This is a genomic window from Rhizobium rhizoryzae (assembly GCF_011046895.1).
Taxonomy (GTDB): domain Bacteria; phylum Pseudomonadota; class Alphaproteobacteria; order Rhizobiales; family Rhizobiaceae; genus Neorhizobium; species Neorhizobium rhizoryzae.
Genome location: NZ_CP049250.1, coordinates 171,831 through 286,935, shown reverse-complemented (window position 1 = coordinate 286,935; position 115,105 = coordinate 171,831). Strand labels below are relative to the sequence as shown.

97 protein-coding genes, 1 tRNA gene and 1 pseudogene (1 of these 99 running past the window's edge) are annotated in these 115,105 nt (G+C 59.0%); 56 read left to right on the top strand and 43 right to left on the bottom strand.

Annotation, left to right across the window (positions count from 1 at the left end):
- Positions 1-58: 58 nt before the first annotated feature.
- Positions 59-1,402: a class-II fumarase/aspartase family protein gene (locus tag G6N80_RS07625; protein WP_062553182.1), complete on the bottom strand. Its 1,344-nt coding sequence runs from the start codon at positions 1,400-1,402 to the stop codon at positions 59-61.
- Positions 1,403-1,477: 75 nt separating this feature from the next.
- Entirely contained in the window at positions 1,478-2,461 is a 984-nt protein-coding gene (locus G6N80_RS07620; RefSeq protein ID WP_062553181.1) for a Bug family tripartite tricarboxylate transporter substrate binding protein, read from the bottom strand.
- Positions 2,462-2,620: 159 nt separating this feature from the next.
- On the opposite strand from G6N80_RS07620, the gene G6N80_RS07615 reads away from it, so the two are divergent.
- From G6N80_RS07615 to G6N80_RS07605, 3 genes are read left to right on the top strand one after another with little or no spacing between them, the layout of a single operon-like run.
- Complete coding sequence (locus G6N80_RS07615; RefSeq protein WP_062553180.1) at positions 2,621-3,760, top strand: GntR family transcriptional regulator; 1,140 nt, start codon at positions 2,621-2,623, stop codon at positions 3,758-3,760.
- Between the two features lies 1 nt (position 3,761).
- A complete protein-coding gene (locus G6N80_RS07610; protein ID WP_165132780.1) occupies positions 3,762-4,238 on the top strand; it encodes a tripartite tricarboxylate transporter TctB family protein in 477 nt (158 codons plus the stop codon).
- A 10-nt stretch (positions 4,239-4,248) separates the two neighbouring features.
- Complete coding sequence (locus tag G6N80_RS07605; RefSeq protein ID WP_165132777.1) at positions 4,249-5,751, top strand: tripartite tricarboxylate transporter permease; 1,503 nt, start codon at positions 4,249-4,251, stop codon at positions 5,749-5,751.
- 259 nt (positions 5,752-6,010) lie between these two features.
- Here G6N80_RS07605 and G6N80_RS07600 read toward each other — a convergent pair whose 3' ends face one another.
- From G6N80_RS07600 to G6N80_RS07585, 4 genes are read right to left on the bottom strand one after another with little or no spacing between them, the layout of a single operon-like run.
- Positions 6,011-7,153 carry a hybrid sensor histidine kinase/response regulator gene (locus G6N80_RS07600; RefSeq protein WP_062553177.1) on the bottom strand — a complete coding sequence of 381 codons (1,143 nt, stop codon included), beginning with the start codon at positions 7,151-7,153 and terminating at the stop codon, positions 6,011-6,013.
- A 1-nt stretch (position 7,154) separates the two neighbouring features.
- Positions 7,155-7,721: a chemotaxis protein CheB gene (locus G6N80_RS07595; protein ID WP_062553176.1), complete on the bottom strand. Its 567-nt coding sequence runs from the start codon at positions 7,719-7,721 to the stop codon at positions 7,155-7,157.
- Entirely contained in the window at positions 7,718-8,551 is an 834-nt protein-coding gene (locus G6N80_RS07590) for a CheR family methyltransferase (protein WP_156379038.1), read from the bottom strand. Before G6N80_RS07590 ends, G6N80_RS07595 begins: the two co-directional genes overlap by 4 nt.
- Positions 8,548-11,958 carry a response regulator gene (locus G6N80_RS07585; RefSeq protein ID WP_244484660.1) on the bottom strand — a complete coding sequence of 1,137 codons (3,411 nt, stop codon included), beginning with the start codon at positions 11,956-11,958 and terminating at the stop codon, positions 8,548-8,550. Before G6N80_RS07585 ends, G6N80_RS07590 begins: the two co-directional genes overlap by 4 nt.
- A gap of 226 nt (positions 11,959-12,184) precedes the next feature.
- Here G6N80_RS07585 and G6N80_RS07580 point away from each other — a divergent pair, with 226 nt between their 5' ends.
- Positions 12,185-13,042: a helix-turn-helix transcriptional regulator gene (locus G6N80_RS07580; protein ID WP_062553173.1), complete on the top strand. Its 858-nt coding sequence runs from the start codon at positions 12,185-12,187 to the stop codon at positions 13,040-13,042.
- 132 nt (positions 13,043-13,174) lie between these two features.
- Positions 13,175-13,808, top strand: a pseudogene (locus tag G6N80_RS07575) (tyrosine-type recombinase/integrase).
- Positions 13,809-13,910: 102 nt separating this feature from the next.
- Here G6N80_RS07575 and G6N80_RS07570 read toward each other — a convergent pair.
- From G6N80_RS07570 to G6N80_RS07560, 3 genes are all read right to left on the bottom strand, one after another.
- A complete protein-coding gene (locus G6N80_RS07570; RefSeq protein WP_062553171.1) occupies positions 13,911-14,486 on the bottom strand; it encodes a GNAT family N-acetyltransferase in 576 nt (191 codons plus the stop codon).
- 196 nt (positions 14,487-14,682) lie between these two features.
- The gene (locus G6N80_RS07565; RefSeq protein WP_062553170.1) at positions 14,683-15,774 is read right to left on the bottom strand and encodes an ATP-binding protein; all 1,092 of its coding nucleotides are present in this window, start codon (positions 15,772-15,774) and stop codon (positions 14,683-14,685) included.
- Complete coding sequence (locus G6N80_RS07560) at positions 15,771-16,460, bottom strand: response regulator (RefSeq protein ID WP_062553277.1); 690 nt, start codon at positions 16,458-16,460, stop codon at positions 15,771-15,773. Before G6N80_RS07560 ends, G6N80_RS07565 begins: the two co-directional genes overlap by 4 nt.
- Positions 16,461-16,671: 211 nt before the next feature.
- Here G6N80_RS07560 and G6N80_RS07555 point away from each other — a divergent pair, with 211 nt between their 5' ends.
- Positions 16,672-17,781, top strand: a complete 1,110-nt coding sequence (locus G6N80_RS07555) for an efflux RND transporter periplasmic adaptor subunit (protein ID WP_244484639.1) — start codon at positions 16,672-16,674, stop codon at positions 17,779-17,781.
- Between the two features lie 10 nt (positions 17,782-17,791).
- On the top strand, positions 17,792-20,881 hold the full coding sequence (locus tag G6N80_RS07550) for a multidrug efflux RND transporter permease subunit (RefSeq protein WP_165132774.1): 3,090 nt from the start codon (positions 17,792-17,794) through the stop codon (positions 20,879-20,881).
- Between the two features lie 514 nt (positions 20,882-21,395).
- Here G6N80_RS07550 and G6N80_RS07545 read toward each other — a convergent pair.
- The 4 genes from G6N80_RS07545 to G6N80_RS07530 all read right to left on the bottom strand — a co-directional run bounded on the left by G6N80_RS07545 (position 21,396) and on the right by G6N80_RS07530 (position 25,416).
- Positions 21,396-22,592, bottom strand: coding sequence for a (R)-mandelonitrile lyase (locus G6N80_RS07545; protein WP_165132771.1), 1,197 nt, complete (start codon positions 22,590-22,592; stop codon positions 21,396-21,398).
- A 69-nt stretch (positions 22,593-22,661) separates the two neighbouring features.
- On the bottom strand, positions 22,662-23,741 hold the full coding sequence (locus G6N80_RS07540; RefSeq protein ID WP_165132768.1) for an alpha/beta hydrolase: 1,080 nt from the start codon (positions 23,739-23,741) through the stop codon (positions 22,662-22,664).
- A gap of 29 nt (positions 23,742-23,770) precedes the next feature.
- Positions 23,771-24,238: a cyclophilin-like fold protein gene (locus G6N80_RS07535; RefSeq protein ID WP_165132765.1), complete on the bottom strand. Its 468-nt coding sequence runs from the start codon at positions 24,236-24,238 to the stop codon at positions 23,771-23,773.
- Positions 24,235-25,416, bottom strand: a complete 1,182-nt coding sequence (locus G6N80_RS07530) for an MFS transporter (protein ID WP_165132762.1) — start codon at positions 25,414-25,416, stop codon at positions 24,235-24,237. Before G6N80_RS07530 ends, G6N80_RS07535 begins: the two co-directional genes overlap by 4 nt.
- A 120-nt stretch (positions 25,417-25,536) precedes the next feature.
- Between G6N80_RS07530 and G6N80_RS07525 the strand changes: the two genes are divergently transcribed.
- Positions 25,537-26,436, top strand: coding sequence for a LysR family transcriptional regulator (locus G6N80_RS07525; RefSeq protein WP_165132759.1), 900 nt, complete (start codon positions 25,537-25,539; stop codon positions 26,434-26,436).
- A gap of 323 nt (positions 26,437-26,759) precedes the next feature.
- Here the strand turns inward: G6N80_RS07525 and G6N80_RS07520 are convergent, their stop codons facing one another.
- Positions 26,760-27,407, bottom strand: a complete 648-nt coding sequence (locus G6N80_RS07520) for a TetR/AcrR family transcriptional regulator (protein WP_165132756.1) — start codon at positions 27,405-27,407, stop codon at positions 26,760-26,762.
- 217 nt (positions 27,408-27,624) lie between these two features.
- Here G6N80_RS07520 and G6N80_RS07515 point away from each other — a divergent pair, with 217 nt between their 5' ends.
- The 3 genes from G6N80_RS07515 (at position 27,625) to G6N80_RS07505 (ending at position 29,513) form a co-directional block, all read left to right on the top strand.
- On the top strand, positions 27,625-28,518 hold the full coding sequence (locus G6N80_RS07515) for an NAD(P)/FAD-dependent oxidoreductase (RefSeq protein WP_165132753.1): 894 nt from the start codon (positions 27,625-27,627) through the stop codon (positions 28,516-28,518).
- A gap of 56 nt (positions 28,519-28,574) precedes the next feature.
- Positions 28,575-28,955, top strand: a complete 381-nt coding sequence (locus G6N80_RS07510; protein ID WP_165132750.1) for an antibiotic biosynthesis monooxygenase family protein — start codon at positions 28,575-28,577, stop codon at positions 28,953-28,955.
- An 84-nt stretch (positions 28,956-29,039) separates the two neighbouring features.
- Positions 29,040-29,513 (top strand): methyltransferase family protein, encoded by a 474-nt coding sequence (locus G6N80_RS07505; protein ID WP_165132747.1) that lies wholly within the window; start codon positions 29,040-29,042, stop codon positions 29,511-29,513.
- A gap of 816 nt (positions 29,514-30,329) precedes the next feature.
- Here G6N80_RS07505 and G6N80_RS07500 read toward each other — a convergent pair.
- The 4 genes from G6N80_RS07500 to G6N80_RS07485 all read right to left on the bottom strand — a co-directional run bounded on the left by G6N80_RS07500 (position 30,330) and on the right by G6N80_RS07485 (position 38,415).
- Complete coding sequence (locus G6N80_RS07500; RefSeq protein ID WP_165132744.1) at positions 30,330-32,306, bottom strand: hypothetical protein; 1,977 nt, start codon at positions 32,304-32,306, stop codon at positions 30,330-30,332.
- Positions 32,303-33,022, bottom strand: coding sequence for a hypothetical protein (locus G6N80_RS07495; RefSeq protein WP_165132741.1), 720 nt, complete (start codon positions 33,020-33,022; stop codon positions 32,303-32,305). Before G6N80_RS07495 ends, G6N80_RS07500 begins: the two co-directional genes overlap by 4 nt.
- Positions 33,023-33,024: 2 nt before the next feature.
- On the bottom strand, positions 33,025-34,440 hold the full coding sequence (locus G6N80_RS23340; protein WP_246251525.1) for a VPA1262 family N-terminal domain-containing protein: 1,416 nt from the start codon (positions 34,438-34,440) through the stop codon (positions 33,025-33,027).
- Positions 34,441-36,162: 1,722 nt separating this feature from the next.
- Entirely contained in the window at positions 36,163-38,415 is a 2,253-nt protein-coding gene (locus G6N80_RS07485) for an AAA family ATPase (protein ID WP_165132735.1), read from the bottom strand.
- A gap of 593 nt (positions 38,416-39,008) precedes the next feature.
- Between G6N80_RS07485 and hsdR the strand changes: the two genes are divergently transcribed.
- The 6 genes from hsdR to G6N80_RS07455 all read left to right on the top strand — a co-directional run bounded on the left by hsdR (position 39,009) and on the right by G6N80_RS07455 (position 47,427).
- Complete coding sequence (hsdR, locus tag G6N80_RS07480) at positions 39,009-42,386, top strand: type I restriction-modification system endonuclease (protein ID WP_246251462.1); 3,378 nt, start codon at positions 39,009-39,011, stop codon at positions 42,384-42,386.
- A 79-nt stretch (positions 42,387-42,465) separates the two neighbouring features.
- Positions 42,466-44,001 carry a class I SAM-dependent DNA methyltransferase gene (locus G6N80_RS07475; protein ID WP_165132729.1) on the top strand — a complete coding sequence of 512 codons (1,536 nt, stop codon included), beginning with the start codon at positions 42,466-42,468 and terminating at the stop codon, positions 43,999-44,001.
- Positions 43,998-45,374, top strand: coding sequence for a restriction endonuclease subunit S (locus G6N80_RS07470; RefSeq protein ID WP_165132726.1), 1,377 nt, complete (start codon positions 43,998-44,000; stop codon positions 45,372-45,374). The genes G6N80_RS07475 and G6N80_RS07470 overlap by 4 nt, the downstream gene beginning before the upstream one ends.
- Positions 45,375-45,378: 4 nt before the next feature.
- Positions 45,379-45,951, top strand: coding sequence for a hypothetical protein (locus G6N80_RS07465; RefSeq protein ID WP_165132723.1), 573 nt, complete (start codon positions 45,379-45,381; stop codon positions 45,949-45,951).
- A 73-nt stretch (positions 45,952-46,024) separates the two neighbouring features.
- The gene (locus G6N80_RS07460; RefSeq protein ID WP_165132720.1) at positions 46,025-46,504 is read left to right on the top strand and encodes a hypothetical protein; all 480 of its coding nucleotides are present in this window, start codon (positions 46,025-46,027) and stop codon (positions 46,502-46,504) included.
- Positions 46,501-47,427: a restriction endonuclease gene (locus G6N80_RS07455; RefSeq protein WP_165132718.1), complete on the top strand. Its 927-nt coding sequence runs from the start codon at positions 46,501-46,503 to the stop codon at positions 47,425-47,427. Before G6N80_RS07460 ends, G6N80_RS07455 begins: the two co-directional genes overlap by 4 nt.
- A gap of 35 nt (positions 47,428-47,462) precedes the next feature.
- Here G6N80_RS07455 and G6N80_RS07450 read toward each other — a convergent pair whose 3' ends face one another.
- Positions 47,463-48,398 (bottom strand): HNH endonuclease, encoded by a 936-nt coding sequence (locus G6N80_RS07450; RefSeq protein ID WP_165132716.1) that lies wholly within the window; start codon positions 48,396-48,398, stop codon positions 47,463-47,465.
- A 344-nt stretch (positions 48,399-48,742) separates the two neighbouring features.
- Here G6N80_RS07450 and G6N80_RS07445 point away from each other — a divergent pair, with 344 nt between their 5' ends.
- The 7 genes from G6N80_RS07445 to G6N80_RS07415 all read left to right on the top strand — a co-directional run bounded on the left by G6N80_RS07445 (position 48,743) and on the right by G6N80_RS07415 (position 58,104).
- Complete coding sequence (locus tag G6N80_RS07445) at positions 48,743-49,981, top strand: hypothetical protein (RefSeq protein WP_165132714.1); 1,239 nt, start codon at positions 48,743-48,745, stop codon at positions 49,979-49,981.
- Positions 49,982-50,318: 337 nt separating this feature from the next.
- The gene (locus tag G6N80_RS07440; protein ID WP_165132712.1) at positions 50,319-51,386 is read left to right on the top strand and encodes a hypothetical protein; all 1,068 of its coding nucleotides are present in this window, start codon (positions 50,319-50,321) and stop codon (positions 51,384-51,386) included.
- Positions 51,387-51,502: 116 nt separating this feature from the next.
- Positions 51,503-52,060: a hypothetical protein gene (locus G6N80_RS07435; RefSeq protein WP_165132710.1), complete on the top strand. Its 558-nt coding sequence runs from the start codon at positions 51,503-51,505 to the stop codon at positions 52,058-52,060.
- A complete protein-coding gene (locus G6N80_RS07430; RefSeq protein ID WP_165132708.1) occupies positions 52,053-54,032 on the top strand; it encodes an AAA family ATPase in 1,980 nt (659 codons plus the stop codon). The genes G6N80_RS07435 and G6N80_RS07430 overlap by 8 nt, the downstream gene beginning before the upstream one ends.
- The gene (locus G6N80_RS07425) at positions 54,029-54,805 is read left to right on the top strand and encodes an ATP-dependent metallopeptidase FtsH/Yme1/Tma family protein (protein ID WP_165132706.1); all 777 of its coding nucleotides are present in this window, start codon (positions 54,029-54,031) and stop codon (positions 54,803-54,805) included. The genes G6N80_RS07430 and G6N80_RS07425 overlap by 4 nt, the downstream gene beginning before the upstream one ends.
- A 409-nt stretch (positions 54,806-55,214) precedes the next feature.
- On the top strand, positions 55,215-55,529 hold the full coding sequence (locus tag G6N80_RS07420; protein ID WP_165132704.1) for a hypothetical protein: 315 nt from the start codon (positions 55,215-55,217) through the stop codon (positions 55,527-55,529).
- 238 nt (positions 55,530-55,767) lie between these two features.
- Complete coding sequence (locus G6N80_RS07415) at positions 55,768-58,104, top strand: hypothetical protein (RefSeq protein WP_165132702.1); 2,337 nt, start codon at positions 55,768-55,770, stop codon at positions 58,102-58,104.
- Between the two features lie 41 nt (positions 58,105-58,145).
- Here G6N80_RS07415 and G6N80_RS07410 read toward each other — a convergent pair whose 3' ends face one another.
- Together G6N80_RS07410 and G6N80_RS07405 are read right to left on the bottom strand one after the other, a co-directional pair.
- On the bottom strand, positions 58,146-60,221 hold the full coding sequence (locus G6N80_RS07410; RefSeq protein ID WP_165132699.1) for a DUF6538 domain-containing protein: 2,076 nt from the start codon (positions 60,219-60,221) through the stop codon (positions 58,146-58,148).
- Positions 60,222-60,379: 158 nt separating this feature from the next.
- Positions 60,380-60,453: transfer RNA gene (locus G6N80_RS07405), tRNA-Gln, on the bottom strand.
- A 337-nt stretch (positions 60,454-60,790) separates the two neighbouring features.
- On the opposite strand from G6N80_RS07405, the gene G6N80_RS07400 reads away from it, so the two are divergent.
- Positions 60,791-62,473: a Ppx/GppA phosphatase family protein gene (locus G6N80_RS07400; RefSeq protein ID WP_246718948.1), complete on the top strand. Its 1,683-nt coding sequence runs from the start codon at positions 60,791-60,793 to the stop codon at positions 62,471-62,473.
- The gene (locus tag G6N80_RS07395; RefSeq protein WP_062553149.1) at positions 62,470-63,201 is read left to right on the top strand and encodes an RlmE family RNA methyltransferase; all 732 of its coding nucleotides are present in this window, start codon (positions 62,470-62,472) and stop codon (positions 63,199-63,201) included. Before G6N80_RS07400 ends, G6N80_RS07395 begins: the two co-directional genes overlap by 4 nt.
- 7 nt (positions 63,202-63,208) lie before the next feature.
- On the opposite strand, the gene G6N80_RS07390 is transcribed toward G6N80_RS07395, so the two are convergent.
- Positions 63,209-64,618 (bottom strand): MFS transporter, encoded by a 1,410-nt coding sequence (locus G6N80_RS07390; RefSeq protein WP_165136948.1) that lies wholly within the window; start codon positions 64,616-64,618, stop codon positions 63,209-63,211.
- Positions 64,619-64,807: 189 nt separating this feature from the next.
- Here G6N80_RS07390 and G6N80_RS07385 point away from each other — a divergent pair, with 189 nt between their 5' ends.
- The 6 genes from G6N80_RS07385 (at position 64,808) to G6N80_RS07360 (ending at position 70,557) form a co-directional block, all read left to right on the top strand.
- Positions 64,808-65,809, top strand: a complete 1,002-nt coding sequence (locus G6N80_RS07385) for an MBL fold metallo-hydrolase (RefSeq protein ID WP_165132696.1) — start codon at positions 64,808-64,810, stop codon at positions 65,807-65,809.
- Positions 65,810-65,980: 171 nt separating this feature from the next.
- Complete coding sequence (gene guaB, locus G6N80_RS07380; protein ID WP_062553146.1) at positions 65,981-67,474, top strand: IMP dehydrogenase; 1,494 nt, start codon at positions 65,981-65,983, stop codon at positions 67,472-67,474.
- 109 nt (positions 67,475-67,583) lie between these two features.
- On the top strand, positions 67,584-67,949 hold the full coding sequence (locus tag G6N80_RS07375; protein WP_165132693.1) for a hypothetical protein: 366 nt from the start codon (positions 67,584-67,586) through the stop codon (positions 67,947-67,949).
- A 54-nt stretch (positions 67,950-68,003) separates the two neighbouring features.
- Positions 68,004-68,423, top strand: coding sequence for an MAPEG family protein (locus G6N80_RS07370; protein ID WP_062553144.1), 420 nt, complete (start codon positions 68,004-68,006; stop codon positions 68,421-68,423).
- Positions 68,424-68,541: 118 nt separating this feature from the next.
- On the top strand, positions 68,542-69,570 hold the full coding sequence (gene adhP / locus G6N80_RS07365) for an alcohol dehydrogenase AdhP (protein ID WP_165132690.1): 1,029 nt from the start codon (positions 68,542-68,544) through the stop codon (positions 69,568-69,570).
- A gap of 138 nt (positions 69,571-69,708) precedes the next feature.
- Positions 69,709-70,557 carry a dienelactone hydrolase family protein gene (locus G6N80_RS07360; protein ID WP_165136945.1) on the top strand — a complete coding sequence of 283 codons (849 nt, stop codon included), beginning with the start codon at positions 69,709-69,711 and terminating at the stop codon, positions 70,555-70,557.
- Positions 70,558-70,577: 20 nt separating this feature from the next.
- On the opposite strand, the gene G6N80_RS07355 is transcribed toward G6N80_RS07360, so the two are convergent.
- Positions 70,578-71,534, bottom strand: coding sequence for a LysR substrate-binding domain-containing protein (locus G6N80_RS07355; protein ID WP_137135621.1), 957 nt, complete (start codon positions 71,532-71,534; stop codon positions 70,578-70,580).
- 184 nt (positions 71,535-71,718) lie between these two features.
- Between G6N80_RS07355 and G6N80_RS07350 the strand changes: the two genes are divergently transcribed.
- Entirely contained in the window at positions 71,719-72,006 is a 288-nt protein-coding gene (locus tag G6N80_RS07350; protein ID WP_165132687.1) for a DUF1127 domain-containing protein, read from the top strand.
- A gap of 206 nt (positions 72,007-72,212) precedes the next feature.
- Here G6N80_RS07350 and G6N80_RS07345 read toward each other — a convergent pair whose 3' ends face one another.
- The 5 genes from G6N80_RS07345 to G6N80_RS07325 form a co-directional block, all read right to left on the bottom strand.
- Complete coding sequence (locus tag G6N80_RS07345) at positions 72,213-73,091, bottom strand: DUF937 domain-containing protein (protein ID WP_062553141.1); 879 nt, start codon at positions 73,089-73,091, stop codon at positions 72,213-72,215.
- Positions 73,092-73,239: 148 nt separating this feature from the next.
- The gene (locus tag G6N80_RS07340; RefSeq protein ID WP_165132684.1) at positions 73,240-74,613 is read right to left on the bottom strand and encodes a glutamate--cysteine ligase; all 1,374 of its coding nucleotides are present in this window, start codon (positions 74,611-74,613) and stop codon (positions 73,240-73,242) included.
- Between the two features lie 93 nt (positions 74,614-74,706).
- Entirely contained in the window at positions 74,707-75,462 is a 756-nt protein-coding gene (locus G6N80_RS07335; RefSeq protein ID WP_062553139.1) for a 16S rRNA (uracil(1498)-N(3))-methyltransferase, read from the bottom strand.
- 13 nt (positions 75,463-75,475) lie between these two features.
- Positions 75,476-77,020, bottom strand: coding sequence for an inorganic phosphate transporter (locus G6N80_RS07330; protein ID WP_062553138.1), 1,545 nt, complete (start codon positions 77,018-77,020; stop codon positions 75,476-75,478).
- 66 nt (positions 77,021-77,086) lie between these two features.
- Positions 77,087-77,590: an NUDIX hydrolase gene (locus G6N80_RS07325; RefSeq protein WP_183898013.1), complete on the bottom strand. Its 504-nt coding sequence runs from the start codon at positions 77,588-77,590 to the stop codon at positions 77,087-77,089.
- 263 nt (positions 77,591-77,853) lie between these two features.
- On the opposite strand from G6N80_RS07325, the gene G6N80_RS07320 reads away from it, so the two are divergent.
- Genes G6N80_RS07320 through glcF form a run of 3 tightly spaced genes read left to right on the top strand, consistent with a single transcriptional unit; the run spans position 77,854 to position 81,803 of the window.
- On the top strand, positions 77,854-79,305 hold the full coding sequence (locus G6N80_RS07320) for an FAD-linked oxidase C-terminal domain-containing protein (protein WP_165132681.1): 1,452 nt from the start codon (positions 77,854-77,856) through the stop codon (positions 79,303-79,305).
- Complete coding sequence (gene glcE / locus G6N80_RS07315) at positions 79,302-80,510, top strand: glycolate oxidase subunit GlcE (RefSeq protein WP_165132678.1); 1,209 nt, start codon at positions 79,302-79,304, stop codon at positions 80,508-80,510. Before G6N80_RS07320 ends, glcE begins: the two co-directional genes overlap by 4 nt.
- Positions 80,511-80,513: 3 nt before the next feature.
- On the top strand, positions 80,514-81,803 hold the full coding sequence (glcF, locus tag G6N80_RS07310) for a glycolate oxidase subunit GlcF (protein ID WP_165132675.1): 1,290 nt from the start codon (positions 80,514-80,516) through the stop codon (positions 81,801-81,803).
- 150 nt (positions 81,804-81,953) lie between these two features.
- Here the strand turns inward: glcF and G6N80_RS07305 are convergent, their stop codons facing one another.
- Positions 81,954-82,646, bottom strand: coding sequence for a L,D-transpeptidase (locus tag G6N80_RS07305; RefSeq protein WP_165132672.1), 693 nt, complete (start codon positions 82,644-82,646; stop codon positions 81,954-81,956).
- Between the two features lie 110 nt (positions 82,647-82,756).
- Entirely contained in the window at positions 82,757-83,602 is an 846-nt protein-coding gene (locus G6N80_RS07300; RefSeq protein WP_062553134.1) for a L,D-transpeptidase, read from the bottom strand.
- Between the two features lie 195 nt (positions 83,603-83,797).
- On the opposite strand from G6N80_RS07300, the gene G6N80_RS07295 reads away from it, so the two are divergent.
- Positions 83,798-84,427, top strand: coding sequence for a DNA-3-methyladenine glycosylase I (locus tag G6N80_RS07295; protein WP_062553133.1), 630 nt, complete (start codon positions 83,798-83,800; stop codon positions 84,425-84,427).
- Here the strand turns inward: G6N80_RS07295 and G6N80_RS07290 are convergent.
- From G6N80_RS07290 to G6N80_RS07265, 6 genes are all read right to left on the bottom strand, one after another.
- A complete protein-coding gene (locus G6N80_RS07290) occupies positions 84,401-85,129 on the bottom strand; it encodes an HAD family hydrolase (protein ID WP_062553132.1) in 729 nt (242 codons plus the stop codon). The two genes, G6N80_RS07295 and G6N80_RS07290, sit on opposite strands and share 27 nt — an antisense overlap.
- Before the next feature lie 93 nt (positions 85,130-85,222).
- Complete coding sequence (copM, locus tag G6N80_RS07285) at positions 85,223-85,597, bottom strand: CopM family metallochaperone (protein WP_062553131.1); 375 nt, start codon at positions 85,595-85,597, stop codon at positions 85,223-85,225.
- Between the two features lie 45 nt (positions 85,598-85,642).
- On the bottom strand, positions 85,643-86,089 hold the full coding sequence (locus G6N80_RS07280; RefSeq protein ID WP_062553130.1) for a hypothetical protein: 447 nt from the start codon (positions 86,087-86,089) through the stop codon (positions 85,643-85,645).
- 24 nt (positions 86,090-86,113) lie between these two features.
- A complete protein-coding gene (locus G6N80_RS07275) occupies positions 86,114-86,863 on the bottom strand; it encodes a hypothetical protein (RefSeq protein ID WP_165132669.1) in 750 nt (249 codons plus the stop codon).
- Positions 86,860-87,129 carry a type II toxin-antitoxin system RelE family toxin gene (locus G6N80_RS07270; RefSeq protein WP_062553128.1) on the bottom strand — a complete coding sequence of 90 codons (270 nt, stop codon included), beginning with the start codon at positions 87,127-87,129 and terminating at the stop codon, positions 86,860-86,862. Before G6N80_RS07270 ends, G6N80_RS07275 begins: the two co-directional genes overlap by 4 nt.
- Positions 87,113-87,340: a DUF6290 family protein gene (locus tag G6N80_RS07265; protein WP_165132666.1), complete on the bottom strand. Its 228-nt coding sequence runs from the start codon at positions 87,338-87,340 to the stop codon at positions 87,113-87,115. The genes G6N80_RS07270 and G6N80_RS07265 overlap by 17 nt, the downstream gene beginning before the upstream one ends.
- Before the next feature lie 157 nt (positions 87,341-87,497).
- Between G6N80_RS07265 and hisS the strand changes: the two genes are divergently transcribed.
- From hisS to hisG, 3 genes are read left to right on the top strand one after another with little or no spacing between them, the layout of a single operon-like run.
- Positions 87,498-89,018, top strand: a complete 1,521-nt coding sequence (gene hisS / locus G6N80_RS07260; RefSeq protein WP_062553126.1) for a histidine--tRNA ligase — start codon at positions 87,498-87,500, stop codon at positions 89,016-89,018.
- Between the two features lies 1 nt (position 89,019).
- Positions 89,020-90,204 (top strand): ATP phosphoribosyltransferase regulatory subunit, encoded by a 1,185-nt coding sequence (locus tag G6N80_RS07255; protein WP_062553125.1) that lies wholly within the window; start codon positions 89,020-89,022, stop codon positions 90,202-90,204.
- On the top strand, positions 90,201-90,896 hold the full coding sequence (gene hisG / locus G6N80_RS07250) for an ATP phosphoribosyltransferase (protein WP_062553124.1): 696 nt from the start codon (positions 90,201-90,203) through the stop codon (positions 90,894-90,896). The genes G6N80_RS07255 and hisG overlap by 4 nt, the downstream gene beginning before the upstream one ends.
- Before the next feature lie 83 nt (positions 90,897-90,979).
- Here the strand turns inward: hisG and G6N80_RS07245 are convergent, their stop codons facing one another.
- Positions 90,980-91,426 (bottom strand): DoxX family protein, encoded by a 447-nt coding sequence (locus tag G6N80_RS07245; protein WP_062553123.1) that lies wholly within the window; start codon positions 91,424-91,426, stop codon positions 90,980-90,982.
- A gap of 246 nt (positions 91,427-91,672) precedes the next feature.
- On the opposite strand from G6N80_RS07245, the gene G6N80_RS07240 reads away from it, so the two are divergent.
- Positions 91,673-91,987: a hypothetical protein gene (locus tag G6N80_RS07240; protein WP_165132663.1), complete on the top strand. Its 315-nt coding sequence runs from the start codon at positions 91,673-91,675 to the stop codon at positions 91,985-91,987.
- Positions 91,988-92,070: 83 nt separating this feature from the next.
- On the opposite strand, the gene groL is transcribed toward G6N80_RS07240, so the two are convergent.
- Positions 92,071-93,708: a chaperonin GroEL gene (gene groL, locus G6N80_RS07235; RefSeq protein WP_062553121.1), complete on the bottom strand. Its 1,638-nt coding sequence runs from the start codon at positions 93,706-93,708 to the stop codon at positions 92,071-92,073.
- Between the two features lie 70 nt (positions 93,709-93,778).
- Complete coding sequence (groES, locus tag G6N80_RS07230) at positions 93,779-94,075, bottom strand: co-chaperone GroES (protein WP_062553120.1); 297 nt, start codon at positions 94,073-94,075, stop codon at positions 93,779-93,781.
- Positions 94,076-94,212: 137 nt separating this feature from the next.
- Between groES and chrA the strand changes: the two genes are divergently transcribed.
- The 6 genes from chrA (at position 94,213) to G6N80_RS07200 (ending at position 101,740) form a co-directional block, all read left to right on the top strand.
- Complete coding sequence (chrA, locus tag G6N80_RS07225) at positions 94,213-95,577, top strand: chromate efflux transporter (RefSeq protein WP_165132660.1); 1,365 nt, start codon at positions 94,213-94,215, stop codon at positions 95,575-95,577.
- Positions 95,578-95,701: 124 nt separating this feature from the next.
- A complete protein-coding gene (locus G6N80_RS07220; protein WP_062553266.1) occupies positions 95,702-96,550 on the top strand; it encodes a TIGR01459 family HAD-type hydrolase in 849 nt (282 codons plus the stop codon).
- A gap of 14 nt (positions 96,551-96,564) precedes the next feature.
- Positions 96,565-97,545, top strand: coding sequence for a bifunctional riboflavin kinase/FAD synthetase (locus tag G6N80_RS07215; RefSeq protein WP_062553119.1), 981 nt, complete (start codon positions 96,565-96,567; stop codon positions 97,543-97,545).
- A gap of 43 nt (positions 97,546-97,588) precedes the next feature.
- Complete coding sequence (locus G6N80_RS07210) at positions 97,589-97,828, top strand: BrnA antitoxin family protein (RefSeq protein ID WP_062553118.1); 240 nt, start codon at positions 97,589-97,591, stop codon at positions 97,826-97,828.
- Between the two features lie 237 nt (positions 97,829-98,065).
- Positions 98,066-100,981 (top strand): isoleucine--tRNA ligase, encoded by a 2,916-nt coding sequence (ileS, locus tag G6N80_RS07205; protein ID WP_165132657.1) that lies wholly within the window; start codon positions 98,066-98,068, stop codon positions 100,979-100,981.
- 132 nt (positions 100,982-101,113) lie between these two features.
- Positions 101,114-101,740: a hypothetical protein gene (locus tag G6N80_RS07200; protein WP_062553116.1), complete on the top strand. Its 627-nt coding sequence runs from the start codon at positions 101,114-101,116 to the stop codon at positions 101,738-101,740.
- An 18-nt stretch (positions 101,741-101,758) separates the two neighbouring features.
- On the opposite strand, the gene G6N80_RS07195 is transcribed toward G6N80_RS07200, so the two are convergent.
- On the bottom strand, positions 101,759-102,232 hold the full coding sequence (locus G6N80_RS07195) for a nucleoside deaminase (protein ID WP_165132654.1): 474 nt from the start codon (positions 102,230-102,232) through the stop codon (positions 101,759-101,761).
- Positions 102,233-102,390: 158 nt separating this feature from the next.
- On the opposite strand from G6N80_RS07195, the gene G6N80_RS07190 reads away from it, so the two are divergent.
- The 3 genes from G6N80_RS07190 to G6N80_RS07180 are packed head-to-tail and all read left to right on the top strand — an operon-like array spanning position 102,391 to position 105,990.
- Positions 102,391-104,532 carry a pseudouridine synthase gene (locus tag G6N80_RS07190; protein ID WP_165132651.1) on the top strand — a complete coding sequence of 714 codons (2,142 nt, stop codon included), beginning with the start codon at positions 102,391-102,393 and terminating at the stop codon, positions 104,530-104,532.
- 3 nt (positions 104,533-104,535) lie between these two features.
- Positions 104,536-105,096, top strand: a complete 561-nt coding sequence (gene rsmD, locus G6N80_RS07185; RefSeq protein ID WP_062553113.1) for a 16S rRNA (guanine(966)-N(2))-methyltransferase RsmD — start codon at positions 104,536-104,538, stop codon at positions 105,094-105,096.
- Between the two features lie 12 nt (positions 105,097-105,108).
- Positions 105,109-105,990 carry a patatin-like phospholipase family protein gene (locus tag G6N80_RS07180; protein ID WP_165132648.1) on the top strand — a complete coding sequence of 294 codons (882 nt, stop codon included), beginning with the start codon at positions 105,109-105,111 and terminating at the stop codon, positions 105,988-105,990.
- 284 nt (positions 105,991-106,274) lie between these two features.
- Here G6N80_RS07180 and G6N80_RS07175 read toward each other — a convergent pair whose 3' ends face one another.
- On the bottom strand, positions 106,275-108,074 hold the full coding sequence (locus G6N80_RS07175) for a monovalent cation:proton antiporter-2 (CPA2) family protein (RefSeq protein WP_165132645.1): 1,800 nt from the start codon (positions 108,072-108,074) through the stop codon (positions 106,275-106,277).
- Positions 108,075-108,175: 101 nt separating this feature from the next.
- Here G6N80_RS07175 and G6N80_RS07170 point away from each other — a divergent pair, with 101 nt between their 5' ends.
- The 6 genes from G6N80_RS07170 to lpxK all read left to right on the top strand — a co-directional run bounded on the left by G6N80_RS07170 (position 108,176) and on the right by lpxK (position 113,872).
- Positions 108,176-109,522: a TldD/PmbA family protein gene (locus G6N80_RS07170; protein WP_062553110.1), complete on the top strand. Its 1,347-nt coding sequence runs from the start codon at positions 108,176-108,178 to the stop codon at positions 109,520-109,522.
- A complete protein-coding gene (locus G6N80_RS07165; RefSeq protein WP_165132642.1) occupies positions 109,509-110,318 on the top strand; it encodes a 3'(2'),5'-bisphosphate nucleotidase CysQ in 810 nt (269 codons plus the stop codon). The genes G6N80_RS07170 and G6N80_RS07165 overlap by 14 nt, the downstream gene beginning before the upstream one ends.
- A gap of 59 nt (positions 110,319-110,377) precedes the next feature.
- On the top strand, positions 110,378-110,617 hold the full coding sequence (locus G6N80_RS07160) for a DUF4170 domain-containing protein (protein WP_062553108.1): 240 nt from the start codon (positions 110,378-110,380) through the stop codon (positions 110,615-110,617).
- A 119-nt stretch (positions 110,618-110,736) separates the two neighbouring features.
- Complete coding sequence (waaA, locus tag G6N80_RS07155) at positions 110,737-112,053, top strand: lipid IV(A) 3-deoxy-D-manno-octulosonic acid transferase (RefSeq protein ID WP_165132639.1); 1,317 nt, start codon at positions 110,737-110,739, stop codon at positions 112,051-112,053.
- The gene (locus G6N80_RS07150; RefSeq protein WP_165132636.1) at positions 112,053-112,787 is read left to right on the top strand and encodes an HAD family hydrolase; all 735 of its coding nucleotides are present in this window, start codon (positions 112,053-112,055) and stop codon (positions 112,785-112,787) included. Before waaA ends, G6N80_RS07150 begins: the two co-directional genes overlap by 1 nt.
- 38 nt (positions 112,788-112,825) lie before the next feature.
- Positions 112,826-113,872 (top strand): tetraacyldisaccharide 4'-kinase, encoded by a 1,047-nt coding sequence (gene lpxK / locus G6N80_RS07145; RefSeq protein ID WP_165132633.1) that lies wholly within the window; start codon positions 112,826-112,828, stop codon positions 113,870-113,872.
- Positions 113,873-114,129: 257 nt separating this feature from the next.
- Here the strand turns inward: lpxK and G6N80_RS07140 are convergent, their stop codons facing one another.
- Positions 114,130-114,369: a DUF2093 domain-containing protein gene (locus tag G6N80_RS07140; RefSeq protein WP_062553105.1), complete on the bottom strand. Its 240-nt coding sequence runs from the start codon at positions 114,367-114,369 to the stop codon at positions 114,130-114,132.
- Between the two features lie 54 nt (positions 114,370-114,423).
- Positions 114,424-115,105: the end of a DNA mismatch repair endonuclease MutL gene (gene mutL, locus G6N80_RS07135; RefSeq protein WP_062553104.1), read on the bottom strand. Its footprint extends 1,151 nt past the window's final position; 682 of the gene's 1,833 nt are visible here — the last part of the coding sequence; its start codon lies off the right edge, out of view — the gene reads right to left on this strand; the stop codon is at positions 114,424-114,426.

The following is a 115,105-nucleotide window of genomic DNA, read 5'->3' as shown; positions in this document are numbered from 1 at the left end:
GATCTAAGCCGCCGAGCCTGTCGTGGTTACGACGGGCTCGGCTCGCGATTACATCCCCTTACGACTGCGGCTCCTCATCACTCGAGCCGCCCCTGATAATCTCCCTGATCTCGCCGAGATATGCCGATGGAGAGAGAGCCAAGTGCACGTCGCCGAGCTCGACACTGTGTAGGGCATGCCGCATTGTTTCAACGAATGGCGTTCCGCGCGTGGCTGTTTCCTGGGCGGCCTCGTAGAGAAGATGATGGGCCCTGTGGCGCCCGATCATTGGAGATAGCTGCATCATGGCCGCTTCAGACATGATCAACCCTTGTGTGAGCTCAAGATTACGGGCCATGGCCGCCTCGTTCACCTGGAGACTGCCGAGCACGCGTTCTGCGGCTTCGGCGATCGATGCAGCCAGGATCGCCATCTCGCTTACGACTATGTCGGACACGTTGGTGGCCGATGAATCACCTTCGTCCATGCGAACCATGCTTGACAGGATGAGCGGCACGCGTGCCTTCAAAAGGCGGCAGAGGCTCACCAGAACGAGGGCTGCCGAGGGGTTTCGCTTCTGGGCCATGGTCGAGCTGCCAACCTTGCCCATGTGGAAGGCTTCTTCCACTTCACCTATTTCTGTCCTCTGCATGAAGACGATGTCGCCAGCGATCTTCTGTAGCGTGCCAGCCAAGAGGGCAAAGCCGCCAAGATAATCTGCCACCCGATCAAAGGACGAGCGCACCGGCAGCCTTGCAGGCGCAAGGCCAAGCAGGCTGGCGGCCGCTTCTTCCACGGCCCGACCCTTGCCGCCCATGGCCGCGAACGTCCCAATGGCTCCGCCGAAGTATGTGAGGAAGGCGCCATCTGCCCTTGCTTGAAGGCGCTCCCTTCCGCGGCGCAGTTCGGCATACCAAGCAGCGGCTTTGAAGCCGAACGTCATTGGCAAGGCGTGCTGTCCATGAGTGCGACCAGCTTGCAGGGTCGCCTTATGCTGATCGGCAAGCCGGCTGGCATGATCCTCGCACCGCTGCACTACGTCGGTTAGATGCGCATGGGTTTGCTTCAACTGAAGAGCAATTGCTGTGTCGAAGATGTTCTGGGTGGTGGCGCCCCAGTGCACGTAGCCAGCCGCCGGCTCGCCGCAGCGTTCTTCCAATTGCTTGAGCACGGGCACAAAGGGATGTTGCGCGAAGGCAATTTCGCGACTGAGGCGTTCGTGATCGAAACCTTCGGCGCGGCAGCAGCTTGCGATCCGGTCTGCGGCGTCCTGCGGGATCATCTGGAGCTCTGCCTGGGCGCGTGCCAGCGCCGCCTCCACATCCAGCCATGCCTGCAGGGTCGCGTCGTCCGACCAGATGCGGATCGCGGTCGGGCTAAACCAGTGCCGGGTGATAAAGGACGTGAACATGCCGATGGTCATGCGGTAACCTCAGTCAATCTTTGAACGAAAAAAGCCGCGGCGCCACGAAAATCGCAACGCCGCGATACCAATGATTTATTCCGAAACGATCTTTGCGCTGTCGATGACACCCTTGTAGGTGGCGGCCTGCTGCCCGACGAAAGTCTTGAAGGTAGCAGAGGCAAGCGGTGCTGCGGTGAAGCCCACGTCGGCATAGCGCTTCTGCACGGTCGGCGTCGCCAGGGCTTCCGCAATCGCCTTATCCAGCGCAGTGACAAAGTCCGGCTTTGACCCGGCCTTGGCAAACACGCCCTGCCACAACGGCAGTGACAGGCCGTTTAGCCCCGGCAGCTCGGACAGCGTCGGCACGTCCGGAAGCTGCGCGGCACGCTCGGTTCCCGAAACGGCCAGCACCCGGATCTTGCCTTCCTTGGCAAGCGGCAAGGCCGTAGATAGCGTGAGAACCGCGGAATCCAGAACGCCGGCGAGGAGATCATTGGTCACCTGCGCGCCGCCGCGATAAGGCGCGTGCAGCATTTTAACGCCCGCACGTTGGGCAATGATCTCGCCCAGCAAATGCTGTGCAGAGCCTATTCCGGGAGAACCGTAGCTGACGCTTTCCGGTGCTGCCTTTGCGGCGGCGATGAGCGCTGCCATGTCCTTGTGTTCGGACTGGGCCGGCACAACCATCGCCATGGAGGTCGTTGTCGTGCGGCCAATCGCGATCGTATCCGCCTCCCAATTAATCTTTACTTTGGCGTTGGTCATAGGCACTGCCACCGTGTCGAAGCCGCCATAGTAGATGGTGTTGCCGTCGGCTGCTCCATTGACCAGTTTCTGCAGTGCGATCATGCCGCTGGCGCCGGTCGCATTTTCGACGATGACGGTGCGGCCAATGCGGGCGGAGATCTCCGGCGCAATGATGCGCGCAGCTAGGTCTGCGCTGCCGCCAGCCGAATAGCCGACCAGCAATGTCAGCGGAGCATCCGACTGCGCCAGAGCTACTGGCGCGGCAACTGGAACAATGACCCCAAGTGCCAACGCCAGACCCGCCAAAGTATATCCAATCCTGCGAAACATTTGAAATCCTCCTCCATGTGATACATATTGTATTAAATCAGCCTAGTGCTGGTTTCCAGTATTTGTTAGATTTTACATGTGGAATAGGCAATGCAAATTCGATCATGAGAAAGAAATACATTCTTGATGATACAATTTGTATTGTGATAGGAGGCTGGTATGGAGAAGATCGAGAAACTGCAGGACTATCTGAAATCGCTTGCTACGACGGCTCAGCCGGGAGATCGTCTGCCGACGGTTCGCAGCCTTATGCGCGATTTCAAGATATCGCAGCCTGGGGTGCAGCGTGCGCTTCAGGCTCTGAAAGAAGAAGGGCTCGTCGATGCGCAGGTCGGGCGTGGCACCTTTTTCGTCGGAAGCAGCGCTAATCCCTCTGCGGCAGGCACGCGCATCCTGCCACAAAAGGGGCGCAGCGTCATTCTGCTGCGCCGACCAAGCGCCACGCAACGGGCCCGTTTCGTTATGGATCGGCTACAAGCCATGGTGACAGATGGTGGCGATATGACGCTCGAGGTCGGCTATTCCAATGCCGATCATGCCCGCCGCGTGCTGCAGTCGCTGCCGCGATTTGATGCCTGCGTCATCCAGAACTCTTTCGAGCAGATGCCGGTCGAGATGCTGGCATCGCTCCGCCGCAAATCGGACAATGTCATCGTCGACGGCGCATGGCTGGTCGGCACGGATGTCGATGCCGTGGGCTTCGAATGGGGTAGGCCGGTCGAACGGGCGGTCCGCCTGCTGGCGACAAGCGGGCATCAGGATATCCATTATATCACGACGGCGAACTCCTTTCTTGCCAATGAACTCGGTCTGCATCGCTACCGCCAGATTCGGGAGGAGGCCCCGTACGCCACGCTGCTGCATGAGCCCGACCTGCTGCCTTCCCTGCCATCGCGCGAGTTCGAACTGGCCGTGCTGGAGCGGCTGGCAGCCATCGCCCGCGAGCCTGGAGAAAAACGGCGGGGCGTGCTCGTCTGGGGCATCGAGAGCGGCCAACGACTTCGAGCAGGCCTGCATGCGCGCGGCATTCGAGTGCCGGAGGATATCTCGATCGTCCTTCTAGGCCGCAGCGACGTGGAGGCTGAGCGAGAAGGCTTCTTTCACCTGATTGGCTACAGCGCCCAGGAACAGGCCGAGGCGCTTTATGCGCGGCTGAAAAGCCGATGGAGCGATCCGCACGCGCCCTACGGACTTTCATTGATCACCATGCACGAGGTCGAGGGGCACTCGGTGCTTCTGGCGCCATCTAGCGCCCCGGATGGCCCGCCGAGCCAGGCCAAGGATAAACCGGGAGGATAGTATGACACTGAGAATAAAATCGACCAAAGAGTTTGGCAGTGCACTGCTCTATGGAGCGCTGGGCATAGCCGGTTTCGTAATCGCAACCGATTATGGTTTCGGCACGGCCGGCCGCATGGGGCCTGGATATTTTCCGAGGATCATTTCCAGTCTGCTAATCCTGGTTGCTCTCGTATCACTGCTGCGAAGCTTCCGTCTGGATGGGGAGCCAGTTGGCCCTGTCAACTGGAAAGGGCTGCTGCTGGTCACGGCATCGGTATGCTTGTTCGGCCTCTTGCTGACAGGAGCAGGGTTGCCAGTGGCGCTGACCGTGCTTCTGTTGGTGTCCGCCCTTGCAAGCGATCATTTTGCCCTTTCGGTACGCTCGCTTGCCGCTCTCGTGGCGCTTGTTGCGGTTTGCACGCTGGTTTTCGTCAAGGGTCTGGGAGTGCCCATGCCGCTGACCGGAAGTTGGCTTTCGCTTCTGTTCGCTTCCTGAGGACCATCCAATGGATATGCTGTCAAATCTCTGGATGGGGCTCACGGTTGCCTCGTCGATCACCAATCTCGGTTATTGCCTGCTCGGCGTCTTTCTCGGCACCGCCATCGGCGTGCTGCCGGGCCTCGGCCCGGTCGCAACAATTGCGATGCTCTTGCCGCTGACCTTCGGCCTTCCCCCGGAAACGGCACTCATCATGCTGGCGGGCATTTATTACGGTGCCCAGTATGGGGGCTCCACAACTGCTATTCTTGTCAATTTGCCTGGTGAACCGTCTTCCGTGGTGACCGCGCTCGACGGACATCAGATGGCCCGTCAGGGCCAAGCGGGTCGGGCGCTTTCGACTGCGGCCATCGGCTCGTTTATCGCCGGAACGATCTCGACGCTGCTTATTGCGCTCTTTGCACCCGCCCTGGCGGTCGTGGCGCTACAGTTCGGGCCAGCAGAATACTTCGCCCTGATGGTACTTGGCCTGATTGCCTCTATTGTTATGGCATCCGGTTCGCTGTTGCAGGCCTTCGGCATGATCTTGACGGGATTGCTGCTCGGCATGGTCGGAACGGACGTCAACTCTGCCGTTCCGCGTTTCACTTTCGATGTGCCCATGCTCTCCGATGGTATCAATTTCGTCGTCCTCGCCATGGGCATCTTCGGACTGGGCGAGATTGTTGCCAATCTGGAGGCGGAGGGGGAGCGTACACTGCTTACCCGTAAGGTAACCGGCCTCATGCCGACACGCGAGGACTGGCGCCGAATCATTGGCCCGATTTTTCGTGGCACGGCGCTGGGTTCGGTGCTCGGCATCCTTCCCGGCGGTGGAGCAGCACTCGCTTCGTTTGGCTCCTATTCGCTGGAGAAGCGCCTCTCGAAGGAGCCGGAGCGTTTCGGCAAGGGAGCAATTGAAGGGGTGGCGGGGCCGGAATCGGCCAACAATGCCGGTGCACAAACGTCGTTCATCCCGATGCTGACCCTCGGCCTGCCATCGAATTCGGTGATGGCGCTGATGATAGGCGCCATGCTCATCCAGGGCATTCAGCCGGGGCCTTCGGTAATGACGGAGCAGCCGACGCTATTCTGGGGGCTGATCGCTTCGATGTGGATTGGCAATCTGATGCTGCTCGTGCTCAACCTGCCGCTCATCGGCCTCTGGGTGCGCATGATCGCCATTCCATATCACTTCCTGTTCCCCACCATCATCGCTCTGTGTGCCATCGGCGTCTTCAGCGTCAACAACAGCCTGTTCGATGTCTATGCCATGGCGCTGTTTGGCGCGGTAGGCTACCTCTTCCGCAAGCTGGACGTCGAGCCGGCGCCGATGCTGCTCGCCTTTATCCTCGGGCCCATGATGGAAGAATTCCTGCGACGCACGCTTCTTTTCTCCAAGGGTGACCCGAGCGTACTCTTCACCCGGCCGCTGAGCGCGAGCCTTCTCGTGATTGCGGCAATCATGTTGCTGCTGGTTGTTCTGCCGTCGGTCAGGAAGAGGCGGGAGGAGGCGTTCCAAGAGGGATGATGTAGGAAGGAAGAAGCGGTGACCGTGGCAAATCCTTGATACATTCACATGGATACGCACAGGTGCCGCGATACGGGCGTACTCTTCTGCCGCGGGTCTCATCCGCCTTTACAGCTTCAGCGCGATGTCAACTTCATCAGCTAGACAGATGGAAGTGGATTGTCGCGTTGCGGCCCCTCGCGGAAACAATTTCCGATTTGCGCCCTCAAGTCGGTTATATAGTACATTCTGACATGAACCTAAAAGCAGTCGTTCGCCGCTAAAGCGTTCGTTCAGCCAAAATCGGCAACTCAAGGATAAATGTGCTTCCTAGACCCGGACCACGGCTACTGACGGAGACATCACCGCCGTGCAACTCCATAAGCTGCTTGACGAGCGCAAGTCCGATTCCCAGCCCTTCATGCGCATGGTCCCGATGTTTCTCGACTTGTTCGAACATCTTAAAGATAGACTTTGAATCTTCTGGAGTGAGTCCCAGTCCATTGTCGGCAACACTTACGCGATAGGCATTTGTATGAGACTCTAGCACAACTTTGATCTGACCACCCGCTGGCGTGTATTTAGCAGCATTGTTCAGAAGGTTTGAAACACACTGCGTCAGCCGCACTTTGTCGGCAATTATGGTGCAGGGCTGCTCCGGAACGTTGATGCTCACAGCATGGTCTTGTTCCTCAAAAGCCTGTCTCGTCATCTCTACCGAAGTGGTGATCACCTCCTTCAGGTCGAATTCAGACATCACTAAGCTGATTTTGCCCTGCGTTATCCGGGACACGTCGAGCAGATCATCAACAAGCCTGACGATATGGTCCATCTGTTGCTGCATCAGGCTTTGGATCTGCTCCATCTTGGCAGCATCGGGTTTTCTCGCAAGCAACTTCAAGCCGCCGTTAAGTGCAGCGAGTGGATTACGCAACTCGTGCCCAAGCACGCTGATAAACTCGTTTTTGCGAGTATCAGCCATCTTAAGTGCCTGTGTCTGCTCTTCGAGCCTATCCCGTTGTTCCGCAATCATTCGTCGCTGCCGATACAATTCGGCAAAGGTCTCTGCCTTGCTGCGCAGGATATTTGGCTCGATCGGCTTCTGGATGAAATCGACGGCACCCGCTTCATAACCTTGAAATCGCCGTTCGGCAGAGTGGGAACCCGCAGTTACAAAGATGATTGGCACTCGCTTTGTTCGTTCATTGCCGCGCATCAGTTCGGCGAGCTCAAAGCCGTTCAGCCCAGGCATCTGAACATCAATGAGTGCAAGGGCCACATCATGTTTCAGCAGGAGTTCGAGCGCTTCATCACCCGATCTCGCCTTCAACAGTCTCAGGTCGTCACGATGGAGAAGCGCCTCCAGAGACAACAGGTTCTCTGGAAGGTCGTCCACGAGAAGGAAGGTGACATCGGTCTTCATTTTAGATGTTCTGCAAAAAGGTCGAAATATTCGACAAGTTGAGAATATTGGCGCTGGGGCATGCGCGCATGGCAGCCTCAGGCATAGCTTGGGCATAAGCCTCGGATGGATTCTGGATGACTGCTGTGCCTCCAGAGCGCATGACGGCCGCGAGCCCGCGAGCCCCATCATGATTGGCACCTGTCAGGATTACGGCCGTCAGTTGCGGTCCCCACACCTCGGCCGCGCTCTCAAATGCCACGTCGATCGAAGGCCGGGAGAACAGGACCTCTTCATCGCTGGACAATGCGATATGCGCTCGCCCCTCAAGCAGGAGATGATAGTCAGGAGGAGCGAAGTAGATGGTTCCCGCCTCGACTGGTTCCTTGTCCTCCGCCTCAATCGCGCGAAGTTGACATTTGAGATCGAAGATCGCAGCCAGGACACTGCGTTTCTTAGGCGGCAAGTGCACAATAACAAAAATAGGGTAAGGGAACGTCGCAGGCAGGCGCGGCAATATTGCCGACAGGGCTTCAAGCGCGCCGGCAGAGGCGCCAATTATGACTGCCCCCTTTGGATCGTCTTTCATGAGCCGATCCTTTGATAGATTTTCTCCTCACGGACGAATTCCCGGAAGCTATCGGCATGCGCTGAAAAGCGAAGCGTTTCCTTTGATCCTAAGCCCAAGAAACCATTGCGTGGCAAAGCCTCGCGAAACAGGCCGACGGCTCTGTCCTGTAAGTTCCGGTCGAAATAGATCATGACATTGCGACAGGAGACAAGCTGCATCTCCCCAAAAACCTGGTCCGTCACAAGGCTGTGGTCTGAAAAAACGACGTTGCGCCGCAGGCTTTTGTCCAGAATGCAGCGATTGTAGCCCGTCGTATAATAGTTAGATAAGGACCCCTTGCCGCCGGATTCTCGGTGGTTCTCGGTGAACAATCTGACCCGCTCGATGTCGTAAACGCCAGCCTCAGCCTGCGAGAGCGCATCTGGATTAATATCCGTTGCATAAAAAAGGGTGCGATCCTCCAGCCCCTCTTCACGAAACATGATGACGAAGGAATAGAGCTCCTCGCCTGAGCTGCAGCCAGCAATCCAGATCTTCAAGGAAGGGTAGGTGCGCAGATGCGGGATCACCTTTTCACGCATAGCCGCGAAATAGGAGGGATCCCTAAACATCTCGCTGACTTGAACCGTCAGATAGCGCAGCATGTCGGCCAGCATGTCCGGATGGTGCAGAACGCGTTCCTGCATTGCCGAGATTGTCGCAAAACCCAACTGTTCGCGCGCCTGACGCAACCGTCGACGGATTGACGACATGGCGTAGCTGCGAAAATCATAATGGTAGCGATGATAGAGCGCCTCCAGCAGCAGCCGGATCTCGATGTCCTCGACCGTTTCGAATATCTCCGTCATTGCGGCATCCATACGCGCACGAGTGACAGCAGCTTTTCGACGTCGAGTGGCTTGGCCATATAGTCGTTGGCACCGGCTTCAATACAGCGCTTCTGATCGTCAGGCATCGCCTTTGCGGTCAAGGTGATGATCGGTAGTTTCTGCCACGCTGAGTTCTTACGGATGTGGCGTGTGGCGGTGAGGCCATCCATGACGGGCATCATCACATCCATCAGCACGAGATCGATCTTGGCTTCCGGCTTGTTCCGCGATTGCTCCAGCTTGTCGAGTGCCTCCTCACCGTTTCGGGCGATCTCGACCAGCACGCCCCGCGGCTCAAGGATATTGGTCAGCGCATAAACGTTTCGCACGTCGTCTTCGACGATCAGGATACGGCGACCTTCCAAGAGTTCATCGCGATTGCGCGCCTTGCGGATCATCTGTTGCTGCTCATCCGGTAGTTCGGAGACGACCTGGTGCAGGAAGAGGGTCACTTCGTCGAGCAAGCGTTCGGGGGATTTTGCGCCCTTGATGATGATCGACTTCGAGTAGCGGCGCAGCCTCTGTTCCTCTTCTGACGAAAGAACGCGTCCCGTGTATACGATGACAGGTGGGAAGGAGTGCATGCCTTCCTGGCTGAGCGTCTCCAGGAGTGCGAAGCCCGATGCATCCGGCAAAGACAGATCCAGCACCATGCAGTCAAAGGTCTTTTCGGCCAAGAGTGCTATACACTCGGCCGCTGTGCCAGCTCCCGCAGTTTCGACTTCGTGGGATGACAACAGCTTCGACAATGCCTCGCGCTGCACTGTATTGTCTTCAACGATTAACACACGCCGCAACGTCTGCTCGGCTTTTGCGCCAAGGGATTCGATCATGGACACCAAGCGATCGCGCTGAACCGGTTTCAAAGCATAGCCGACTGCACCGAGTGAAAGCGCGCGATCGGAGTAGTCCTCGGCAGAGAGTATATGGACCGGGATGTGGCGCGTTCTGACGTCGCGCTTGAGGCGATCGAGCACCGAAAGGCCTGACTGATCGGGAAGACCCACATCAAGAAGAACGGCGTTCGGCAGGAACTGATGAGCAAGCTCAAGCGCTTCTTGAGCCGTGCCAGCCACCAGTGCTTTGAACTTCAGCTCGCGCGCCAGATCGCGCAGTATGGTTGCAAAGGACTGGTCGTCCTCAACAATCAGGAGCTTTCGCTCTGTTGCCGCAACCTTTGCCCGGTCATCCTCAACGATGGTAATGGCCTTCGGCTCTGCTGGCGCGATCTCGGCAAAAGGCGCCGGAACTGGGGCCATTATCGGTTGAGATTGATAAACCGGCTCCTGCCGTGGTGCTTTTACGAGTGTGCTACCGAACTCGGCGGGGACGACGATGGTGAAGGTGCTTCCGGCACCGACCTTGCTTTCGAGCAGGAAGTGACCGCCGAGCAACCGCACCAATTCGCGTGAGATTGACAGGCCAAGGCCAGTGCCGCCGAATTTACGGCTGATTGTGCTGTCGGCCTGATGGAATGCCTCAAAAATTCTCTTCTGCTGTTCTTCGGCGATCCCAATGCCCGTATCCTTGACCGCAAAGGCGAGCTGATTGTCACCGTAGGGGCGAACGTCCAGCGAAACGCTACCTGACTCCGTAAACTTCAGCGCATTGGCGAGCAGGTTCTTGAGGATCTGCTCAAGGCGCTGCGGGTCGGTTTGGATCACTGCTGGGACGCCAGCTTCAACAGACGCTTTGAACTGAAGGCCCTTATTTGATGCGAGCGGCTCAAACATGTGCCGTAACCCGCTGAGCGTGCGCTCGATGGACACGGCCTCAGGGTGAATCTCCACATGCCCGGCCTCAATTTTTGAAAGGTCAAGGATATCGTTGATCAGGTTCAGGAGGTCATTGCCAGACGACTGGATCGTTTGAGCGAACTGCACCTGCTGCGCCGTGAGGTTACCTTCCGAATTGTCGGCAAGAAGCTTGGCAAGGATCAGCGAGGAATTGAGCGGCGTGCGCAGCTCATGCGACATGTTGGCCAGGAAATCGGATTTATAGCGGCTCGCAAGTTCGACTTCCTTAGCTTTGGCCTCAATCGCGTCTTTCGAACGCTCCAAGTCGTCTCGCTGCTGCTCCAGTTCCTCTGCCTGTTCTTCGAGCTGGGAATTGGTCTGTTCAAGTTCCGCCTGCTGCTGTTCCAGCCGCGCCTGTTGTTCGCGAAGTGCGCGTCCTTGTTCTTCCAGCTCCTCGTTCGAAACGCGTAGCTCCTCGCCTTGGACCTGCAGTTCTTCCGACTGGCGTTGAGTTTCTTCCAGCAGTGCCTGCAATCTTGCTCTGAACTCTGCAGACCTGATTGCGACGGCAATGATTTCCGATGCTTTTTCGAGAAGCGACAGGGTGTCATCGCTGACAGGCGACAGGAAACCGAGTTCAAAGACGCCTCGGATATCGCCTTCGACGATTGCCGGTCCCAAGGCGAGATAGCGCGGCTTGTGCTGCCCAAGGCCCGAGCCAAAACTGATATAGCCGTCAGGAACCTCCCCAACCGCGATCGGGCGGTGATCTTTCAGGACATGTCCAAAGAGGCTGTCATTCTCCCCAAAGCTCGTTGGAAGGTTTGCGCCAGACGGCACCCCGTGGACCGCCGTACGGTGAAACCGACCCCCATTCTCGACATAGATCGCTCCGGCGACCGCGCCGAGATAGTTTGTCAAAAAGCCGAGAACATTTTCGCCTAGCTTAGCAAGTGGTTGTTCGCCGGAGACAGCCGACCCCAGGCCCAGTTGGGCCTCCCTCAGCCACTGCTCTCGCTTTTGGGCCAGCGCAGTTTTCCTGAGCAGTGCTGATATAACCAATGTCAGAATAATACCTACGGCACCAGTCGCGACACCGCTTGCCCATGCAATCACAAATGCCCTGTCTCGTTGTTGCAGGTGCTCGCTACGCTCTTCCCCTGCCTCAAGCCGCATTTGCTGGACCGTGTCCCGAATGCCATCCATATCGCTGCGACCGCGGTCTGTCCTCAGTTGAGCCAATGCGGCGGACTGTCCTTCTTCCCGGTAGAGCCGAAGTGTCTCCCTCATGGTTTCCAGCTTGGAAACAGTAAAGGCTCGCAATTCGGACGGACCGCCACGCTCCCGCATTTCGGGTGTCGCTATTGATTCGAGCATCTCAATGCGGTTACCGACTTGAGACATCGCGCGATTGTAGGGACCTAGATATTCATCCCCCCCTGTAAGAAGATAGCCTCTTAGGCCCGTCTCTGCGTCCTGTATGTCAATCAGAAGCAGGTCGAGAGCAACAATTAACGAATGGGTTTGAGTAACCCGGGCGCTGTTGTCCCTGATGTTTTGAACAGTAAAGAAAGACAATGCTGAGCTTGCAACGAAAAACACGATCGCAGCCAACAGTCCGATCAAGGCGTTTCGCTCAAGGCCGAGCATTCGGCTACCTGTCAATACGGATGTCTTTCGGTGCATGTCGCGACTCTGAATGTTTGGGGTGTCGAGGGACTGCCGCCGTTTTCATGGCCATGGTCGACAGATGATTTGCATGCGGTGGTGTGAGCGTTATGAATGTTTGAACCTGTCTGCGAGTGCACCAAAGCCGATCGCGCAGTAAGAGTTCAGGTAGCAATAATTTGATCGAGAGCGCAAGAATGTACTGAGAATGGAACAAACAGAATTGCTTGACCTCCAGGGCGTCGCCCAGCCCCCACGGCGTATGCTGAGGAAACACAGCGGTTTCAGCGTGGAAACCGTCCGTCCCGATTTAGGCGCCGCTTTCAGCTATGACTGGACCAGCAACCTGCATTTCTGCGCCTACCATGACATTGTACTGGAAGATGGAGGGATCCGTGCCGGAGATGGGGCGGAGGACAACCGCCGCGATCTACGGCATACGCTTACCTATGTCCCTCGCGGAGCGCGTGTCTCCGGCTGGTCCAGTCTGAGCAGACGAAAGAACTCGTTTACTGCCATCTATTTTGATCCTGCCTCCATGCGAGAAGAGCTTGGCGCGCGCTTCATCGAGCGTGCTGATGAAAAGGTCTATTACCGGAGCGAGGAGGTCGAGGGATACATGCGCCAGTGGGCGAGACTATTGGCTCAAGATCATTCCGACGGTCTGTACGAAGAAGCGTTGGGGCTCGTTACCGTCTTGGCGATCCACAAGGCATCGACGTATGAATTCAAAGCCGGTCGTCCTCTTGGCAGGGCATCTCTCGCTCTCGTTGAAGAGTTTATCGATGAGAACCTCGGTTCGGATTTGACGCTGTCAGCCCTTGCAGAAATCACTGGCCTAAGCCGGTTTCATTTCAGCAGGGCGTTCAAGTCGGCGACCGGAGAAACGCCGTACCAGCGTGTGCTCAGACGCCGTATGGAAAGGGCCAAATTGCTCATGGCCTCTGGAGAAATGTCGATCAACCAGATCGCGGAATGTTTGGGCTTTCAGGATGCCTCCTACTTCCAAAGGACCTTCAGGTCATGGGTTGGTATGAGCGTGAAAGAGTTCAGGGACCGCAGGTGAGTTTTCACCAAACCTCCTGTGTCCGCTTACGCAGTAAATGCGACAGGAGCGGATAGTCATCAGTCGGCCCCGTCATCTTACTCCAAGGTGCGCGTTCTCTCAGTGGCCAATGGTGGCCATAGGAGAACTGAAATGGGTATTTCACAATATGATCCTGGCGCACTGGGTCGACCGGCTTGGAACGCGGGCAAGCAAGTTAGCGTCAAGAAGCCCCTGAAGCAGCGTCAGATCTGGGCAGTCCGCTTCTTCCTGGACCGTGAAGGAAGAATGCGAGATCGGGCGCTTTTCTATCTTGCGATCGACAGCAAGCTCCGTGGCTGTTGATCTGGTAAAGCTGAAGATCGGGACACTTGTCACCGGCCACGACATTCGAACTCGGGCGATGGTCGTCCAGCAGAAGACCGGACGACCCGTGCAGTTCGAAATCACGACGGAGGTCAGAGCTAGTCTGCTTGCCTGGCTTCAACGAAGGGGGGGAACAGTCGATGACTATGCCTTTCCCAGTCGCGTCGGCCACGCAGATCATCTTAGCACTCGGCAGTACGCCCGACTGGTCGATGAGTGGGTGACGGCGATCGGGCTTCGTCGGGAGGATTACGGTACGCATTCCCTGCGGCGAACGAAGGCTGCCATGATCTACAAGGCCACTGGCAATCTTCGAGCGATCCAGATCCTGCTTGGCCATACCAAGATCGAGAACACAGTCAGATATCTCGGCGTCGACATTGAGGACGCGCTAGAACTGGCCGAGCGGACTGAAATCTGAATGAGGACGGCCCCGCACGTCGTGGGGCCGCTCCTTTCCCCGGAGAGCCTCTCCAAGGATTCGATCCGCTTTGCGCTTTCGTTTCCGCCGATCAGCGGGCGTTCAGGGTTTCCTGTAAGCAGCCGTTCGCCGGCGAGGTGCAACATCTCCTCCGTTTGACCGCATCACCTTCTCAAACAGAAATCCTTCGTCGTCCGGCAGATCACTCGGACCTGGTTTGTGTGCATCGGGGAACTTGGCGTGGTGAAACGCGATAATCTTGAAGCCGCACTTGTTCACGTAGAAGTGGATGTTCCGCTTCTCGAAATAAGGCGTATGGGTTTGCCAGGTAATCGTTTTCGGATAGCGCGCTTCTATTGTAAGCCACGCCTTATGACCCAGCCCTTGGCCATGCTCGCCAACCTTGAGGAAAAAGAGGTCAAGCGCATTGTGATGCGTCTCCTCATTGATGGTTACGACCGCACCACCGACCTTCTTGCCGTCTGAGAGAATATGCAAGGTAACAGCGCCCGATGCATTGATGGAGCTGTCGAGGTCTTCGTCGGAAGGGATCGGGCCATCTGGCAGAGCCCCATACGTATCGATCACTGCGAGCGAAAATGCTTCTTGGAGCTCTGCCTTGAAGTCAGGGAGATCATCCGGATGGGCGACCGACAGGGTGATGTTGTGATTGGTCATTACGCCTTTCCTATAGCTCGCGGAGGCTGAGCGATGTTCTGCGCCCATAGCCACGTCTTCCGTCATCGAAAGCACGCCATCCTGCTAAGGCCTGGAATGTTTTCGTCAAACAGAGTTAGCAACCTAGCCTTGCCGAGTTGTGGAGGTCGTGTGGAGAATGTGTGGAGGCGTATGGCCAAGGGGGAGGGAGCCTCAGCTATCCGGGGAAGCTGCTCTGAATTGCAGATCCCACGACTGCCTCACCGAGAACGATCTCGAACATGGCACCGCGAGTGTAAGACGGTGTGTAGCGGATTGTCCCGCCATGAGCCTCGATGATCGCCCGGACGACGGAGAGACCCAAACCATTTCCGCCCTTCTCCAGCGAGCCGGACTGTCCGCCTCTCCGGAAAGGTTCGAACGCGGAATCGGCGAAGTCCGGGGCAAGGCCTGGACCTTCGTCGACGACACGCAGGATCACCTGGTTGCTCTCCACGCCAAGGCTGATCTCGATGACGCCTCGATGCGCGTATCGGCGTGCATTGGTGACGAGGGCGAGAAGGGCCTGTCGGATCCGCATGGGATCAACCTGGACCGTCAAATCGGAAAGGTCGAGCTTCAGCTCGAAGCCTTCTTGTTTCAGGTCCTGCTCCAGCACGGCACCAAGTTTGAGGATCTCGTCCTTCAGCCGAACAGGCTGCAGGCGAAGATCAAGGTGACCACTATCGGCAAGGGTTACCGTACGCAGATCCTCCACCAGCCTTGCCAGGGAATCGACTTGCAGGACAAGCGCCTGAAGCGACTTTTCGTCAGGCTCAAAAACGCCATCGATCATGCCCTGCAGGCGGCCCTTGAGAATGGTCAGAGGTGTCCGCAATTCATGGGCAATCGTGGCATTCCAGAGCTTCATGTCCGAGGCCATGTCCTGCAGGCGCTGCGCCATGGCGTTGAAGTCCTCAACAAGAAGGGCCGTTTCCCCGAGAGAATGATCGCCGGGCAAGGCACGGGCCGAAAGATCGCCGTCCTTTATCTGCCGGGCACTTTTCGCCAAGGATTCCAGCGGCTCGAGAATGCGGCGCGCCAACCGGATCGACGCGATCGCGGCGACGAGCAGTGCGATCAGGATCAGAACGCCCAGTATTATGAAATCGAAACCCGTCAGCCAATTGTCCGTGTTCTCGGACCACGGTGAGAAATAGAAGAGGATGGTGAAGGCTAGATAGGTGCCAAAGAAGACGAGCAGACCGGCCGCCACGGTGACTGATGCCATGGCAAGCAAAATCTGCCGGCTAAGGCCCTTCATGATCATGGATCAACCCCAAGGCGGTAGCCAACGCCTCGAATGCTGATCAACAAGCCTTCGCCTCCCGCCTGTTCGAGCTTCTTGCGAAGCTTGCTCAAATGACTGTCGATCGTTCGATCCAAAGCGTCAGAGCCGGGCAGGCAGGCGTCGACGAGTTCGGCTCGCGAGAAGACCTTGTTGGGTGTCCGAGCGAGATGGGCAAGGAGCCTGAATTCGGTCAGTGTCAGGGGAACGGCAACTGGTCCACCGTCCTTCTCGATCTTGACCTGATAGCTGTCGAGATCGATGGCCAGGCTTCCTACTCGGATTACAGCCCCCGCCTGCGCCAAACCTGCCCGACGCAGCACGGCCTTGGCTCGTGCGACGACTTCAATCGGGTTGAATGGCTTGACAATATAGTCGTCCGCGCCGATGCGCAGTCCCTGTAGGCGGTCGACGTCCTCATCAAGCGCCGTGATCATGATGACGGGCGTGCGACCCCGTCTCTGGATCTCGGCGAGGAGCTCAAAGCCGTCCAGGCGCGGCATGGTGATATCAGCGAGGACGATATCGGGTTTCAAGGATCGGTGCAGATCGAGTGCGACCTGCCCGTCGCGGGCATGCACGGTGCGGAAGCCTTCGCGGGCAAAATAGGCTTCGAGGATACCGGCGATCTCCGCATCGTCTTCCGCAATTAGAACAAGTTCCGTCATCGTCATCATACTCCTGCCGTCATGAATGCCATCGAACGGTTTCCGGGTCGAGGGCGCGCGGGCCGTCTCCATGAGATCGCAACAGAACCTACACAAACCGCCAACGCCAGTCTTCTACAGGATCGCCGTCAAAGCTCTTCCTCTTAGAAAGATGATGCATCGGATGCGAAGGTTAGCGTTCTTTTGGATTTTATTCTTGGTCTGTATCCCGATGCTGGCGCTGATAGCGTGTAGTGACGAACCGGATAGAGAGAGTACCGCTTCGCTCACAGAGAAGCCCCCTCGTGTCAGGGTCTTGACCGTGCAGCCTCAGGTGGTGACTGTTTATGATGAGCTGCCGGGACGGGTCTCCGCTTTTCGCACCGCCGAGATCCGCGCGCAGGTCAACGGCATTATTCAAAAGAGGCTGTTTCAAGAGGGTGCCTTTGTTGCAGCCGACACACCGCTCTTCCAGATCGATCCAGCGCCGTTTGCGGCCGAAGCCGATGCTGCTGAGGCAGTGCTGGCCCGGACCGAGGCGGAGTTCGACAATGCAAGAGTGAAGTTCGAAAGAGCGAAGGTTCTAGCGGCGCAGAAAATTACGAGCGATGAAGCCTTGAACAATGCAGCCGCGGCGATGGCTCAAGCAAGGGCCGGCGTTGCGGAAGCCAAGGCTAATCTGGCGCGACGCAGGCTCGAGCTTTCTAATGCCACCATCCGAAGCCCGATCAGTGGCACGATCGGACAATCCTTCATGACCGAAGGCGGCCTTGCCTCTTCAGCGTCGACAACCCCGCTCGCAGTCATCCAGCAAATAGATCAGGTGTATGTGGATGTCCGTCAATCGCTCGTGAGCCGGGAAGGGCTAACCGAAACAGCATCCGGCGACGGAATGGGTGACCCGGAAGAACTACCTGTCAAAATCAAAACGATAACGGGCAAACCTTTCGGCCATGACGGGCGACTGCTTTTCTCCGATATTTCAGTCGACACCGCAACCGGCAGTCTTGGACTTCGGATCATCGTTCCCAATCCAGAGGGGGAACTCTTGCCGGGCATGTTCATCCGCGCGTTGGTCCCGCGCGAGGTCTACGTCGCGGCTCTCTTGGTTCCGCAGGAGGCCGTTATACGTGACCTTGCCGGGAAACCTCAGCTCGTCTCCGTTACGGCAGACAAAACGGCGCTCAGACGTACTGTGGAACTGGGCCCACTGATCGGCGGAAATTACGTCGTCCAGAGTGGTCTCTCCATTGGCGACACCGTGGTTGTGCTCGGACAGGAGCGCATACGCGACGGGCAGATACTGGAGACGACATCTGTATCCCCCGAAAAGGAAGGTTAGGATGATGACGATGCCACAATTTTTCATCGACCGCCCGGTCTTCGCTTGGGTCATAGCCATTGTCATCGTCATCGCGGGCCTGATTTCGATTCCGCAATTACCAGTGGCACGCTTTCCGGCCATTGCCCCCCCAAGCGTATCCATTTTTGCCAGCTACGTCGGTGCCACGCCACAAGTTATCAATGACAGCGTCACCAGCTTGATCGAGCGCGAAATCTCAGGGGCAAAAAACGTTCTCTATTTCGATTCCTCTACAGATTCGTCTGGGTCAGCGACCATTACCGTAACCTTCAAACCAGGAACGGATGCGCAGCTTGCACAGGTAGATATTCAGAACAGATTGAAGGCGGTTGAATCGCGATTGCCAGAGTCTGTGCGCCGCGCTGGTCTGACGGTTGAATCTGCATCGTCTGGCTTCCTGATGATCGTCTCGTTGAAGTCGATTGATGGCTCTGTCGACGCACTCGCCCTCAATGATTACCTCGCGCGCAGCATTGCTCCAGAGCTGAAGCGTGTTGCTGGCGTTGGTCGAGTTCAATCTTTTGGCTCCGAAGCTGCGATGCGCATCTGGATCGATCCCATGCGTCTTCTGGCCTATTCCATTTCCATGGCGGAGGTAACACAAGCCATACAGTCGCAGAATGTTCAGGTCGCGCCGGGGCGATTGGGCGATGCTCCGGCTATTCCAGGTCAGAAAGTTACCGTACCGCTCAACGTCAAGGGTCAACTTCAGACGCCAGAGGCGTTCGCCGGAATCATCTTGCGCTCCAATGCAGACGGATCGCGAGTGACACTTGGCGACGTTGCGCGCATCGAGGTGGGGTCGCAGTCTTCCGGCTTCACCATCCTTGACGGCGGCAAGTCGGCTACGGCAGCCGCTATCCAGATGACTCCCGGGGCAAATGCGCTCAGCACATCAAGCGGGGTTCGTGCGCGGCTCGCAGAGCTTTCCCTGACCCTGCCGGCGGGCATCGAGTATGCGATCTCTTACGACACGGCACCTTTCGTGAAGGTCTCGATCCTGAAAGTGGCGCAGACACTGGCGGAGGCCATGATGCTCGTCTTTCTCATCATGCTGCTCTTCCTGCAGAACATTCGCTACACGCTCATTCCGGCGATCGTAGCGCCGATAGCACTGCTTGGTACCTTCGCCGTCATGCTGGCTTTGGGGTATTCCATCAATGTGCTGACGATGTTCGGCATGGTTCTCGCAATCGGGATCATCGTCGACGACGCAATCGTCGTTGTTGAAAACGTCGAGCGCCTGATGGCAAAGGAAGGGCTGTCACCGCGTGAGGCCACACGCAAAGCCATGAGCGAGATCACAGGTGCAGTGATCGGAATCACGCTTGTACTGACGGCTGTGCTTCTTCCGATGGGGCTAGCCTCAGGCTCGGTTGGCGCGATCTACCGCCAGTTTACAGTGTCGATGGCGGTCTCAATCGCTTTCTCGGCGTTTCTGGCTCTCAGCCTCACCCCCGCTCTTTGCGCTAGCCTGTTAAAGCCGATCGACCCCGCGCATCATCAGCGGAAAGGAGTATTCGGCTGGTTCAACCGCGGCTTTGACCGCTTGACCGAGGGCTACACGAGTTGGGTCACCCGCCTTGTTCATAAGACCGGCCGGACAATGCTCGTCTATCTCGCGATTGTAGGCGCGGTCGCCTATGGCTACAGCACGCTGGCCGCGGCATTCGTGCCGGAGGAAGACCAGGGATCCTTTATGACATCCGTCACTCTGCCGGCAGAGGCAACGGCCGAACGCACCCGAGACGTCGTTAGTCTCTTCGAAAAGCATGTCCAGACAAGGCCGAATATCGTCAACAACCTGACGATCATGGGTTTTGGTTTCTCGGGCTCGGGCACCAATACGGCCATGGCCTTCACCAGCCTCAAAGATTGGGGGCAACGCTCAGGCAGCGTCGATGACGAGGTCAACGCTGCAACCGAAGCCATGGCTGCCGCGCCGGAGGGCGAGGTTCTCAGCATGAAGCCGCCGGCAATCGATGAGCTCGGTACAACTTCCGGGTTTACGCTCAGGCTGCAGGACCGCGTCAATCATGGAGGAAAGGCGCTTGCTGAGGCTGCAGCCCAACTGACGCAGCTTGCCTCTCAGAGCAAGTTGCTCAGCGATGTCCGTGTGGACGGGCTGCCCAACGGTCCGAGCGTTACCCTAGTGGTCGATCGCCAGAAGGCGAGTGCTTTGGGTGTCGCCTATACGACGATCAGTGACACGCTCAGTGGCTCTGTCGGCTCGACCTATGTGAACGATTTCCCGCGTGACGGTCGGCTGCAACAGGTCATCGTCCAGGCCGAGCCACGAAGCCGCATGCAGGTGGACGATATCCTTAACCTGCATGTTCACAGCGATAGCGGAAAGATGGTTCAGCTCTCCGAGATCCTGACAGCAGAATGGTCGACCATTCCGCTGCAGGTGACACGGTATAATGGTTATCCGTCCCTCAGTCTGTCAGGATCGGCAGCAAAGGGTGTTTCAAGCGGTGAGGCCATGGATGAAATCGAGCAATTGGCGCTCAAACTTCCTAAGGGCTTTGCCGTCGAATGGACAGGGCAGTCACTGCAGGAGCGGCAATCGGGGGCGCAAGCGCCCATGCTGATGGCCTTCTCGTTCCTGATTGTCTTTCTGGTCTTGGCTGCACTTTACGAAAGCTGGACCATTCCGCTCTCCGTCATGCTGGTGGTCCCGCTCGGCATTCTCGGAGCGGTGATCGCAGTTCATCTGCGGGGCCTGGAAAACGACGTCTTCTTCAAGGTAGGCCTGATTACCCTGATTGGCCTCTCTGCCAAGAATGCGGTGCTGATTGTCGAGTTCGCGCGGAAGCGCCAAAGGGATGGACTGGGATTGGCAGACGCTGTCGTCGAAGCAGCGCGCATGCGCCTTCGCCCCATCGTCATGACCTCACTCGCCTTTACCTTGGGTGTCGTGCCGTTGGTCATAGCTTCTGGCGCGAGCTCTGAGACCCAGAATGCAATTGGAACCGGTTTGTTTGGCGGAATGATCTCCGGTACGGTGCTAGCGGTGATTTTTGTTCCGGTGTTCTACTTGATTATTGTGCGCCTTATTCGCCCGTCAAAAGTCTAAGCTGGCTCCGCAGCAACGGCTATCCTGCAGAACTGATGTCGTAGTGCCTATAGGGTTGTCCGCTGCGTTAGTCCAAGAGACAGAAGCGGACAGTCCGCTCTCGGCCCCGTTGCGGTCATTGATCGCGGGTCCCCAGCCAAATTTTCTTGTGTCGCTTGAGGTTAATTGATGGCCTGAAGGATCGCAGCCGAGACCGCTCAACTTGTTGAGAAGACGTCGATTTTTCGAATTGGAAAGGGTCGCAGATTTAGAGCAAAAAAGCGGCCTAAAATGGCCTGCCTGGGAGACCTGGATTCTCACATGATTTCAATGACTTAGAGAAATCACCTTTGTTTTCCTTATCTTTTCCCATCGCGAGCGACCGTGGATGCCACCTTTGTGCCCTGGCTTTGGGCATCAGTCAACAGGACGGTCGAGCGGCAATAATTTCCGCTTACTGGGCGGAAATCATGCGGCAGAATAGAGGACGTTGGAAACTGAAGACGGGAAAACAGATCCCATCGTGACACGCCTTTCAATCAGCGAGCGAACCTTTTTCGTATTCCTCGTCTGACACCTTCTCCATCCATGTCACGGAACTTTCGTTGATCGCCGCCTCGGCCACGGCGAAGTGCGCCATCGCTTCGGTACTTACCGCTCCGTGCCAGTGTCGGACATGGGGCGGAATCCAAACTACGTCCCCCGGCCCAACCGTCCGGACCTCTTCGCCCTCCCTCTGCACCCAGCCGCGGCCGCTCACGATGAACAGCGTCTGACCGAGGGGATGGGTGTGCCAGGCGGTACGAGCGCCTGCCTCGAAGGAGACCGTCGCGCCGCCGACGCGGGCCGGCGCTTCGGCCTGGTAAAGTCCCGAGATTTCCACCTGTCCGGAGAAATACTGTACGGGCCCCGGCGTCCTGCCGCTGCCCGCCTGGGTGATCTCGATGTCCTGCTGCGGTGTAGTCATAGTGTTTTCCTTCCTTTTCTCAAAGACATGCTTGAGCACGGGCACGGCGGACATGGCTCGGGGCCATCCTGCGTAGAAGGCGATATGGCTCAGGACTTCGGAGGTCTCCGCGGCCGTCAGTCCATTGTCCATGGCGCGGTTGGCGTGGAAGGGCAGTTGTTCGGGCTGCCCGATGGCGATCAGCGCCGACATGGTCACGAGGCTCCGGTCACGCGCCGAAAGATCCGGCCGCCGCCACAGGTCGCCGAACAGAACGCGATTGGTGAGATCGGAAAGTACCGCCGCCGTTGGCGCGACGGTCGTGTCGACGATGGCCTTGCGGGCAGCCTCGGCCGTGGCCTCGAGTTCCATGCGTGCGTCTTCGCTGTTCCCGACGGCTCCGATCTGTCGAGCATCAAAGACCTTCTTCGTCTCCTCGACCGCGGAGATGGCATTCGGCCAGCCGGAATAGAAGGCGAGCTGGGTGATGAGCTCGCCGATCTCCGCAGGCTTTAGTCCGTTGTCGAGGGCGGCGCCGACATGTGCCGCGATCTGCGCCGTTTTCCCGGTAGAAACGATTGCCGAGACCGTGACGAGGCTGCGGTCGCGCGGGGCGAGTTCCTTTCGTTCCCAGACCTCGCCGAACAGGACCTCGTCCGTGAAGTGGCCGAGGCCGGGTGCGACGTCGTATACAGCCGCCGGAGCAATCCTGCGGCGTTCTTCCTGGGCTTCGACGCCCGTCGCGGCGATCGCCGAGATTGTGATGGATGCAGCGATATTCTTCATCTTCAAATCCTTCTCAAGTAGTACAGCGTCCTCGCAGCCACCGGCTCGACGACGTCCGGCGAAGGGGGCTTATGCCAGATGCTGTCCGAAGAAGTCGGCCATCCTGTCGAATGGTATCTTGTCTATCCGGTCGTACAGGTCTGTGTGGCTCGCACCGGGGATGATCATAAGCTCCTTCGGCTCCGCTGCCGCGGCGAAGGCGGTTTCCGCGAAGTAGAGGGAATGCGCCTTCTCGCCATGGACGAACAGGATCGGTCGTGGCGAGATTTCAGCAATGTAGGTCAGGATCGGCATGTTCATGAACGAAAGCGGGGTCGTCTGCGACCAGGCATTGCCAGAGTTGACGGCGCGGGCGTGATAGCCGCGCGGCGTCATGTAATAGTCGTGGTAGTCGACGAGGAACTGCGCTTCGCCTCCCTTGAGCTCGTTGTAAGGGGGCTGATAGGCAGGGGCGCCTTTCTCCGCATCGGTCCAGCGCTGCCGGCTCATTTGATCCAGCGCTTTCGTCCTCTGCTCGAGCGTCACGCTGTCGTTGTAGCCCTTCGACATGACGCGGGTCATGTCGTACATGGTGCTCGCGACTACGGCCTTGACCCGCTTGTCGACAGCCACGGCATTGAGTGCCATGCCGCCCCAGCCGCAGATGCCGATCATGCCGATGCGCTCGCGGTTGACGAAGGACTGAAGGCCGATGAAGTCGACGGCTGCGCTGAAGTCCTCGGTGTTGACGTCGGGGGAGGCGATGTTGCGGGGCTCGCCGCCGCTTTCACCGGTAAAGGATCCGTCGAATGCGAGGGTCGCGAAACCACGCTCGGCCATCGTTTGGGCATAGAGACCGGAAGACTGCTCCTTCACGGCGCCGAACGGGCCGCCGACGACGACTGCTGCGAGCCTGCCGCTTCCCCGTTCTTTTGGAAGATAAAGATCGCCCGACAGCGTGACGCCATACCGGTTCTTGAACGAGACCTTCTGGTGGTCGACCCTGTCGCTCTTCGGGAACACCTTGTCCCACGAGCTCGTCTGTGCGAACGCCGGCGTTGCGGCAGCCACTGGAATGACGCCGAGTGCTGCGACGGCGACGCCTGTCGCCTTCATAAGGCTCCGCCGGCCGGCGTCGAATCCTTCGGTATTGTCGGTCTTCCTGTTCATCCGTGATCTCCTTGGATGGAAGTTTCGTCTTACTGGATGCGTTCGATGCGCAGCGGGAATTTCCCCCGGACGCGCAGCGCTTCGTAGCCCTCGTCGAAGCGGCCGAGGCGCACGAGGCCCGGATGCTTGTAGTCGGCGTAGAACATCGCCAGATTGCCCCAGGGCATGTAGTAGCAGAGGTCGTAAGGCCGCTCGTTCGAGAACGACCCGTGCCCGTCCACCGTCAGTTTGCGGGGCAAGTAGGCGATCTTCTCGTTGGAGCCGAAGTCGTCGATCTCCAACTGCAGTGGCAGCATCGAAACGAAGTCGCGTGCCGACGGGTTGTCGTAGAGGGTCGCGGTCATCGTGTGCGTGTCGAATATCAATCTGATCTTCACGTCGGTGCGCTCCTGATCGTCGGGGCCGTTTTGGCTGAACACTCTTGTCGGTAAGATTGCGGCTGCCGCCGCCGAGACGAGAAGGCCGCGGCGGGTCGGACCTATGCGCGACACGCTCATCGGGACCTCCTGGTGGCACGCCATGTGGCAATGGACATAATCGACGAGCCGAGCAGCAGCACGGCGGCGAGCGTGAAAGTCGAGCGCCAGCCGAGCGTGTCGAAGAGCAGGCCGCCGAGGGATGCGCCAGCCGTGATCGCAAGCTGGATAACAGCCACCTGCAGGCCGCCGCCCGCTTCCGCGTCGTCTGGAAGTGCCCGGCTCAACCATGTGCCCCAGCCGACCGGAGCGGCGGTTCCGAGGAAACCCCATCCTATCAGGGACAGGAACACGCCGAGTTTCATCTCGCCAAAACCGATCATCGCGACAGCGATGCAGGCCATCAGCAGCGGAATGGCGACGAGAATGATGAACAGTCGGCGGGATAGAAGCTTTCCGATGACCCATGTGCCGACCGCTCCGGCCAGACCCATCACCAGAAGGGCGATGGAAAGAGTTTCGATGTCTAGTCTGGTGACCGTTTCCAGGAACGGCCTCAGATAGGTGAAGAGCGCGAACTGACCCATAAACAGGAGAAGGATCGCCGCCATGCCGAGCGCGACGGGTAGCCGTCCAAGAAGCCGGAACACGTTTCCTGATGCTTCTCCGCGTGGCGAAAGGCTAGGCAGGCTCATCCACTGCCAGACAAGAGCGAGCAGCGCGATCGGTACGACAAGGAAGAAGGCGCCGCGCCAGCCGATGTAGGCGCCGAGAAGGCTGCCGAGCGGAGCCGAAATCGTCGCGGCGATGGCATTGCCGGCGTTCAGCAGCGCGAGCGCCTTTGGTACTTGATCCCTGTCCACGAGGCGCATCACGATCGACGTCGACATCGACCAGAAGCCGCCGATCGAGATGCCGAGCAGCGCTCGGCCGAGCATCAGGACCGAGTAGGACGGTGCGATGGTGACGAGGATGCCGGACAACATCAGTAGCGCGGTCAAGGCCAGCACGAGCAGGCGCCGGTCAAGTCGACCTGCTAGGGTGGCGATGGACAGGCTCGTTATCACCGCAAAGATCCCGGAGATCGAAATTGCCTGACCCGTATTCCCTTCCGAAACGCCTAGGTCGAGAGCGATAGGGGTCAGCAGGCTGACTGGCATGAACTCCGACGCGATCAGCACGAACACGCACAGGGTCATGGAGAGAACGGCCCCCCATGCCGACGGTTTCCGTTCGATGTTGTCTAAGGTGAGCGTCATCGCTTCGTCCTGGACCTTAACTGTTCAACGTTGCGCTGAAGATAGTCCTCATCTACTTTTCGGATTAGACGGACCAATCCGCATGGACCTATCGATTTTCAACATGAATAGGATGCGCAGATGCAACGCGAGGACATGAAGGACTTGTTGTGGTTCCTGGAGGTCGCGAAGGAAGGGAGCTTCACCAAGGCAGCCGCAAACCTTGCGACGTCTCAGTCTACCCTCAGTCATACAATCAAGCAGTTGGAGGCCCGCCTCGGCGTCCGTCTTCTTACAAGAACGACCCGCAGCGTCGCGACGACGGACGCTGGAGAACGCCTGTTCAGATCAATCTTACCTCGGTTTGAAGGCATTGAAGCGGATCTTGGAGATCTGGTCGCATTCCGCGAGAAGCCCTCCGGCACCGTCAGGTTGACCTTGTCCGATCATGCTCTGCAGACAACCGTATGGCCAAAGTTATCTGTCGTTCTCGACAAATATCCCGACGTCAAGGTGGAGCTCTACGCCGACAATGGAATGCGCAACATCGTGGAAGAACGCTTCGATGCCGGCGTTCGCCTTGGGGAAAACGTCGACAAGGATATGATCGCCGTCCGGATCGGTCCTGATTGGCGGCTCCGCGCAGTCGCTTCACCAAAATACTTCGCCAGACGCGGGCGTCCTCAGGCGCCTCAGGATCTAGTGGGTCACGTCTGCATCAACATGCGTCAGGCGACGCTCGGCGGCTTCTACGCGTGGGAGTTCGAAAAAGACGGCCGGGAACTGCGGGTGAGGGTGGATGGCCAGTTAAGTTTCAACTCCTCGATTTCGCAGCTAGAGGCCGCGGTCTCAGGCTTCGGCATCGCCTACGTTCCTGACAACCTTGTGGAGGAGCATATTGCCGATGGCCGTTTGCAAGCTGTCTTAGATGACTGGAGCCACCCATTCACCGGCTACCATCTCTACTATCCCAGCAGACGTCAGATGTCGCCTGCCATGGCGGTAATTGTGGACGCTCTTCGGCAGCGCGGATCAAATTGAGTTGAGCGAATTTCAGGTGCCGACCGGATACCAAGGTCCCCAGCCAATCTTCCTAGCCGTCTTCGAACACGACGGATAGCCTGAGGAACTGCAGCCGGGATTGACCAAGTTATTAGAAGACGTCACTTTTTAGTGCGGGAGATGGTCGCCGCTTTGGGCATCAGTCAACTGGACGGTCTAACGGCAATAGTTTCCGCTTTTGGGCCTCATGTTTGCGGCGAGGCGGCCAAATGGCTCACGGCAGTTTTGCGCTTTCATTTCGCCATTCAGACCACCGTTGTAACTTCCCGAAAGCGGACGGTTTCTTCGCGGCCTCGTCCAGACTATCCGCCCGCATGGTCGTTGCCGTGGTGCGCAGCGATGAACATGGCGACGGCCGAGCGGCAATAGGATTCGATTTCGTTGTCGTCCGAAGCTTTCGCCTCGTCGAAGCGTGCGATAATCAAAAGGTCGGAGCCCTTGAAAAGCGCACCGAACAAGCGGGCGGACCCGAGCGGATCGGGCACGTTCAAAGCCCCCTTTGCGTGCAACTGACGCAACAGGCCCTCGATTTGCGCAATGATATGGGCGGGGCCTGCTTCGTAATGGAGCCTGCTCAACGACTTCTGATTTGGCGTGTCTGCCATGACCATGGCTTCGACATTGCGGACCTCCGGGCGCAGAAGCGTGCGAAGCAGTGAAGATCCCGCCGCCATGAGCTGATCTTCGGCTGAACCATTGGCGCCCGCGAAAAGTTTCTGCGGCACCAACTGCTGGCAGCGGGCCGCAAAAGCGGCGCCAAACAGAGCCTCCTTGTTCTCAAAGTGCTTGTAGATGCTGAGCTTGGATATCTTCGCGTGCTGGGCGACCTTGTCCAATGTCGTCGCGTGAAATCCCAGTTCCTCAAACAGTTCGCACGCGGCGTCGACGATCGTTTGGCCAAGCGCCTCGTTGGCAGGCCGGCCGCGTCGGGTTTGAGCATGGTCATTCATGGCTATTGCGATCCTTGACAGTATCTTTATTCGACATTACGATACCATAAAGTATCCGAAATATGCAAGTCTAATTCCGCCGACCCAAGCCACGAGGGCACCATGCAACGACGAACACTGCTCAAGCGGGCGCAATTTCCGCCATGGCGTCCCTCCTGTTGAGGCCGGCGCAAAATCCAATCCAGTCCCCTCTATCCGCAACACGGAGCCCAACGCAATGAATCACGTCATCATCATCGGCGGAAGCTTTGCCGGCCTCGCCGCCGCCCTGCAGCTCGGCCGTGCCCGCCGTAAAGTCATCGTTCTCGATACCGGCCTTCAGCGCAATCGTTTCGCCGGCCGGTCGCACGGTGTGCTCGGCCACGATGACAAGCCACCATCCGCAATCCTGACCGAGGCGCGGCAGCAACTCGCGCGCTATCCTGCGATCAAAATGGTTAATGCCCGCGCCGACAGCATCTCCGGCACCATCGACAATTTCTCCGTCCTCACTGGCGACGGCGAAACCCTCAGCGCGCGCCGCGTGATCCTGAGCTACGGCGTTGTTGATCAGATGTCTGATGTTCCGGGTTTTGCCGAGAACTGGGGCGCGTCCGTCATCCCATGCCCCTATTGCGACGGCTTTGAAGTTGCCGACCAGCATTGGGGCCTAGTCTGGTCGGGTCCGCAGTCGATGAACCAGGTCAGGCTCTTTCACGATTGGACCGACAATTTGACGGTCTTTGCTGATGTCCACGACATCGCACCCGACATCCGGGCCGATCTGGCAGGCCGAAAAGTACCGGTCATTGATGGACGGATCACCGGGATCGCCCGTCACGGGAGCCATGGCGCCACCGTCAAGATTGATACCGGCCCCGATGTCGCGGTCGACATTCTGTTCGCGCATCCGCGCAGCAAGCCGTCCGCAAGCCTGCATGAAACACTGGGCCTCACCACCGTGGCTACGCCAACCGGCATCGCTATCAAGACCGACGAGCGCCGCGAAACCAGCACGCCTGGCATCTATGCCGCCGGCGACCTCGCCAACCCTGGGATCCCCTCGGTTACGACGGCAACATGGCAAGGCGCGATGGCGGGGATATTTGCCCAGCAATCGATGCTGGTTTGAAAACAAGCAGCACCGATCACGTCAGTTACAATTTCACGATAGACAGGAGCGCCATCATGACCGCCGCAAAACCATTCGAACCTTTGGACGAGAAATTTCCTTTTAGCCGCCAACTCGGTATCGCGGCCGCACCTCTCGTGCTCATCAACTTCTTCACAGTCGTCGATCCCGCTGACGAAGCGGGCTTCCTGGATGCTTTCAAGGCGGCTGCCGAGGTCATAACGAAGGCGCCGGGCTTCATTTCCATGCAACTGCATCGAGCGATTGGCGATAGCCCGACTTACCTGAACTATGTGGTGTGGGAATCCACCGAGGCGGTCCGCGCCGCCTTCACTGATCCCGCGTTCCTCGCGAAACTTCCAGCATATCCTTCATCCGTTGTCGCCAAGCCCCACCTTTTCCAGAAGGTCGCCGTTCCCGGCTTCTGCGTTGCCTGACTTGGGAGATGCGGTAAGGCGCGACGACAGGTATATCTGCCCAGCAGTCGATGCTGGTTTAAGAGCGCAGATTGGAGGATAAGCATGGCCGTCGAACCGGACAGCGCGGGTGTGCGCTTCCCTCCGCCCTTCGTCTATCTGGGAGCGCTGCTGTTGGGGCTGGCGGCGGAGCGGTTCGTCACCTTGCGCTCTTTCGGCATCGACTGGCGGTTGCTGGTCGCAACGGGTGCGCTGCTGTTCGTTGCCGGCGCGGCAATGATGCTTGCGGCGGCGGGACTGTTCCGCCGGCTTGGCACCAACGCGCCACCCTCGCGGCCAACGACTCAGATCGCAACGACCGGTCCCTATCGGTGGAGCCGCAATCCTATGTATCTCGCCATGGCGCTTATCTATGCCGGCCTTGCGATCGGCTTCGACGGGCCAATTGCCTTCGCCCTGCTACCCTTGGTGCTTATCGCGATCCAGACGCAGGTGATCGCCCACGAGGAGCGCTATCTCGAAGACAAGTTTGGCGAAGAATACCGCCGCTACAAGGCCGACGTTCGCCGCTGGTTCTGACTATTTGGTCACAGCTTGCCGCCACAAATGAGCCGTCGACGCACCTCACGCTGATGACTACTTTCGAGAAGCGGTAACCAAGAGCGGACAGACCGCCACCGGCCCCGTTGCGGTCATTGATCGCGGGTCCCCAGCCAATTTTGCGAGACCCGCTCGAAGCACCACGTTTAGGCTTGAAAGCGCGGTCCAGTGTTGTTCAAGTTATTGAGAAGACGCCACTTTTCCGTGCAGGCGATAATCGCCAATTTGGATCGAAGAATCGCTCAAAGACGACTTGCCTGGGGAGCCTGGATTCTCACATGATTTCAATGACTTAAGTAAAAGTCTTGAAATTCCCTCTGTTTTCCTGCCGCGAGCGACCGTGGATGCCACCTTTGTGCCCTGGCTTTGGGCATCAGTCAACAGGGCGGGCGAGCGGCAATTATTTCCGCTAATGAGGTCCCAACTTCCCTCTAGCGATCACCGCGCGTTTGTCCGCCTTGCGCCTTATCTTGGTTATTTGGACTTGGACGCTTTAACCGAAAGCGGACCGCTCGCCGGCTTCGAATCGATTGCGTTGTTGGCAGGACGCTCCTGAGGCCTATCGTTCGCCGGCTAGATTGGAACCTGAGCAGGTTCGCTTTGCGTCCAGATAGTTTGCAAGCTGCGCGAGGTAGTCGCAGTGCCCCACCTCGTCCAACTCATGGCGTAACGGGCTGAACTGCATTATTCCGAACTTTGCTTCCTCTCGGCTCTGAGGGCTAATTATCTCGTCGGATCGCTTTCTTTGCAATTGATTCGTCGGCCTCGGCGTTATCGGTAGCAGCCCTTGAGCACTCACTCCAGCTTGCCTACTTCGGCCCTCGGATTAGCTTGCATATCGGCGAGAAGGCGCAACGCCGAAGCTGCGAAGCGCGCATCGATATCAGCGAGGGCACGAATGACTTCCGCGATATGATCTAGGTTCGACCCGTTCGACTCCAGAGCCTCCTTGATGGCCTGGGTTGACGTGCCATTTAGTTGCAGCGAGCGCAGCAACCGCAGGAAGTGTTCGTCCGGCGCAATAAATGGGCCTATAATTTTCGCAAGAACCAAAGTCGCATGCGCCGCGTCAGGGGATGGAGCGTGATCGTTTGTCACAAGCTTCACCCACCTCACGACAACATGAATGACGGCGCTGGACCAGAATTCATCAATGAACGGCGAAGTGAGCCAGCGCTCAAGTGCAGCGTCGTATAGACGAGCGCATAGAGCTATGCCCGACGATCCCTCATTAGAGTCGCGCGACTCAAGCCAATCCACCGCTCCCATGCCGATGGCCCAGAGTGCCTTCGGAACTGCGTGGGCTCCCCCGTCATCTCCAGATCTCACACGATGCAAATCCCGATCACGGAAGTACAGTATCGCGCGCCATCGCTGGTACCAGGTTCCAGCCGGATCCGGCAAGCCTGCGAGGCCCCAGCCTAGCATCTGATGGACCCAATCCGAAGGTCTTGAGGCAAGGGTAAGCGCGGTGTGAACAGATCCAATCCCCACCACGTCTTCAGGTGTGGAAGGTATCGGCAGATCTTCGTTGGAGCTGCTGCTTTGATCATTGGCGGCTATGGCGGGCAGCATCGCAGCAACGGCCCCGAAATAGGCGTCCTCGGCCATCATATCAGGCGGTCGCCATCCTGCCCAGGAACGAGCTGCCGGATGCTTTACGAGCGAATCTAATAAGAACCACGCCGGGGCGGTTCCCACATCTGAAGCCTGCGGGGGCGGGTTCCGGCCGTTTTGCGAAAAGCGCCAAGCGAGATCCCGTACCAAGCGACTAGATTGATTGAAGGTTAACGAGCGACCGTCACGCCGCAAGTTCGCGGACGATGTCAGCTCTGAAGCGGCCCAGGCAAGATCGGCGGCTACCTCCTCGTTGGAGTGGCCAGACTCATCGTCAGGCCACTGAAGTCTGCTCCGCAGATGCTCTAGGCCGGCCTCGAGCAGAAGCGGCGCGACCGGGGAGCCGTTCCACGCGCTCTGTGCATCGAACGCCGGAGGCGCTAGCTGTAGAAGCTGTGAGATCTCTTCCAAGTCGTTGAGGACCCTCCTGGAGGAGAGCGCTACCTGCACCGGATGGGGCAAGTCGAAGCGGGAAAGAAGAGTGACGAACTCTTCGCGGCTATACTGATGGACTACGAGCAAGATTTCGCTGCTTTGACCCCAATAAAACTCGCTGCCAGGCAATGTTTGGTGCAGGGACTTCAAACTTCTGGTTTCTCTCCAATCCGCGACGGCGGCCGCGAAGCTATCGCGCTCGCTGCTCAGCACACCTCCAGCAGGATCACTGTTCTCTGCATCAACGATTGCCCTCGCTAAAGTCAGGAAACGCCCAGCTAGTGCCGAGTTTTTCTTCAGACGATCGACAAGGTCCGACTCAAACGCATCCCAAGCAAGAGACGTCAGAATATTTCGGGCAACCTGCCACGTAGTTTCATCCGGGCGCTGGGAAACCGCATCTGCGGCCGCAAGGCCAAGCATCCAGAGAGCGGCCGGGTCATCATCCGCACTACGGCTGAGCGTCGCAAACCGGCCTGCTGCATCGTCGAGGCCTGCGAGCAGTAGGAAGCGCTCAAGGCGGGAACCGAGGCGCTTCCCGCCGCTATGTACTTCATCGTTCGACCCGCCGCGCGCTGCCTCCTCCTTCAGCCAAGACGCCAGCGCAGCTCGGGTGTGGTCCGTCTCCGGGTGCCTCACCCAGAATTGCTCTGCCTCGCGGCGTTGACGTTTCTGGTAGCGTACCAAGGCCAAGCTCTCGGGAATGCGCCATCCTCTCATCTGCGGCCTCTTTGCGTAGGGGCCAAGGGCGTACGAGCATGTCGAGGTCGCTCGGTGCCCCCCTCCTCCCAGAGATGTTCAAAAAACCTTATTGCCTGTGTCTCACTTGCGTTCCAGCCACGGCTTGCCGCGTTCAACCCATGATGCCCACCTCCAACGGTGGCTCCGAAATGCCACAGCTCTTCGTCGACGATGGCAAAGCGGTCATGCAGGTAGGGATAGTGATCTTTGTTCAGTACGGGCCGCCATGCGATCCCTATTTCCCGGACGGGTCTCGGCGAGCGATCGTTTGCAAGTCTGCTAAGGTCAGCGACAAAGTCCACAATCTGCTGGGACTGCACCGCACCTTGGTGTTCGGATAGCAAACGGATGTCCGAAGCGTCGGTGGCGTTGACCACAGCCTCTAGGATTATCGCTTGGGACATGTCGAACTTCGGATCCAAGATCCAAATTCGGACCTGTGCAAAAGCCATCGCTTCAAGGAAAGCGTCCAAGGCCAGCGCATCGCTGGCCTCACGGTCGGTCGACTTGATCTCGCGCCGACGCGTATCGATCGACGTGCGATCGGGGAAGCCCCGCTCATCGTATCGCGCCCACATCGAGCGCAGTGGAACGAACCTAACCGATGGCCAGAGCAGTTCAGAAGGCCCTGGTAGATTTGGAACAGGTGTAGCAGTAGGCTCAATCGATGGCCCTGCAAGGACGATACCGGTCATGGCTAATTCTCCTTGGCTAGGGTCGCGGCAGCTCTTGCAACGGCGTCCCGGCGCCGTGAGACAAAAGTTGCGATGTCTTCGGCGCCATCGAAAAGTTGAGCCAATTCCTCAAGCACCGGCGCGGGGTCGGGTAGGCGGATAATCATGCCCGCGCGGTCACCGATTGTCCCAAGGGAATTCCCTGTAAACCAGACATCGTCGTCAATTACGAGGAACCGGTCATGAAGTCGGGGCGGATCGCCTCTCAATACACGCACCTGTGCTCCTGCCAGAGAGTTTCGAGACGTCTGCAACCGCGTGACCTCTTGCTCCACCTCATCTAAGCGTTGGGCCTCGACAACATGGTCCGTCTGATGAAATGGCAAGGCGGAAGTCAGAATGCGAATGGAAACAGCGGCACGAGTTACGGCGTGTGCGAAACGAAACAATTCCAACCCTGTAACGTAAGGATCGAAGATGCCTAGGGTCGAGCGGGCCTCGCCGATGATGGAGCGCAGAAACGCTGCCGCGACACCGTGGTCGCCCGCGAACCAACGCTGGCCTAGCCGCTCGCCAGCGTGCTTGCGCGCCCTGCGGGAGGCGCTGTCTGCGAACTCGTCTCTCGCGGCCGAACGATCACCGACAGTAATGGTTTCGTCGGCAATGTCAGGCACGCCGAATATTTCTGTTGGACCGCCGATAGTCCGACCCGCGGGGGCAGTATAGCGGCGACCCCCGTGAATTACAGACGACCTTAGGGTGATCGACCTTATGAACGGAGCCGGCTTCGACCAGTAGAGGGGCCCACGCTGCTCACAGGAAATTATCAGGCCCTCAGCGCGAAGCCTATTCCCGTGATAGAAAACCTCAAATGCCCTTTCACCGCGCAATCTCCGTCGTTGCAGTCGCGTGACGAGGCCCGCACTTTCTTGAAATGATACGACCTCCAACCCGTCCGTTGAAGCTCCCGGTCGTGGAACAATGTTAACTAGCGTGCGCTCAGCATGGCCGTCGCTGGGAGGGATGCGCCGACGCTCTAAGCGGCGCCAGACAGGATTGGGAGCAATAAGAGCAAGGCTACCGATCCATTCCGGATGCGTAACGAAATCTAGGTGCACGCGAGCGGCGAGCCAGGATCGATTTCTAGCCTCGTTCACGATGTTCGCCAAGGCTACATTCGTCGCAGCCAGCGAACGATGAATTCGAGGCTGGTCTTGCCAGTCACTCAGGAATGGTAGCTCGTATCGCATACCGTCCTCTGGTCTCTCGGTTCCTAAGAAGAGGCCAAGCTCAGGCCAAGGAGGGTCTTCCGTGAGCGGACCCACTGATAGCGGCCCACCATCAGCTTTGACGCGGTCAGTCGATAGAAGGGGGATAGGGGTAGTAGCCGCACCTTCTAGGACCGAAACGTACCAGCGAAGCGCCTCAGTGCCGGTCATTGCAACACGGCGGAAAAAGAGGGTGCCCCCTGCTACGCCTCGAGCTGTTACATGCTCGAGTTGACCAGTGTCAGGTTCCGGAAATGGCTGGGGGAGCAGCTCGACGGATGCAAAAATCAAGGTTGCGTCCGTCTTTTCGCGATTAAAGTAAGTGGCTAGCCGGACCACGCCGTAGGGATAGTCATTCTCTGCTCCCCAAAAAAAACGATCGGGACTTTTTGGGGAATCAGTTGAACTTTTCATTGGAATCTCAATGCGCCTCGATCTAAGCAAAGCATAGGAGATCCTTCTTTGAGGAGCTAGCATTAGTTGCAATCGGTGGGATGCCGATCGAGTGACGCTCAGGTGGTGCAATGGTGGCACATCTCTTTAGCGCCAAATAGAGACGGTTAAGGCGAGGCCTGCAAGTGCAAAAATCGGCTGCCTGAACCAGATGAGTCCCCGCGGATGCTTTTCAGTGGTGGACGTCAAAAAGCAGCGTAGGGCTACCCTTGATCAATTTGGCAAAGACCTTTCGGCCAGGAGAATTCCGGTACATCGCTACCCGGATGCGGGGACATGGGCCCTGGAATATTCCCATCGCAGCGCGTTCGCGGAAAGCACTTGCCGATCATTTTGGAGACAACTGCTACCAGCACAAGAAGTGGTCGATTAATGACGTTCTCGTCGTCGACAAAGACCCTCTGCGACTGGTTTATGTAAACCCAGAATTCGAGGGATACCGGACAGCGGCATTGGATATCTTTCCAACCGCACCTTGGAGCGTGGTAATCGATCATTGCCTGGGGCGGCGAATTGCCCAGAAGGCTGGTTATGAGTATGTCCTCGTACAGCGGATAACCAGTCGGGTTAATTCCAGCCATGCCTATTTAGAGCGCACCACACATCGGGGTCGTCCCACGTACGCCTGGGGAAACCCACGCCCCCTATGTTTTTCAGACGGACGAATCAGAAACAAGGCTCTCCATCGTGGGATCAATTTTTGGGGTCCACGTCGTTATCAGCCTTATGACCCTGCCTCGACGTCGGATGCGGGACTGACCTTGAAGCAACTTGGACGTTGGTGGTGGGCCCTTGGCATCGAAGATGGCTATGAAACGTGCGACGATTTGTGCCGTCCGCCATACGGCGGCGATCCACGTCTCTCAGGCATTTCGCCGTATTGCGCTGCCGACGCTCGCGAGTCCGCTATTTTGTTTGACCATCCTTGAAGCTGCCAGTCCACTGTCAGCCCCAAATCCATCGTTCGTTGCAGACTGTTTGAAGCACTAGAACAGGGTCCCCAGCCATCGCTTTGCGAGCGCGGAGCGTCTTTGGGGTCCGGGGAACGTCACATTCCAATTGACGTAAAATCGAGCCAAGTGGCTGAAAAGACGCCACGATTTCTGGTGGGGAATGGGAACTTTATAACGGAGGAAATTGGTGGCAAAATCTCCTGCCTGGGAAACCTGGATTCTCACATTATTTCAATGACTTATCGAAATCGCCTTTGAATTCCCTCTATTTTCCTGCCGCGAGCGACTGTGGATGCCATCTTTGTGCCCTGGCTTTGGGCATCAGTCAACAGGACGGGCGAGGGGCAATAATTTCCGCTCTCACGAAGAAGGTTACAGTGCCCGGGATGGCCGCTTCGCGCCTCCCACTCGGTCATTTGGCAAGTCATAGCATAACTTGGAACCGGACATTCTCACGCAACCAGCCTGCCATAGTCCGCAAGGAGCGTCAGCATCCGCCGACGATCGCAATAGTACGCTGTGCATATGTCCGAACTTCGTCGTCTACAAAAGCCGCATTTGGATCGTGGTGGAAAGGCGCCGTGAACTGATTGATGTCGTCCAAGTCGTTATACTGCGGCGTTAGAGGATGGCTGGCGTCCGCGCGAATAATCGCCAGCATGTCGCCCAGCCATTTTCCGTCTAGGATTTGGTTGGGAAACCGGTAGCGGATGTATTTTTCCAAAAGCGGCCGCATCGCAGTCCGCATTTCCCGCGCGTTGTTGTTGCGACCCTCGGCGAACTCCTGAAGTAACATATGTTCTTGAAGATAGCCTTCCTTTACTTCCCACTCGATTTCCCAAGGCTCGATTGACGAGCCGGTGGAGGTCCCGGAAATTTGCATCGTCGTACAGGCCACGCCGTGGATTAGGACGCGTACAGCGTCGAGGAAGAACTTGTCGTGGCTCAGGACTATCGTCTGAGCTGCCTCGCCGCCTGTCCTGACGATCTCCTTCGCCGTCATAGCGCGTCGGAAATCGTCGAGGCTCGTGAAGGGATCGTCGAACACTACGACCTTGCGGGAAAGATCCGCGTCTCGCTTTAGCTGCGCGAGGAAGAAGGCCAGCGCGAAGGTATTCTTGTCGCCAGTGCTCATCGTCGTGTCGAACCCCGGATCGTTCTCGCCATTCCGTGTCACGTCGACGTCGTTGGAGTCGAACCGCAAGCAGTAGGTCGACTGCGGCACCTTCCCGATATAATTTTTGCCGCATTTGGCCAGCCGGAACCCGGCCCCGAATGTGGCTAGGATCTTGTTGATGTCGACCTCATACGCTCCAAGAATTGCCTCGTCATAGATATCCAACGCCTTCTTCTTGGTGTCCTTGTCATCGACCAAAGCCTTCTTTTCATCCAGCAGTTTCTGGTAGCCGGTTGCTAGCGTGAGAACCGGCTCGACATGCCGCTTCCGGACGGCTTCAAGCCCCGCGAGATTCTCCTCCACCGCGGCTTTATTTGCCGCGGCGCTTCCCTCCTTTACGGCCTGGATAAGCTGATTTGCTGCAGCGACCTTTTCTGATGCGGCGTTGAGTTCCTTTACGGTTGAAGACCATTTCGCATTTGCTTCGATGAAATCGGCAGACTCTGGCACAGCTTCCAGAGGAGCTTCTGTCTTATGTTGTAAAACGGCCTTCGCCGCCTGGAGGAGAGCGTCAATCTCGGCAACTACCCGAGTCGCCGCTTCCGGGCCCTGGTATTGGTGGTCGCAGTAGTCTTCCCAGAAAGCCGCATCAGCCTCCGCGTCCTTGAAGGCCTGCTCGCACTTGAGCGCTGCCGCTGCCGACAATGCTCCATTGAGCGCCTTACTCATGTCGGCAATTGTATCCTTGTGATCCGCATAGGCCTCGCTGAAATAGCCGCGATAGGCATTGATCAGGTCATTGTCCGCCATCGTTTTGGCGCAGAATGGGCAGTTTTCACCAGTGGCATGTTTCAGCCCCTGGGCTAGCCAAGTTTCACCACCCTCGTGAAAGTCGTGAGCCGCGATCTGTTGTTTGACGCGCTCGGCCGCATCGGCCGCGATCCCGTCAACACCCTTGGCAAGAAGCGCGACGAAACCCTCCGGCAATGCTGGCAACTCTGGCACGCTCAAGAGCTTACGGGATTTGATGGCGTCTAAATCATTAATGGCCTTCAGTTTAAGCGTAGCGTCCTCGATCTTCTTGTCTACTGTGGGATCAGCAGCGAGCTTGAGAAACGCTTCGAGCTTAAAGCCCTTCGGCACATGCTGCTCAAGCACCTTTTTCTCAGTCGTTATCTCGGCCTGCTTTGCGGTTGCGTCGGCATCTAACTTGTCAACCTCCTCCGCAAGAGCTACTCCGGTAGTACCGACGACAATGCGATAAAAATTGCGGCGGTGCTCGACATCCACCTGGTCGCCGCCATGGACGTTTTCGTTAACAAAATGCTGGTCGAAGATGTGAATGTCTGGGCTGGATCCGCTCCAGGCACCGTTCGAGAACCGTACCGGACCCGTGTCGAGCAGCAAGCCAATCGAAGGATCGGATGTGGCATTGAACGTTTTCCGGCGCGTGACGAGCTTCGGGTCGTTGAGCCGAAGGGACCGAAGGATTGCGCCTAGCGTTGTTTTGCCGCGGCCATTACCTCCATAAATCAGCGTGAACGGCTCATAGTTGCCTCCGCCGATGCGCGCCGATTTGAAGCGGCCGACATTCTTTATCTCGGTTACCTTCTTTAGAAACAAACCCGCCCCTCCTCACCATTGGGGCTTCTCGGCCCACCTTCAATTGGCGAACGCTACTATTACGCGAGTAGTTGATTGTTGCAACACATCGCGTGCCCAAGCAAACAGGAGATACTCTCTTGTGCATTTTTAGAAGGCGAAGATAGAATTGCCCTCAACTATTGCGCTGTGGGAACTGCAAACTTCTCCTCCCGCTTTTGGTATAGCGTAAGTGGGCCTGATCCTATTGTGTGCCTCTGCCGGTAATGTCAGCTTTATATGCGGAATACTCCAACAACGGACAGTCCGCTCTCGGCCCCATGTCAGGCGTTAACCGGAGACCGCCGGACATCTGCGTCTCTCCCACCGAGGCTAATCCCCAACACGCTCCTGGCGACGAACTTTGCACCAATAGCTTCTTTGGATGGGACGCTTTTGGGAAGGTATTGCCCTGATGTCTCGGAAATAATTTCCGCAGATCGGTGACTTTCTTCATCGGCTGGTCGCCACAACTCTAGTTTGCCAGCTTCGGCAACCTATGGCATGTTCCGCTAAATAGCATTGCAAAGCATCTGGGTGGGGCGTTGTCGGCGAATTTCGGTCATTTGGAAGAGATGAGCCCTGAACTCTATCGTTTAGGTGTGCTTGCGGAACGGTTTTTCTCCGAAGATGCCAATACCTCACTGATCAAGAGCCGCCAGTTCGGCGAATACATGGTCAAGGAAATCGCCGCCCTTTCCGGCGCCTACGATCCCGCCGCACGCGACACGACGAATGATCTGCTTCGCAGGCTTTCGGCCCAGCAAGTGCTGCCGCGTGAAGTCGCCAATATTTTCCACGCGATTCGGACGCGCGGCAACAGCGCCGCTCACAGCCTGGCGGGATCTCCTGCTGAAGCGTTGGCTGCGCTGAAGTTCTGTAGTGCTTTGGCGACCTGGTATCGCCGTACCTTTGGACGTGATCCGAACTTCAAACCGGGTCCGTTCGTCCCGCCTAAACCCTCAACCGATACCGACCAGGCAACGCAGGCCGAGCTCGCCGTCCTGCGTGCTCAGGTCAGGGACGCCGAGGAGAAACTAGCGGCTGCCCATGCCTCTGCCGAAGAGCTCGCAAAGGCCCGCGCAGCCGCGGAAGAACTGGCTCGCCAGGCTTCAGCAGATAGTGCCGTCTGGGAGCAGACCGCCGTCCAGATGGAGGCCAATCAGGCCGCACTCGCTCACAAGCTGGCCGAACTGCAGAAGGCGGCCGAAACCCAGCCCGCACAGATCCAGATGGAGTTCAAGCAGGCAGGTCTTGCGGCCGCGAGCCGCCTGGAACTGGATGAGCGCCAGACCCGCCGGCTGATCGACGTGCAACTCGTCGATGCCGGATGGGAAGCCGACAGCGACCGTCTGACCCATCAAAAGGGCGCTCGACCGGAGGAGGGCCGTAATCTCGCAATTGCCGAATGGCCCGCCGAAGGTGGCCGGGCGGATTATGCCCTTTTCGTCGGCCTCACCTGCGTCTGCGTCATCGAGGCCAAGCGCGAGAGCGTCGACGTGCCGTCTACTCTGCAACAAGCCGAACGCTATTCTCGCACCATAGTGCTCTCCCCGGAAGCAGTGCATCCGTACGGCCCTTGGAAACATGGCCTGGATGACCCCTTCCGCGTGCCTTTCATCTTTGCCACCAATGGCCGCCCCTTCGTGCGTCAGTGGGTGACAAAATCCGGCATCTGGTACCGTGATGTCCGGCGCGAGACCAACCAAGCCGTTCCGATGACGAGCTGGTTCTCGCCCAAGGATCTTCTCGACAAACTCACCACCGATGTCGATACCGCCGCGCAAGGACTCGCCGAAGAAAGCTTCGGCAAGGGTCGGATGCGCCCGTACCAGGAAGAGGCGATCGCCGCGATCGAGAATGCCGTGGTCGCCGGCCAGCGCGACATCCTCATCTCCATGGCGACCGGCACCGGCAAGACACGCACCGCGATCGCCCTGATGTACCGCCTTCTGAAACACAAGCGCTTCCGCCGCATACTCTTCCTGGTCGACCGCAAGGCGCTGGGCCGGCAGACAAGCGATGCGCTGGAGACCACTGAGATCGAGGGCATGCTTAACTTCGCCCAGATCTACAAGATTGCCGGGCTGGAGCAGAAACTGCCGGAGGACGAGGACCAGGTGCAGGTCGCGACAGTCCAGTCGCTGATTGCCCGCATCCTCAACGAGCCAGACCCTGCTAAGCGCCCCACACCCGGTACCTTCGACTGCATCATCGTGGACGAAGCCCACCGCGGTTACACGCTGGATGCCGAGCTGCGTGAGAGCGATATCGGCTTCCGCAACATTGACGACTACCAGTCGGCTTACCGCCAGATCCTCGACTATTTCGACGCCGTGAAGGTGGCGCTGACGGCGACGCCTGCGCTTCACACCCGTGAGATCTTCGGCCACCCCGTCTTCCACTATGGCTATCGTCAGGCCGTCGTCGAAGGTTATCTCAACGATCACCTGCCGCCGAAGCGCATCACGACCGCTCTGTCGGAGGCCGGCATCCATTTCAAGGGTGGAGAGGAGGTCGAGATCATCGATCGCAAGACGGGCCAGATCGATCTCTTCGAACTGCCGGACGAAGTCTCGCTTGATTACGACCTCGCCGACTTCAACAGGCGCGTCTATTCGGAATCCTTTAATCGCATCGTCTGCCGCGCCATCGCGACCGAAATCCCGCCATCCAAAGCCGGAAAGACGCTGATTTTCGCCGCACGCGATGCTCATGCCGATGACATCGTCCGTCTTCTGGTCGAGGAACTGCAGGAGGAATACGGCAAGGAAAACGTGCCGCATGGCATGGTGGCGAAGATCACCGGCACGGTCGACAAGGCAGACGACCTGATCCTGAAGTTCAAGAACGACCCCTATCCGAAATATGTCGTCACCGTCGATCTGCTCACCACCGGCGTCGATGTGCCCTCGATCTGCAATCTGGTCTTCGTCCGAAGGGTCAAAAGCCGCATCCTCTACGACCAGATGATCGGCCGCGCCACGCGGCTCTGCCCCGATATCGGCAAGGAGCATTTCCGCATCTTCGACGCCGTCGATCTCTATGCCGAACTACAAGAAATGAGCGACATGCGTCCGGTTGTCGTGAAGCCGGATATCGCGCTCGGCCAGCTCGTCACGGATCTGCAGAATGCGGAGATAGAAGAGGACAAGAGCTGGGTCGCAGCCCAGGTCGTCGTGCGCATGCGCAGCCTTGTGAAGCGCATGGATGCCGAGACCCGCGAGAGCTTTGAGCGCCACACAGGCGAAACCCCCGACATGGCGCTCCAGCAACTCTCCACCCGTTCCGGTGCCGAGTTGCAGCAGTGGCTGGCCGCTCATCCTCGCGCAGTCGAACTGCTGGAACGCCGCCCGCTGCGTACAGAAAAGAATGATGGCGTGGTCATCTCCACCCATGAGGACGAGCTGCTGCGCATCGAGGAGATTTTTGGCAAGAACACGACGCCGGAGGATTACATCACCGGCTTCGAACGCTTCGTGCGAGAAAACATGAACCAGGTTCCGGCGCTGATTGCTGTCACCCAGCGCCCGCGTGATCTGACCCGCAAGGAGCTTTCGGAACTCGCGGGCCTGCTCGATGAGAAGAATTATTCCGAAGCCATGCTGCGTGCCGCTTATGGCCGCGCCCGCAATGCCGACATCGCCGCCCATATCATCGGCTTCGTCCGCCAGGCAGCGCTCGGCGATCCTCTCATCCCCTATGCCACCCGCGTCGACAACGCGATCGTCAAGATCGAGGCCTCCCGATCCTGGACGCAAAAGCAGAAGGAGTGGCTGCGCCGCATCGGTCGCGCCTTGAAGGACAAGCCCGTGGCCGATCCGACCTTGCTGGACCAGGGCGCCTTTGCTGACAAGGGCGGCTTCAAGCGCATCGCGCAGGAGTTCGATGGCGAACTCGACGAGGTGCTGCATGCCTTCAACGAGGCGATCTGGGCGCCGCCCGCCGCGTGACCCTCAAGGCCGTCGTTGACCATCGACGGCTGATGACTACAACCGCAATCACGATCCGGGATCAGATGAGAATCACGCAATGAATGCCAATGCCATCGTCCAGAAACTCTGGCGCCTCTGCACGGTCCTGCGCAAGGACGGCATCACCTATCAGCAATATGTCACCGAGCTGACCTATCTGCTGTTTCTGAAGATGATGGCCGAGCGCAACCGCGAGACGGGCAGCCTGCCCAAGGGCATGCGCTGGGCGGATCTGGTCGCGGCGAACGGACTGGCGAAGCTCGAACATTACCGCAAGGTTCTCGTCACCCTCGGCGCCGCCAGCACGAAGCTCGGGCAGGACGACGCTCTCGTGCTGCCCCCCATCGCAGGCGCGAGCCCGGAAGAGCGCAAGCGGTATGCCGATGCCCGTCCGCTGCCCGACATGGTGCAAAAAATCTTCGACAACGCCTCCACCTTCCTGCGCGAGCCGCAGAACCTGACGACACTGGTCACCGCCATCGATGAGCTCGACTGGTTCTCCGAGGAGCGCGACCAGTTCGGCGATCTCTATGAAGGCCTGCTGCAGAAGAACGCGGAAGAAACCAAGCGCGGTGCCGGCCAATATTTTACCCCCCGCGTGCTGATCGAGCTTCTGGTCCGCCTCATGCAGCCAAAGCCCGGCGAAGTCATTCAGGATCCCGCCGCCGGTACCGGCGGCTTCCTGATTGCCGCCGATCGCTACATGAAGGCGCGCACCGATGACTATCTGGAACTCGGCGAGAAGGAGCAGGAGTTCCAGAAGCGCCGCGCCATCCACGGCATGGAAAACGTGCCGGGCACGCTGCGTCTGCTTTTGATGAACCTCTATCTGCACGATATCGATGGCGACCATGTCGATCTCGGCGATACGCTCTCCGACAAGGGCAAGACCCTTGGCCGCGCCAATCTCATCCTCACCAACCCACCCTTTGGCCCGGCAGGCGGCGCGCCGACCCGCGATGACCTCTCGGTCACGGCAAATGTCTCCTCCTACCAGCTTCCCTTTGTCGAACACTGCATCCGCGCGCTGCAGCCCGGTGGTCGCGCGGCGATCGTCGTGCCTGACAATGTTCTCTTCGAAGACGGGCGTGGGCGCGAACTGCGCCGGATGATGATGGACTGGTGCGAGTTGCACACCATCCTGCGCCTGCCGACCGGCATCTTCTATGCGCAAGGGGTGAAGACCAACGTCATCTTCCTGACGAGGGGCAAGACCGAGAGCGCCAACACGAAATCCGTCTGGATCTATGACCTGCGCGCCCAGATGCCGAAATTCGGCAAGACCACGCCGCTGACGGAAGCCCATTTCGAAGAGTTTGAACAGGCCTTTGGAACAAGCCCCTACGGCAAGGAGCGCGGCCCGGATGAAGGCGAAGCTGGCCGCTGGCGAGAGTTTAAACGCGAGGCCATCGCCGCTCGTGGCGACAATCTCGATATCGCCTGGCTGCGCGAGGCAGAAGAAGAGGCGGAAGAAGGCCTCATCGAACCCGACGACATCGCCGCCGCCATCCTCGGCCATCTGCAGGCAGCAACGCTGGAGATCGAGGCACTGATGGCGGAGCTGGGCGATGAGCTGCCGGAGGCGGCGGAATGATCGAGTTGCCGAGGGGATGGGTTGAAAGTTCTGTTGATGAGGTCGGCGAAATATCATCAGGTTTCGGTTTTCCAGACCGTTTCCAAGGAAATGTCACAGGTGAATTGCCGTTTGCCAAAGTTCGAGATATTTCCCAAGCATATCAACGGAATGGAGGCATCCTTAGCGGTGCTGGCAACTACGTAAGTCGTTCTGATCTCACTGCCCTGAAGGCGAGAACTGTCCCTGCAGGCTCGGTCGCGTTCGCAAAAATCGGTGAAGCGCTAAAGCTCAATCGCCGCGTCCTGCTGGATGTCGAGGCAGTGCTAGACAACAATTGCATGGCTGTGACGCCACACCAGGGGCTAGTTGAGCCGAAGTTCTTATATCGGTTTCTAACGACGCTCGATTTCGCCCCCTTTTCAGTCGCAACCACTGTTCCTTCCATCAGGAAAGGGGACGTAGGCAGCATTCGTCTGCCCCTCCCACCCTTGGCCGAGCAAAAGCGTATCGTGGCCAAGCTGGATGCGCTGAACGCGAAATCCACCCGCGCCCGCACCGAACTCGCCCGCATCGAAACCCTCGTCTCCCGCTACAAGCAGGCCGTGCTCAGCAAGGCGTTCAGCGGGGAGTTGACCGCGGCCCAGTTTGCTCACCCTGATGGCGACAGAAGTGCTGGCCATCCCGCGCATTGGAAACAAATGCAGCTTGGCGAAATAGCCGACATCAAGTCTGGGATCACGCTAGGAAAGAAGCGCAAGCCTGACGAGAAGTTGTTGGAGTTGCCATATTTGCGCGTTGCGAATGTGCAGCGGGGCTGGCTCAATCTCCGGGAAATCAAGACGATCGAGGTAACCTCCAAAGAGGCCGACGCTCTATTCCTCTGTGAGGGCGACGTTCTCATGAATGAAGGCGGTGATCGTGACAAGCTCGGGCGGGGCTGGGTTTGGGACGGCCAAATTCCTGACTGCATCCACCAGAACCATGTGTTTCGCGTGAGGTTGGCGTCTGGCACGGTTCCTCCGCGCTTCCTGTCCTATTACGCCAACGAATTCGGGCAAAAGCACTTTTTCGACGAGGGGAAGCAGACGACGAACCTCGCATCGATTAGCAAGTCGAAGCTCTCCGCGATGACCGTGCCGGTTCCGCCCTTTGAGGAGGCAATAGAAATCGTCCGCCGCATCGAATCCGCCTTCGCCAAGATCGACCGGCTGGCGAAAGAGGCAAAGCGCGCGCTGGAACTGGTGGGCCGGCTGGACGAGGCGATCCTGGCCAAAGCCTTCCGCGGCGAACTGGTCCCCCAGGACGAAAATGATGAACCCGCCGAACACCTGCTCGCCCGCATCCGCGCCGAGCGCGAGGCGGCACCGAAGGGGAAACGTAAAAGGGGGTAAGGGCATGAACCAGAAAACTGGCAGACAAGCTGTCTCGCAGGGTAAGCTTGACGGTCTTTGCGGCGTGTATTCCATCATCAACGGGATTGGACTTATAGAGACACGGCGGATGAGCGAGGAAGATCGTAGGCATCTGTTTGTATATCTCGTTGACCTTCTCGATGACGGACGCGGTATCGGTACGATCGTCCAGAGTGGAATTAGTTTCCGTAATTTGGGCAAGCTGATTGACGTTGCAAGCCGCTTGCGTCGTTCCAAGACGCGAAAGGTGGTCCGGCGACAGACCGCCATGAAGCAGATACCGCGCGACATTGACGAGTTTTGGGATGTCCTTGGCGATCACGTGGATACAGCGCAGGGCAGGACGGTTATCCTTGGTATGAGCGGTAAATATGAGCACTGGACGGTCGTTAAATCCATTAGTGCACGACGCATGGAGCTTCATGATTCAGACGGCCTGATCCAACTAGATAAGGCCCGGTGCGGATTACGCGACGGAGATGGTGGAAGCCACATTCTTTGGGCAACTCAGAGTTATCTTCTGTATTTGGAAGATAATCTGGACGAAGTCCTTTAAGTACTGCGCTTTTTGGAGTGTGGCAGCTCGTAAATTGGACAGTGAGCAATAGGGTATTAGCGATATGAGATCTGTGAGCGATTGGGATGACAAGCAACTAGCCAACCTGATCGCCAACTATCAAAGGCTTGAGCGGGTGGACGACCCCTATTACCTCGAAGCTTTGTCCGAAATGGCCCGCCGCAAAGGCGGCGGGCTGGAATTCGAGAAGACATTCAGCGCTGTTCTGAAGGCCGCGAAAGAGCGGCGCTTCCTGTCCTATAAGCAACTTGCGGACGAAAGCGGTGTCGAATGGTTGAAGGTGCGCTACGCCGCCAACCAACATCTGGGCGACCTGATCGAATATGCCCACCGCAGGGGATGGCCGCTGCTTAGCGCCATCATCGTGAACCAGCAAAATCTCGAAGACGGCCATATGGAGCCGTCAACGCTTAGGGGGTTCTATGAAGCAGCTCGCTCACTAGGATACGCTGTCGCCGATGAGAAAGCCTTTCTAAAAGATCAGCAGCAGCGGGTGTTCGAGTGGGCCGCAACATATAATGAGGCGCAATGACCATTCCCGATTACCAGACCCTTATGCTCCCAGTCTTGCGTCTCGCGGCGGCTGGTGAAACGCGCGTCGCCGACGTGGCGGAACGCATTGCTGACGATCTTGGCCTCACTCAGGAAGAGCGTGACGAGATGCTGCCGAGCGGACGTCAACGCGTGCTGCACAACCGCATTCACTGGGCTAAATTCTACATGGGCAAAGCAGGGCTGATCGTCTCGCCCGCTCGCGGCAGGTTTACGGCCAGCGACAAGGGGCGGGCGCTTCTGGCGACGGCTCCTGCGAGGGTCGACGTAGCCATGCTCATGCAGGAGCAGGAGTTTCGTGAATTTTATAGAAACGAAGGCGCGGCAGCAGACGAGGGTGGTGTTCCTGTTGAACCAGTCCAAGACACCTCTGCCCGAACGACGCCGGAAGAGCAGATCGATGCGGCTTATGCGTCCATACAGGCAGCCTTGCGCGACGAATTGCTTCAGCGCATCCTCTCCAACAGTCCCGCCTTCTTCGAACAGCTTATCGTCGATCTCCTGGTCGCCATGGGCTATGGCGGCAGCCACAAGGATGCAGCTGCACAGATTGGCCGTTCCGGCGACGGCGGCGTCGATGGCATTATCAGTGAGGATCGGCTTGGTCTCGACCGCATCTATCTTCAGGCCAAGCGCTATGCGCCCGGCAATCCCGTCGGTCGACCGGATGTCAATGGCTTCGTGGGCAGCCTCGTTGGCTTCGGGGCTACGAAAGGTGTCTTTGTCACCACATCCAGTTTCAGCCAGCCTGCGCGGGACTATGTAAGGCATCTGGCCCAACGAGTCGTGCTCATCGATGGACGAGAACTGGCCGATCTGATGATTGAACACGGCGTCGGCGTCCGCAGCTACCGAACGGTTGAGTTCAAGCGGCTGGACGAGGATTTTTTCGGTGAGGAGTGAGAGCAGCTTTTCGAGCGGAAATTATTTCCGCCTCGTCACCCCTTGAACACTTGTCTGCGGTGATATTGCAGAAACTGCGAATGTGGCCGCTCGTCCGGGCGTGAGGGCACAAGCAGGCGCCGTTCGGGATTGATCAGCCGCGTGATGGTATCTGGCACGCCGCCACTGGCGATCAGCAGGCTGTAATCGTCATCGACCGAGATCAGGCCGCGGTCGAACATCCAGTGCACGGTGCCGGAGAGTGCGAGGCCGTTTCGTACGCTGTCTGGCCCCCTGTCGGCCACTGGGCGGATGTGTGCGGCCTGAACCTCGGAACGGCCGCCGCCATTGATCAGCTTCAGGCCCGTGACGGCGCAGGTGTCGTGATAGGCCGCCTTGATCGCCGCGGAAAACGCCCTGTCCCGGAAAGGACGCTGCACTATCTGAGCGACGATCCGGCGGTCGACGCTGTCGATCTCGTATGGCATCTGCGGATTGTCACCAAAGCCGATGCGCGCTTCCTCGGCCGGATCGGGCGTCGGACGTTCCCGATCCCGTCGCCCGAGCACATGCGCGAAGCCAGCAGCGAGGATCAGATCGTATTTCTCATCCGGGATGTTGCGCACGGCGCGCCCAAAGGCCCCCTTGTTCGTTGAGCCGTCTTCCTTGCGTAGGCCGCTCTCATAATAGTGGTCGTTTTCCTTGAACGGCACTGGATGATCGAAGTGCAGAAAGTCATCAATCAGCGCATAGAAGTGGTCGGGTTTCGATGGATCCTCGATGATGTCGTTGATCCGGGCTGTCGCGAAATAAGCCTGCTTGCCACCCGTCTTCATCAGGTCGCCGCTTGGCCGCCGTGGCTCATAGTAGATGATCCAGTCTCCCCGCGCGGCCTCCACCTGCCGAAGATAGGTGCGCGGGAAATGGTACCGCTGTTCCGGGAGATCGTCGTAGGTCGGATCGACCTTGGTGGTGAGTATGGCCTTAGCCATGGGTTGGACGTGCTCTCAATTGGCTAACTTGTCGGCTCAGCTTTGGTACCAGGTGGCAGGCCGATTTGAAAAGACCCGAATGCTCCTAACCGTTCTAGTCCTGCCGCAGGGGCGCTGCGCGCGTATTAAGTGTAATTAATACTTGTGTTTCGAAAAGTGAAAAATATTTATTTTTACGATCATAATAAGTAAATTTGTGTATTTATAGGTGTTCTTGAGCGTATAAACCGGATTTGTACTCGGACACAATTTATTGCAAAACTTTGGATTGCTTTCATGTTTTTCGTCGATCGGAGATAATAGAGGGGTAGAGGCGGTTCTGCTTCTACGAATATCCCTCTTACATGGAGATGACCATGAACAAGACTTCTAAAGCTTCCGCTCTCTTGTCCGCCGCCTACACCTTCTACGAAACCAACGCTGTCGCAGAAGACATCAAGAGCCAGCTCGAAGAGACGGCCAAGTTCCTCATCGGCGTTTCTCGCCGTTCGACGGAGGAGACCTTCAAGCTCGGCGAGCATCTTGAACGCGCCGCCGAACTGCTCCCGGAAGGAACGTTGGAAAAGTGGGCCGTCGAGCGCTGCGGCTATACAGCGCGCCACGTCCGGACACAGCGCGCAGTATTTCGTAATCTCGATCGCTACAGGGAAATCCTGGTGGAACTGGCCGTGGGTCCGACGGTTCTTGGAAAGTTGAGTGCAGCGGAGCCCGAGCAGATCGAGCAGGCTATCGGCTTTGCTGAGCAAAACGGCAAACTCAGGGTGCAGGACGTCGCGGCGATTATGGTCGGATCGAAAAACGAGGCAGCGGCAGGGGCGCAGATTGATCCGTATGATGTCGGCGGCCTTGAGGGGCTCAAGGCAATCATCGCGATTAAGGTCCGGGATGGCATCAAATCCTTCATTGGGCACTTGGAGGAGATCCGCGCACATGTCAATGAAGCGTTGCCGAAGAAGAACATCGTCAAGAAAACGCTCTCCGGAAAGACGCATCTGGTGGCGCGCCTTGCCAACGAAGAACTGAAAAGTCTGGCGCAGTTCGTCAGGCCCTATCCAACTGCAGCACACGTGATCTCGCCCACCTCCATCCCGGTCAAGACTGGCTGGGGCGCGGTCAGCACGATGCTTTACAAGATGGGCAGCGAAACGACGTGGCCGGACAAAGGCGAGCTTCGGACCTGGTTGGAAACGGAAGTCGTGCCAATCCTGGAATGGGCCAGCTCCAAATCAAGCGCCCCGACCTGGCCAGGCGCGGAAACAAGTGAAGCACCGAGCGCGAACGTTCCTCTCGAGGTTGGCTCCGTCGGACCGATTCCTGCTCATGTCGGCGACAGTGCCGATCTGGTAGTCACCGGCATCCCCTCGATGGAAAAAAGGATGGAGTCTATCGCTGCAGCTTTTGGAGCGACTGCCACGGTCGAGGTGCCCAAGTCCAAAGGCACGTTGGACGTTGACGTTCCTTCCGTCGCTGACGCACTTGCCCAGCCTGAAAAGCGCCCGACCCGCAATGACATTGTTAAGCAGATCAAGTCAGAGTGGAGCGTCGCGAAACAATCGGCAACATCACCAAACGCCGCAGTGTGATACGCTTGACCCAAGACCCATGCTCGGAATCCCGGGCCTTCCCTCCGAACTCGAAGGGGCCGCATGTCGGCCCTTTTCCTTTTGCCTGATGATGGCGAGCGAAACGCTGAGGCCGACCCCTGCGATCACCGGATGCGTTCGTCGGCCCGGACTTCGTGAGCCCGCCGTTAACCTTGTACCGGCTTTGTTCTTTTTTGTGCTTCCGGGTCCTTGAGCCCGCCCGCCGGTCCTGCCAGGTTGGTGGCGTTCGGATGACCGGACACAAAACGGCCCAAGCCGATGCTGGTAACATCGACAAGGGCCTGACCCTCAGCCTTCGCTAAAAAGGAATCGGGCTATGACAACGCATACTCTCTCAACCTCTGCCGGGGAAGTTCTTCGTTCGACTGTCGCTGCGACATCGATGTTCTCCCACCGCTCATTCGGTATCGGTGCCTACAGCATCAGCGAACCGGCCGCTTTGCGCCGCCATCCGCATATTGTTCGCTTCGCCGAAGTCGAGGCCGATCTCGATCTGCTCATCGATCGCGCCATTGCGGCAATCGCCGACGGCGAGCCCGTCGAGGACGAGATCCTCGGCCACTACGTTCACATCGCTTCGCTTGTCCGTGCAGTGTCTTTCCGGGAAGGCAAGTTGTTGGAGCAGGCGGTCGAGCGTCTGGCTAAAGCCAACCCCAATGTCGTTGTCTTGACGCAGTCGCTGAAGTTGCCGCTGGTGAAGGCCGCGTTTGAAGCCGTGTCCGGCAACGACTGGTCCAGCCTTGATGGCGTGAAGCTTGATTGCGAGGCACCGGCGAAGGGCAGCTATACGCCAGACCTGATCCTCGTGAATCGTGCGCGGCACACGGCCTACATCCTCGATCTCAAACGGTCGCTCGCCTCGTATGGCGACACCAGCCGGCTCGAGGAGTTGAAGCTGAAGATGATGGCGTCGGCGATGGTGCTGCCGGACTGGCTTTATAAAAGCCACAAGCGCTTGATGGTCGATACCGTCGAAGTTGCCATCGTCGATGGCGCCAGTCGCCCAAGCGATCATGCCAACGGCATCTGGGCCTTGTCGGAGATCGACGACCTGCTGGAAATCGACGGAGTTGCGGCCTGCATGGCCGAACTGCGCCTGCGCTTCGGTCGCCGCGTGCAGCAGCTCCTCGAAGCGGAAGCCCGTAAGGCTCTCGGTGTCGTGGCTCCGGTTGTGTCGGACGCGGCCGCTACCTCGACCGTATTGGGCAAGCCGCTGATCGCGCTGAACGGTTCGTCTCGCGCCTACGAGGAAGAGCAAGCGATGGCCGCGCAGGACGAGGACAATGGTCACGACCATCTCGGCTGCTTCGACGAGGATCATGACGACGAGCCGGAGCCCGTCCGTATCCGGGTCGGCTTTGCCCGCCGTCCGCGCAGGCACTGACGCGCCGCCAGCCTAGCGACGTTGATCGCGGCCGCGCCTGAAGCGCGTGGCCGGCTTCTCCAGTCAATTCCATTCCGTGAACGCCGGATGCGATGCGCTCCGGCGAGGAGACAGTTATGTCCATCGATACCCACAGCCCGTCTGTGGCCGGCTTCGTCTGCGAAGCGGTCACGGTCGATACCATCGCGTTGCCCTGCCATCACGGCACATCTGGGAAACTCTCTCCTATCCAGTCCGCGGGCCTTGGCCATGGTCAGAGCGATGGCGACGATCCCGCCGTTCTGATCGGCCTGGCGCTCGCCTTCGTCCGGCAAGGTCCTCTGCTGGATGGCCATGTCCCTGAGCCTCTGATGCTGCGGTTGCGCGCTACTGCCGACGGCGGCAATGCGGCATGCCGCCTGCTGCTCGACTGGCTGCATAACCGCAATCGACACCTTGCTCCGTTCGGGAACGAGCATCCGAGCCTGTCTGTCTCGACTGGTCCGGCTTCGATCACTCCTCCGAGCGACCCTCTGCCGCCACGTCGTTCGCCGCGCGAGCGTGTTTTGACGCGGATCCCGAAGCCCGGTGCCATTGACGGGCTGCGGCGTGGTCGAACGCGTCCGCGCGATCCGGTGAAGAACGCCCACACGGCAATTATTGCCGCGGATACAGGAGGCCGGATCGATGGATAAGCTCGCCCGTCTGTTTATCCGCCGTCTTCGGCATCTTAGCCTTCGCGAGGCACGCCGAATGGCACTGCGCAATGGTCTGATCGAGGCCAAGATCGTCGATGTCGATGGTCTTCGCACCTGCCGCTACAGTCCCGCTTTCGACACGACACGACTGACCGGCGACCCGATCCGTGATGATACCTGGTTCCGGCGCAATTTTGGTGACTGGCTTGTCGCACCGAAGGAAACCGGCAATCCGACAACCGGCTCTGGTGGCGATAGTGTTGTGACCGCCGGGATCACTCATCCGCCGTTCGCCGCGCAACTCGTGGTCCTGCCTCGGGCGCGTCGCGGCGCAATCGCGCAAGATACGGTGCTGGGCAACGGAATCGATCGGCGCGCTTACGCCGTCGGTCTGGTGGATCGCGCAGCCGCTCAGCCACTGGTCAGTCACATCGTTGCAACCCTGGTTCTGGCGCGTGCGGTGCGCAGCAGCGGACGGTCGCTTCGGGAGATCGTCTATACGCTGACCCGCGTGACACCGGTCGTCACCCTTCATGCGCCACTTGCAGGCTTCGAGCGGCAAGTGCTGCGGCTCCTGGAGAAAACCCGGCTTGTCCCGGGCGGCCCGTTTGCGATCGTCGATGCGGACCACATGTTCAACGATGATCATTTTGACGTCGTCGAAGGCGAGACGCGCAGGCGCTTGATGACCTTCTCGGGTGCCGGCGTGCATCGTGTCACGGGCAATGCCCTGCGTCGGCGGATGCTCAGTGCGCTGTCCCACGACTTGTCAGTGCTCGCCGTCGCGGAGAAACGCTCGGACATTCCCTCGCTGTTGCAGATCGCCGCCGACCTGTCGCTGGAGATGGGAAAGCTCGATCGCAGCTTCGTCGCCGATCTGGTCGAAGTGCTATATCCGGACGTGGCAATCGAGACGCTGGGCCTGCCGTCGGATTCCGATGCGCGCTGGCTGTCGCTGGAGGATCTGGTCCTTGCCTTCCGTCCGGGGCGGCACGTTCGCGACGTCCTGCATGTCCTTGCCACGCTCAGTGAGCGCAATCGCGGTGACTTCGAGGAAGAGGAGGACGGTGGTGGCGGGAGTGACGACAAGGCACCCGGATCGGCATCGTCGAACACATCCGCCGAGAAGCCCAAAGGCTCACACGAAAAGCCGAAACCGACCGACACTGATAGCAACGGTCGCTGGAAAAAGGACAAGCCGTCCGGGGCCGAAGTGATCCAGCCGGAGCCAATGCCGGCGCTGGGCGAGACCGGCCACAAACCGCCATTGACCGTGGAAACGCTATCCGGATATGGCAGAGCGAAAGACTGGGCGCTCGATCTCGAGGCAGATCTGGACGATTATCTGGCGAGTAACCTCGCTTGGTCGGAGATGAGCACCAAGCTCCTTCTGTCTGGCCCGCCCGGAACCGGTAAGACCACCTTTGCCCGCGCGCTGTGCAACAGCCTGCAGGTCCCACTGATCGTCACCTCGGTGTCGACCTGGCTGCAGGGTGGTCATTTGAATGACGTGATCGACAAGATGAGCAAAACCTTTGTCGAGGCGCGAGCCATGGCACCGGCGATTTTGTTTATCGACGAGATCGACGGCATCGGCAAACGGCAGCCCGCCGAGCGTGAACATGCTGATTACTGGAATACCATCGTCAACAAGTCGCTGGAACTGCTCGATGGCGCGATCAAGAACGAAGGACTGATCATTGTTGGTGCCACAAACCGGCCCGATCATATCGACGAGGCCATCAAGCGCTCCGGACGGCTGGAGACTCATATCGAAATCCCAAGGCCCGATATCCCGACGCTGGCGGAAATCCTTGCCCATCATCTCGGCGACGATGTGACATCGCTGATCCGGGAGCCAGTCCCAGAAACCCATAAAGAAGCCGAGGACGGATTCTCGCTGAAGGGGATCGTTGCCGACTATCTGGAGCACGAAGCCGAAGAAGAACGGAAGGGAGCAAGCCGATGACCGCTCCACAGAACACCACCATGATGGAAACGCCGCCCGCCGCGCAACACACCAATTCTGCTGATGCGATCCTCAGGCGTCTCGCCACCCGCGCCATGGGGCTGACGGGTGCGGATATCGAGCGCATCGTCCGCGAAGCACGGTTGAAGGCGCGCCGCGGCAAGCGGGCGATCCGCTATCAGGACATCGAAGAGGGCATCCGCGGCAACCGCCCGCCCGTGCCCTACAATCTGCGCTGGCGCTACGCTTTCCACGAGGCCGGACATGCCGTTGTCCATCATGCGCTCGATCTCGGACCTGTTCGCGGTCTCAACATCGATACCGGCGAGGGCGGTTACAATCTCGTCGGCTTCCACGCATGGGCGACCGATACCCGCGACTGGTACGAACACATGCTGACCATGCTGATGGCCGGGCGGGCTGCCGAGCAACTGGTGCTCAAACGTGTCTCAAGCGGTTCCGGTGGTTCCGACGACAGCGATCTGGCGCGGGCCACGCGGCTCGCCTTCAATATGGAACGCACTCTTGGCTTCGGACCTGAGCATCCGTTGCTCTATCGCCCGCATCGCGATCCGGGCGCTGTGTTCGAGCGTGATGCCGAACTGGCGGATCGGGTTCATGCCAAGCTGGAAGCGGCACTCGACCGGGCAGGGACGATCCTCAGGAGGCGCAGGCCGACCTTCCATGCCCTCGCCAAGGCTCTGTTCGAGGCTCAGGCGATGGATGAGATGGCGGTGCTGCGCATCCTGACGGACGGTGATCCACCGCCCTAAAGCTGATAGTCATGCGACCGAGGCGCGGCGCGATGAAGGCGTTCCAGCACTTGATGCCGTTCGCAAACGGGAAGGCTGGATCCTCGGACACCATCAAGATGATGCGACACGACTTGAGACGAGGTGTACCACGTTGTCGGCAACTCAGGTTAAGTCTCCGGCAACCTGAAACAAATTGCGCTCATTTGATTCCGAACTGGAATACTTTGATTCATCAACGCCGTTTGCGGTCGAACAGGTCGTTTTGACGTGAGATAACGTGCCGCAACTCGAAACAAATTGCGGTCATTTGATTCATTGTTCCGCGCTGTCGATTCAAAGTTCGAAATTTCCGATTCAGCCGAACAAGGCTTGCGCCGGCAGGCCGGTCCCATGACCATTGAAGAGGTTGAGGATCGGGAGGACCATTATGAACCTAAAGGTAGCAAGGCAGCGACAGAAGGCACTTCGTGATGCCAACAGAAGGGCGAAGCGGCCTGACAGAGATGACGTCGCGAGAGTTGCGCTGTTCTGGCTGATCCGGCGGGCGATCGACAAGGATCAGCAGATGGAACTCGAGAAGTTCCAGAATAAGATCGTCTCGATGCTGACGGATCAGGGGTTCGATGAGCGCGAATGCGATGCGGTGTTCGACGATCTTGTCGCCAAGTATCGGACAGGCGGCTCACCGTTTCGTAGGAAAATCCATCTGATCTATCCCGATGGCGCCGACGATGAGATCTGAGCGTCCGCTCCCCACTTGGTCTTTCGTTCTCGGAGCTGCTTGCTCGACGAGGCCGATCCAACGCCTAACGGCGTTTCATGGGATAACGACTTCTCCCCCCATTACTTCGTAAAACGCCGTTTGATTCTGAATCGAATTTCTGAAGATGCAGACGGCTCAAATCCTTCGTTAATCCGCTTCGCGTAGCTCGGCCGGCCCCTTGCACTGAGGGTCCGAGTAACGAGCATGATGAAGTGAAATGACCAAGCTAACTGCAATCAAAGCCTTCCAACGTAAGATCGACGCCTATTGCGAACTGCGTCTCTCGACCGCCTTTTCTAGCGACGAAGCCGAAGCCCTCAAGGCATACATGCGGCGACTTATCGAACGAAGGTGTGGACCACCCCGGACGGCAGGCCATACCGAATGGGATGTCGTTGCTCGCATGACCGGGATCGATGCTCGATCGCTTGCTTCGCATCACCGCCTGATCGACCCCGGCTTTGATGCCATCGTTCGTTGGAACAGGGACGTCGGACAAACTGCTGAAGCGACGCAAGAGGGCCTCCCGAAGCTCGGAGACGCATCGAGGTCCAAAAAGGCCCCCGCCGAGAGGTCGAAACCGACAATCAAGCCCGCGCCTTCGATGACGGAACGTTCTCAGCTTGCCTCGGCGGAGCCCAAGCCTGGCATGAAAGTAGAGTTTCCTGAACCCTTGTTTCGCGAGTGGGATGATCCTGCGGATTTCGCCGAGTCACTCCAACTCCACATGCGTCGCCACGGTGAGAGCTACTGGGTCCTCTATCGATCGGTAGTGCGGCCTGATGAGCCCATGGACAAGAATACGTTGCTGAGCTGGATCGAACGCCGACGCATGCCACGGAGCACCGATAGCTTCGATGTGCTTGGTCGCATCGAGCGCCGTTACCGTCTCCCGGAAGGCTATTTCAAAGCAAAGCTGCCGCATCAGTCGCGATCGGCGTCGGGGTTCAACCTCTCGGGTATCGAGCCTGCGGAACGACGTAGGATCGCATGGCATCTACCAGATAACTTCAATTCGCTCCCATTTGCCAAGCGCGAGGAAATTCTCGATTGGGTTCGTCGCGTCATCATCAGCGGGTCGACGGATTATCGCAAGTTCCAAGCCGCAGCGGCCAAGCAGCGTTACGCTATCCGATTTCCGGGGGTATCCTATGGCGGACGCGCGCCACGTGATGGAAAGATCGCGGTTCCGGCAAACTATGAAGAGACCTGGATCGAAGACCCTGACCTGTTGTCCGGCGTCATCAATGCGCCGCCGACACTCGCGATGGAAATGGCGGACCTGGTCCGCTTCAAGACATCAGCACTCACCTCAATCGGATTTCAGCGAAACGGTGTCTGGGGCGAGGAAACCGCCTCCCAGAAGATTGAGCATCTTGGCCTGATGTTTGGCGCACTTGCGGCGTCAAAGGCCGGAGAGATCAAAGGCCATGGGGTGCCACTGCGTCAACTGACCTTCGGACTGCTAATCTTTCCTGGCGTCTGGGACTGGTATCTGCAATGGCGCGAAAGCCGCCGAGGTTTCTACACGGCGTGGGAAGTCGACATGCTGCGGATCGCCTTGGCAATCACTAAGGAAAGCACCGGGTGGCTTCGACAGCATCCCGAACTTTTGGCGCGTGTGCAGCCCATTGCCGGTCTCGTCTCGCAGAACGAGATTGATTATGCCCGGGAGGATTGGCACGGCGCCTGCGAGGATTTTCACACACATGCCTCCCACCGTGTGAAAGAGATCCAGCGTATCGCCCGGGTCCATCGTGATCCGTTCGAGCCGATCATGCCGGTGCTCGAAGCTGACAGCCCGGTCGGCGAATATCGGAAGATCACCGAGGAGATCATCCGGCTGATGCCTGACGAGGAGCGCTATCCGCGTCCGGCTGCCGAGGCGGCTCGCTCGTTCCTCATGCTGCGGCTGGGATTGCATCTCGGGCTTCGCCAGAAAAATCTTCGGCAATTGATGCTATGCCCACGCGGACAGATGCCGCGCCCGGAACGCGTGCTCGAAAAGCTCAAGCGTGGAGAAATCCGCTGGAGCGACCGGGACGGTGGCTGGGAGGTGTTGATCCCGGCGGTGGCTTTCAAGAACGCACACTCGTCGTTCTTCGGAGATACACCATTTAGACTGGTGCTGCCCGATCTGCTCGACCTCTACCGCCATATCGATGACTACGTCGAGCGCCATCGCTCGGTCCTTCTTAAAGGCGCTGCCGATCCCGGGACGTTTTTTGTGAAGACGGTCAAGACGACGAGTACCGACGCTGCCTACGACATCACCAGCTTCTATGAGGCGTGGCGGCTCACAATCCAGCGCTACGGCATCTACAATCCATACACAGGTCGTGGGGCGATCAAAGGCCTGCTGCCCCATGGTCCTCACAACGTTCGTGATGTTCTCGCCACGCACATCCTGAAGCAGACCGGCTCGTACGAACAGGCAAGCTACGCCATCCAGGATACGGCTGACATGGTGGCAAAACACTACGGTCGCTTCCTTCCGCGGGACAAGTCTGCGCTGGCAGCACGAATTCTCAATCAGGTTTGGGAAGCCGCCTAGTCACGCAACATGCCCGGGCGGAAATCATTTCCGCCTGGGCTTCACTTCTTGCCTTCTCGCGCCCATGGCGGCGGCTGCTTGTTCTCGATCCATGGCAGAAGTTGCAGCGGCTTCGGTTCGATGGTCGACGTAACGATCGGATAGTGCTTGAGGGCGCTGCGCATCAACGGAAGGCCAGCCGGATTTGTGTATCGCGTATTCGTTTCACTGCCCTCGCTCAATCGCCCGGAGATGTCATCGATCACTTCAGACGAGACGCCGGCCTGCTTCAGGGTGTCCGCCATCCCGTGGCGAAGGGCATGAATGGCTCGCTCCCACATTTTTTCGCCGAGCGCGCCCCGCATGATAGGGATGAAAGTGTCGTAGAAGCGGTCTCCCGGATCGTTATCCGTCTTATCCGAGAACAGGTCAGGGAAGAGAGCTTCGTAGCCTAGTCCCTTGATCGCCTGATAGTAATCGAGGAAGCCCAATCGGATCAATTCGTCGGGCATGGGCAGCAGTCGTTTTGATTGCGCGGTCTTCAATCGCCTGATGCCATTGTTGCGAAGGAGGATGACATATCCGTCTTCGTCCTTCGCAATGTCGTCGACGGAAAGTCCTGCGAACTCTTTGCGTCGAGGCCCCAGGTAAGTGAACAGGATCGGCAGATAATAAAGCGAATCATGGAAAACTTGGCTCCCCGGTTTTCTCCGTTTTCCGCGCAGATGATCCAGAGAGCCAGTGTAGACGGGGCTCGAGAAAATCGGAGCGATGTCTTCCGGCTTCGGTTTGTATTGCTGGTGGCGGATGTCTCCTGCTTTGGGCTTTCGTGGACGCAGGCCTTCAAAGGTCCAGTTTTCGATTTCGAACCCGTGGCCTTTCAGATGCTTCAGAAAGTGCTGTAGATTTCCGAAGTGCTTTCGGATCGTTGCCGGAGCCAGACCAACCTTCGCCTTGGTTCCTGAAATCTCCGCAGCCTTGCGCAGCTTGTCGCCTTCCACACGAAGTTCCGGCGCTGACATGACGCGCATCCTGCTGCTTCTACCCCAGTCCGTTGGAATGTGATTGAAGTGCTGGCGCAACTGTCCAATGTGATATTGTTCGATCTGCCCGGAATGCTCTACCCCATGCTCGATGAGCACCGACTTGAACATCCGAACCAGCGCCATGGCATCCCGCCCGGTTTCAGTTGTCCAATCCTCGCCCATGTTGTCGATGAGCTTCTCACACTCCTGCTCAAAGTCGGCAATAGGAACGACCCTCTGCTCGGCACTGGGAGCTTTCGGCTGTGCCGTGATTTTCTCCGGGCGCGGTGTGAGATCCAGATAAGCGACGCCCGGCTCTCCTGAAATGATCTGTAAAGCCGATAAGGACGATTGTTCATCGTGCCGCGTCGGCGGCTCAGGCGCTGCAGTTTCAGGAGCTAGAACCTCGGCAATCGGCGTGGTGGCTCTTTCGCCGCCCGTGAACTTGCTCTGGCTTTTATCGACAAGCTCGTGCCGCTCATCGATGTCGAGGAGGGCAGCAGCGCGACCCTCAAAGATCTTCGACATGGCGCGCTGACGATTAGCGACAGTGTCGTCGATTTCGAAATTGTAGATCAGTCGCCGGATGCCGTCTTCAAACCCCAGGCTGCGCGCGATGGCCAGTTCGCCCCGGTAGTTCGCCCTGATGGCGTCGATGTGCGAGATCGGGACACGATTGTTGAGGAGATAGGTTAGGCCCGCGCAACCGCTCTCCAGCGTCAGCTCCGTCCGGCTCCCAAACTTCGCGACGAGCTGACAGGCCCAACCGGCCTCGAGAGCGAGTTCCATCTCCTCGACATTCCCGCCACGGCCGTTGCGCCTGGCAAGCGTATTGATCTCATCGAGTCGCTCGAGTTCTTTGTCGCGCTCATGCTCGAACAGTTTCTGAAGCTGTTGCTTGGACATCATTTCCTTCGAGTTCAACTTCAATTCGGCCAGTCGCGTGTTGAGCTTCCGGCCAATGATCTGAGCATTTCTATGGTCGGAACAATGAAGGCTCAGTGAAAGGCGGCTACCGGGACCGCAGTTGATGAGAGCGGCCGGGACGCGTGGCCGCCAATAGAAGATGTTTCCGCGGCGGATCAGATTCTCGACTTCGTGGCGCACGGCCATGACGAATGCCCTGTCTTTGCCCGCAGCTTCGTCCCTCGCGCTTGAACGGCGTGGGCATCACCTCTGGGCACTAGTTTTGGGCATCAGGTCGCCGATGATGCCAAAACACTATCCGGCACGACTGGAAAATCAAGGAATTCAGGGCTTTTAGGGAGAATTGGCTGGGGAACCTGGATTCGAACCAAGATTAACGGAGTCAGAGTCCGCCGTTCTACCATTGAACTATTCCCCAATCGCAAGGGACAAAGCCCTTGGAATGGCGATGCAAGCTTTCTTTGGAGAAGAAGCCTGAGGCATTTTTGCCCCGCAACATCGTGAGCGCCCTTCTAACAGAATTCCGCACGTGATCAAGAGTGGTCGGCAAGTTTTTTGAGGAGAGCTGAAATTTTCCCGTGTGGTGAAAAATGCGCCGTCCATCGGGGAGCATTCTCGGCGTGATTTGCCTCTTCAAGCTTTCTGGATAAAGCCATTGGCGAATTCGCCAGAGGCTGTTATCCTGTTGCCAACGAAACGATTAACGCCGCTGCGGGCAAGCAATGCTCTGGGCGCGGCCATGGAATAAGACAGTGATGAACCCCGATAGCGGCGGAAAGCCGCCCGTAGGTGGTACGTCGGCAGATGGGCGACCCGGGGGTAAACCCCGCCGTCGCCGCAGGGCGAAACGGGGCGGCAAGCAGATTGCTGCGCCTGAAGGCTCGCGTGTACACGACGCGCAGGCCCGTTCTGAAGTCCGACGGCCGGAAACGCAGGAACAACTCCCCCCGCGAAAGCGAAAGCGCCGCCGTGCGCGTGGCAACGGCCAGTCTGGCGGATCGCCGGGCGGTAGCGCGGGTGCGCAGGCGGGCGCAGCCGCCCATGCCAATGCCGATGCTCAATCGGGGACGGACGCGACGTCGGCCAAGTCGGCTCACGCGGCAGGTCATGCACCAAATGCAGGCCGGCGCAAGGGGCGAGGCAAGAAGGCGCACCAGGCGCGTGGTCTGCAGGGGCGCCCGCTCGCCACGCAGTCGCATGGGCATGGAAAGGGCGGGGCGGGTGCGAAAGCGCCCCAGTCTTCTCCCTCGATGGCAACCACTGGCACAGCAAAGCCGCATCAGGCTAAAGGCGGCCATTCAAAGGGCCCGGCACACCTCAGGCATGCTTCCGATCAACCGGCACGCACGTCATCTGGCGGTGACCAGTTCGCGGACCAGCGCCGACGCTCGCAGGCCGATGATCTCTACGCGGCGCTCGATCTTGGCACCAATAACTGCCGTCTGCTGATTGCACAGCCAACGCGCCCGGGTCAGTTCCGCGTCGTGGATGCGTTCTCGCGCATTGTTCGTCTGGGTGAAGGACTGGCCGCGACCGGAAGGCTTTCCGACGAGGCCATGGATCGTGCCGTAGAGGCGCTCAAAATCTGCGCTTCCAAGCTTGCCTCGCGCCAGATCCGCAAGATGCGTTTGATTGCGACCGAGGCCTGCCGTGCCGCGGCCAATGGCGAGGATTTCCTTGAGCGTGTCACCCGCGAGACCGGACTGACGCTGGAAATCATCGATCGGGAAACGGAAGCGCGACTTGCCGTCTCCGGCTGCTCGTCGCTGGTCGGGCGCGAGGCGCGCTCGGTCGTTCTGTTTGATATCGGCGGCGGCTCGTCCGAAATCGCGGTCATCCGCATTCAGGATAATCGCTCCAGCCGTCTGGCCAACCATATCACGCATTGGACGTCTCTGCCTGTGGGTGTGGTGACGCTCTCGGAACGCCACGGTGGACGCGATGTCACGCCAGCCGTTTTCTCGGCCATGGTCGAGGAGGTTGAAACCATGCTGGCCGGTTTCGATTGCCCGAATTTCGGTGAAACCGACGGTCAGGAGCCGGATGCAGAATTCCACCTTATCGGCACCTCCGGCACGGTAACGACGCTTGCCGGCGTGCATCTCGATCTGCCACGCTATGATCGCCGCAAGGTGGATGGGCTCTGGCTGTCGGATGCGGAAGTCAGCGCGATGCAGGAGAAACTTCTGTCCTGGGATTTCGAGGGCAGGGCAACCAATCCCTGCATTGGTCCGGACAGGGCAGATCTGGTGCTCGCCGGATGTGCCATTCTGGAGGCTATACGCCGCCGCTGGCCATCGCGGCGCATGCGTGTTGCCGATCGCGGCCTTCGCGAAGGCTTGCTGACAGATATGATGGCGGATGATGGTGTCTGGCGCCGTGCGCGCGGACGTCGCGCTGAACATTCGGCCCGCAGTGCCGGGGAGACGCACAGATGACGAAAACACCGATCGGCCGAAAACTCGGTCAAAAGGTCAAGAAGGGCAAGCTCAAGGCCTCGTCCCGTCGATGGCTGGAGCGTCACATAAACGACCCCTATGTCCAGCGCGCCAAGCTGGAGGGATATCGCGCCCGTGCCGCTTTCAAGCTGCTGGAAATCGACGAGAAGCACCAGATCCTGAAGGGCGCTCGCCGGATCATCGACCTTGGCGCTGCGCCCGGCAGCTGGTCGCAGATTGCCGCGAAAGTGACTGGATCAACGGAAGAGGATGTGCGCGTTGCGGCCATCGACTTCCTCGAGGTCGCACCCATTCCGGGCGTCAAGATCCTGCAACTCGACTTTCTGGATGACGATGCGCCACGCCAGTTGATGGAAGCCGTTGGCGGAACGCCAAACCTCGTGATGTCCGATATGGCGGCGCCGACCACCGGCCACCAGAAGACGGACCACCTGCGCACCATGCATCTGTGCGAAGTGGCGGCCTATTTCGCTGTAGAAGTTCTGGCGGAAGGTGGACACTTTCTTGCGAAAACCTTCCAGGGCGGGACGGAGAAAGATCTGCTGAATATGCTCAAGCAGAATTTCCGGCAGGTCATGCACATCAAGCCGGCCTCATCCCGTTCCGAATCGGTCGAAATGTTCCTGCTGGCCAAGGGCTTCAAGGGCCGCAAGGCCGTTCAGGATGCAGACGACGCTGCAATCGAGGGCGAGACCGCTGAGGAGTAGCAGCGGTCTATTCGCCCGGTGCCTCTGCCTGATCGGCGGTTCTGATGCGATGGCCGGAGACGCTTGCGCCTGCATGGCGCGGTAGCGAGAGGATCGGGATGATCGAGCAGAGCGAGATCGCTGAAACGATCAGGAATGCCAGATGGAAATCCGCCAGTTGCAGATGCGTTCCTGAGATGTAGGAAGAGGTCTCCAGCACAAGCGCTGCAAAGGCAACGCCAAGCGCCAGGCTGACCTGTTGCATGACGGAACTGATGGAGGTTGCCTGGCTCGCCTCGTCATCCCCGATGTCCGAATAGCTCAGAGCATTTGCGCCCGTGAAGAACAGCGACCGCGCAAGGCCCGATGCGAACAGGAAAAACGTGATGATGAGCGGCGGGGTGTTTGCGTCAAACAGCGCATTCACGGCCGTCATTGCCGCGCCTGCGACGCTGGCGCTCATGAGTGCCGTTCTGAACCCGATAGCGGCAAAGGCACGTTTTGCAACAAACTTGACTGTCAGCGCGCCAGCGGCCCCGGCAAAAGTGGTGAGGCCCGATTGGAAAGGGGTCATTCCGAAGCTCAACTGCAACATCAACGGCATGAGAAACGGCACGGCGCCGGTTGCTATGCGAAAAAGCGAACCGCTGGTGGTCGCAGCCCGGAAGGCCGTGTTGCGAAAGATCTCCAGTTTCAGGATCGGGTTCGGGTGACGCCGCGAATGCAGGATGTAAAGCCCTCCGCAGAGCAACCCCAGCAGCGTCGTACCGATGCCGATCGCCGGCGGCAGAGCTGGAAGGCTGACGACAGATAGCCCGAACACCAGGCCTGCCGCTGCAACGGCGGTCAGAACGAAGCCGATCCTGTCCAGAGGTGGCGCTCCACGCGCAGGAATCTCCGGAAGATGCACGGAAGACAGCCAGATACCGATGATCCCGATCGGTACATTGATGATGAAGATCCAGTGCCAGGTGAAATAGGTGGTGATGAAACCACCGATCGGCGGGCCGGTCAGCGGGCCGACCAGTGCCGGAATGGTCAGCAGCGACATGGCCGATACCAGATCCTTACGGTCCGTCGTTCTGAGCAGAACGAGGCGACCGATGGGTGTCATCATCGCGCCGCCCATGCCTTGCAGGAAGCGTGACACGACGAAGCTGAAGACGGACGAGGAAATGGCACACATAATCGAGCCGATGACGAAAACGCCGATGGCCAAGCGAAAAATATTCTTCGCGCCGAACTTGTCCGCCATCCAGCCGCTGATCGGAATGAAGACCGCCAGCGACACCATGTAGGATGTCAGCGCCAGCTTGAGCGTGATCGGGCTGACGCCGAGATCCATCGCGATGGCCGGCAAGGCCGTCGAAATGACGGTGGAGTCCATGTGCTCCATGAACAGGGCTACGGCGAGGATCAGCGGTACGATGCGGTTCATGCGGTCACGCTCAATAAAGATTGTGTCACTCACTACGCCCCTCGCCATCGCCTCGCCAGTGCTTTCACGCGACTGTGAGCATTTTCACGTCTACGTGAGCGGAGTTTTCATTATCAATACCTCCATTATCTCTCGGTCCGGTCGCGCAATCACGACGATCCGCGATCATTGCACAGTTTGGAGGGATAGATGGCAGGATGGACATTTGGGCGGCGCGCACTTCTGGGCGCAACGGGGGCAGGCATTCTGGCGGCGCCGGCAATCATTTCAGGTCGCGCCTTCGCGCAGACCGCTCCTCAAGCATCGACGGATAAAAGCATGACGACACAATTTCCGCCGGAGACACACAGCTTCAAGCTGGGAGACTTCAAGGTATTTGTTCTGAAGGATGGGGCACGGCCCTCCGGCAAACCGAATGAGACCTTCGGCACCAATCAAAGCGCGGATGCTGTCGGCGCTCTGCTGGCAGAGAACTTCCTGCCGAAGGACCAGTTCGTGAATTCCTTCGCCCCGGTGATGATCGATACCGGAAGCGATGTCGTGCTGTTCGACACCGGGCTTGGTCAGGGCGGACGTGCACAGGGCACAGGCCGACTGCTGGAAGGCATCAAGGCCGTTGGCTACAAGCCGGAAGACGTGACGGTCGTCGTGATCACGCACATGCATGGTGATCACATTGGCGGCCTGATGGAAGATGGAAAGCCGGCCTTTGCCAATGCGCGCTACATCGCGGGCCAGGCAGAATATGACTTCTGGACCAATCCTGCCCGGGCGGGCACGCCGGCAGAAGGCGGCCAGAAGGGTGTTCTGGCAAACGTCAAGCCGCTGGCGGAGAAGACGAAGTTCGTCGGTGACAATGCATCCGTAACCTCCGGCATCACCGGCATGGCAGCCTTCGGTCATTCGCCAGGCCACATGATCTACAACGTCGAATCCGCGGGCAAGCGCCTGATCCTGACGGCAGATACGGCAAACCACTATGTGCTGTCGCTTCAGAAGCCGGAATGGGAAGTCCGCTTCGACATGGACAAGGCCGCAGCCGCCGCAACCCGCAAGAAGGTGTTCGATATGCTGGCGACCGACAAGGTCGCCTTCCTTGGCTACCATATGCCGTTCCCGGCGGTCGGCTTCGTGGAAAAGAAGGATACCGGCTACCGCTTCGTGCCGAAGAGCTACCAGTTCGACATCTGATAGCAGCCAGTTTTGATGGATCTGAAGGCGGGGTATCGGAAGAAGCCCCGCTTTTTGCTATTCCCATCCTGTCATAACCGTGTTACCAGCCCTCGCCAACTTCCCATTCCTGAAGAACGCTTCCGGTACCTCCCGCCGGGACGGGCTTCCTATATTGTAAGGAAATTGGCCATGGCTCGAATCATTGAATCCGCAACGGGCGCCGAAGCGCTGACTTTCGACGACGTGCTGCTGCAGCCGGGTCATTCCGAAGTCATGCCCGGACAGACGAATATAGCCACGCGCATTGCCCGCGATATCGATCTGTCGCTTCCGATCCTGTCGTCAGCCATGGATACGGTCACGGAAAGCCGTCTGGCAATCGCCATGGCACAGGCCGGTGGCATCGGCGTCATTCATCGCAATCTGACCCCTGTCCAGCAGGCCGAGGAAGTACGCCAGGTCAAGAAGTTCGAGAGCGGCATGGTCGTCAATCCGGTCACCATCGGTCCGGATGCCACGCTGGCCGAAGCTCTCTCTCTGATGAAGGCTCACGGCATTTCCGGCATTCCGGTGGTCGAGAACGGCGGTCGTCCCGGCCGGCTTGTGGGTATCCTGACCAACCGTGACGTTCGCTTTGCCTCCAATCCGAACCAGAAGATCTACGAGCTGATGACCCGCGAAAACCTCGTGACGGTCAAGGATGGCGTAGACCAGCAGGAAGCCAAGCGCCTGCTTCATTCCCACCGCATCGAGAAGCTGCTCGTCGTCGACAATGACGGGCGCTGCATCGGCCTGATCACCGTCAAGGACATTGAAAAGTCGCAGCTGAACCCGCATGCGGCCAAGGATGCGCAGGGTCGTCTTCGCGTTGCCGCTGCAATTTCGACCGGTGACGACGGTGTCGAGCGTGCCGAACGCCTGATCGAGGCGGGTTGCGACGTGATCGTCGTCGATACGGCGCATGGACATAGCCAGAAGGTTCTCGACGCCGTCGCACACGTCAAGAAGATGTCGAATGCCATCCGCATCATTGCGGGCAATGTGGCAACGGGCGAGGGGACGCGCGCGCTCATCGATTCCGGCGCCGATTGCGTGAAGGTCGGTATCGGTCCCGGTTCGATCTGCACCACGCGCGTTGTCGCAGGCGTCGGCGTACCCCAGCTCGCAGCGGTCATGGCGGCTGTCGAGGAAGCCAACAAGCACGACATTCCGGTTATCGCCGATGGTGGCCTGAAATTCTCCGGCGACGTGGCAAAGGCCATTGCCGCCGGTGCATCTGCCGTCATGGTCGGCTCGCTGCTGGCCGGAACGGACGAAAGCCCGGGCGAGGTCTATCTCTACCAGGGTCGTTCCTTCAAGGCCTATCGCGGCATGGGGTCCGTTGGTGCCATGGCGCGCGGTTCGGCAGACCGCTATTTCCAGGCGGAAGTGCGCGATACGCTGAAGCTCGTGCCGGAAGGCATCGAAGGTCAGGTTCCCTACAAGGGCCCGGTTTCGGCCGTGCTTCACCAGCTTGCAGGCGGCCTGAAGGCGGCCATGGGTTATGTTGGCGGCAAGGACATCAAGGACTTCCAGGAAAAGGCGACCTTCGTGCGAATCTCCGGCGCGGGCCTTAGGGAAAGCCATCCACATGGCGTGACCATCACGCGCGAAAGCCCGAACTATCCCGGAAACGGCGGCTGATAAATAAAATTGCATCGTTGCGGCAGGCGCCATTGCCAGCCGCAACGCCCTGATTATTCTGATGCCGCCCCATTCATCGCACGGGGCTTCAGGGGATCAGGGGAATACGATGAAAAGACTTATTGCAGTTGCAGTTCTGGCCGCTCTTCCGGCCTTTCCGGTGTTCGGCCAGACCGTCGAGGCCGGTACTTACGATGTGCGTGGAACCAATCTGGACGGCAGCAAGTATCAGGGTACGGCCCGCATCAAGCTGACCAGCGAAACAACCTGCTCGATCGAATGGAAAACAGGTTCGACATCGTCCACAGGCATCTGCATGCTCTACGAGAACGCGTTTGCTGCCTCCTATATCCTTGGCAAGGATGTTGGCCTGGTGGTCTACGAGGTAAAGGGTAATGGTGTGCTGGAAGGCGTCTGGACCGTATCCGGCGAAGATGGCTCTGGCACAGAGACGCTCCGTCTTCGACGTCAATAAGGATAGGCACCGGAAGCGGCCACGTATTGCGGGAATGCCTGGAAAGGAATGTGAATGATTTCGGATCAATCCATGATCTGGCCGATGTTTGCCCATGTCGTGCTTGTCTTCGTGCTCTACGTGCTTCTGTCACGCAGGCGCGTTGCGGCAGTCAAAGGTGGGCGGGCAACAGTGTCCCAGTTCCGCCAGAACCTGAGCGAGCCGGAAGACAGCCTGTTTGTGCATAACAACCTGAAGAACCAGTTCGAACTGCCGATCTTCTTCCATGTTGCCTGCATAGCGATCTACATTGTCAATGCGGATAATATCGGCACGGTCCTGCTCGCCTGGCTCTTCGTCATTTCCCGCTACGTGCATAGCTATATCCACATTTCCACGAACCGTATTGCCCATCGCAGACCAGCCTTCATCGTGGGCTTTGGTGCGCTGCTGATCATGTGGATCTGGCTCGCCATCTGGATGGTGCTGACCTGACAACGGGCACACACCCGCGGAGTTGAGGCAGATCAATAAGCCGATGCTCAATCTCATCTAGACAAGGTCCGGGCAATTCGACAGCCCGGACCTTTTCGTTTTGAGATGGAGTTTGATCATGGCTGAGACAATGAAAGCTGCCGTCGTGCGTGCCTTCGGGCAGCCGCTTGCAATCGAGGAAGTGGCAGTTCCGGAGCCGCGGCCGGGCCAGATTCTCGTGCAGTACATGGCGACAGGCGTGTGCCATACGGATCTCCATGCTGCTAATGGCGATTGGCCGGTCAAGCCGAACCCTCCCTTTATTCCCGGCCATGAGGGCGTGGGCTTCGTGGCCAAGCTCGGTGCCGGCGTGAAATCCGTGAAAGAGGGCGATCGTGTGGGCGTTCCGTGGCTGCACACGGCATGCGGTTGCTGCTCGCCCTGCCGCACGGGATGGGAAACATTGTGCGGCTCGCAGCAGAATACCGGCTATTCGGTCAACGGTACTTTCGCACAATATGGCCTGGCCGATCCCGCCTTTGTTGGAAAGCTGCCGGACAATCTCGAATTCGGACCGGCAGCCCCGATCCTGTGTGCGGGCGTGACTGTCTACAAGGGTCTCAAGGAAACGGAAGTCAGGCCGGGGGAATGGGTGGTCATCTCGGGCATCGGCGGGCTGGGCCATCTGGCCGTTCAATATGCCAAGGCCATGGGAATGCATGTTGTTGCTGCGGACATTTTCGACGACAAGCTGGCGCTGGCCAAAACCTTCGGCGCCGATCTGACCGTCAACGGCAAGGATGCCGATGCCATCGCGCAGGTTCAGAAGGCAACAGGTGGCGTTCACGGCGCATTGGTAACAGCCGTCTCGCCCAAGGCCATGGAGCAGGCCTATGGTTTCCTGCGCTCCAAGGGCACCATGTCGCTCGTCGGGCTGCCGCCGGGCTTCATATCCCTGCCTGTGTTCGATACTGTGCTGAAGCGAATCACCGTGCGCGGATCGATCGTCGGCACACGGCAGGATCTGGAGGAAAGCCTGATGTTCGCGGGCGAAGGCAAGGTCGCCTCGCATTTCTCCTGGGACCGGATCGAAAACATCAACGTCATCTTCCACCGCATGGAGGCGGGCAAGATCGACGGACGCATTGTTCTGGATCTAACAACCTGATGCTCACGTAGAAGTGTATGCGAAGACAATAATGAGCGGCTGTCTGGTCGCTCGACTTGTTCCATCTTCTTCGCATTACGACAAAACGGAGGAAGAGCAGTGACCGAAGAAACGGGCAAGCCGAACATCACGCAGGCCATGATCGACGCCTACGATGAATACACCCATCTCAGTCTCGACCGTCGGAAGTTCATGGAAAGGTTGACGGTCCTTGCAGGATCTGGCGCAGCCGCGGCAACCATCGCTCCCATGCTCGCGGCAAACAGCGCGCAGGCCGCCATGGTGGCTGCGGATGATAGCCGTGTTGCCGGTCAGGATGTCACCTATCCCGGTGCCTCGGGTGAGATGAAGGGCTATCTCGTCACGCCGAAATCCGCTTCCGGCCCATTGGGATCTGTCATTGTCATCCATGAAAATCGCGGCTTGAACGAGCATATTCGTGATGTCGCCCGCCGCGTCGCTGTCGATGGCTTCGTGGCACTTGCGCCGGATTTCCTGTCTCCGCAGGGCGGCACGCCGTCTAATGAGGACAAGGCCCGCGAGATGTTCAGCACGCTCGACATGGCCCAGACCGTTGCCAATGGTGAGGCCACACGAGCATTTCTCGCCAAGCGTCAGGGCGCCAATGGCAAGGTGGGTGCGGTCGGTTTCTGCTGGGGAGGCGGCCTGGTCAATCGCATGGCCACCAAATCACCGGAGTTGAACGCAGGCGTCGCCTATTATGGCGCGCAGGCACCGGCAGCCGATGTTCCTGCCATCAAGGCACCGCTCCTGCTGCATTATGCCGGTCTCGATGAACGGATCAATGCCGGGATCGACGCCTACAAGAACGCACTGACGGATAACGGCAAGACATTCGAGATCTTCATCTATGACGGCGTCAACCACGCCTTCAACAATGATTCCTCAGCCGCCCGCTACGACAAGGCGGCAGCCGATCTGGCCTGGAGCCGCACGACAGCCTTCTTCAAGAAGTATCTGGCCTGATCGCTGCTCATGGTGCCCGGTTACCAGCCGGGCATCATCGGTATGCTGCGCAAGCGTGTTCCGCTCCGGCCAAAGGGCTTGATTTCCGCGCCATCCACCTCATCGGCAGCCACCGTCGACGAGATATTGTCGAGGCATGCGGTGATGTGATCCGTGATCGCCGTCATCAGCGAGGTCGAGAGACCGGGGCGTTTCATCAATCCGATCTGGACCGGGGGCAGGGGAGGAAAGCCATCCGCCTGCGTCAGAACCTTCATGCCAGGGCGAAGGGCCGATTCCGGCAGCACCGAAACTGCCATGCCTGCCAGTACAGCGGCAGCGACGACAGTCGAAGACCAGCTTGTGAACAGGATCTGATAATCGCGCCCATCCGCATCCAGCGCCGAGCAGGCGAGTTGTCGCCAATTGCAATCACGCCGTCCAACAGCCAGTGGCACGGGCGCGCTGTCCCGCAACGGATGATTGGCCGATGCCACCCAGCAAAGCGGCTCGGTCCGCACGACATCCGATTGGCGCGCACGTGGATTATGGGTCACGAGCGCAATGTCCAGTTCGCCCCTAGCCATCTTCTCGGCCAGATCGACGGAAGGCTCGCAGACGATGTAGAGCTCGACATTCGGATGGGTCTTGGCAAAACGTCCGATGATTTCCGGCATATAGCGATCGGCGTAGTCATCCGGCGTACCGATGCGCAAGGTGCCTTCAAGACGGTTGTCGTCAAATGCAGCAATAGCTTCGTTGTTGAGGCGAATGATGCGGCGCGCATAGTTCAGAAGCTTCTCACCTTCGGCGGTGAGGCGGTTGCCTCGTCCATCCTTGGTGAAGAGCTGCTTGCCGACGCGCTCTTCCAGGCGTCGCATCTGCATGGAAACCGCACTTTGCGTCTTGAAGACACGGTCGGCCGCCTTCGTGAAACTGCCCGCGTCGACAATTGCGACGAAGGTATGCAGCTGGTCTATATCCAAAGGTGCTGACATCGGCTTTATCCATCAGGTTCTCTGATGTTAATCATTAGAAACATTCGTTGGACTGATCAATATGAATTCGGCGATAACTGCATCATAGCAAAGCGACATTGACCTCCAACGCCGCAAGACGCTGTCACTCCTGTACGACCGTGCAGGAGCGTGCTCCCTCGTGCCGAATCGAAAGGATATTCCCATGCGCACGACCGACCGGACCTTTACCCCTGCAATGGCTACGGCTGGCAAAACCGAAACACGCTTTTTTGCCACGGCTGTGTCCTGGGTCAAATCCGTATTGAACGGTCTGCGCAATCGACAGGCACTGGCAGCCATCGCAGAGCTTGACGAAGTCCATTTGCGAGACATCGGTTTGAATCGTCGTGATGTCGACCATGCGCTTGAAAAGACGAGCCTGTTGCAGGATCCGTTCACGCTCTTGCCGCCCGCTCCCCGTCAGCGTGGCAAATTTTCAGCCGCAAGGTGACGAGCCTTTCGACAGGCTGAGTTTGAACTTCAGGTGGCTTGCCCCGCCACCCAGGCATTCCGGATCAGATGATCCACCTCCCGTCTGTTCGGAATGCTCCAATTTGAGTTTTCCCCGCAGGGTACGCCAATACCCCTGCCCCTTGCCCGGCCGGTATGCCCACCTGCCGGGCCTTTTTATGCTATGGAACGTGGTATCGATCTGACTCAGCCGTCGCTCTTGCTCGGCTCTGCAGTTGCACCGCGCCGATAGCCTTCTATCAGGGCTTCCATATTCTTCTGGTAGGCTTTCTGAACCTCAACTCCTGTATCGAACATGGAATTCAGCATCGAACGGAAAGCTTCGCTATCCGGCTTGGGTGCTTCTGCCTGTGGCTTCGGCTGTGCGGCTTCCTCGGCTGGCTTGGATTGCAATCCGCCGGTCATCATGTCCTGAAACGCTTTGGCGAAAGGGTTGTCGAGGAAGGGATTTCCGGTCGTCTGCGCTTTCTGTTCCTGCTGCTTGTCCAGTCCCCAGAAGCTGCGCACAGCCTGAAACATCGGATTATCCAGAGAGAAGGGGTCAGCTTGCGGCTTGGGCTTCGGCTGAAAACCGATTGCCTGTAGCCATTGCTCGCTCATACGGGTCATGGCGTCCGGGGAGAAGGCATTGTTCGGCGTCATCTGGCCGCTCATCTGCTTGAACAGGCCGCCCATCAACGTGTCTGCCATGGCAGGCATCATCTGCTTCAAGACATCCTGCCCGATACCGGTCAGTTGCGCGGCCTGCTGTGCCACGGCCCGGGAAACTTCCTTGGAACCGAAGAGCTTCTCCAGCACGGCATTGCCATCCATCATGCCCTGTGGAGTAAAGGCCTTGCTCACATCCTCGAAATACTTGCCGTAATTCCCCGAATACATGGCGCTCATCAGAGAGCTCATATCGTAGGGATTGGCACTCGACCGTTTGAAACCGGAGGAGAAGGCAGGCAGCAGTGCCGCCATGGCCTGCGCCGTCTGTTCCTGCGCCAGATTGAACTGTTTGGCCATGGCATCCATGGCTGCACCGTTCTGCGCTCTCATGATCATATCGAACAGCGGCAGCATTCTGTGGCTCCTCTCTGGATTGTGCTTATGAACGCACTATAGCGCATCCCGCAAAGTCTGCAGCGGTTTTCGGAGACAATTCAGAGAGAAAGCGGAAGGGGCAAGGCCCCTCCCTGATCGTCAAGAACCCATCGTCAAACGCTTATGGTCAGTACTGGTATTCGTCGAAAACCGGGTCGACCGATCCATTCCAGCGTCCGTTGAAGAGAACGAGCAGTTCTTCCGCAAGAACACGTTTCTTCGCCAGAATTTCTTCAAGCGGCTGCAGGAAGATGCTTTCATCCTGACCATCGCCGTTCAGGCGAGCACGCCGCTTCAGGCCATCGGTTGAAATTCGTACGATCTCTCGTGCCGTCTCCATCAGCGGATGTCCGGCAATCTCGGCCTGAAGGCCCGCTGCCGGAACCGCATCGCGAAGCGCCTGCACCGCCTCGAAGTTCCAGCCGGCGGTCACGTCCTCGGCAGCCGCCATGGCGGTGTCATCGTACAGCAAACCGACCCAGAAGGCGGGAAGCGCGCAAATGCGACGCCATGGGCCACCATCGGCACCGCGCATTTCCAGGTAGCGCTTCAGCCGCACATCCGGGAACAATGTCGAAAGGTGGTTGGTCCAGTCGCCCATATTGGGTTGCCAGTCCGTGACCTCGCCTTTCAGGGCGCCATTCATGAACTGGCGGAAGGTCACGTGGGTGCAATCATGATAGCGACCGTCGCGCACGATGAAATACATCGGCACATCCAGCGCCCATTCCACATAGTCTTCGAAGGTGAAGCCATCGCCGAGAGCCTTGGGCAGCAGGCCGGAGCGCGCATTGTCGGTATCGCGCCAGATCTCGCCGCGCCAGCTTTGCAACCGGTTCGGCTTGCCTTCCGTGAAGGGTGAGGATGCAAACAGGGCTGTGGCAAGCGATTGCAGCTGCAGCGAAAGCTTCATCTTCCGCGCCATGTCGGCCTCGGAAGAGAAGTCCAGGTTCACCTGGATGGTGCAGGTGCGATACATCATGTCCAGGCCATGACGTCCCACTTTCGGCATGTAGCGCGTCATGATGTCGTAGCGGGATTTCGGCATGCGTGGCGTCTCGGCCAGCGTCCACTTCGGGCTTCCGCCGATACCGAGGAAGCGGATGCCCATCGGCTCCGCTATCTCGCGCAGGACAGCAAGGTGCTGGTTGGATTCACGACAGGTCTGATGCAGGGTCTCAAGCGGCGCACCAGAGAGTTCGAACTGCCCGCCCGGTTCGATTGATATGGCGCCCATGCCGGACTGCTCGCCCAGGCCGATGATGTTGTCGCCATCCATGATCGGTTCCCAGCCTAGCTTTTCCTGCATGCCTTTCAGCAGGGCGGAAATGCTGCGATCACCGAAATACGGAACGGGACTGTTATCCGCCCGGAAGAACGCAAACTTTTCATGCTCGGTGCCGATCCGGAAATCGCTTTCCGGCTTGCAGCCCTTTGCCAGATAGTCGGCCAGTTCAGCCGTAGAGGTCAGCGGTGTGCTATCGGTAGTGTCACGGGCCATGGGAGACCTTGTTCAATGAAATTGCGGATGGGATTCCGATGATGGCTGCTTGAACCGGATCTTTGATCGGTGCAAGTGAATTTCTTTTGCAAGTCAGATTGAATATGCGCTGGATGACCAATCACCAATTGCAGCCTGAACCACGGCAAGCGCTGCAACGGCTGCCGTATCCGCCCGCAAGATTCGCGGACCAAGCGGAATTGCGGTGACGTAGGGGAGGGTGCGAAGCCATTGGCGCTCCTCCTCGGAAAAGCCGCCTTCCGGACCCACGAGCAGTGCCAGCTTGCGTTCGGAAATTCCGGAAAGGACGGGCAGGGGGTTCTGGCTTTCCTCGCCCTCATCGCAATAGATGATGCGGCGGTCCTTCGGCCAGGTTTCCAGCAGATCGCGCAGGCGAACAGGCGCGCAAACCTCCGGCACGGAAAGAATTCCGCATTGCTCTGCGGCTTCCACGACATTGGCCTGCAAACGATCCAGATTGGTGATCTTGCCCTGGACATGCTGTGTCATGACCGGCTGAAGCAGGCCTGCGCCCATCTCGACGGCCTTCTGCACCAGATAGTCCAGCCTCCCCACCTTCAATGGTGCGAAAAGATAATGAAGATCCGGCAGCGGTGTCTGGGGCCGCGTCTGCTCCACAGGCGCCAACAGCAGTTTCTTGCGGCTGGGAAGAACCAGCTTGGCACGCCATTCGCCATGTGCACCATCGAAGATCAGCACGTCGTCATCGGCCTGCATGCGCAGCACGTTGACGAGATAATTGTACTGATCGGACGTGGCCTCCAGTTCGGCGCCAGCCGAAATGGCAGAGGAAACGAAGAGTCTTTGCATGCGAAAGTTGGCGCGCATCGGGAATGCCTGTTCAGCCTAAAAACCGCAACATAAGCATCACGACGCCACCTGCAAGGGCAGCCGACAGCGGAACCGTGATCATCCACGCGGCCAGAATGCTCAGCAGGTGCGATCGGCGCACCAGTCGTCGGCGCCGTTCTTCAGCCTGGTTGACATCTCGGGGAGGCTTGCCCGGGGCGACCTCGGTCATCCCCTGTTCCTGGGCAGTCAGGGAAAGATAGGTCTGTCTCTGCGCAGACCGGCGAATGTACCATTCGCGAAACAGCCCGACACCGAAGACTGAGCCGACAGCGATGTGCGTTGAACTGACAGGAGCGCCGATGCTGGAGGCTAGAATGACGGTCACCGCGGCCGAAAGGGCAACGCAGTAGGCCCGCATCGGATTGAGCTTGGTGATCTCCTTGCCAACCAGATTGACCAATCGTGGTCCGAAAAGCAGGAGACCAAGGGCGATTCCCAAGCCACCGATCGTCAGTTCCCAGAGAGGTACGGACTGCACTTCGAAATTCGGTGATCCTTCCAGGGCAGAAACGATGGCGGCCAGCGGTCCGATTGCGTTGGAAACATCATTTGCGCCATGCGCAAAGGATAGCAGCGCGGCGGAAAAGATCAGTGGAATGCGAAACAGCACGCGCAGGGACTGGTTACGATTCTCAAGTCCTTCCGCGCTTCTTGCAATCAGAGGGTGACTGATCATCCAACCCAGGACTCCTGTCACGAAACCGATCCCCAGCATGACGGACATAGGCAGGAAGACGATCTCGTTTGGCAAGACGATCAGGATATAGGTGGTGAAGCTGCCAAGCATGAGGGCAATCAAAAGCGGCACCCAGCGCCGGGCCGCGGCAATTTTGTCGGGCGTGTAGATGATGAACGTCTTGATGAAGGCAAGCATGGCTACGGCGATCAGAGCGCCAAGGATCGGAGACACAACCCAGCTGACCGCGATGCCGCCGAGCACGGACCAGTTGACGGCATTCACCCCCGCAGCCGCGACCCCGGCGCCCAAGACACCACCCACGATCGAATGGGTGGTCGAAACCGGTGCGTTGATCCAGGTCGCGATATTGATCCAGGCGGCTGCGGCAATGAGGGCTGCTATCATGATCAGCGACAGTTGAACCGGTCCCTGCACCATGTCTGGTCGCACGATGCCGGTCGCAATTGTCCGCACGACATCGCTGCCGGAGATCAGCGCGCCCGCGATTTCGCAGATGGCCGCCAGCACGAGGCCCGTCCCGATGCTCATGGCACGTGCGCCAACCGCAGCGCCAATATTGTTGGCAACATCGTTTGCGCCGATATTCATGGCCATGTAGGCGGCAAGCGCAGCAGCCAGGACAATGAGAATACTTTCCGGATGGCCCGTCATGGCGCCGACTGCCATCAGCATCGCTGCGACGAGAAAAAGAAACGCCGCACCGGGAGCGGCCAGCCTGCGCCCGATATGGCGCGAGGCGTCCTCGACAAGGTTGATCTTCTCCAGATCCTTGTCCAGCGTTGCCTTGCGCGACGCCTTCCGGCGGTTCGCCTGTGTTTGGTCAGGATTGTTCACGCAGCCTCAAACCGCCATCTTTGTATTGCCGATATAATCAGCGGTCTTTGGCAGACGGTTGACAATTTAGCGACCGACAGCCTTGAGCGACGAACTCACGCGGTGATCGGGATGATTTCCGAAAGCAAGGATAAGGTTGCGCAGTTCCGGTTCCTGAACGCGCGAGGCTGCCGTCTGGCAGTCGACCCACTCCAGATCGCGAACACCTTTTTCCTTGAAGTTTTCCGCCATTGCGTCGACCCGTAGCGGGTGGACCTGAACGCGCACGGGAACTTTCAAGCCGTTCTTCAGCTTTTTGAGATATCCAAAGTGGCCAAAGGCTTCCTTTTCGGCGGTGCCGCGCACCCCGGCTTCCTCTAACGCTTCACGCTCGGCAACGGCATGCGCCTTCTTGCCTTTCATTGGCCAACCCTTGGGGATGACCCAGCGTCGGGTTTCGCGGCTGGTCAGAAGCAGGATCTGGAGCCCATGGATGGAATCGATCCGATAGCAAAGTGCGGCATATTGCTGACGCGGCGGGCGCCGCATCATCAGCAGAATGTTTTCCGTTATGCGATCGAGCAGACTCACTTTCCGACATCTCCTTCCTGCGACCGATTATGACGCAAGAATCAGCCCTTGCACAGCTGTTCAACAGAAATAAAACAATAGTCCTGGCCCATGCCCTTCGTCTAGAAACAGATTTTAGGGGCGATAAGTTGCACGAGCCTTAACCGGTCACCACCATTGCAGGCATCGGGTTTCAGATAAGTCTGCTTTGGCAGCGGCTCAAGCTTGATGCGCCTACACGAAAGTGAGAGGAATGCGATATTGACCAGATGCGGGAGGCAGTCTTGTCTGATGTGATTTCGTTTCTTCAGCCGCGCGAAAAGGTGCTGGCTCGCCGTTCCACCATCATTGCGGATCTGGCGGATCTGCTCCCGGCCGATTGCCTTGTGCATGAGCCGCGCGAACTTGTTCCCTTCGAAACGGACGCGTTCGTCGCGTATCGTCGTCTGCCGCTGGCCGTCGTTTTGCCTCACAACACCGCCCAGGTGGCAGCTGTCCTGAAATACTGTCATCGTTATGGCGTTCCTGTCGTGCCGCGGGGGGCTGGTACCTCCTTGTGTGGCGGGGCCATTCCGCAAGAGGACGCGATCGTCATCGGCCTGTCGAAGATGTCGCGAATTCTCGAAGTCGACTTTGCCAATCGCACGGCCACCGTGCAGGCGGGGGTCACCAACCTGTCCATTTCCGATATGGTCGGGCCAGAAGGTTATTTCTATGCTCCCGACCCGAGCTCGCAGCTCGCCTGCACCATAGGCGGCAACATCGCCATGAATTCCGGCGGTGCCCACTGTCTGAAATATGGCGTGACGACCAACAATCTCCTGGGCGTCAAGATGGTGCTGATGGACGGCACGGTCATCGATCTTGGCGGCAAGCATCTGGATAGTGCCGGTTACGATCTTTTGGGCCTCGTTTGTGGATCGGAAGGCCAGCTTGGTATCGTGACCGAGGCAACGGTGCGCCTGATTGCAAAACCGGAAGGGGCGCGTCCGGTGCTATTCGGCTTCACGAGTTCCGAGGAGGCCGGGGCCTGTGTGGCAGATGTCATCGGGGCGGGGATTATCCCGGTGGCAATCGAATTCATGGACAAGCCAGCCATCGAAATCTGCGAGGCCTTTGCCAAGGCTGGCTATCCGCTGGATGTCGAAGCCTTGCTGATTGTTGAAGTGGAGGGGTCCGAAGCCGAGATGGAGGCCATGTTGGCCAGCATCGTTGAGATTGCCCGTCGCCACGGCGTCAAAACCGTGCGGGAAAGCCAGTCAGCCACCGAGGCGGCGCTGATCTGGAAAGGCCGCAAATCTGCCTTTGGCGCAACCGGACGCATTGCTGATTATATCTGCATGGATGGCACGGTGCCGCTTAGCCAGCTTTCCTATGTCCTGAAGCGTACGGGTGAAATCGCTGAAGGGTTCGGCCTGCGTGTCGCCAATGTCTTCCATGCGGGGGATGGCAACATGCATCCGCTGATCCTGTTCAATGCAAACGATCCCGTTGAGGCGGCCAAGGCGGAAGCTGCCGGCAACGAAATCCTGAAACTGTGTGTTGATGCAGGCGGCTGCCTGACCGGAGAGCATGGCGTTGGCATCGAGAAGCGGGATCTGATGCTGCATCAATACACGCGTGCGGAACTTGATCAGCAGATCCGCGTCCGGGAAGCCTTTGACGGTCAATGGCTGCTCAATCCCTCCAAGGTCTTCCCGCTTGACGGACGGCCACAGACTGCCGGTGCCGCATGAGCCTTCTTCTGGTCCCGACGCGTGAAGACGAGGCGGCGGATATGATCCGCGCCGCCGCCGAAGCAAAACGCAGTCTCGCAATTTCTGGCGGCAATACCCGCAGCGGCTTCGGTCAGCAGGTCGAAGCACAGGGCGTCCTCCGTTCGGCCGGACTTTCCGGCATTGTCGCTTACGATCCGGCAGAAATGGTTGTGACCGCACGCGCTGGAACGCCGGTGGCCGAGATAGAAGAGGCGCTTGCCGAAAACGGCCAGATGCTGGCCTTCGAGCCCATGGACCATCGCCCCGTCATGGGCACTACAGGTGAGCCGACAATCGGCGGCATTTTTGCGACCAATACGTCCGGTCCCCGCCGTTTCGTTGCCGGTGCGGCGCGCGACAGCCTTCTGGGCGTCCGCTATATCAATGGTCGCGGCGAGGTTCTGAGAGCCGGTGGACGGGTGATGAAGAATGTCACCGGGCTTGATCTCGTCAAACTGCTGGCCGGTTCGTTCGGGACACTGGGCTTTCTGACCGAGGTTACCTTCCGCGTCCTTCCGCGCCCGCAGGACCAGCGCACCATCATTCTCTCTGGACTTGACGATGGAGAGGCCACTCGCGCCATGGCGATTGCCATGAGCCTGTCGGTCGAGGTTTCAGGTGCGGCACATCTGCCGGAAAGCGTTAGGGGCCGCTTCCTGAACGCCACTCTGCCGGACGGACCCGCAACGGTTCTAAGGCTCGAAGGCCTTGCCGCATCGGTGGCCGTGCGTGCCGAAAAACTGATCTCGACGCTGCAATCTCTTGCGCCCATCAGCCAGTTGGATGCCGAAGAAAGCCGCGTTCTCTGGCAGGAAATCCGCGATGTCAAACCCTATGCCGATGGCACGATGAAGCCCTTGTGGAAGGTCTCCGTCGCGCCCACCAGCGGTTTCCAGCTGGTCGCGGCCCTTCGCTTGCGGGCGGGGATCGATTGCTTCTACGACTGGCAAGGTGGCCTTTTGTGGATGCGCATGGAATCCGAGCCGGAAGGAGAACTCGTGCGTCACGTCATGCATCAGATCGGAGGCGGTCACGCGACGCTTGTTCGGGCAAGCGTTGACATGAGGGCAACAGAAAACGCGTTTGAGCCCTTGCCCGCAGCGGTTCTTGCGCTTCAGGCGAGGATCAAGAGCCAGATGGATCCAGCCGGCATTTTCAACCCGGGCAAGATGGCAAGAGGCTGAGCGATGCAAACCAATTTCACCGCCGAGCAGCTTGCCGATCCTCATGTGGCAGAATCCGAGGCCATTCTGCGCCGCTGCGTGCATTGCGGCTTCTGCACGGCGACCTGTCCCACCTATGTGACGCTGGGTAACGAACTGGATAGTCCGCGCGGACGGATCTACCTCATCAAGGATATGCTGGAAAACGGTCGCGCCGCCGATGCGGAGGTCGTCAAGCATCTGGATCGCTGCCTGTCCTGTCTTGCCTGCACCACGACCTGTCCCTCGGGCGTGGACTACATGCACCTGATCGACAACGCTCGCGTGCATGTGGAAAACACCTACCGCCGCCCGCTGGTCGACCGGTTGATCCGCAATGTTCTGGCCTTCGTTCTGCCATATCCTTCGCGCTTTCGCGCGGCGCTGAAACTTGCCCGGATAGGCAAACCCTTCGGTCCATTGCTTGGCCGCTTCTCGCCGCTGAAGCCGCTGGCTGCCATGCTGACCCTTGCACCTGCCACTCTGCCGCAACCAATTCCTCAGCAATCCGGGCCGTCTGCCGTGGCGAAACGGGGTCGCGTTGCCATACTGGCCGGATGCGCCCAGCCGGTTCTTGATCCGCGCATCAATGAGGCAACCGAGCGGCTTCTCACCCGACTTGGTGTGGAGATTGCCCGCCCGAAAGGGGAGGGGTGTTGTGGCGCGCTGGTCCACCACATGGGTCGCGAAGAGCAGGCGCTGGATTTTGCCCGCCGCAATGTGGACGTGTGGATCGAAGAGGTCGAAAAGCGTGGCCTCGATGCCATCATCATCACTGCATCCGGCTGCGGCACGACCATCAAGGATTACGGCCACATGCTCCGGCTTGATCCTGCCTATGCGGAAAAGGCCAGACGGGTTTCAGCGCTGGCTAAAGACATTACGGAATATCTGGCCATGCTCGATCTGCCAAAACAGGAGAGCCGCGGCTTGACCGTGGCTTATCACTCCGCCTGTTCGATGCAGCACGGTCAGAAGATCACGTTGCAGCCGAAGTCGCTCCTGCGCAATGCGGGTTTCGCGGTGCGCGATCCGGCGGAAGGGCATCTGTGTTGTGGTTCTGCCGGAACCTACAACATCCTGCAGCCGGAGATCTCCGCCCAGTTGAAGGCGCGCAAGGTGAAGAACATCGAGGCGACGAAGGCCGACATTATTGCCACCGGCAATATTGGCTGCATGACCCAGATCGCCAGCGGCACGGCCATGCCGATCGTCCATACGGTGGAGCTTCTGGATTGGGCCTATGGCGGCCCTAAGCCGGATAAATTGAGCTAAAGCGTGTCGCGCAAAAGTGTGCCGCGGTTTTGCGGTAACGACACGCGATAAAACAGAGACTTAAAGCGTCAGGAGCGAATCTGAAAGATCGCGACACGCTTTAGCCAGGAATGCTGGCGGTCGCTAAAAAACGCCGCCAGCATCCAGAATTCAACCGCCAAAGATCGTGCGCAGGATATCGATGCCACGATCCTCAAAGGCGACAGCACCCTGCTTGTTGCCCGGGCCGATGACGATCACCTTCGCGCCAATCTGGGCACGGGAATAGAGATGCTCGACATCCTTGTTCATCATGCGAATGCAGCCGGATGACATGTTGAGCCCGATGGTCCAGGGCTGATTGGTTCCGTGGATGCGGAAAATCGTGTCGCGGCCACCCTTGTAGAGATACATGGCGCGGGCACCGAGCGGATTGTCTTCACCGCCCTTCTGTACAACAGGAAGATGGTGACCCTTGCGGGCCTCACGGGCAATCATTTCCTTAGGCGGGCGCCATTCCGGCCATTCCTCTTTCCGGCCGATCTTGACGATGCCGGACCAGCCGAAACCTTCGCGACCAACGCCGACGCCATAGCGGATGGCGCGGTCATTGCCTTCGACGAGGTAGAGGAACTTGTTGTTGGTATCGATGATGATCGTACCCGGCGCTTCCGTCGTCGCCAACCGGACGACGCGCCTCTGGAACTTCTCATCCGGTTCGCGACGCTGCGCGACGAAGGTCACGTCGCTGGACCGTGTCGCAACCGATTGCGGACCGCGCGTGAAGGCCGATGCCGTGTCGACCGATCCGATCATCGCGCTGGCCGCGAGTGCAAGCGCCAGGCGCCTCTTGAAAACTGCCATTCCCCATCCCCCGATTTGAGTTTTCTCAATTGGGCAAATTTTATTGATTTGCGGGGGAATGCAAGTGTTCCGACATGGCAGGGTGGGAAAACCCTGCCATGCCGCGACTTTTACATCACGATAACCTTGGTGCCGACATTCACGCGGCCATAGAGGTCCGTCACATCTTCGTTGCGCATGCGGATGCAGCCGGACGAAACGGCGCTGCCGATGGTCCACGGCGCATTGGTACCGTGAATGCGGTAGAGGGTGGAGCCGAGATACATGGCACGTGCACCGAGCGGATTTTCCGGTCCGCCTTCCATCTTCACTGGAAGATAATGGCCCTTTGCGGCTTCGCGCGCGATCATTTCCTTGGGCGGATGCCAGTCCGGCCATTCCGCCTTGCGGGTAACCGTGTGCGTTCCGGCCCATTCGAAGCCGGGCTTGCCGACGCCGACACCATAGCGCTTGGCCTGTCCGCCTTCCATCACGAGATACAGGAAACGGTTGTTCGTATCGATCACGATCGTGCCGGGCTTGTGCTCGGTCTGGTAGGCCACCATCTGCGGCAGGAATTGCGGTTCGATCTGGCCCTTGATGACGGGAATGCGCTGCATCGCCGCCTGCTGGACCGGTGCCTGCTGGGCCGGCATGCGGTTTGGCCGGATCTGCGTCGTCTGCGTGCGCGGTACGACATAAGCCGGCTGGCGCGAGGGATAGGCATAGCGAGGCTGCGCCGCATCGCGCGTGGCCGGATCGCGGTAATCGCGAACGCCGCGCTGCATGGGCTGAACGCGGTAGCCGCCGGGAGCGCGAACCTGCCCGCCGAGTTGCATGACCCATGGAGCGGTCAGATCGGGGCTCACCACGACCGGCGGACGTTCCCGGTAACGATCCTGCGCCGTGGCTTCGGTGGCCGTCAGTCCCATCGTTGCGCACAACATCAGGACCAGTGATTTCGCTCTGCTGGGCATGGTATCCCTCTTCCTACATTCACTATGGCAGTGGCTTTGCTGCGACCGTGACCCAAAGATTAAAGCGAATGGTAAATTTCGGGTGGTGCGAATGCCGTGAATGCCGGAAAGCTTTCGGCAAGGTTAATCGCCAGTTTTGAAAGATGGTTGATAGCTGTTAAACCGAGGTGGCTTGTAGATCGGGGAGGATTCGCGGTGGAAAAATCTGGCATTATCGAGGGCCCGGATGGCCGCTGCCGCTGCTTCTGGCATCAAAACCTGCCGGATTACATCCGCTATCATGATGAGGAATGGGGCCGGCCCGTGACGGACGACAGGCGACTGTTCGAGAAGATCTGCCTCGAAGGGTTCCAGTCGGGCCTCTCCTGGTTGACCATTCTGCGCAAGCGCGAGAACTTTCGGGCAGCCTTCGCCGGTTTCGATTTCGAAAAGGTTGCGCTTTTCGATGACACGGACATCGAGCGCCTCGTGGCCGATGCGGGCATCATCCGTCATCGCGGCAAGATCGTCTCGACCATCAACAATGCTCGCAGAGCCATCGAATTGCGCGATGAGTTCGGTTCGCTGGCTCGCTTCTTCTGGTCCTATGAGCCAAAACCGGAGGAGCGTCCCTCCGTCGTTGATCTCGAACATCTGCGCGCCAATCCAACGACGGCGGTCTCGGTTCGTCTGTCGAAGGATCTGAAGAAGCGTGGATGGACGTTCGTAGGCCCGACGACGGTCTACGCCTTCATGCAGGCCATGGGACTGGTGAACGATCACATCGAAGGCTGCTGCATTCGCGAGGAAACCGAGGCCCTACGCACGGATTTCATTCGACCCTGAGCCAATGTCCGCAATCAGTGCGGGCAGATGACTGAGGTCGGCAATCTCGCGAAACCGCGGCGCCTCTGTCGGTTTCTCCACATGCTCCAGCACCCAGGTCAGTTCATGCGGCACGAACACGCCCCAGGCACCCGCGGCAATAGCTGGCACAATGTCGGATTTCAGCGAATTGCCCACCATCATGGCGCGCTCTGGCCCCTCACCATGCTTGCCGAAAATCCGTCTGTAGGTCGTCGCCGTCTTGTCGGACACGATTTCCACCGCGTCGAAAAAATCGCCAAGCCCGGATTGGGCCAGTTTCCGCTCCTGATCGAACAGATCTCCCTTGGTGATCAGGACCAGGAAATACTGCCCGCGTAAACTTTCCAGAGCCTCTCGCGCATGCGGCAGGCATTCCACCGGATGCTTCAGCAGTTCGCGCCCGATCATCAAGATTTCGCTGATAGTTTCGGTTGGAACTCTGCCTTCCGTCACCTCGATGGCGGTCTCGATCATCGAAAGCGTGAAGCCCTTTATGCCGAACCCATAATGGGCGAGGTTGCGCTTCTCCGCCTCCAGCAGCCGCTCGGACACGTGTTCGCCTTCCGCATACCCCGCCAGCAGATCACGGAAACTCTGTTCCGTAAAACGGTAATATTGCTCGTTCTGCCAGAGCGTATCGTCGGCATCGAAGCCGATCATCGAGACTGGGCGTATCGTCAAGGCGGCCTCCTCTTCCAACCTGAGTGTAGCGTCAGACTGCCGAGAGACAATGGCGCAGGCACGCCATTGTCGGAATCGGACAGCAAGAGTGCGTCAGCCGCCGTTCTTGGCCAGCCAGTCCTGCATCATCTTGATCTCGGCCTCCTGGGCTGTGATCACCTCCTCGGCCAGTTTGCGAATGGCGGGATCCTTGCCGTACTGAAGCTGGATCTTCGCCATGTCGATGGCGCCTTGATGGTGCGGGATCATGGAGCGCACGAAATCGACATCCGTCTTGCCGGTGTAGGGCACCATCATGTCCTTGTGCATCTTGGTGTTCGCCGCTTCGAAGGCTTTGGTCGAGGCGGATTTATCCATGGCCATGCCCTGGTGGCCCTGATGACCTTTCATCTTCATGTCCTGCGAAAGGGCAGGGGTGACAGTGATGCCGAGCGCCACGATGGCAGCAGAAAGCATTGAGAGCTTCATGGTTTTTCTCCTGAATGGATCTTGAGTTCTGGGACGGCACAGAACTCAAGTGCGGGGAGGAGGAACCAGCGGGCGCGGGGTTTCGTCACTCATGGGAGACATCAGTGCAGGTGCGGGCCTATCCGGCGCCGCGATCGGGCCTGAGGCGGAGATGAGCGGCGGAGGCAGCGCGGTACAGGCGATGCAGAACGCCATGGTGCAATTGGCGGGCAGAAGCGGACAATGCCAGCTGTTATCCCGCGGCGAAGGCGGCGCATCTTGAAGAGCTTGGTGATGCGCGTGGGAACCGCTCGCCTTCGTCTCCATCATCTGCTCATGGCTCATGCCATGGCGCGGGGCGTAATCCGGTGCCGTGACCGGTGGCGGTGCCATAGCCATGGCCGGCATGAACCCCTGAAGGATCAGCGCAAGCAGCATGAGGAGTTTGGCGAAACGGTGCATACCCGCGAACTTAATGGCACGAATGCTTTTGACAAGTGAATTCGCGGTCATGTTTGTGATCGGTCAAAACTCTCTTCAAACGGCAATCACCCGGTGCATCGCCTCGTAGTCCCCACTGTCTTCCCCGAAGGGCACCACCGGCCAGTTCCAGTGACGGGCGCTGGGAGGAGCTTCGATTCCCGCCAGAAGATCGCCGGTCTCCAGCACCTTTCCCTGCCGGTCGGTCACCTGATAGGCGACATCCGTCACCAGACAGGCCTTGCAGGGCAGTCCGGATAGGGCCGTCAAGTGGGCGTGGATCAATTGGGGTACGATCAGGTCCGCCTGGCCTGGCCTCTTCTCCAGTTTGCGCCGTGCGCCGACCCCGATCTGGGAAAGGAGATTGGTGGATGCCACGAAATCCAGATAGGGCACCTGCCGCAGGAATGACAACGGCTCCACTCGTCCGCCCTTAAGGGCGTCTTCCAGACCCGATACATCCCGCGTGATCAGCCGGACCTTGCCTTTGCCGCGAAGCGCGACCCATGCGCGAACGCTGGCAAGATGTACGAGATCTACCAGCACTACCGTATCGAAGGCTTGGACAAGCCCCTCCATCGGCACATCACGCAAGAGGCCGGACCCGAGCACGACGGCGGTTCGCCTCTGCTTCAGATCGGAAATGGCGTGCAGAATATGCGATTTGGTATTTGCTTCATGCGTTGCCCAATCCCGCTTGCAGCGCTTCGCCCGCGCCCACAGCCGCACTGACGACGAAACATGGCGGCGAAAGTCGGCAGGTGTGACGGCAAGGCTTGCCGCATATTGCAGGGCTTCGGGGATCATCGGTAAATTTCGCGCCTATGTCCAATTTCGAGGACCAGAACCACAAGTCTCTGCTCTTGAATGTCACAGATAATGCGGAAGTCGCCAACGCGGAAGCGCCAGTATTGCCCCAGTTCCGACCCTTGAAGTCGATCCGCTATCTGTCTTGGATCATCCAGTTTGGCAACACGCTCTTCGAGAAAGACGCGGATGCGCTGCCGCGTCGCGTGATCCAGTTTCTTCAAGGATTTCTGTATGTCCTGCCGGTACTCAATCGTCCAGGCCACGCCAGAATTCCCTTGAACTGACCACGCGATCATCCCCGCCTTTGATGCGTTTGGCGGCAGCTTCAGCCGCTGCAATATCCTGCAGGTCTTCCAGATGGCGCGCCAGGGCCATCGTGGCATAGTCGTCCGCGTCCAGTCCGTGCAGATCACCATATTGCGTGATCAGGCGATACATTTCTTCCGGTATCCCGATTGTGACGCGCTTGTTCATGGTTTCATCCTCGATGGACGAGAAGAATAACAGGCCCGCCCGGCATCTGTCACCTGCCTAAAGGTGCTTCAAGGCTTGCCGCTTCAGCCTTCATCCTCTAAGAAACCGCTCAAAATTCCGGCCATTTTCAAGGGTGCCGGTGGCAAGGAAGATCACCATGAGCGACAAGCAGAAGAAGCCCCAGAAACTCAAAGCCCGCCTGCCGCGCGGCTTCGTCGATCGCACTGCCACTGACATCCATGCCACCAACGAGATGGTCGCCAAGATCCGCGAAGTCTACGAGCGCTACGGTTTCGACCCGATCGAGACGCCGCTGTTCGAATATACCGATGCGCTGGGCAAGTTCCTGCCCGATAGCGATCGCCCGAACGAAGGCGTGTTCTCGCTGCAGGACGATGACGAGCAGTGGATGTCTGCGCGTTATGATTTGACGGCACCGCTCGCCCGCCACGTGGCGGAAAACTTCAACGAGATCCAGCTGCCCTATCGCACCTATCGCGCAGGCTATGTGTTCCGCAACGAGAAGCCGGGTCCGGGCCGCTTCCGCCAGTTCATGCAGTTCGATGCCGATACGGTGGGCGCTCCGGGCGTCAACGCCGATGCCGAAATGTGCATGATGATGGCCGATACGCTGGAAGCACTCGGCATCAAGCGCGGCGATTATGTGATCCGGGTCAATAACCGCAAGGTTCTGGATGGCGTAATGGAAGCCATCGGCCTTGGCGGCGACGAGAATTCCGGGCGGCGCCTCAACGTTCTGCGGGCTATCGACAAGCTCGACAAGTTCGGCCCGGAAGGCGTGAAGCTCCTGCTCGGCGCTGGCCGCAAGGATGAGAGCGGCGATTTCACCAAGGGTGCAGGACTGGATGAGGAGCAGATCGCGAAGGTCCTCTTCTTCGTCGGTATCAAGAACTATGCGGAAAGTGCTGCCGAGTTGGCGGAACTTGTTGCCGGCACGTCCAAGGGTGCCGAGGGCGTCGAGGAACTCAATATCATCGGTGCGCTGGTCACAAGCGCTGGCTATGATGCGACCCGCATCAAGATCGATCCTTCCGTTGTGCGCGGCCTCGAATATTACACCGGTCCCGTCTACGAAGCGGAACTGACCTTCGATGTCACCAATGAAAAGGGCGAAAAGGTCGTCTTCGGCTCTGTCGGCGGTGGCGGACGTTATGATGGTCTGGTCTCCCGCTTCATGGGGCAGCCGGTTCCGGCCACGGGCTTTTCCATCGGTGTTTCGCGCCTGATGACGGCGTTGAAGAACCTTGGCAAGCTGGGTCAGGATGAGGTTCTGGCCCCGGTTCTGGTCACCGTCATGGATGGCGATGTGGAGGCCATGGGGCGTTATCAGAGGTTCACACAGGCTCTTCGTAACGAAGGCATTCGCGCCGAAATGTATCAGGGCAACTGGAAGAAGTTCGGCAATCAGCTGAAATATGCCGACCGTCGTGGTTCTCCAATCGCCATCATTCAGGGTGGGGATGAGCGCGAACAGGGCGTGGTGCAGATCAAGGATCTGATCGAAGGCAAGCGGCTGTCTGGCGAGATTGCCGATAACACCGAATGGCGCGAGGCTCGCGTGGCACAGGTCATGGTGCCGGAAGCGGAGCTCGTCGCGAAGGTCAAGGAGATCCTTGAGCAGCAGGCCGAGGATCGTCGCCGGGCGAAGGCAGGCTGACATGCCACTGACCGACATGCCGGATTTTGCCGGGATCATTCTGGATGATTTTGCCACGCGCAACGCCATGCGGGTGGATACACCAGTAATTTTAGCCGCCGAACCCTTTCTCGATATGGCGGGCGAGGATCTGCGGCGGCGGATCTTCCTGACGGAGAATGAGCGGGGGACGAGCCTCTGCTTGCGTCCGGAATTCACCATACCCGTCTGCCTGCGCCACATCGAAACGGCGACAGGCACGCCGAAGCGCTATTCCTATCTGGGGCAGGTGTTTCGCCAGCGGCGTGAGGGTGCCAACGAATTCTATCAGGCTGGTATCGAGGATCTGGGCGAAAAGGATGCTGCGAGCGCCGATGCCCGCATCGTTGCCGATGCGCTGGGTTGCCTGCAAAAGGTTCTGCCGGACAAGGCTTTTGCCGTCACAATCGGGGATCAGGCCGTCTTCGAAGCGGTGGTGGCGGCCCTTGGCCTTCCCGCCGGCTGGCAGCGTCGCTTGGTTCGCGCCTTCGGCCAGACGGATCTGCTGGAAGCCATGATTGCGCGCCTGGCCAAGGCGCAACCCGTGGCGGGTCTGTCACCGGAGGTCGAGCTTCTGCTGGAGGCCGGGGACGAGGCAGGGCTGGTGGCGCATCTGACCAATGAGATGGACCGGACCGGATACCTGACGAATGCCAGCCGTTCGCCGGAAGAAATCGTACGCCGTCTCAAGGAGAAGCGGCACCTGGCGGGCGTTTCGCTGGACGCGACCAAGCTCGATGCATTGAAGGAGTTCCTCTCCATCAATGTGTCGCTTCGCTATGCCCCGGGAGTGTTGGCGGATTTCGCGAAGTCCGCCAATCTACCGCTGGAAAAAGCGATTGAAGGTTTCGATGCCCGCGTGGCAGCGCTTGGCAAAGCTGGCGCTTCACTAGCCGACATCACCTGGCGTGCAGCCTTCGGTCGTCCGCTGGACTACTACACGGGCCTCGTGTTCGAGATCACCGTACGGGGTGGCCATGACGTGCTGGTGGGCGGCGGTCGCTATGACCGCATGCTGACCCTGCTCGGCGCAAAAGACCATATCCCGGCTGTCGGTTTTTCCATGTGGCTGGACCGGATTGAAAGATCTTTGGAGGGCGCGTCGACCCGAAAAGTGGAAGCCGGTTTTCGGGCGGAATCGACGCGCAAAAGAGGAGAACTTCGATGACCATCACCATCGGGCTTCCCTCCAAGGGCCGCATGAAGGACGATGCCTCTGCCATCTTCGAGCGGGCGGGCATGAAGATCGTCGCCGTCGGCAATGATCGCTCCTATCGCGGTCGCGTCGAAGGCTTTGACGATGTGGAAATCGCTTTTCTCTCGGCCTCGGAGATCTCGCGCGAGATCGGCAACGGCACGGTGGATTTCGGCGTGACCGGTGAGGATCTCATCCGCGAAGGTCTGGCAGAAGCCGACAAGCGGGTGGAGATCGCAGCACGTCTGGGCTTCGGCCATGCGGATGTCATCGTCGCTGTACCGGACATCTGGCTCGATGTCGAAACCATGGCCGATCTTGGTGATGTGGCGGCGGAATTTCGTGCCCGTCATGGCCGCCGTCTGGCGATTGCAACGAAGTACTGGCGGCTGACACAGCAGCACTTCTCGTCGCAACACGGCATTCAACTGTATCGGATCGTGGAAAGCCTGGGCGCGACAGAAGGCGCACCGGCAGCCGGACAGGCCGATATCATCGTGGACATCACATCGACCGGTTCGACGCTGAAGGCCAATCATCTGAAGGTTCTTTCGGACGGCGTTATTCTTCGTTCCGAAGCCTGCCTGGTGCGCGCAAGAAAGCCGGAGCATGAGGGCAACCCGACCGTTGCCCGCATCATCGAGGCCGTGCGCGGCGTTCTCTGAAACCATTCTTGAATGTATAAAAAACCCGCCGGATCCTTGTCGATCCGGCGGGTTTTTATGTGCCTTGGAGGTCAGGCGGAAGATCAGGCCAGCGCTGGCTTTACGCCGCGACGAGCGTCGAGCGAGTAGGCGCCTGCACCGACAGTAGCAAGCAGCAGATAAGCGCCAGCGAGCGTGAAGTTCTTCATCATCATGATGCTGTTCAGCGTGTTCAGCCAACCCAGAGCGGCTTCAGGCCAGCCCGGAACGGCAATCGTGCCGGAGTGGAAGACAGCGCCCGTGAAAACGCAGAAGGCGGCAAGCGCAAAGCCCGTGAGCTTGGTCTGGAAGCCAACCAGAACGAAGAGGCCAGCAACCAGTTCGAAAGCGCCAGCCAGATAGGCGAGCAGGGTTGCAGCAGGAAGGCCGGCACCTGTGATCATTCCAGCAGTACCAGACGGATCGGCCAGCTTGCCGAAGCCGGACAGGATGAAGATGAAGGAGAGAAGGATGCGCGCAACAAGGATCAGCGCGTTGTTGGTCGAGGACATGGATAAGCTCCAGGTAAAAGCCTTGGGAGGCGTTAATTGTATGGAGAGACTATGCGCCAGATTGTCGCGGCGAGAAAGATGAACGAACGGCGACGAATTGTTCGAGATTAGCGAACAACAATTCCGTGATCGGAACGTGATGGCCTTGGCCGCGTTTGTACCGCAAACCTGAATACTGACTTCATCTCACATTCAGGCGGCGCCGGGCAACCTGCGCCTCAGACACAAGCGTCGGAAGGAAACACCATGAAGAAAATCATCATCAGCGCACTGGCCCTCGTCATGGCCTCATCGGTTCCCGTGTTCGCACAGACCTATCGTTCCGAAGCACGCGAATATCGTCAGGAGCAGCGCATTCATCGCGCTTTGCGCCAGGGTGAGTTGACGCCGCGGGAGGCGCAACGCCTGATCCAGCAGCAGCGCAGGATCGATCGTGCCCAGGCGCGCGCCGGACGGGATGGCTATGTGACGCGGCAGGAGCGCCGCAAGATCGAGCGTATGCAGGATCGTGCGTCACGCAATATCTACCAGAAGAGCAACAATGGCCGCGGCTATTACTAATTCGTCGCTTTGACAGTGCTGAATGCAAAAAGGGCGACCCGAGGGCCGCCCTTTCTGTATTCCAGATGCTGGAAGGCGTGGACTTAGAAGTCCATGCCACCCATGCCGCCCATGCCGCCAGCTGGCATTGCAGGTGCGTCCTTCTTCGGCAGTTCTGCGATCATGGCTTCCGTCGTGATCAGCAGGGAAGCAACCGAAGCTGCGTTCTGCAGAGCCGTGCGAACAACCTTGACCGGGTCAACGATACCCATGGCAATCATGTCGCCGTACTCGGAAGTCTGAGCGTTGTAGCCGAAGTTGTCGTCGTTCTTGTCGAGGATCTTGCCAACAACGATCGAAGCTTCGTCACCGGCGTTTTCTGCGATCTGGCGAACCAGAGCCTGCAGTGCGCGGCGAACGATGTTGATACCAGCTTCCTGGTCGTCGTTTGCGCCCTTGACGGAGATCTTCGTGGAAGAACGCAGCAGAGCAGTACCACCGCCCGGTACGATGCCTTCCTGAACAGCAGCGCGCGTTGCGTTCAGAGCGTCGTCGATGCGATCCTTGCGCTCCTTCACTTCAACTTCCGTTGCACCGCCAACGCGGATCACGGCAACGCCACCGGCCAGCTTTGCAAGACGCTCCTGCAGCTTTTCGCGGTCGTAGTCGGATGTGGTTTCTTCGATCTGAGCCTTGATCTGGGCAACGCGGCCTTCGATGTCAGCCTTCTGGCCGTTACCATCGACGATCGTGGTGTTTTCCTTGGAGATCGAAACCTTCTTGGCACGGCCGAGCATGTCGAGCGTGACGTTCTCGAGCTTGATGCCGAGATCTTCGGAGATCACGGTACCGCCGGTCAGGATCGCGATGTCTTCCAGCATGGCCTTGCGGCGATCGCCGAAGCCAGGAGCCTTGACGGCAGCGATCTTCAGGCCGCCACGCAGCTTGTTGACGACGAGCGTTGCAAGAGCTTCGCCTTCGACGTCTTCAGCGATGATGAGGAGCGGCTTGCCCGTCTGAACAACGGCTTCGAGAACCGGCAGCATGGCCTGCAGGTTGGAGAGCTTCTTCTCGTGGAGGAGAATGAAAGCGTCGTCCAGATCTGCAACCATCTTTTCCGGGTTGGTCACGAAGTAAGGCGACAGGTAGCCGCGGTCGAACTGCATGCCTTCGACGACTTCGAGTTCGGTTTCAGCGGTCTTGGCTTCTTCGACGGTGATAACGCCTTCGTTGCCAACCTTCTGCATGGCTTCAGCAATGTCACGGCCAACCTGGGTGTCGCCGTTTGCAGAGATCGTACCAACCTGAGCAACTTCCTCAGAGGTGTTGATCTTCTTTGCCTTGGCCTGCAGGTCCTTGACGACTTCTGCAACAGCGAGGTCGATACCGCGCTTCAGGTCCATCGGGTTCATGCCGGCAGCAACAGCCTTCTGGCCTTCGCGAACGATAGCCTGGGCAAGAACGGTTGCAGTGGTGGTGCCGTCGCCTGCGATGTCGTTGGTCTTCGAAGCAACTTCGCGGACCATCTGGGCGCCCATGTTCTCGAACTTGTCTTCCAGTTCGATTTCCTTGGCAACCGATACACCGTCCTTGGTGATGCGCGGAGCGCCGAAGGACTTGTCGATAACAACGTTACGACCCTTCGGGCCGAGCGTTACCTTGACGGCATCAGCGAGAATGTCGACGCCACGCAGCATCTTTTCGCGCGCGGTACGGCCGAATTTTACTTCTTTAGCAGCCATTTTTAAAACTCCTCTGAGCGTTACAGCTCACTGTCGTTCAATCTTGTGATGGATAACGTTTCGACTGAGATCAGCCGATGATGCCCATGATGTCGGCTTCCTTCATGATCAGAAGGTCTTCGCCGTCGAGCTTTACTTCCGTGCCGGACCACTTGCCGAACAGAACGCGGTCACCAACCTTCACGTCGAGTGCGACGATCTTGCCGGACTCGTCACGAGCGCCGGAACCGACGGCGACGATTTCGCCTTCCTGCGGCTTTTCCTTCGCGGTGTCCGGAATGATGATGCCACCCTTCGTCTTTGCTTCAGATTCGACGCGACGAACGACAACGCGGTCGTGCAGCGGGCGGAAATTGGTGCTTGCCATTGTCTAATCCCTCGATCAAATGACATTGACGGGCTTGAGGCCCGTATCATTGTTGTTAGCACTCACTCTCTACGAGTGCTAGCGGCAAACAGATATGATTGAGCTCCGGCTGAGTCAAGAACAGGGCTCGTAAAAAAGTGGCCGATCCTGAACGTCTACCCGCTTCCGCCAAACCCATCACGGAAACTCCGGCGCAAACCCCTGAATTCTCGGAGGTTCTGCGGGTCTTCGCCCGTATTGGACTGTTGAGTTTTGGTGGCCCCGCGGGCCAGATCGCGATGTTGCACAAGGCTGTGGTGGAAGAAAGGCAGTGGCTTTCAGAGGAAAGATTTCTGCATGCCTTGAGCTATTGCATGCTGCTTCCTGGACCGGAAGCCCAGCAGCTTGCCACCTATATCGGCTGGCTCGTCAAGGGTGTGCGTGGCGGCATCCTGGCCGGACTTCTGTTCGTGCTTCCCGGCCTTGGCGTCATGATCGGGCTTTCCACAGCCTATGCGCTGTATCAACAGACCGACTGGCTGACGGGCCTCTTTTTTGGCCTCAAGGCTGCCGTGCTTGCCATCGTGGTCCAGGCGCTGGTTCGCCTTTCCGTGCGAACGTTGAAATCAGGCTTTCATATCGCGCTTGCGGTCGGCGCCTTCCTCGCTCTGTTTGTTCTGGATTTGCCGTTTCCGCTTTTGGTTCTTGGCGCGGGCCTTCTCGGTTACTGGCGAAGCCGATTCACCGCTCCCGTCACTCCGTCGATCGATGCAGGGGAAGGGCGGCCTGCTCTGGCCTCCCAGCTTTTATCGCTGCTGTTCTGGGTCGTCATTTGGCAATTGCCGCTGCTGATCCTCTGGCTCGTCGATGGTTTCGAAACCTTGGCGACCCTGTTTGCCTTTTTCTCGCGGATGGCCCTGGTCACATTCGGGGGCGCCTATGCGGTGCTTGCCTATGTGGCGCAGGTTGTCGTTCAGGATTACGGATGGCTGAGGCCGGGTGAGATGGTCGATGGTCTGGCGCTGGCAGAAACAACGCCGGGCCCGCTGGTTCTCGTCCTGTCCCATATCGGCTATCTCGTCGGCTTCAGAACGGTGAACGGCATCGATCCGGTGATTGGCGGCATTCTCGGCGCGCTTCTGGCCGCCTGGGCAACGTTCGTCCCGAGCTTCATCTGGATTTTTGCAGGTGCCCCCTACATCGAGCGTCTGCGTGGCAATGCCCGCATGTCCGCGGCGCTGTCGGCCATCACGGCAGCGGTTGTCGGCGTCATCTGCAATCTGGCCCTCTGGTTCGGTTTGCATGTGCTTTTCAGGGAAATGCATCGCGTCCCTCTGCTGCCACCAATTCCGGGAAAGGATGCGTCGGGCCTTCTTGTGCCGGTTCTATCGTCCCTCGATCTGGCAGCCCTCGCACTGTTTCTGGTCTCCGCATTTCTTTTGATCCGCATGCAGGCTGGAATGGTGAAAGTGCTGGCCTTCTGCGCGCTGGCGGGCGTCCTCTGGCAGCTATTCACAGGCTGAACCAATCCGGCGCACGCGCATCATGAACACACTGGCATCATTCGGCTTGACTGAAACTCCTTGCCAAGCCGGTCCGGCTTTGCCATGTCAGCACCAGTAGTTTTCATGAAAAGACCGGATGACCATGGCAGACCGCATCAAGACCCTCGGTGAAATCACAACCGGCTACGAGCTGATCCTCTCCGATGTCTGGGGCGTTCTGCATAACGGAGTGGATGCTTTTCCAGCTGCCTGCACTGCGCTGGAAGAAGCGCGCAAGGCCGGTCTCACCGTTGTTCTGATTACCAATTCGCCGCGTCCGGCACCGGGTGTCATCGACCAGCTGCGCGTGCTGGGGGTTCCCGATAGCGCCTATGACCGGATCGTCACCTCCGGCGATGTAACGCGAAAGCTGATCGCCGAAGGCCCGAAAAACGTGTTTCTGCTCGGCCCGGAGCGCGACATGCCGCTGTTCGAGGGGCTCGATGTGAACGTGACCGGCGAGGCGGATGCGGAGGCAATCGTCTGCACCGGCTTCTTTGACGACGAGAAGGAAGTGCCGGAAGACTACCACGACATGCTGGTGCGCTTCGTCGGGAAGGGCGCGCCTCTCATCTGCGCCAATCCGGATCTGGTCGTCGAGCGTGGCCACCGCATCATTCCGTGTGCCGGTGCCGTTGCCGCCTATTTCGAACAGCTGGGCGGTTCCACCCGCATCGCCGGCAAGCCGCATTCGCCGATCTACGAGGCCGCGCTTGCGGCAGCGCGCGAGGTGAGGGGCGAGATCGACCTCGCCAAGGTCATTGCCGTGGGCGACGGCATGCCGACCGACGTGAAGGGCGCCTTGAGCTATGGTCTCGACCTGCTCTACGTCTCTGGCGGTATTCACGCCGCTGAATATACGGTCAATGGCCAGACGGACGAGGCGATCCTCAACGCTTACCTGAAGCGGGAAGGGGCGACGCCGAAATGGTGGATGCCGCGGCTGGCGTAATGGGTGCCTGAACGATGACCGTGTTTCACCGAAATGAGAAGAAAGAGCCGCTGCCCGATACGCTGAAGGGTGGTGTCGTGGCGATCGGAAACTTCGATGGCGTGCACCGCGGCCACCGCAGCGTGCTCGAACGCGCGCTGGAGATCGCTGAACAGCGCGGTGTGCCCGCATTGGTGTTGACCTTCGAGCCACATCCACGCACGCTGTTCAAGCCGGACCAGCCGGTTTTTCGGCTCACTCCAGCGCCACTGAAGGCGCGACTTCTGGAGGCCATGGGCTTCCGCTCGGTCATCGAATATCCGTTCGATGCGGAATTTTCCAAGCGTTCTGCCGAGGAATTCGTGCAGTCTGTTCTGAACGATTGGCTGCAGGCCAGTTCCGTGGTCACCGGTTTCGATTTCCACTTCGGCCGTGGTCGCGAAGGTGGCCCTGCATTTCTGATGGATGCGGGCCGACGCTACGGTTTCGATGTGTCGCTTGTTGATGCTTTCCGCGACGAAAATGCCGAGGTGGTTTCATCCAGCCGCATTCGGGACCTGCTAATTGCGGGCGATGTTGCCGAGGCTGCCGGACTTCTCGGCTATCGCTACACGGTGGAAGCCGAAGTGGTGCATGGCGAAAAACTGGGCCGCACGCTCGGCTATCCCACGGCCAACATGCGCATAGCACCCGAAGCCGGTCTGAAGCCGGGGATTTATGCCGTGCGCTTCCGGCGCGCGGACGGCACCATTCATGATGGTGTCGCGAGCTATGGTCGCCGCCCCACGGTGACGGATAACGGTGCGCCGCTGCTGGAAACCTTTGTGTTCGATTTTTCCGGCAGTCTGTACGGCGAAATCTGTGCCGTTTCCTTCTTCGGCTATCTGCGCCCGGAACTAAAATTCGATGGGCTCGACCCCTTGGTAGAGCAGATGAAGCGGGATGAGGAAGAGGCTCGCGCGCTGCTGGCTGGTGTCCAGCCGCTTGGTCCCGTCGATCGTGTCATTGCGTTTTGACTTGCCGCTCCTTCATTGAAACTCCTGTAAGGAAACCAGATCCATGGCCTCTACACCGCGCAGACCGGTCAACCCGATGGAGGCCGCCGAAGCCCTGTTCAAGCCCGCCAAGAAGCAGGCTGCACCGGCAGTTGAGCGTCGCTCTCCGCCCAAGGTGAAGGAAATGGTGTCCATCAAGCTCGACAGCGACGTGCTTGAGCATTTCCAGAATGATGGCCCCGGTTGGCAAGAGCGCATCAATGATGCTCTTCGCGCCGTGGTGGATGCACAGAAGGGTGAGTAGAATATCCCGGACGGCGCCCTCGCAAGCCCCTTTTCTTTATGGCGAAAAACCCCTAAAGAACCGGGCATCATGAACGTTTTTGCTGCGGCCTCCTTGAAGCGAATTATCGGCCCGGCCTTTCCAGCCGCCTGAACGGTAGCGGAAAGGTCCGGGTTTTCCGTGCTGGTTCCAGCGCGACGTGCCGCCAGTTTCCTTATCCTGCGACCGACCGAGCGTCGCTTTTCCGATGGCTGATCCATGACCGACATCAAGACCGATACCGCAGACAAGCAAGATTATTCGTCCACCCTGTTCCTGCCCGAGACCGATTTCCCCATGCGCGCCGGCCTTCCCCAGAAGGAGCCGGAAATGGCGAAGAAGTGGAAGGACATGGGGCTTTACAAAAAGCTTCGCGCCTCCGCCGCTGGCCGCGAGAAGTTCGTTCTCCATGATGGCCCTCCTTACGCCAACGGCAACATCCATATTGGCCATGCGCTGAACAAGGTGCTGAAGGACGTCATCACCCGCTCGTTCCAGATGCGCGGCTTCGATGCCAATTATGTTCCCGGCTGGGATTGCCACGGCCTGCCGATCGAATGGAAGATCGAGGAAAAATATCGCGAAAAGGGCAAGGACAAAAACGAAGTCCCGGTCAACGAATTTCGCCAGGAGTGCCGCGAGTTCGCGCAAGGCTGGATCAACATCCAGTCGGAAGAGTTCCGCCGTCTCGGCATCGAAGGTGATTTCGATAATCCCTACACGACCATGGCCTTCCACGCGGAAGCCCGCATCGCTGGCGAACTCCTGAAGATCGCCATGAGCGGCCAGCTCTATCGCGGCTCCAAGCCCATCATGTGGTCGGTTGTCGAGCGCACGGCGCTGGCCGAAGCGGAAGTGGAATATGCCGAGGTCGAAAGCGACACGATCTGGGTGAAGTTTCCTGCCGTTGGTGCATCAGGCGATCTCGACGGTTCGTTCGTCGTCATCTGGACCACAACGCCCTGGACGATCCCGGGCAACCGCGCGATCTCCTATTCGTCACGCATCGAATACGGCCTTTACGAAGTCACTGCGGCTGCGAACGACTTCGGTCCTCGTCCAGGTGAAAAGCTCATCTTCGCCGACAAGCTTGCAGCGGATGCTTTTGCCAAGGCGAAGCTGGAGTTCAAGCGCGTTCGTCAGGTCTCGGCGCAGGAACTTGGCTCCATCACCTGCGCCCATCCGCTCGCACACCTTGGCTACACCTTCAAGGTGCCGCTGCTCGATGGCGATCACGTTACCGATGATGCCGGTACGGGCTTCGTGCACACGGCGCCAAGCCATGGTCGCGAAGACTTTGATGCCTGGATGGGGCACGGCAAGGCGCTTGCCGAGCGCGGCATCGACACCAAGATCCCGTTCCCCGTTGATGATGCAGGTTTCTACACGGAAGAAGCGCCCGGCTTTGGCCCTTCGGCTGAAGGCGGTGCTGCGCGTGTTATCGACGATAACGGCAAGAAGGGTGATGCCAACAAGCGTGTGATGGAAGCGCTGATCGCCGCCAACAACCTGTTTGCCCGTGGCCGTATCAAGCATGAATATCCGCATAGCTGGCGCTCCAAGAAGCCGGTCATCTTCCGCAACACGCCGCAATGGTTTGTCTATATGGACAAGGATTTGTCCGATGGCACGACACTGCGCACGCGCGCCCTCTCGGCCATCGACCAGACCCGTTTCGTGCCTGCCGGTGGTCAGAACCGCCTGCGCGCCATGATCGAGCAGCGCCCGGATTGGGTGCTTTCCCGTCAAAGAGCGTGGGGCGTGCCGATCTGCGTCTTCGCCGATGCTGAGGGCAATGTCCTGAAGGATGAGAAGGTCAATGCCCGTATTCTCGAAGCCTTCGAGAAGGAAGGGGCAGACGCCTGGTTCGCTGCCGGTGCCAAGGAACGCTTCCTCGGCAACGAGCATGACGGCGACAAGTGGAAGATGGTCACCGACATCCTTGATGTCTGGTTCGATTCCGGTTCCACCCATACCTTCACCTTGGAAGATCGTCCGGATCTGAAGTGGCCGGCGGATGTCTATCTGGAAGGCTCCGACCAGCATCGCGGCTGGTTCCATTCCTCGCTTCTGGAAAGCTGCGCAACGCGTGGCCGCGCGCCGTACAACGCCGTCATCACCCATGGTTTCACCATGGCGGAAGATGGCCGCAAGATGTCGAAATCGCTCGGCAACACGGTAACGCCGCAGGATGTGATGAAGGAATCCGGCGCTGATATCCTGCGCCTCTGGGTCATGTCGACCGACTATGCCGAAGACCAGCGCCTCGGCAAGACGATCATCCAGACGAACATCGATGCCTATCGCAAGATCCGCAACACCATCCGCTGGATGCTCGGTACCCTGGCCCATGACCATGGCGATGAGATCGCCTATTCGGATCTGCCGGAACTCGAAAAGCTGATGCTGCATCGCCTCAGTGAGCTCGATCAGTTGGTGCGCAAGGGCTATGACGAGTTCGATTTCAAGCGCATCGTCCGCGCTCTGTCGGATTTCGCCAACGTCGAGCTATCGGCCTTCTACTTCGATATCCGCAAGGATGCGCTCTATTGCGATGCGCCGTCTTCGGCTCGTCGTCGCGCGGCCCTTTTCGTCATCCGCAAGCTGTTCGATTGCCTCGTGCTGTGGTTTGCGCCAATGATACCGTTCACCACGGAAGAGGCATGGCTGTCGCGTGATCCGTCCGCCACGTCCGTGCATCTCGAACAGTTCCCGGCAATTCCGTCGAACTGGGCAAACGAGACGGTTTCGGAAAAGTGGAAGCAGGTGCGCGCCGTTCGCCGTGCCGTGACAGGCGCTCTGGAAATCGAGCGCAAGGAAAAGCGCATCGGCTCTTCGCTGGAAGCCGCACCCGTCGTGCACGTGGCTGATCCGGAGCTTCTGAAGGCGCTGGAAGGTCTCGATTTCGCGGAAATCTGCATCACCTCGGATATTTCCGTGGTGGCAGGAGAAGGTCCGGCAGAGGCATTCCGTCTGGACGATGGCACCAAGGTTGCGGTCGAGCCGAAGCTTGCGGAAGGCGTCAAATGCGCCCGTTCGTGGAGGATCACCAAGGATGTCGGTTCCGATCCGGCATACCCGGATGTCTCGGCGCGCGATGCCGAGGCGCTGCGTGAACTGGCCGCATTGAAGTGAGTGAAGAATACCGGATGATTGCGCTTTGCCGCGTCATCCGGTAAGTCTGCCTGAAATTGGCCGGATTTTTCGGCCAATCGGGGTTTTGAGTGATCTCGCGCGCCAGGACGGGGCGCGTCTGGAAGGGTTGGTATGAAGACGTTGCAGGCAATTCGTGTAAGGCTCGGCCTACTCGCCGCGGCTGCGGCAGTGGTTGGTTTGTCCGGCTGCGTTTCGAGCCCGACCTATGGAACGAGCAAGACCGCCGGCGAGCAGTTGGTGGACGATCTGGGTTCCGCCATTTCGCTGGGTCCGGAAGACAAGCCAAGCACCAAGTACAATCCGCGTCCCGGTCTGGTGGTCAACAAGGCCCGCACGGATAACCTGCCGCAACCGCAGACCTCGCTTGCAAGCCGCGAAGCAAATCCGAACTGGGTCGAGTCCCCGGAAGAAACACGCGCACGTCTGCGTGACGAGGCGGAAGCCAACAAGAACAACCCGCATTATCGCTCGCCTCTGCTGGCTGGTGATGGCAAGGCCGGTACGATGACCGAGGCCCAGAAGTGGGAAGCCTTCCGTCAGGCCAAGGCCAATGCGGAAAGCCCGGGCATTGCGGGTCAGCGCCGCACGCTCACCGAGCCGCCGGTTCAGTATCGCGTGGCCGATAGCGCCAACCTGACCGATCTCGGCGAACCGGAACTGAAGAAAGAGCGTGAGCGCAAGAAGTCTGCCGCTGCCGCTTCTTCCAACTCGTCGTCCTGGTGGAACCCCTTCAAGTAAGGGGCTCCCGTCCCAGCGTCAGCCTTTGCCCGAAAATGCGCCATCTCGCTTGGCCTGGAAGAAATCCACCAGCAAGCGAGAAGTTGTCGTCTCTGCGAAGCCGGAATAGACATCCGGCGAATGGTGGCAGGTCGGCTGGTTGAAGAAGCGGACGCCGCTTTCCACCGCTCCCCCTTTGATATCTCTGGCGCCGTAATAGAGCCTGCGGATGCGCGCAAACGAAATGGCCGCCGCACACATGGTGCAGGGTTCGAGCGTGACATAAAGATCTGCGCCGACCAGCCGCTCTTGTCCCAAGGCCTCGCAAGCCATCCGCAACGCCACGATTTCCGCATGCGCCGTGACATCGTTCCGCTCACGGGTGCGATTTCCGCCGCGTCCGACGATCTCGCCATCCAGCACCACAACCGCGCCGATCGGCACCTCATCGCGCTCTTTCGCCCGGATTGCCTCCTCGATCGCCGCATTCATGAAACGATTTGTCCCGCTCATGCGGCGATTCCCTCTTAACCCGGCGGGCCTGACCTGATAGGAACGGTCCCAACCTGCGTCGCGCCGGTTCAACCGAGATGCGACAAGACGTCAGTACAGTCAACACACGCACTTAAGGTAGGACGCGATGTCCCACCCTCGCTTCAGGCAAACAACATATGAGCTTTAAAGACAAGCCGAAGCGCGAAGGAGGCAAGCCCTTCGATCGCGACAGGAAGAAACCAACCGCAGCCCGCAAATCCGATGATGGCGCGTTTTCCGCAAAGAAGGGCCCTCAGAAGCCCTTCCGCAAGCCAGCCGTCGATGCGTCGGCTGTGGCTGCTGCGACAGCGGACAAGCCGGAGCGCATTTCCAAGATCCTGGCGCGCGCAGGGATTGCCTCTCGCCGCGATGTCGAGCGCATGATCATGGAAGGCCGCGTCAGCCTCAACGGAACGGTGCTGGATACGCCCGTCGTGAACGCGACCCTGGCCGACAAGATCGAAGTGGATGGCCAGCCGATCCGCGGCATCGAGCGCACGCGCCTGTGGCTCTACCACAAGCCTGCCGGTCTGGTGACCACGAATTCCGATCCGGAAGGGCGTCCGACAGTCTTCGAAAACCTGCCGGAAGAACTGCCGCGCGTGATGTCGATCGGCCGTCTCGATATCAATACCGAGGGCCTTCTGCTGCTGACCAATGATGGCGGTCTGTCCCGGGTGCTGGAACTTCCCACCACAGGCTGGCTGCGCCGCTATCGCGTGCGCGCCCATGGCGAAGTCAGCCAGGAGCAACTGGACAAGCTGAAGGACGGCATTGCCGTCGATGGCGTCCTCTATGGCGCAATCGAAGCGACGCTTGATCGCACCCAAGGCCACAATGTGTGGATCACCATGGGTCTTCGTGAAGGCAAGAACCGCGAAATCAAGAACGTGCTGGGTGCTCTGGGGCTCGACGTCAACCGCCTGATCCGCATCTCCTACGGGCCGTTCCAACTGGGCGATCTGCCGGAAGGCCATGTGGTGGAAGCGCGCGGCCGCATGCTGCGCGATCAGCTTGGCCCACGTTTGATCGAAGAGGCCAAGGCCAATTTCGACGCGCCGATCTACAACAATCCGCCGCCGGACGAGGACAAGCCCGAGGTGAAGGCTCCTCGTGCCGAGAAGGCCTGGGGTGCTGGTGAGAAGCGTACTGCTGAAAAGCCCGCTGGCCATCGCGATGATCGCGATGCACCGCGCGGCGAGCGTCGCGAGGGCGGCAGGTTTGGCGATAAGCCCGGCTTTGGCGAAAAGCCAAAGTTTGGTGACAAGCCGAAGGGTCGCGGCGACGGCAAGTTTGCTGGCAAGGGCAAGCCTTCCGGCAAGTTCGATAGCCGGTCCGGTGGCCGCGACGATCGTTTCGAAGACGAGAAGCCCAAAAAGCGTGCGCCCATGGGCACATCCCGCACAGCCAACGTCTGGATGGCGCCCGGCGCTCGTCCCACCAAGGATGGAGGCGCTGGCAAGAGCTCGGCGCGCGCCGAGGCGGAACGCCTGTTCAACAAGCCGACCGAGGCTCCGCGTCGTCCCAACATCAACCGTGTCGAAGGTGACAGCGACTGGATCCGCGCCGAGGAAGCGCCGGCACAGCGTCGTTCTCGTGACGAGGATGGCGGCGGCTTCCGTGACCGCGGGGATCGTGGTGACCGTGGCGATCGCGGGCCACGCCAGGATCGCGGTGACCGCCCGTTCCGCTCAGAGCGCCCGGATCGTGGCGATCGTCCTGCGCGGGGAGAACGCCCCGAGCGTGGAGAACGCAGGGAAGGCGGAGACCGTTCATTCTCCGATCGTCCGCGGTCGAAGCCACCTTTCAGCAAGGATGCCGGCGGCGAGCGCCCGGCGCGCGAGGGCGGCGAACGCAAGTTCTCGCGTCCGCAGGGAGAACGCTCTGAAGGCCGTGGTCGTCCCTTCGGCGACAGGCCGGATCGCGGTGACCGTCCACAGCGCAGCGAGCGCGGAGATCGCGAAGGCGGACGCAGCGGGTTCGGCGGCAAGCCGGGCGGTCGCGCATCTGGCGAGCGTTCCTTCGGTGAACGGTCTGGCGGTGAACGGTCTGGCGGCGAGCGCTCGTTTGGCGAAAGATCGGGCAAGCCAGCGGGCAAGAGCTTCGGTGGCAAGCCTGCCGGAAAATTCGGCGGCAAACCCGGTGGCGCGGGCAAGCCGGGCGGTCGTCCCGGTGGTTCCGGCAAACCCGGTGGGCGTCCGGCTGGCGGTCGCGGTCCCGGTTCGGGCTCGCGCGGCGGCGCAGGTGGCAGCAAGGGTCCTCGCGGTCCGAGGGGCTAAGTCGTGCGCATTGTCGGTGGTGAATTCCGTGGCCGAAGTCTTGCCACGCCAAAATCAAACGCGATCCGGCCGACCATCGACCGGACGCGGGAGAGCCTGTTCAACATCATCAGCCATGTCTACCCGGAGGCCGTGGATGGCACCCGGGTTCTTGACCTGTTTGCCGGAACCGGCGCTGTAGGGCTGGAGGCTCTGTCGCGCGGCTGCCGGAGCGCACTGTTCGTCGAGAACGGCGTTGAGGGACGCGGTCTTCTGTGGGAAAACATCGAGCAGTTCGGCCTGCATGGCCGTGCTCGCATCTTGAGGCGGGATGCGACCAGTCTCGGTACCGTTGGAAACATCGAGCCGTTTCATTTTGTCTTCGCAGATCCGCCCTACGGTCAGGGTCTCGGCGAGCAGGCGCTTCTTTCCGCCCATAAGGGTGGCTGGATTGCACCGGATGCGCTGGTGGTTCTGGAGGAAAGGGCGGATGTGAGCGTGGCGTGTGATCTTGTTTTCCAGCCGCTGGAACAGAGGGTTTTTGGCGAAACCCGCATAGACTTTTTCCGCTACAAACCAGCCTGAAGGCAAAGCGCGATGACGACACGGATCTCCCCCGGCGCAGAGCATGTCGTCCCCTCAAATGGTGCTCCGCGCGTCGCCGTTGCTTTCGGCGGCGGGGGCGCGCGTGGCATTGCCCATATTGCCGTCATCGAGGCGCTTGATGAAATGGGCATTCGCCCGGTTGCGATTGCAGGTTCGTCGATCGGTGCAATCTTTGGCACCGGCATGGCGGCAGGAATGAGCGGCGCCGAGATCCGCGACTATACGCTGGAAACGGTCGGCAACCGCAACGCTGTTTTCAACCGCCTTTGGTCGCTCGGTCCGGCCAGTATGCGTGATGGCATCGGCGGCTTCCGCCTCGGCCATTTCAACCTGGAGCGCATTCTGGAGGCGTTCCTGTCTCCGGCAATTCCGCAGAGCTTCGGCGAACTGTCCATTCCGATGAAGATCGCCGTCACCGATTACTACGGCCAGACGGAAGCCATTCTGGAAACCGGCGATTTGCGATTGGCCATAGCGGCCTCCGCGGCAATCCCCGGGCTTTTCATGCCGGTGCGGATCAATGGCCGCATCATGGTGGATGGCGGTATCTTCAACCCCATCCCCTGGGAACACCTGATGGAGGACTGCGACATCGTCATCGGTGTCGATGTCGTCGGCGCGCCGGAAGGCGATGGAACCCATCCGCCCAGCCGTTTTGATAGCATGTTCGGCGCCAGCCAGTTGATGATGCAGTCAGCCATCGCGCTGAAGATGAAGCTGCATCCGCCCCACATTTTCCTGCGCCCCTCTGTCAACCGGTTCCGCGTGCTGGATTTCCTGAAGGCACGGGAGATTCTCGAGGAGTCCCAGCCCATCAAGGATGAGTTGAAGCGCTCCTTCGAGAAGTTGATGGCACGCCGGGACCGCGACTGATACCAAATGTCGATGATATGAACCGATTGCGTGGGACCGGAGACCTTCATCCGAGGAGGAGCATACCGGAGAGCGATGCGCCTGCATCGGTCGAGGATTGCGACAAAGTCGGTGGAGGAAATCCGGCCCATCCAGAGGACCGGGCGCTTTTGGCCTTCGGACGTCGTCGAAAATCCACGCCGGACCTTCAGGTCCGACTGTGGTTTTCTTCTCGCCGCAAACCAAAATCGCTCCGGCGCAATCGGTCCCTATCATCGACATTTGGTATGAGATAGCCGCGCGGCTCAGGCTTGTCCCGCGGAATCGGCTTCGTGTGCCACCGGCTGCCTCTTCGGCTTGGTCAGAGGCTCCGGGCGAACCGGGCGCGTGTGGAGCATGTGCAGACCGGCAGTCAGACCCTCCGCTGCCTGTATCTGCAGCCGTTCCTCGTCCCGCCGACGGATATCGGCGCCGATCTCGGCGGCTTCCGTTTCCGTCTTTCCAAGCGCCTCCAGCGTTTTCTGGCCGAAGAGCAGGCCGGATTCCAGCGTTTCGCGGATCTCGTAATCCACCTCGCGTGCCCGCAACGAGATCGTGTGAATACGATCATAGGAGCGCACGAACAGTTTCACCTCTGGAAACTCGGACCGGATGAGATCCACGATCCTGTCGGTGATATCGCGGCGATGCGTACAGATCGCAACGATCTTCGCCCGCTCGATACCCGCTGCCAGAAGAACTTCCTTGCGGGCGCCATCTCCAAAGTAGATGCGAAAACCGAAGGAGCTTGCCTGCCGGATGCGGTCCGGTGAATCGTCGATCACGGTCACGTCGCGGCCCCCGGCGAGCAGAATCTGCGCGGCGATCTGGCCGAAGCGCGAAAAGCCGATCATCAGCACATCCGCACCCGCACCTTCGAAATCCTCTTCTATTTCTTCCCGCTTCTGCTCTCCGGTGAAATAGCGCCGCGCGAGTGCCGAACCCAAGGGCGTCAGCGCCATGGACAGCGTGACGCTGGCAATCAGCAGCGAGGATGCGCCAGCCGTCAGAAGACCGGCGGAGACCGCCGTGGTGAACAGCACGAAGCCGAATTCACCGCCCTGCGGCAGAAGTGCTGCGATGCTGGCCGAATCCTCCTTCGTCGAACCCCAGAGACGGCAGAGCACGTAGATTACCAATCCCTTGGCGATCATGAAGAATGGCACGCCGGCCACGATCAGAAGCAGGTTCGACAGGATGGCGTTGAGATCAAGGGAGAGGCCCACTGCCATGAAGAACATGGCGAGCAGCAGGCCGCGAAAGGGCTCGATATCTGCTTCCAACTCGTGGCGATAGGAGGATTCAGCCAGCATGATGCCCGCAAGAAAGGCGCCCATGGCCATGGAGAGGCCAACGAGTTGCATCAGTACGGCGGACCCCAGCACGACCAGAAGTGCCGCGGCAAGCATCACTTCGCGGGCGCCCGTGCGGGCAATCACCTGAAACATCGGCGTCAGCAGATAGCGACCTGCAACCACCATGGCTGCGACGGCGAGAATGGCGCGACCGGAATCGACAAGAATGGTCGATGTGCTGGCCTCCGGTCCCGAACCCAGAATGGTCACGAGTGCCAGAAGCGGCACGATGGCGAGATCCTGAAACAGCAGGATAGAAAAGGCGCGACGTCCATAAAGCGCGTTGGCTTCCCCATTGTCCGCAAGGATCTGCAGGGCAAAGGCGGTGGAGGAAAGCGCAAGGCCAAAGCCTGCAATCACGCTTCCTTGCCAACTGGCAATATTGGCGAGATAGGCGAGACCTGAAAGAAGCAATCCGGAGAACAGAACCTGCGCGGTTCCGAGAACGAAGATGTCGCCGCGCATCTGCCACAGGCGGGAGGGCTTCAGTTCGAGGCCGATGATGAAGAGAAGGAACACGACCCCGAGTTCTGAAACATGCAGTACTTCTTCCGGATCGGAGATCAGCCGCAGGATCGGCCCGATGACGATACCGGCTGCGAGGTAGCCCAGAACGGTCCCGAGACCCAGTTTCTTGAAGATCGGCGCGGCAAGCACGGCGCCACCCAGCAGAAGCAGGGTTTCGTTGAACAGTGGATCGGGTGTCGCCATGGAGCCTCTCGTCCGGATTGGGGGCTGACAAGAATCGCTTGTCGCACTTGATGCTTTGTTTAGTGCACAATACATGGTTCGTGAACGAAGGGTTTAAGCGAATGACATCCGAAATTGATTCCTCTGCCCTGGTGACCCGCGCCAGCGAACTTATCGATCTTGCCATGAAGGCCGGAGCCGACCAGGCCGATGCGGTCGTGGTACGCTCGCGCTCGCGCTCCGTCAGCGTGCGACTGGGCAAGGTGGAAAATACGCAGAGCGCGGAAAGCGATGATTTTTCGCTGCGGGTCTTTGTCGGCCAGCGCGTGGCAAGTGTATCTGCCAATCCTGGTTTTGATCTCAAGGCACTGGCAGAACGGGCCGTTGCCATGGCCAAGGTCTCGCCAGAAGATCGGTTCGCCTGCCAGGCCGATGAAAAGGACCTGGCGCACAGCTACCCCGATCTCGATCTCTTCGATCCGACCGAGGTTTCGACCGACACGCTGACCGATGCAGCACTGGCAGCAGAAGAGGCGGCCTTAGCTGTCGGCGGTGTGACGAATTCCTCCGGCGCAGGTGCTTCGGCCGGTGCTGGCGGTCTCGTACTGGTGACGTCGCACGGATTTTCCGGCAGCTACATGGCAAGCCGTTTCGGTTGTTCCGTCAGCGTGATCGCGGGCGAGGGCACGAAGATGGAGCGTGACTACGACTACGACAGCCGCCTCTACTTTGCTGAGCTGGACGATGCGCGTGACATCGGAAGACGGGCAGGCGAGCGCGTGGTAAAGCGCATCAATCCACGACAGGTACCAACGGCGAGCAACGTTACCGTTGTGTTCGATCCCCGCATTGCGCGGGGCTTCGTCGGTCATATTGCCGGTGCCATCAACGGCGCATCCGTGGCGCGCAAGACAAGCTTCCTGCGCGATCGCATGGGGCAACAGGTTTTGAAATCAGGCCTCAACATCACCGATGATCCGCTGATCGTGCGCGGCTCTTCCTCGCGCCCCTTCGATGGCGAAGGCGTCAAGGGTGAGCGCATGGTGATGATCGAGGACGGGGTGCTGAACCACTGGTTCCTGTCCACGTCCACGGGCCGGGAACTGGGACTGCCCACCAACGGTCGCGGCGTCCGGGGCGGCACGAGCGTCAATCCTGCATCCACTAATCTGGCCCTTGAGCCGGGTGACATCTCGCCGCAGGATCTGATCCGCAGTATCGGCAACGGCTTCTATGTCACCGAACTCATCGGTCACGGCGTCAACATGATCACGGGCGAATATTCCCGGGGCGCAACCGGCTTTTGGATCGAGAACGGCGAAATCACCTATCCGGTCTCCGAGGTGACGATTGCGTCCAACCTGAAGGATATGTTCATGCGGGTCACGCCAGCCAACGATATTGATCGAAGCTTCGGCACGGCTGCTCCTACCATCGCGATTGAAGGCATGACGCTTGCCGGACGCTGAAAACACCAGAACAGACTGGAGCGATGATCTCGCGCTGATCCGCCGTGCGGCGCGAGAGGCGGGTGAAATTGCCTTCGCTTTCTTCGGCCAGTCGCCTGAAGTCTGGTGGAAAACGGAGGGCGGACGATCCCCCGTAAGCGCGGCGGATTTCGCTGCAAACGACCGGCTTCAGGACATCCTGTTGAAGGCGCGCCCGAATTATGGCTGGCTCTCGGAAGAAACGGATGACGATGAGGCCCGTCTTACCGCCGAAACCGTATTTGTCATCGATCCGATTGACGGAACCCGCGCCTTCATCAATGGCGAGAAGACCTGGTGCGTCAGCGTGGCCGTTGTCCATCGTGGAGAGCCTGTCGCAGGTGTCCTGTTTGCGCCCGCTCTTGGTGAGGAACTGTATTCGGCTCTTGGACTGCCTGCCCTGAAGGATGGCGTCCCAATAGAAGTCTCCAAACCGCGCGAGGAAGGACTTCGGCAGATTGCGCTTCCGGAGGATATGCTGGCTCGCTTCCCGGACGATGTTCGAGATACCCTCAAGCGCATTCGCCACGTGCCCTCTCTTGCCTATCGCATTGCCATGATTGCGGATGGTCGCATTGACGGCACGGTGGTAAAGCGGAATTCTCACGATTGGGATCTTGCAGCGGCCGATGTAATCCTGCATCAGGCGGGCGGGCGCCTGGTCGATCTCGAAGGTAACCGCCTCGTTTACAATCGAAAGCGCGTGACTCACGAAGAGTTATGTGCAGGCGCCGAACATGTTCTGGAAAGCCTCGTCCGCGGTCTGCGATCCTGTTGACCTTTTTTGCGGAATGCCGCAGGAGAATAGGACGGGGGAGATTAAAGGATTGGGCGATTATGACCGATAAAGACGGCAAAAAGCAACTTCTTCACCTGGTTTTTGGCGGAGAGCTGGAAAGCCTCCAGAGTGTTGAGTTCAAGGATTTGAAAGCGCTCGACATCGTCGGCATTTTTCCGGACTATGCGAGTGCCCTGCAGGCCTGGAAGGCCAAGGCTCAGGCGACCGTTGATAACGCACAGATGCGTTACTTCATCGTGCACATGCACCGCCTTCTGGATCCACAATCCAACGACTGACGCAACCACGCCACTGGGTGCCGTTTTCGGCGCGTTTTTGACGTATTTTGACAGCATACGATTGCGGCATTCGGTTGGGGAGCGATTAAGTCGATGGTCTTGATGAGCGGATGGGGCAAGTGAGGAGCGGCATGGCGCAAGCAGCCCTTTTGGCGTACCGGCTGGCCGGAATCTGCGCCTATCCCCTCGCTGTCCCCTATCTTTCCTATCGCGCTTTCAAGGGCAAGGAAGACAGGGCCCGTCGGCTGGAGCGGTTCGGCCATCCCAGCCAGCCAAGGCCGCGCGGGCCTCTGGTCTGGGTGCATGCGGCAAGTGTCGGTGAAACCAATGCCGTCATCCCGCTGATCAAGGAACTGGTGCGACGTGAGATCCATGTTCTCCTGACGACCGGCACCGTCACATCCGCCTCGCTCGTGGAAACGCGTCTGGCAGGCGAGGTCATCCATCAATACGTTCCGCTCGATCTGAAATTTTCGGTCAAGCGCTTCATTGCCTATTGGCATCCGGACGCAGCCATCACGGCAGAGTCCGAAATCTGGCCGACAACGGTGGCAGAGCTCGCGCGCCGCAACATTCCGCAGATCCGGGTGAATGCGCGTATCTCGGACCGCTCCTTCGATCGCTGGAAGAACCATCTCTCCATTTCCGAGCTCTTGTTCGGCAAGCTCGCGCTCGTGGTTGCCCGCTCGGATGTGGATGCGGAACGCTTCAAGGATCTCGGCGCCTGGCCGGTGGTGATATCCGGCAACCTGAAGGGCGATAGCGATCCGCCGCCCTGTGATGAAGCCGTGGTTGCGCGTTACCGTGCCCAGATCGGCGATCGCCAGACCTGGGCGGCTATCTGCACTTTCGCAGGCGAGGAAGAGGGCGCTGCCTTCGTCCACCGCGCACTCAAGCCTCGGAACCAGCAATTGACGATCATCGTCCCGCGCCATCCGGAGCGCGGGGACGAGGTCGAGGCCATGCTGGTGGAAAAGGGGCTCGTCGTGGCGCGCCGTTCGCGCGGCGACGAGATCACACCGGAAACGGATATTTTCCTCGGCGATACGATCGGCGAGATGGGGCTTTATCTGCGGCTGACGGAGATTTCTTTCGTCGGTCGTTCGCTGACGGCGGAAGGCGGACAGAACCCGATGGAGTCCGCGATGCTGGGCTGCGCGGTGCTTTCCGGCCCCAATGTGCAGAATTTCCGCGAGACCTATCAGCACATCGTCAAGCGCGGCGGTGCCCGGATGGTGCGCGATATCGAGATGCTTGCCAAGGCCGTTCATTATCTGATGACGAACGAGCAGGCGCGCTACAAGATGATCGACAGCGGCCACGAGGCAATCCAGGATATGCGGGGCGCCCTGTCCACGACGATCAAGGCGCTCGAACCCTACATCAACCCGCTGACGGTAACGGCCCGTCTGCGTCCTGCCGGTGCAGGTGGCTGATGGCAGACGCTGCGGATCTCTCCCACATCAAGGGCCTCCTGTTCGACAAGGATGGAACCCTCATTCGCTATGACGAAAGCTGGGGACCGGTGAACCGTGAGGCCGCGCGTATTGCAGCGGCTGGCGGTGGCGTGGAACTGGAAGAACGCCTGATGAACGCCTGCGGCATGGATCCGGCAACGGGCAAGACCCGGCCAGACAGCCTGTTTGCGGCAGGGACTGCTGCCGAAATTGCGGCTGGTTTCGTCACGGCCGGTTCGCCGCTTGCCGTTGGTCCTCTGACGATCGAACTGGACGACCTGTTTGTCCGCGCATCTGATTTTTCCGTGCCGGTGACGGATCTCGGCGGCTATTTCGGACGCCTTAAGGCGCGCGGTTTCAAGCTTGGCGTCGCCTCCAGCGATAACGAGCGATCGATCCGCGAGACGGCCCGGCGGTTCGGCTTCATCGAACATCTCGATTTCATAGCGGGCTATGACAGCGGTCATGGTTGCAAGCCGGAACCGGGCATGGTGCTTGGCTTCTGCAAGGCCGTGGGTCTTGAGCCTTCGCAGGTCGCGATGGTGGGCGACAACAATCATGACCTGCATATGGGGGCGGCAGCGGGTGTCGGCTTGAAGGTTGCCGTGCTGACGGGAACCGGCTCGCCCGCAACGCTGGAAGCCATGGCCGATCATGTGCTGGGCGATATCACGGGCCTCGAAACACTGTTGCCGCAGGCCCAGACAGCATGATGATCCGATCCTTCGCATCGGATCGGAGGAGGGGTTAGATGGTTTCGGAAGCACCGCCATTCTGGTGGACGAAAGCCGATTGGCGTGCCTGGAGCCTGAGCCCCGTTTCCTATCTTTACGGCCGCGTCGCTGGTCGCCGAATGGCCCGCAAGGATCGCCCTTCCGTGTCCGTGCCCGTTCTGTGCGTCGGCAATTTTACCGTCGGCGGCGCGGGCAAGACTCCGACGGCGCTCGCTGTTGCAAAGGCGGCCATCAACAAAGGCCTGACGCCAGGTTTTCTGAGCCGTGGCTATGGCGGTTCACTCGATGTGACGACGCTCGTCGACCTGCATCACCACCGTGCCGACGCCGTGGGTGACGAACCGCTGCTTCTGGCGCGGGAAGCGAAAACGGTGATTTCACGCCGACGCTTCGAGGGCGCGGAGCGTCTGGTTGCCGAAGGCTGCAATTTCATCATCATGGACGATGGCTTCCAGAGCGCCCGGCTGACGATTGATTTCGCGCTGGTGGTGGTGGATTCCGTGCGTGGGATCGGCAATGGTCACCTGGTTCCCGGTGGGCCGGTGCGGGCGCCGCTCGATCTGCAATTGCGCCAGATGTCATCCATGCTCAAGGTCGGCAACGGTCCTGCGGCAGACGCGCTCGTGCGCCGTGCCGCGCGAGCTGGTCGCCCCGTGCAGGTTGCCAATCTTGTGCCAATGGAAAATTCCGATCTTGAAGGAAAACGGGTCTTCGCCTTTGCGGGCATTGCAGATCCGGCAAAGTTCTACCGGACAGTGTCAGCTGTGGGCGCGGAACCGGTTGCGACGCGCTCCTTCCCCGATCACCATTATTTTGCCGAGGATGAGATCCGGGATCTGTTGGCGGATGCGCAAAAGCACGACCTGCAACTGGTGACGACGGCGAAGGACCGCGCCCGTCTGATCGGACATCATGGTGCAGCAGAAGAACTGCTGCAGCAACTGGCCGTCGTCGATGTGGAAATGGTGTTCGACGATCCGCACGCGCCAGCGAAGATGATCGATCAGGCAATTCTGAATTGCCGCAACCGCCTGCTGAGCGCACGTAGAGCGTTTCAGCGCTAAATGGAATCGTTCTGCCGTGATAGGTTTCAGTCAGGATCAAGGCTTTTGGCGAAGGGCATACCCGCAAGGTACGATCGAGACAAAAGCCGCAGATAATGGCTGAAAATGATCCGGCCCTCCGGGTTTGGGATGGCGGGTCATCTGCTTTGTCGAAGGGCTTGGCCGTATGCTGAGGCTACGACACGCGCCCTTCTCCTCGCATCTGCTCCCGCCCTCCCAAACAGAACTGTTTCCATTTAACCCTGAAGCGCTCTAGGTCAGGATAGAGCCCGTCGCTGGTTCGGAAGCGCCCCGGCGCGCTTTTCTGCCTCCAGCGAAGAGGCGCAATCGACATAGGCCTCCTGTCGCGCCACGCTCCAGTAACGCAATTCGTCCACAGGGATGGCGGCTCCGGTCATGGCGCAGGTCACGAAGGAGCCCGGCTGCAGGATCTGGTAGTCGCCGTCCAGATAACGAATCTTCGCCTCGCGGCTGCCTCCGCCTTCAAAACGGTTCATCGGTCTTCTCCTGCGAAAAATCATGTGCGCTTGTAACGCCGAAAATCTGGAAGCTCAACTGCGCCCGAAAAGACGTTCGATATCGCTGAGTTTCAGTTCGATATAGGTCGGTCGTCCATGGTTGCACTGGCCAGATCCCGGCGTCGCTTCCATCTGGCGCAGCAGCGCATTCATCTCGTCGGGACGAAGTCGCCGCCCGGAGCGAACGGAGCCATGGCAGGCCATGGTGGCGGCCACATGCTCCAGACGGCCTCTGAGGCCATTCGCAGTGTTCCATTCTCCGATTTCGTCTGCCAGATCGCGAATGAGGCTTGCCGCATCGACCTCGCCCAGCATGGAAGGCGTTTCGCGAACGGCAATCGCTCCGGGACCAAACCGTTCTATCGCAAGTCCCAGACGGTCCAGTTCTGTCGCATGCATCATCAGCCGGTCGCATTCCTCTTCGGGAAGATCGACAATCTCCGGGATGAGCAGAACCTGCGAGGTCAGCCGGTCCTTCTCCAGGGCCTTGCGCATGGCCTCGAAGACCAGCCTTTCGTGAGCGGCATGCTGATCGACGATCACAAGCCCGTTCTCCGTCTGCGCAACGATGTAATTCTCGTGCAACTGCGCGCGCGCTGCGCCCAGCCGATAGCCGGTATCTGGAGCAGGCGAGGATGTGGGGCTGGAAGGGGTGGCCTCGAATGCTTCGGATACCCGCGCGCTGGGTGCCGAAAATTCCTGAAAGGAGTTTTGC

What these genes read in the sequence shown, in the direction of transcription:
- G6N80_RS07625 (WP_062553182.1), bottom strand. Translation starts at nt 1,402, where the DNA reads ATGACCATCGGCATGTTCACGTCCTTTATCACCCGGCACTGGTTTAGC.
- G6N80_RS07620 (WP_062553181.1), bottom strand. Translation starts at nt 2,461, where the DNA reads ATGTTTCGCAGGATTGGATATACTTTGGCGGGTCTGGCGTTGGCACTT.
- G6N80_RS07615 (WP_062553180.1), top strand. Translation starts at nt 2,621, where the DNA reads ATGGAGAAGATCGAGAAACTGCAGGACTATCTGAAATCGCTTGCTACG.
- G6N80_RS07610 (WP_165132780.1), top strand. Translation starts at nt 3,762, where the DNA reads ATGACACTGAGAATAAAATCGACCAAAGAGTTTGGCAGTGCACTGCTC.
- G6N80_RS07605 (WP_165132777.1), top strand. Translation starts at nt 4,249, where the DNA reads ATGGATATGCTGTCAAATCTCTGGATGGGGCTCACGGTTGCCTCGTCG.
- G6N80_RS07600 (WP_062553177.1), bottom strand. Translation starts at nt 7,153, where the DNA reads ATGAAGACCGATGTCACCTTCCTTCTCGTGGACGACCTTCCAGAGAAC.
- G6N80_RS07595 (WP_062553176.1), bottom strand. Translation starts at nt 7,721, where the DNA reads ATGAAAGACGATCCAAAGGGGGCAGTCATAATTGGCGCCTCTGCCGGC.
- G6N80_RS07590 (WP_156379038.1), bottom strand. Translation starts at nt 8,551, where the DNA reads ATGACGGAGATATTCGAAACGGTCGAGGACATCGAGATCCGGCTGCTG.
- G6N80_RS07585 (WP_244484660.1), bottom strand. Translation starts at nt 11,958, where the DNA reads ATGCTCGGCCTTGAGCGAAACGCCTTGATCGGACTGTTGGCTGCGATC.
- G6N80_RS07580 (WP_062553173.1), top strand. Translation starts at nt 12,185, where the DNA reads ATGGAACAAACAGAATTGCTTGACCTCCAGGGCGTCGCCCAGCCCCCA.
- G6N80_RS07570 (WP_062553171.1), bottom strand. Translation starts at nt 14,486, where the DNA reads ATGACCAATCACAACATCACCCTGTCGGTCGCCCATCCGGATGATCTC.
- G6N80_RS07565 (WP_062553170.1), bottom strand. Translation starts at nt 15,774, where the DNA reads ATGATCATGAAGGGCCTTAGCCGGCAGATTTTGCTTGCCATGGCATCA.
- G6N80_RS07560 (WP_062553277.1), bottom strand. Translation starts at nt 16,460, where the DNA reads ATGACGGAACTTGTTCTAATTGCGGAAGACGATGCGGAGATCGCCGGT.
- G6N80_RS07555 (WP_244484639.1), top strand. Translation starts at nt 16,672, where the DNA reads ATGCTGGCGCTGATAGCGTGTAGTGACGAACCGGATAGAGAGAGTACC.
- G6N80_RS07550 (WP_165132774.1), top strand. Translation starts at nt 17,792, where the DNA reads ATGCCACAATTTTTCATCGACCGCCCGGTCTTCGCTTGGGTCATAGCC.
- G6N80_RS07545 (WP_165132771.1), bottom strand. Translation starts at nt 22,592, where the DNA reads ATGAAGAATATCGCTGCATCCATCACAATCTCGGCGATCGCCGCGACG.
- G6N80_RS07540 (WP_165132768.1), bottom strand. Translation starts at nt 23,741, where the DNA reads ATGAACAGGAAGACCGACAATACCGAAGGATTCGACGCCGGCCGGCGG.
- G6N80_RS07535 (WP_165132765.1), bottom strand. Translation starts at nt 24,238, where the DNA reads ATGAGCGTGTCGCGCATAGGTCCGACCCGCCGCGGCCTTCTCGTCTCG.
- G6N80_RS07530 (WP_165132762.1), bottom strand. Translation starts at nt 25,416, where the DNA reads ATGACGCTCACCTTAGACAACATCGAACGGAAACCGTCGGCATGGGGG.
- G6N80_RS07525 (WP_165132759.1), top strand. Translation starts at nt 25,537, where the DNA reads ATGCAACGCGAGGACATGAAGGACTTGTTGTGGTTCCTGGAGGTCGCG.
- G6N80_RS07520 (WP_165132756.1), bottom strand. Translation starts at nt 27,407, where the DNA reads ATGAATGACCATGCTCAAACCCGACGCGGCCGGCCTGCCAACGAGGCG.
- G6N80_RS07515 (WP_165132753.1), top strand. Translation starts at nt 27,625, where the DNA reads ATGAATCACGTCATCATCATCGGCGGAAGCTTTGCCGGCCTCGCCGCC.
- G6N80_RS07510 (WP_165132750.1), top strand. Translation starts at nt 28,575, where the DNA reads ATGACCGCCGCAAAACCATTCGAACCTTTGGACGAGAAATTTCCTTTT.
- G6N80_RS07505 (WP_165132747.1), top strand. Translation starts at nt 29,040, where the DNA reads ATGGCCGTCGAACCGGACAGCGCGGGTGTGCGCTTCCCTCCGCCCTTC.
- G6N80_RS07500 (WP_165132744.1), bottom strand. Translation starts at nt 32,306, where the DNA reads ATGAGAGGATGGCGCATTCCCGAGAGCTTGGCCTTGGTACGCTACCAG.
- G6N80_RS07495 (WP_165132741.1), bottom strand. Translation starts at nt 33,022, where the DNA reads ATGACCGGTATCGTCCTTGCAGGGCCATCGATTGAGCCTACTGCTACA.
- G6N80_RS23340 (WP_246251525.1), bottom strand. Translation starts at nt 34,440, where the DNA reads ATGACCGGCACTGAGGCGCTTCGCTGGTACGTTTCGGTCCTAGAAGGT.
- hsdR (WP_246251462.1), top strand. Translation starts at nt 39,009, where the DNA reads ATGAGCCCTGAACTCTATCGTTTAGGTGTGCTTGCGGAACGGTTTTTC.
- G6N80_RS07475 (WP_165132729.1), top strand. Translation starts at nt 42,466, where the DNA reads ATGAATGCCAATGCCATCGTCCAGAAACTCTGGCGCCTCTGCACGGTC.
- G6N80_RS07470 (WP_165132726.1), top strand. Translation starts at nt 43,998, where the DNA reads ATGATCGAGTTGCCGAGGGGATGGGTTGAAAGTTCTGTTGATGAGGTC.
- G6N80_RS07465 (WP_165132723.1), top strand. Translation starts at nt 45,379, where the DNA reads ATGAACCAGAAAACTGGCAGACAAGCTGTCTCGCAGGGTAAGCTTGAC.
- G6N80_RS07455 (WP_165132718.1), top strand. Translation starts at nt 46,501, where the DNA reads ATGACCATTCCCGATTACCAGACCCTTATGCTCCCAGTCTTGCGTCTC.
- G6N80_RS07450 (WP_165132716.1), bottom strand. Translation starts at nt 48,398, where the DNA reads ATGGCTAAGGCCATACTCACCACCAAGGTCGATCCGACCTACGACGAT.
- G6N80_RS07445 (WP_165132714.1), top strand. Translation starts at nt 48,743, where the DNA reads ATGGAGATGACCATGAACAAGACTTCTAAAGCTTCCGCTCTCTTGTCC.
- G6N80_RS07440 (WP_165132712.1), top strand. Translation starts at nt 50,319, where the DNA reads ATGACAACGCATACTCTCTCAACCTCTGCCGGGGAAGTTCTTCGTTCG.
- G6N80_RS07435 (WP_165132710.1), top strand. Translation starts at nt 51,503, where the DNA reads ATGTCCATCGATACCCACAGCCCGTCTGTGGCCGGCTTCGTCTGCGAA.
- G6N80_RS07430 (WP_165132708.1), top strand. Translation starts at nt 52,053, where the DNA reads ATGGATAAGCTCGCCCGTCTGTTTATCCGCCGTCTTCGGCATCTTAGC.
- G6N80_RS07425 (WP_165132706.1), top strand. Translation starts at nt 54,029, where the DNA reads ATGACCGCTCCACAGAACACCACCATGATGGAAACGCCGCCCGCCGCG.
- G6N80_RS07420 (WP_165132704.1), top strand. Translation starts at nt 55,215, where the DNA reads ATGAACCTAAAGGTAGCAAGGCAGCGACAGAAGGCACTTCGTGATGCC.
- G6N80_RS07415 (WP_165132702.1), top strand. Translation starts at nt 55,768, where the DNA reads ATGACCAAGCTAACTGCAATCAAAGCCTTCCAACGTAAGATCGACGCC.
- G6N80_RS07410 (WP_165132699.1), bottom strand. Translation starts at nt 60,221, where the DNA reads ATGGCCGTGCGCCACGAAGTCGAGAATCTGATCCGCCGCGGAAACATC.
- G6N80_RS07400 (WP_246718948.1), top strand. Translation starts at nt 60,791, where the DNA reads ATGAACCCCGATAGCGGCGGAAAGCCGCCCGTAGGTGGTACGTCGGCA.
- G6N80_RS07395 (WP_062553149.1), top strand. Translation starts at nt 62,470, where the DNA reads ATGACGAAAACACCGATCGGCCGAAAACTCGGTCAAAAGGTCAAGAAG.
- G6N80_RS07390 (WP_165136948.1), bottom strand. Translation starts at nt 64,618, where the DNA reads ATGAACCGCATCGTACCGCTGATCCTCGCCGTAGCCCTGTTCATGGAG.
- G6N80_RS07385 (WP_165132696.1), top strand. Translation starts at nt 64,808, where the DNA reads ATGGCAGGATGGACATTTGGGCGGCGCGCACTTCTGGGCGCAACGGGG.
- guaB (WP_062553146.1), top strand. Translation starts at nt 65,981, where the DNA reads ATGGCTCGAATCATTGAATCCGCAACGGGCGCCGAAGCGCTGACTTTC.
- G6N80_RS07375 (WP_165132693.1), top strand. Translation starts at nt 67,584, where the DNA reads ATGAAAAGACTTATTGCAGTTGCAGTTCTGGCCGCTCTTCCGGCCTTT.
- G6N80_RS07370 (WP_062553144.1), top strand. Translation starts at nt 68,004, where the DNA reads ATGATTTCGGATCAATCCATGATCTGGCCGATGTTTGCCCATGTCGTG.
- adhP (WP_165132690.1), top strand. Translation starts at nt 68,542, where the DNA reads ATGGCTGAGACAATGAAAGCTGCCGTCGTGCGTGCCTTCGGGCAGCCG.
- G6N80_RS07360 (WP_165136945.1), top strand. Translation starts at nt 69,709, where the DNA reads ATGATCGACGCCTACGATGAATACACCCATCTCAGTCTCGACCGTCGG.
- G6N80_RS07355 (WP_137135621.1), bottom strand. Translation starts at nt 71,534, where the DNA reads ATGTCAGCACCTTTGGATATAGACCAGCTGCATACCTTCGTCGCAATT.
- G6N80_RS07350 (WP_165132687.1), top strand. Translation starts at nt 71,719, where the DNA reads ATGCGCACGACCGACCGGACCTTTACCCCTGCAATGGCTACGGCTGGC.
- G6N80_RS07345 (WP_062553141.1), bottom strand. Translation starts at nt 73,091, where the DNA reads ATGCTGCCGCTGTTCGATATGATCATGAGAGCGCAGAACGGTGCAGCC.
- G6N80_RS07340 (WP_165132684.1), bottom strand. Translation starts at nt 74,613, where the DNA reads ATGGCCCGTGACACTACCGATAGCACACCGCTGACCTCTACGGCTGAA.
- G6N80_RS07335 (WP_062553139.1), bottom strand. Translation starts at nt 75,462, where the DNA reads ATGCGCGCCAACTTTCGCATGCAAAGACTCTTCGTTTCCTCTGCCATT.
- glcE (WP_165132678.1), top strand. Translation starts at nt 79,302, where the DNA reads ATGAGCCTTCTTCTGGTCCCGACGCGTGAAGACGAGGCGGCGGATATG.
- glcF (WP_165132675.1), top strand. Translation starts at nt 80,514, where the DNA reads ATGCAAACCAATTTCACCGCCGAGCAGCTTGCCGATCCTCATGTGGCA.
- G6N80_RS07305 (WP_165132672.1), bottom strand. Translation starts at nt 82,646, where the DNA reads ATGGCAGTTTTCAAGAGGCGCCTGGCGCTTGCACTCGCGGCCAGCGCG.
- G6N80_RS07300 (WP_062553134.1), bottom strand. Translation starts at nt 83,602, where the DNA reads ATGCCCAGCAGAGCGAAATCACTGGTCCTGATGTTGTGCGCAACGATG.
- copM (WP_062553131.1), bottom strand. Translation starts at nt 85,597, where the DNA reads ATGAAGCTCTCAATGCTTTCTGCTGCCATCGTGGCGCTCGGCATCACT.
- G6N80_RS07280 (WP_062553130.1), bottom strand. Translation starts at nt 86,089, where the DNA reads ATGACCGCGAATTCACTTGTCAAAAGCATTCGTGCCATTAAGTTCGCG.
- G6N80_RS07275 (WP_165132669.1), bottom strand. Translation starts at nt 86,863, where the DNA reads ATGATCCCCGAAGCCCTGCAATATGCGGCAAGCCTTGCCGTCACACCT.
- G6N80_RS07265 (WP_165132666.1), bottom strand. Translation starts at nt 87,340, where the DNA reads ATGAACAAGCGCGTCACAATCGGGATACCGGAAGAAATGTATCGCCTG.
- hisS (WP_062553126.1), top strand. Translation starts at nt 87,498, where the DNA reads ATGAGCGACAAGCAGAAGAAGCCCCAGAAACTCAAAGCCCGCCTGCCG.
- G6N80_RS07255 (WP_062553125.1), top strand. Translation starts at nt 89,020, where the DNA reads ATGCCACTGACCGACATGCCGGATTTTGCCGGGATCATTCTGGATGAT.
- hisG (WP_062553124.1), top strand. Translation starts at nt 90,201, where the DNA reads ATGACCATCACCATCGGGCTTCCCTCCAAGGGCCGCATGAAGGACGAT.
- G6N80_RS07245 (WP_062553123.1), bottom strand. Translation starts at nt 91,426, where the DNA reads ATGTCCTCGACCAACAACGCGCTGATCCTTGTTGCGCGCATCCTTCTC.
- G6N80_RS07240 (WP_165132663.1), top strand. Translation starts at nt 91,673, where the DNA reads ATGAAGAAAATCATCATCAGCGCACTGGCCCTCGTCATGGCCTCATCG.
- groL (WP_062553121.1), bottom strand. Translation starts at nt 93,708, where the DNA reads ATGGCTGCTAAAGAAGTAAAATTCGGCCGTACCGCGCGCGAAAAGATG.
- groES (WP_062553120.1), bottom strand. Translation starts at nt 94,075, where the DNA reads ATGGCAAGCACCAATTTCCGCCCGCTGCACGACCGCGTTGTCGTTCGT.
- G6N80_RS07220 (WP_062553266.1), top strand. Translation starts at nt 95,702, where the DNA reads ATGGCAGACCGCATCAAGACCCTCGGTGAAATCACAACCGGCTACGAG.
- G6N80_RS07215 (WP_062553119.1), top strand. Translation starts at nt 96,565, where the DNA reads ATGACCGTGTTTCACCGAAATGAGAAGAAAGAGCCGCTGCCCGATACG.
- G6N80_RS07210 (WP_062553118.1), top strand. Translation starts at nt 97,589, where the DNA reads ATGGCCTCTACACCGCGCAGACCGGTCAACCCGATGGAGGCCGCCGAA.
- ileS (WP_165132657.1), top strand. Translation starts at nt 98,066, where the DNA reads ATGACCGACATCAAGACCGATACCGCAGACAAGCAAGATTATTCGTCC.
- G6N80_RS07200 (WP_062553116.1), top strand. Translation starts at nt 101,114, where the DNA reads ATGAAGACGTTGCAGGCAATTCGTGTAAGGCTCGGCCTACTCGCCGCG.
- G6N80_RS07195 (WP_165132654.1), bottom strand. Translation starts at nt 102,232, where the DNA reads ATGAGCGGGACAAATCGTTTCATGAATGCGGCGATCGAGGAGGCAATC.
- G6N80_RS07190 (WP_165132651.1), top strand. Translation starts at nt 102,391, where the DNA reads ATGAGCTTTAAAGACAAGCCGAAGCGCGAAGGAGGCAAGCCCTTCGAT.
- G6N80_RS07180 (WP_165132648.1), top strand. Translation starts at nt 105,109, where the DNA reads ATGACGACACGGATCTCCCCCGGCGCAGAGCATGTCGTCCCCTCAAAT.
- G6N80_RS07175 (WP_165132645.1), bottom strand. Translation starts at nt 108,074, where the DNA reads ATGGCGACACCCGATCCACTGTTCAACGAAACCCTGCTTCTGCTGGGT.
- G6N80_RS07170 (WP_062553110.1), top strand. Translation starts at nt 108,176, where the DNA reads ATGACATCCGAAATTGATTCCTCTGCCCTGGTGACCCGCGCCAGCGAA.
- G6N80_RS07160 (WP_062553108.1), top strand. Translation starts at nt 110,378, where the DNA reads ATGACCGATAAAGACGGCAAAAAGCAACTTCTTCACCTGGTTTTTGGC.
- G6N80_RS07150 (WP_165132636.1), top strand. Translation starts at nt 112,053, where the DNA reads ATGGCAGACGCTGCGGATCTCTCCCACATCAAGGGCCTCCTGTTCGAC.
- lpxK (WP_165132633.1), top strand. Translation starts at nt 112,826, where the DNA reads ATGGTTTCGGAAGCACCGCCATTCTGGTGGACGAAAGCCGATTGGCGT.
- G6N80_RS07140 (WP_062553105.1), bottom strand. Translation starts at nt 114,369, where the DNA reads ATGAACCGTTTTGAAGGCGGAGGCAGCCGCGAGGCGAAGATTCGTTAT.